We start from the raw sequence: 111,169 nt of genomic DNA on the forward strand, positions 1-111,169 counted from the left end.
GGTCTAGCCAATCTCGGCAGCGGGAGGCGAATCCTACAGCATCCCAAGACGCTGTCAACCCCCTCCGCTTCATTTCGTCATCACCCTGAGGCAGAGACCGAATGGCGAGGAATCCGTGGACCCCTCGCCCGGCTCAGACCTAAGTGCTTGATTTTCAAGCCCCTTCAGCATCTGCGCCGGAAGTGGGGCGCATTATAGGGGAGTTTCGAGGCAGGTCAACAGCTTATTTCAAGAAACTTCAATAAAGCGGGATGGGCGCCAGGCGATAACCCGCTTCGGTCGCGATGATCCGGTACTGCTTGATCTCGCCAGGCGTCAGCAGAATGGACTGGGAGATGCTGCTCGCCATGGGTGCTGCGCAGCCACCCGGACCGGAAGAGGTAAGACTCACGGCGATTTCGCCAGGCGGCAGATTGAAGGAAGCACTCTGGCCTGCCATGAGGGTACCCGCCAGTCGCCCCTGAATCACCAGACCTATATCGCATCCTGATCCGGAATAGGCATCGCCCCGAGTGATCATGAGGATGCCCGGCTGCCCCGTCCCGCCCTGGGAGACCTGAGCCGAGGCGAAAGAGCTGCAGAGCAAGGCCGTCAGCACACCGATAAGCAACTTCATGACTATCTCCTGCGGGGTCGCCAAGCACCTTAGCACTGCGCAGCCCCCGGTGCGCTGTTTCGCAGCAGGGCCGCTGCAGGCGCCGCTTCAGGGCACGAAAACTGAGCAAGTGGTCAGGTTTGGTGCCGCGCCAAGCAGCTGAAAATTCCCAGAATCCTTATACAAGACGTTGAAAAATAACTATTTTCTCTCGCCCGCCAAGGCTTGGCGTCGATCTTGCTGAGCACGGCCAACGCTGCACATAACGAGAAAGCACTTCCAGGAGCCTACATGCGCAAGACCCTAACTACCGCGCTGCTGACCACCAGCCTGCTCGCAGCCGGTGTAGCCACCGCCGCAGACAGTCCACTGCTGTGGCATGGCGAAAGCCTCACCTATCTATATGGCAAGGATTTCCGGGTCGATCCCCGTATCCAGCAGACCGTCACCTTCGAGCATGCTAGCAGCTGGACCTGGGGCGATCTCTTCCTCTTCGTCGACAGCATCTGGTTCAACGGCGCGACTAATGCCAGCGACGGCCACCAGGGCTTCTATGGCGAACTCAGCCCACGATTGTCCTTTGGCAAGCTGTCCGGCCGGGATCTTTCCTTTGGCCCGGTCACCGATGTGCTGCTCGCCACGACCCTGGAATACGACCAGAACGACGGCGAGGGCGCCGGCCGTGACCAGCGCAACTACCTGGTCGGTCCGGGTTTCGACCTCAAGGTGCCGGGCTTCGACTACTTCCAGCTGAACCTCTATTACCGCAAGCCGGATGGCGGCAGTGCGCCTTCGGGTGCCTGGCAGCTCACGCCGGTATGGGCCTACACCCTGCCCCTGGGCAATTCGGATCTGCTCATTGATGGCTACATGGACTGGGTGATGAACAACAAGGGTAGCTACCACGCCAACCTGCACTTCAATCCACAGGTCAAGTACGACCTGGGCAAGGCCATGGGTTACGAGGCCAAGCACCTTTATGTGGGTACCGAGTACGACTACTGGTCGGACAAGTACGGCATCAAGGACAGCGAGGGATTCCGTACCGACCAGAGCGTTTTCAGCTTCCTGGTGAAGTATCAGTTCTAGTCAGGCCAGACCCACTTGCGGCGCTGTAGCCGCCTTTCCGGCCAGCCGCGCCGTTGCAAGGTAATCATCATGCCCAGTCCCGTCCGCGATGATCTGCTCTATGGCCTCGACGAACGTCCGGCCCCGCTCGCTGCCTTTTGCGCGGCCCTGCAGCACGTCCTGGCAAGCTTCGTGGGGATCGTGACTCCACCGCTGATCATTGCCGGGGCCCTGGGTCTGCACGAGCACCTGCCCTACCTGATCAGCATGGGGCTGATGGTGTCGGGCGTCGGCACCTTTCTGCAGGCTCGCGGTGCCGGTGGGCTGGGGGCGGGCATGATCTGCCTGCAGGGCACCAGCTTCTCCTTTCTGTCCGCGGTGCTGGCAGCCGGGATGCTGGTCAAGCAACGCGGCGGGACACCGGAGGACATCCTGGCGATAATCTTCGGCGTCTGCTTCTTTGGCGCCTTCGTCCAGATCGGCCTGAGTCGCTGCCTGGGCCTGTTGCGCCGGGTGATCACGCCACTGGTGACCGGCATCGTCATCACCCTGATCGGCATCAGCCTGATCAGGGTGGGCGTCACCGATCTCGGCGGGGGCGCCAAGGCCGCCAACTTCGGCGCACCGATCAACCTGGCCCTCGGCAGCCTGGTCCTGGTGGTCATCATTGGCCTGAACCTGTCACGGCGACCCTGGTTGCGGCTGTCGGCGGTGATGATCGGACTACTGGTGGGCTCCCTGGTCGCCTGGAGCTGTGGCCTGCTGAAACCCCAGGCACTGCCGGATCTGCCCCTGATCAGCGTCCCCCTCCCCTTTCGTTTCGGTTTCGCCTTCGACTGGTCGGCCTTTTTGCCGGTCGCGCTGATCTATCTGATCAGCACCCTGGAGACCACCGGCGACCTGACCGCCAATTGCCTGATCTCGCGGCAACCCATCGAAGGCCCCGGCTATCTGCGGCGGTTGCGGGGCGGGGTCCTGGGTGACGGCGTCGCCTGCCTGCTCGCGGCCACCTTCAACACCTTTCCCAGCACCACCTTCGCGCAGAACAACGGGGTGATCCAGCTGACCGGCGTGGCCAGCCGCCATGTCGGCTACTGGATAGGCGCCATCCTGCTGGTGCTGGGCCTGTTCCCCATCCTGGGCGCCGTCCTGCAGCAGATTCCCAAGCCGGTGCTGGGCGGTGCGACCCTGGTGCTGTTCGGCAGTGTCGCTGCGGCTGGCATACGGTTGCTGGCGCAGTGCACGCTGGATCGTCGCAGCCTGCTGATCATCGCCACGGCCCTTGGCGTGGGCCTGGGTATCGCCAGCCAGCCGACACTGCTGGATCAGTTGCCGCCACTGGTGAAGAGTCTCTTCGACACCGCGATCACCAGCGGCGGCATGACCGCCATCCTGCTCAACCTGCTGCTGCCCGAAGAGCGCAGCGCAGCGCTGACGGAATGCAGCTCGCCCGCGCCACACCCGTAAAAGAGCCCTTGTGTCCGGGACCGGGGGTACGCTATTGATGCCTGCCGCGCCTTTGGATCCTATAGTTGTCATGACCCTTCTCGTACCCGCCCATCACGCCGGCCAGGACAAGCCGGCCGGACGCATCCGGCAGAAGAATGAGGAGTCGATCCTGAGCGCGGCGGAGGAAGAATTCGCCCGCCACGGCTTCAAGGGCACCAGCATGAACACCATCGCCCAGCGCGTCGGGTTGCCCAAGGCCAATCTCCACTACTACTTCAACAACAAGCTCGGCCTCTATATGGCCGTGCTGGGCAACATCCTCGAACTCTGGGACAGCACCTTCAATCACCTGACCGTGGATGATGATCCGGCCGAGGCCCTCAGCCGCTACATCCGCGCCAAGCTGGAATTCTCGCGGCGCCAGCCGCTGGCCTCGCGGATCTTCGCCATGGAAATCATTGGCGGCGGTCACTGCCTGTACGAGTACTTCGATCAGGACTACCAGACCTGGTTTCGCAGCCGGGCAGCGGTGTTCGAGGCCTGGATCGCGGCCGGCAAGATGGATCCGGTGGATCCGGTCCACCTGATCTTCCTGCTGTGGAGCAGTACCCAGCACTATGCCGACTTCGCCAGCCAGATCTGCCAGGTGACGGGACGCAGCCGCCTGACCCGGCAGGATTTCGACGAAGCGGCGCGGACCCTGACCCATGTCATCCTCAAGGGAATGGGTCTCCAGGCGCCATGACCTTCACCCTGATCCGGGATGCCGCCTTCGAGGAAGAGGTGCGCAAGAGTCGTTTCCTGGCCCTCGCCGCGCCCGTCGGCACCGTGGAGGCGGCCATGGCCTTCATCGAGCGCGTGAGCGTACCGACCGCGACCCACAACTGCTGGGCATGGAAGCTTGGCAATCAATACCGCTTCAATGACGACGGCGAGCCCGGCGGCACCGCGGGCCGGCCCATCCTCGCCGCCATCGAGGGGCAGGATTGCGACCAGGTGGTGGTGGTGGTCATCCGCTGGTACGGCGGCATCAAGCTGGGTACCGGAGGCCTGGTGCGCGCCTATGGCGGTTGCGCTGCGCGCTGCCTGCAGCAGGCGGACAGGCAGCTGCTGGTGGTGCGGCAGGACTATGGCTTCGCCTGTACCTATGCGGAGTGGCCGCTGATCAAGGCGCGCCTGGCCACCCTGGCGGTGGTGCTGCTCGAAGAGGACTACCAGGCGCTGGAGATCGCCCTGCGGATCGCCGTGGAACCGCAACGTCGCGACGAGGTGGCGACCTTGCTGACCAATCTGAGCAGCGGTCGGATCGTTCTACGCTCGCTCTAGCGGCACGACCTTTGCTGTCTGGCGGTGCACGCCTTTCCGACTTGCACCGCCCTGGCGCATTCCTGCGCTCTACCCGGGTTGTGCCTTGTCTGGCGACAAGACTGAACCTGCCAAGAGCTGCAGCCCGCCCCAAAAGCGCGCACCAAGCAGCCGACAGGCATGTTTTTGGTGCAACCCTTTCAGATGACTGCCCTGATGAACGAATTGCCTTCTGCCGTGGCGACCCTGGTCCACAGTGCCAATACCCTCTTTCTCCTGCTCGGCGCCGTGATGGTGCTGGCCATGCACGCCGGCTTCGCCTTTCTCGAAGCCGGCACCGTGCGGCACAAGAACCAGGTGAATGCCCTGTCCAAGATCCTCGCCGACTTCGCCATTTCCACCCTGGTGTACTTCTTCGTCGGCTACTGGATCGCCTACGGCGTGACCTTCTTCGCGCCCGCCCAGGTGCTGACCGCCGACAGCGGCTACGGACTGGTGAAGTTCTTCTTCCTGGCCACCTTCGCCGCGGCCATTCCGGCGATCATCTCCGGCGGCATCGCCGAGCGGGCGCGCTTCGTGCCGCAGCTCTGTGCCACCGCGCTGATCGTGGCCTTCGTCTATCCCTGTTTCGAAGGCCTGATGTGGAACAACAACCTGGGCCTGCAAGACCACTTCGAGGGCCTGTTCGGCGCGCGCTTCCACGACTTCGCCGGCTCCGTGGTGGTGCACGCCGTGGGCGGCTGGCTGGCGCTGGCCGCGGTGATGCTGCTGGGGCCGCGTCAGGGTCGCTATCGCGAAGGCCGGCTGGTGGCCTTTCCGCCATCGAACATTCCCTTCCTGGCGCTGGGCTCCTGGATCCTGATCGTCGGCTGGTTCGGCTTCAACGTGATGAGCGCCCAGAGCCTGGCGGGTGTCAGCGGGCTGGTGGCGCTGAATTCGCTGATGGCCATGGTCGGCGGGACGGCGGCTGCCCTGCTGCTCGGGCGCAACGATCCCGGCTTCCTGCACAACGGCCCCCTGGGGGGACTGGTCGCCGTCTGCGCCGGCTCCGACCTGATGCATCCCATCGCCGCGCTGGCCACGGGCCTGGTGGCGGGCGCGCTGTTCGTCTGGGCCTTTACCGCGGTGCAGACGCGCTGGAAGCTGGACGATGTGCTGGGCGTCTGGCCATTGCATGGCCTCTGCGGCGCCTGGGGTGGCATCGCCTGCGGCCTGTTCGGCCAGACGGCGCTGGGTGGCCTGGGCGGGGTGAGCCTGCCGGCGCAGCTGGCCGGCACGGCCCTGGGTATCGCGATCGCCCTGTTCGGCGGACTGGCCGTCTACGGGCTGCTCAAGGCCGTGCTGGGCTTGCGGCTGAGTCAGGAAGAGGAATACCAGGGCGCCGATCTGTCGATCCATCGCATCGCCGCCAACAGCCATGATGGCTAGTTGCCCAGGTTACCCACAGGTAGCGTGTACAGTGGTGTGGATAACCCGTGCATGAAGTCACGAGAACGCCACGGAGACCGGTCTGGCGGCGACTGGTGAAGAAATGAGCACGTCGCCGGTGTCGTGGTGGCAACCGTGGATGGCGGGCATCCGGTAGCCGGCCGGTAAGCGGAATCGGTAGAGTGGGCGATCCTTTTTCCAGGAGTGCCCCATGCCCGCCCTCTCGACCCTGCTGCCCTGGCTCCGCGAGGTGGACCGCACCACCCTGAAGGCGGATCTGGGTGCAGGTCTGCTGGGCGCGGTGCTGGCGCTACCCCAGGGCGTGGCCTTCGCCACCCTGGCCGGACTGCCTCCGCAATACGGCGTCTATGGCGCCGTGGTGCCCTGCATCGTCGCCGCCCTGGCGGGTTCCAGCCGCCATGTGGTGACCGGTCCGACCAACGCCAACTCCCTGGCCCTGCTGGCGGCGCTGTCGCCGCTGGCGCTGGCGGGCTCCGGCCCCTACATCGATCTGGCGCTGGCGGTAACCCTGCTGGTCGGTCTGCTGCAACTGACCGTGGGCGCCCTGCGCCTGGGCGCCGTGGCCAACTTCATCTCGCCTTCGGTGCTGCTCGGCTTCATGAGCGGTGCGGCCGTGCTGATCGGGCTCTATTCGCTCAAGGACCTGTTGGGGTTGTCACCGCCACTGGGTACCTCGGCCTTCGGCATCCTCGGCTATGTGCTCGCCCATCCGCTGGCGATCCACTGGCCCTCGCTGGTCATCGGTGTGGTGACCCTGCTCGCCACCCTGCTGCTGCGCCGGCTGCGCCCGCGCTGGCCGACCATGCTGCTGGGGCTGCTGGCCGGTTGCCTGAGCGCCTGGATCCTGGAGCGCGGCGTGCCGGGCGCGGCTCAGGGGATCGCCACGGTCGGACGGATTCCCTCGGCGCTGCCGCCCTTCCATCTGCCCGACGTCACCCTGCAGGATCTGGGCAATCTCTCCGGCATCGCCGTGGCCCTGACCCTGGTGGCGCTGGGACAGTCGCTGTCGATCGCCAAGGCGGTGGCCCAGCGCTCCGGGCAGCGGCTGGACGTCAATCGCGAATTCCGCGGCCAGGGGCTGGCCAATCTGGTGGGCGGCTGCTTTTCGGCCTATGTCTCCTGCGGCTCGCTGAATCGCTCCATGCCCAATTTCGAAGCCGGAGCGCGCACCCCGCTGGCCGCGGTGTTCGCCGCTTTGCTGGTGGTGGCCCTGGTCGCCTTCGGGGGTGCCCTGATCGCCGCCATTCCACTGGCGGCCATCGCCGCCACCCTCCTGCTGGTGGCGCGCGGCCTGCTGGACCTGGGTCGCTGGCGCGAGGTGCTGAGGGTCAGCCGCACCGAGGCCCTGGTGGCCGGGGTGACCTTCCTGGCGACCCTGACCATCCCCCTGGACCGCGCCGTGCTGCTGGGCACCCTGGTGTCCCTGGTGGCCTATCTCTATCGCACCTCGCACCCGGCGATCCGCCCGCTGGTGCCGGATCCCCGTACCCCCGAGCGCCGCTTCACCCCATTGGACGAACTGGGCCAGCCGGCGCAGGAGTGTCCGCAACTCAAGCTGGTACGGGTGGAAGGCTCGGTGTTCTTTGGCGCCGTACCCCATGTCGGCGACCAGCTGGATGGCTTTCGCAGTGCCCAGCCCGGTCAGAAGCATGCCCTGTTCATGACCAAGAGCATGAACTTCATCGACCTGGCGGGTAATGACCTGTGGCGCCGGGAATGGCGCGAGCGCCGGGCCCAGGGTGGCGATCTCTATTTCCATCGTCCCCGCACGCCAGTCCTGCAGCTGTTCGCCAAGACCGGCTTTCTCAAGGAGCTGGGCGACGGCCACGTCTTCTCGTCCAAGGATCAGGCCCTGCGCAGCATCTATCCGCGGCTGGATCCGGAGGTCTGCCGCACCTGCACCGCGCGCACCTTCGTCGAATGCGCGGCGCGCGCGGCGGAGCGGGCGCCAGGCGCGGACGCCACCCGGACGGACTGCTAAGCTGGCGGTTTCCTTCTACCGCCGGAGATCCTTCATGACCGCTGCCCTGCGTCTCGCTCGCCGCCTCGCCCTGACCGCTCTGCTGCTGCCGGGACTGGCCCTGGCCCACGGCCATCTCAAAAGCGCCGAGCCCGCGCCGGACAGCACCAGTGCGGCACCGAAGCAACTGAGCCTGAGCTTTTCCGAAGGGGTCGAGGCGTCTCTCAGTCAGGTGCTGTTGCAACGTCTGGATGGCCAGGCCAGCACGCCGATCACTACCGGCAAGGCTGTTTCCGGGCGCGACGAGCGCACCCTGGACGTGCCGCTGGAAGCGCCGCTGGAACCGGGTCGCTACCAGGTGAAATGGCGGGTGCTGGCCAAGGACGGGCACAAGACCCAGGGCGATTATCGCTTCATCGTGCAGTAAGGATGGACGGCGGACTGGCGACGCCCGATGCCTGGCGCCCCCTCGCCCGTGCCCTCCTGCTGCTGCCGCTGCTGCTGACCTGGGGTTATCTGGCGCTGGCACTCTGGCTGGGCCGACCCGCATTGCGTCTCTGGCTGCTGGAGCGGGCACGACCCGCTGCCCGCCTGCTGGGCACGCTGCTGCTGCTCGGGGTGCTGAGCCTGTTGCCGCTACAGGCAGCAATGGTAGGAAATGGCTGGGCGGATGCCTTCAACCTGCCGCTGTGGCAGCTGTATCTGGCCACCGAGGCCGGCCATGGCTGGCGCTGGCAACTGCCCTTGGGTCTGTTGCTGGCGCTGTGGCTGCTGGTAGGCGCCGGGATTCACGGCAGTCGGTGGCTATGGGGGTTCAGCGGCCTGCTGCTGGCCAGTCTGGCCCTGGGTGGCCATGCCGCCGCGACAGCGGGCGGGCTGGGCCTGGCGCACCAGCTGAACCAGGCCCTGCATCTGCTCACGACGGGGCTCTGGCTGGGCAGTCTGCCCGGGGTGCTGCTGTGCCTGGGGCAGCCACCCTCGGACTTGAGATATGACGTCCAGCACTTGCTGCGCGGTTACTCGCTACCCGGGCAGATCTGCGTGGCGCTGGCCCTGCTCAGTGGCGTATTCAACAGCCTGCTGATCCTCGGGCCGGACGGCCTGCTGCGGCTGACGCCCTACTCCGCTCTGCTGCTGGCCAAGGTACTGGTGGTGGCGACGATGGTCGTCCTGGCGCTGGCCAATCGTTATCTGCTGGTCCCGCGACTGGGCCAGGGACCTCAGGCATGGCAGCTGCTGCGCCAGGCCACGGCCGTGGAGATCGCCCTAGGAGTGGTCGCCGTCGCACTGGTGGCGGCCTTCTCAGGTCTGGATCCCTTCAGCTGAAAGCCGAGGCGCCCGCTGTCGCCCCGGCCCTGCCTCAGAAGTAGACGTTCATGCCCAGGTAGATTTCCTTGCTGCTGTCGAGCTGGCTCGAACCGAGCTTGGCGCCGTCCTGATCGATATCGGGCTTGGCGTTACTGCGCAGGTAGCGATAGCCGGCTTCCAGGGAGGTGCGCTCGTTGACCTGCTGCAGGATGCCGGCCTGGACCCCGGCCACATAGCCAAGGTCGCTGTCGTGGCCGAAACTGGAACCATCCTGGGTGACCCGGGCGACGCCCAGGGTCCCGCCACCGAACAGCTTGGTATTGCTGCCCAGGGGATAGAAGGCATCGTAGCTGCCGGTCAGGTCCTGCTGCTTGAGCTTCAGGCCAGCGCTGCTGCCGCTGGCCTGGTCGAGGGTGGCGTAGTAGCGACCGGTGTCGTTCTGCCGACCGAGGCGCAGGCCCCAGGTGTTGCTGCCGTCGATGACGCCGTCGGTATCGGGACTGTTCAGGTTGCGGTCGAGGGCGTGGCTGTTGCTGAAGTTGTCGTAACCCTTGCCATAGGTGAAACCGGCGAAGTTCTGGGCATCGGCGGCAAAGACCTGATGACTGACCAGGGCCAGCAGGCCAAAGAGGACGACACGGGATTTCAGGGCGTTCATAGTGAAAAGATCCTCACGCGATTCGGATACAGCCCGACCGGCTGCGGGGCCATCTTCGGCGGAGGCGGATTAGCGGCGGATTAAGGGGACTGAATCGGAGCTGAACGCTGAGGCACGACGCAAGAAGTGAACCGGACCGCCCGTTGCAGGCGGCCCGGCGTGAAGGCGATCAACGCTGACGGTGGTACTCGGTCACGCGTTGCACTTCTTCCTTGGAGCCCAGGAACACCGCGACCCGCTGGTGCAGGCCGTCGGGCTGGACGTCGAGGATGCGCTGGTGGCCGTTGGTGGCAGCGCCACCGGCCTGCTCCACCAGCAGGGCCATGGGATTGGCCTCGTACATCAGGCGCAGCTTGCCGGGCTTTTCCGGCTCGCGGGCGTCACGCGGGTACATGAAGAGACCGCCGCGGGTAAGGATGCGATGGACATCGGCCACCATGGAGGCGATCCAGCGCATGTTGTAGTTCTTGCCCAGGGGACCTTCCTTGCCGGCCAGCAGCTCGTCCACGTAACGCTTGACCGGGGCTTCCCAGTGGCGCTGGTTGGACATGTTGATGGCGAATTCGGCGGTGGTCTCGGGGATGGTGATGTCTTCGTGGGTCAGCACGAAGCTGCCCAGTTCGCGATCCAGGGTGAAGCCCTTGACGCCGTCGCCCAGGGTCAGCACCAGCATGGTCTGGGGACCGTAGATGGCGTAGCCGGCAGCGACCTGCTCGGTGCCCTTCTGCATGAAGGCTTCTTCGGTCACGTCACCGGTGGTGCTGCTGACGAAGTCCTTGCGCAGGATGGAGAAGATGGTGCCGACGGAGACGTTGACGTCGATGTTGGACGAGCCGTCCAGGGGATCGAACATCAGCAGGTAGGCGCCCTTGGGGTAGTGACCGGGGATCTGGTGGACCTGGTCCATTTCCTCGGAGGCCATGCCGGCCAGGGTGCCGCCCCACTCGTTGGCTTCCAGCAGGATCTCGTTGGACAGCACGTCCAGCTTCTTCTGCACCTCGCCCTGGACGTTCTCGGTGCCCATGCTGCCGAGCACGCCACCCAGCGCCCCCTTGGACACCTCGTAGCTGATGCGCTTGCACGCCCGGGCCACGACTTCGATGAGGAAGCGCAGGTCGGCCGGGGTCTTGTGGCTGCGGGTCTGCTCGATGAGGTAACGACTGAGGGATATCCGGGACATCGCGGTGCTCCTTGTAATGATGGGCGCGAGTGTAGCGCCAAAGCTCAAGCTCCGTCTCAAGCAGAGCGGACCGTCAGGCCAGGTCTGCCAGCCAGTGCCGATTCCGGGCCTGATCGCCAGGGCGACGAGGCGCCGGGCACCGGCGGCCGACAGGGAACGCGCGCCTAGCGCGCGTTCGGGGTCTCCACGGCCAGCAGTACGCCTCGGCCAACACGGAGATTTTCGGCGCTGGGATAGACTGCCGAGTCGGGTTCCAGTTCAGGCTGACGGCTGTCCAGCTGTATCACCCAGTGATGTCCGTCACGTGACGAGGGCAGTCGCAGATCGATTTCCTCCCGGCGCGGCTGGAAGGCCAGCCAGATCCGCGCGGCCTGGGGCTGGTCGTCGCCATCGAGGGGCTCCAGGGTAAGGGCGAGCGGCAGGCTGTCCCCCGCCTGCCAGCGCGCCTCGTCCATCGCAGCGCCGTCGGCATCGAGCCATTCGATCCTGACCCAGCCGCGGGAATCGGGGCGGCCCAGCAGTCGCCGTGCCTGCAGGGCCGGCAATTCCTGGCGCAAGGCCATGAGGCGGCCAACGAAGGCGCTCTGCCGTTGCCCGGCGGGGCTGGCGGCCTGCTGCCAGTCCAGCCAGGACAGTTCGTTGTCCTGTACATAGGCGTTGTTGTTGCCCTGCTGGGTGCGGCCGAATTCATCGCCGGCAGTCAGCATAGGTTCACCCCCGGCCAGGATCAGGGTCGCCAGCAGGGCGCGCTGGTCGGCGGCGCGGGCCTCCTGGATGGCCGGATCGTCGCTCGGGCCTTCCTCGCCGTTGTTCCAGCTCTTGTTGTCGGTGGTGCCGTCGCGATTGCCTTCGCCATTGGCCTCGTTGTGCTTTTCGGCGTAGCTGACCAGGTCGGCCAAGGTGAAGCCGTCGTGGGCGGTGACGAAGTTGACGCTGGTGCGCAAGGAGCGATCGCCCGCGCCGAAGAGATCGGCGCTACCGGCCAGGCGGGTGGCCAGGGCGCCACGCAGCCCTTCGTCACCGCGCCAGAAGCGGCGGACGTCGTCGCGGAAAGCGTCGTTCCATTCCTGCCAGGGCGCGCGGAAGGCGCCGACCTGATGACCGCCGGGACCGATGTCCCAGGGCTCGGCCACCAGCCGCACCTGGCGCAGGACCGGATCCTGGGCCAGGGCCTGGAGCAGCGGTGCGTCGCGATCGAAGCCGCTTTCCAGGCGACCCAGCGCCGGCGCCAGGTCGAAGCGGAAGCCGTCGACGCCGGCGGCGGTGACCCAGTGGCGGAGGCCGTCCAGGGTCAGGCGCAACGCCGGCGGGCTGTAGAGCGCCAGGCAGTTGCCGCAGCCCATGTCGTTGATATAGCGCGCCGGATCGTCCGGCTGAAGCCGGTAGTAGCCGGCGTTGTCCAGGCCGCGCAGATTGAAGGTGGGGCCGAGTTCGTCGCCTTCGCCGGTGTGGTTGAAGACCACGTCGAGCAGCACCTCGAAGCCGGCCGCCTGCAGGGTGGCCACCGTCTCGCGCAATTCGGCGAGAGCCTCGCCCCCCGCCAGGCGCGGATCGACCGCAGCCATCACCACCGGGTTGTAGCCCCAGTAGTTGGCCAGCCCCAGGGCGGGCAGATGGCGATCGTCGGCCCAGGCGGCGATGGGCAGCAACTCCAGGGTGGTGACGCCAAGGCGCTGCCAGTGCTCGATCAGCGCCGGATGGCGCAGCGCCGCCAGGGTCCCGCGCTGGCGGGCGGGCACCTCTGGATGCAGCTGGGTCTGGCCGCGCACGTGCAATTCGTAGATCAGTCCGGCGTCGCGGCGCTTGGGCGCTGGCGTCAGGCTATCGACCGGCGGCAGGACGATGGCCTTGGGGACATGGGCACCGCTGTCACGCGCGTCCGGACGATTGGGATCATCGGGGTGGAAACCGTAGGTGCTGGGATGCAGCTGAAAGGGCCGGTCCACCGCCAGGGCCCAGGGGTCCACCAGCAGTTTGTTGGCGTTAAATCTGAGGCCGTCCTGGGGACGGTAGGCACCCTGAGCGCGCAAACCGTATTTCAGACCCGCTTTGGCACCGGCCAGGAAACCATGCCAGACGCCGCCCTCGTGTTCGCGAAAGGCCAGGCGCTGCGTCTCGGCGTCGCCCTTGGCGTCATAGAGGCAGAGTTCGACCGCTTCGGCGGCCGGCGACCAGACGGCGAAGTTGATCCCGCCGTCGACGAGGGTGGCACCGTAATGGGCGGGATTGCCCGCTTCGAGGCGGGTAGAGGTGCGGGGCATGGGGACTCCGGTGACAGGCTTGCGGGGCGGATGCTGCAAGGATGTAGACGTCGTGGAAGGCGGGGGTTCTCAACCGAGGGGCCAGGTGATCGCGGCCATGGGCCGCTCCTACAGGCCTCCGTAGGTTGGGTTGAGCGTAGCGAAGCCCAACAAATCCTGACTGAGCGCCGGCTCTGTTGTGGCCTTTATCGCGGCCATGGGCCGCTCCTACGGGCAAGGCGGGATCCTGTAGGAGCGGCCGCATCGGCGGACCGCCATGGCCGCGGTAGACCCCCTAACGACCTACAGCGCCCTCCAGATCTCCGTGGCGTATTCGCGGATGGTACGGTCGGAGGAGAACCAGCCCATGCTGGAGGTGTTGATCACCGCCGATTGCCACCATTTGTCCGGCTGCTGCCAGCGCATTTCCACCTGGCGCTGGGCGTCCCAGTAGGCGTCGAAGTCGGCGCAGACCAGGAAGCGGTCGTGCCAGGTAAGCACGTCGAGCAGGCTGTTGTAGCGAGCCGGATCCTCGGGCGAGAACTGGCCGCCGCGCAATCCGGCGAGTACCTGGGCCAGGCGTGGCGAATTCTCGATGATGTCCGAGGAGATGCCGCCGCTGCGCTGGCGCTCCTCCACCTCGGCCGCCTTGAGGCCGAAGATGAACATGTGCTCCTCACCGATCAGCTCGCACATTTCCACGTTGGCGCCGTCCAGGGTGCCGATGGTGAGGGCGCCATTGAGGCCGAACTTCATGTTGCTGGTGCCCGAGGCCTCCATGCCGGCGGTGGAGATCTGCTCGGACAGGTCCGCCGCCGGAATGATGACCTCGGCCAGGCTGACATTGTAGTTGGGCAGGAAGACCACCTTGAGCAGGTCGCGGGTCAGGGGATCGTTGTTGACCACTCTGGCCACGTCGTTGGCCAGCTTGATGATCAGCTTGGCCTGGTGATAGCTGGCGGCGGCCTTGCCGGCGAAGATCTTGACCCGCGGCGTCCAGTCGCCGTTGGGGTTGTCGCGGATGGCCTGGTACAGCGCGATGGTCTGCAGCAGATTCATCAGCTGCCGCTTGTACTCGTGGATGCGCTTGATCTGGACGTCGAACAGCGCGGCGGGGTCGAGGTCGATCTCCATCCGCTGCTTCACCAGGCCGGTGAAGGTGTCCTTGTTGCGCTGGCGCTGCAGGGCGAAGCGCTCGCGGAAGTTGGCATCGTTGGCATAGGGCTTGAGCTGCGGCAGGGTCTTTTCCGGATCGTGCAGCACGCCCTGCCCCAGGGTATCCACCAGCAGATCGGTGAGCGCCGGATTGGCCTGGTGCAGCCAGCGGCGGAAGGTGATGCCGTTGGTCTTGTTGTTGATGCGATCCGGATAGAGGCGGTGCAGCGAGCGGAAGACCGTCTTGCGCATCAGGTCGGTGTGCAGTCCCGACACGCCATTGGTGCTGTGCGAGCCGAGGAAGGCCAGGTTGCCCATGCGCACCCGGCGACCCTGGCTTTCGTCGATCAGGGAGACATAGGAGATCATGGCGCCATCGGTCTCGCCGCGGGCGCGCAGGGAGTCGAGGAACTGCGCATTGATCAGGTAGATGATCTGCATGTGCCGCGGCAGCAGACGCTCCATCAGCTGCACCGGCCAGGTCTCCAGGGCCTCGGGCAGCAGGGTGTGGTTGGTGTAGCTGAGGGTGCCGACGGTGGTGTTCCAGGCCGCGTCCCAGGGAATGCCGTGGACGTCCACCAGCAGCCGCATCAACTCGGCCACGGCGATCGCCGGGTGGGTGTCGTTGAGCTGGATGGACACGTGCTCGGGCAGGCTGAGCAGGTCGTTGTGCTGCTTGAGATGGCGGCGGGTCAGGTCGGCCAGGGAGGCGGCGACGAAGAAGTACTCCTGGCGCAGGCGCAGTTCCTGGCCGGCTTCGCTGCTGTCGGCTGGATAGAGCACCCGCGAGATGCTCTCGGCGCGGGCCTCGTTGGCCACGGCGCCGACATGGTCGCCGGCATTGAAGGTTTCCAGGTGGAGGATCTCCAGCGGTCGGGCGCGCCAGAGTCTCAGGGTGTTGGCGCCCTCCCCGCCCCAGCCGATCACCGGGGTGTCGTAGGCCACCGCGCGAATGCGTTCGCCGGGCGTCCACACCTGGCGGCGCGGATCGCCTTCGCCATAGGGGGCGACGTGACCGCCGAAGCCGATCTCGTACACCACCTCGGCGCGCTCGAATTCCCAGGGGTTGCCGAAATCCAGCCAGTTCTCCGGCTGCTCCAGCTGGAAGCCGTCGGCGATCACCTGGCGGAACAGCCCGTGCTCGTAGCGGATGCCGTAGCCATGGCTGGCGATGCCCAGGGTGGCCATGCTTTCCATGAAGCAGGCGGCCAGCCGGCCGAGACCGCCGTTGCCCAGGGCGGCGTCCGGTTCCAGGCCGCGGATGCGCTCCAGGTCGACGCCGAGGTCGGCCAGGGCGCGGCGGGTCTCTTCGAGGATGCCGAGGTTGGATAGGCTGTCGATCAGCAAGCGACCGATGAGGAATTCCAGGGAGAGGTAGTAGACCCGCTTCTGGCCGGTGCGATAGGCATCGCGGGTGCGACTCATCCAGCGGTCGACGATGTAGTCCCGGGCGGCCAGGGCGGTGGCCTGGAACCAGTCATGGTCGAGGGCGTTGTCGGGATCCTTGCCGACGGCGTAGGTGAGCTTGGAGAGGATGTTGGTACGGAGCGCGGAAACTTCGTTGGGCGAGATGAAGCGGGGTCTCGTCATCAGGATTGACCTCTGCAAGCGCTTAGGAATCAGATCGCGAAGTGGCCGCGGATAATGCGGCGCGTGCCGTTCGCCTTACTTTTAGGCGAAACGACGAGGACGTCCAAGCTTTATTTCGACACATCAGACGGTTAGCCGTCCCCCTCCCCTCTCTCTAGCCCGAGGTTTTCATCATGCGCAAGACCCTGCTCATCACCGGCGCGAGCCGTGGCATCGGCCGCGCCACAGCCCTCGGCGCCGCCCGCCGCGGCTGGAACGTCGCCTTCAACTATCGCCAGGACGAGGCCGCGGCCCGGGCCACCCTGGCCGAGATCGAGGGCTTGGGCGCGGAAGGCCTGGCGCTGCGCGGCGACGTGGCCGACGAGGCCCAGGTACTGGCGCTGTTCGAGCGCACGGTGGCGCGCTTCGGCGGGCTGGACGGCTTCGTCAACAATGCCGGGATCGTCGACCAATCCCAGCCGTTGGTGGACATGAGCGCCGAGCGCCTGCGACGGATGTTCGAGGTCAACGTCTATGGCGCCTTTCTCTGCGCACGCGAAGCGGCCCGCCACCTGTCCCGCGAACGCGGCGGCCGCGGTGGCGCCATCGTCAATGTCTCTTCCATCGCCGCCCGCCTGGGCTCGCCCAACGAATACGTGGACTACGCCGCCAGCAAGGCGGCGCTGGACACCCTGACCCTGGGCCTGGCCAAGGAGCTGGGCCCGCATGGGGTGCGGGTCAATGCGGTGCGGCCGGGCGTGACCTTCACCGACATCCACGCCAGCGGCGGCCAGCCGGGGCGTGCCGAGCGCCTGGGGGTGAGCACCCCGCTGGGGCGTGCGGGCGAGGCCGAGGAGATCGCTGCCGGCATCCTCTGGCTGCTGTCGGACGAAGCCTCCTACACCACCGGCGCGCTGCTGGACATCGGTGGCGGGCGCTAGGGCCTAGTCACGGCGGGGCGTGAGGGCGTTGAGTACCTGCTGCGACAGCGCATGGTAGAGGGGCACCGGCATCAGCCAGCCGGAGACGGCGGCGGCCAGCAGACAGGCCGCCAGCACCGGCAGCGCCATGTCCGGGCTGTGGGCCAGCTCCAGGGTGATGACGGTGGCGGTCAGCGGGGTACGGGTGACGCCGGCGAGGTAGGCGGCCAGCCCCAGCAGGGCGCACTGGGCTAGACTGATGCCCGGCAGCCAGTCGACCAGCCAGGGGCCCAGGGCCGCCCCCACCGCCAGCGAGGGCGAGAACAGGCCACCCGGCACCCCGGCCAGGTAGGAAACGACGTTGGCGAGGAATTTCCACAGCAGGAAATCGCCCCCGGTCACCGGCTCGCCGGCCAGGATGGCATGGGTCTCGGCATAGCCGGTGCCGAACACGTGCTGGCCAGACAGCAACCCCAGCGCCGCCAGCACCAGTCCACAACCGGCGGCGAAAGCTACCGGACGCCGCCCGCGCAGGGCGTTCAGGCGACCCAGCCAGCCCCGGTCGGTGGGCAGCACCAGGCGGCCGTAGCAACCGCCCAGCAGTCCGCCGATGACGCCGATCACCGCCACGCCGATCCAGCCCAGCCCCCAGGTCAGGTGCAGATCGAGGGCGCCGAGATAGCTGTAGGGGCCGACGATGCCCAGGGTGACGATGCCGCCGAGCAGCACGGCGGTCAGCACCAGGCCGCTGAAGCGCTGCTCGAAGGTGTGAGTCAGTTCCTCGATGGCGAAGACCACCCCGCCCAGGGGCGTGTTGAAGGCAGCGGCGATCCCGGCGGCGCCTCCGGCCAGGATGAGTCCGGACAGGGTGCGGCGACCGTGCAGGCCGAGGCGCTTGCCGAAGCCGTAAAGCAGGGCCGCACCGACATGCACGGTAGGCCCTTCCCGACCCACCGAGCCGCCCACCAGCAAGGCACCGGCGGTGAGCAGCAGCTTGGCCAGGGCGATGGGCGGCGCCAGCAGGCGGGCCCGCAGGTCCGCGTCGGGTCGTTCGAGGGTGACAATGACCTGGGGAATGCCGCTGCCGCGGGCGTCGCGCAACACACCTTGCGTCAGCCAGACCAGCCCGGCGAAGCCGAGCGGCGTGACCAGCCAGGGCCAGATCGCGCTGTGCTGCAGCAGCTGCTGAAAGAGACCGAAGGAGGCGTCGGCCAGCCAGGCGAAGGCCAGACCGGCCAGGCCCACCAGCACCGCGCCGACCCAGAAGGCGATGCGCTGGCGCCACTGGCGCAACCGGCGACGTCGGCGATGGCGCAGCAGATGCAGCCGACGCCGGGCGGCGACTTCGGGATCGGTATCGGGAAAGACGGGATCGGACATGGAGACGAGGACACCAGGAGGCAGGGGCCTCCCAGTGTAACCTCTTGTTACAGCGCTGTTCCCAGGGCCTTGATCAGGCAGCGGGGACCAGTTCGGTGGCGGCTTCGTTGCGCTTGAGCACCGCGTAGATGACCCCGGTCACCAGACTGCCGGCGGCGATGGCCGCCAGGTATAGCCAGGCATGGCTGATGGCGTTGGGGATCAGCAGCACGAAGAGACCGCCGTGGGGCGCCATCAACTTGCAGTTGAACAGCATCACCAGGGCGCCGGTCAGGGCACCGCCGATGACGCTGGCCGGGATCACCCGCAGCGGATCCTTGGCGGCGAAGGGAATCGCTCCCTCGGAGATGAAGCACAGCCCCAGCACCGAGGCCGCCTTGCCGGCCTCGCGCTCGCTCTGGGCGAACTTGTGACGGGCCAGCAGCGTGGCGATGCCCATGCCGATGGGCGGCACCATGCCGGCCGCCATGGTGGCGGCCATCGGCCCGTAGGTCTTGGACGCCAGCAGGCCGACGGTGAAGGCATAGGCCGCCTTGTTGATCGGGCCGCCGAAGTCGATGCACATCATGGCGCCGAGGATCAGGCCGAGCAGCACGGCATTGCTGGTGCCGAGGTTGTTGAGGAAGTCGGTGAGCCGACTCAGGGCGCCGGCCACCGGGGTGCCGACCAGGTAGATCATCACCAGGCCGACGATGAGGCTGGCGAACAGCGGGATGATCAGGATCGGCTTGAGCGCCTCGACGCTGGCCGGCAGCTTGACGTGCTGGGCGATGGCCTTGGCCACGTAGCCGGCCAGGAAACCGGCGATGATGCCGCCGATGAAGCCGCTGCCCAGGCTGGCCGCCAGCCAGCCGCCGATCATGCCGGGCGCCAGGCCCGGACGGTCGGCGATGGAATAGGCGATGTAGCCGGCCAGCACCGGGACCATCAGCTTGAAGGCCGATTCACCGCCGATCTGCATCAGCGCCGCGGCCAGGGTGCCCTGCTCCTTGAAGGCCTCGATGCCGAAGACGAAGGACAGGGCGATCAGCAGACCGCCCGCCACCACCATCGGCAGCATGTAGGACACCCCGGTGAGCAGGTGCTTGTAGACGCCTGCACCTTCCTTCTTGGCGGGTTTGGCGCCCTCGCCCGCGGCGGGTGCGGCGCTGCCGGCCAGGGTCTCGCCCTCGGCCAGGGCCTTCTTGAGGGTCGCCTCGGGTTGCTTGAGCGCGACCCCGGTGCCGCAGCGATAGACGCGCTTGCCGGCGAAGCGCTCGACATTGACCTCGATGTCGGTGGCCAGCAGCACCACGTCGGCATCGCGAATGGCCTCGGCCGGCAGCGGATTGCGCGCCCCTACCGAACCCTGGGTTTCCAGGTGCAGGCGATAGCCGAGTTTCTTGGCCGCGTTCTGCAGCGCCTCGGCGGCCATGAAGGTGTGGGCGACGCCGGTGGGGCAGGCGGTGATGGCGACCAGGCGTGGCGTCTCGCTGGCACTGGCGGGCGCGCTCGGCGCAGCGCCGGTGGTGGCCGGGGCCTGTTCCAGGACCTTGGCTTCGCTGGCGGCGCGCTGCAGGAAGGCATCGACATCACGCAGGGCTTCGGCCGGGGCGGCGCGGTAGACGCGCTTGCCGACGAAGCGGGACAGGTCGACCGCCCCGGTGTGGACCACCACCACCAGTTCGGCGCGCGCCACCTGGTCGTCGGTCAGCAGGGTGGCCTCGGGGCCGTCGTGGATCTCGACGCTGGTGGTCCAGCCGCGACGCTGGGCGGCGGCGTCCAGCAGGCGCGCACTGAGCACGCTGGTGACCATGCCGGTCGGGCAGGTCGTGACGATGGCGATGTTCATGGGTTTACCCCTGATTCTTGTTCTAGCGGAAAGTCGGGAAGGACGCGGACTCGCACCTGGTCTTCGAGGGTGGCGAGTTCCGCGGGATCTTTGATGCCGAAGCCGATCTGGGTGACCGCCAGGGCGGCGATGGCCGTGGCCGTGGTCAGGGTGCGTTCCGGCGTCTGACCGGTGAGCAGGCCGTGCAGCATGCCGGCCAGCAGGGAATCCCCCGCCCCGACGGTACTGGCCACGGTGACCTTGGGCGGCTGCGCCTCCAGGGTCTGCTGACCGTACCAGCGCACGCCGTCGGCGCCCTGGGAGATCACCAGGTGCTCAATGCCGAGGGCGCGCAGTTGCTCGACCAGCAGCGCCTGCTCGGTGGCGGTCTCGGCGGGTGCACCGCAGGCCTCGGCCAGTTCTTCGGTATTGGGCTTGATCAGCCAGGGGCCGGCGGCCAGGGCGGCGCGCAGGGCGGCGCCACTGGTGTCCAGCGCCACCGGCAGGCCCAGCGACTTTAGGCGGCCGACCAGGGCGGCCAGCCACTCGGGCGTCACCCCACGCGGCAGGCTGCCGGCGACCACCACGGCGTCGTGGCCAGGGGCCAGGCGATCCAGGGTCTCCAGCAATTCCTGCTGGGCGGCAGCGGACACCTCCGGGCCAGGCCCGTTGATGTCGGTGATGCGCCCAGCGGCCTCGGCCAGCTTTAGATTGCTGCGGGTCTCGCCCGTGACCCGGACGAAGGCATCGGTGAAACCGCGGCGGACGAACAGCGCCTCGAAGGCGGCGGCGTTGTCGGCACCGAGAAAACCGCTCACCGTCAGTTCATGGCCGAGATCGGCCAGCACCTGGGCGACGTTGATGCCCTTGCCGGCGGCATGGACGATCACCGCCTCGCTGCGATTCACCGCGCCAGGCTTGAGCTCCGGCAGCTGGACGGTGAGGTCCAGCGCCGGATTGAGGGTCAGGGTGAGGATGCGGCTCATTGCAGGGCCTCCACGCTCTGCCGCACTTCCGCGGCAGTGGCCAGCTCCAGGGCGCGCGCCGCGCAGGACTGCACCAGGCGCAGCTCCAGTTCGCGGACCCGGGCCTTGACCAGCGGCACGCTGCGCGCCGAGACCGACAGCTCGTCCACCCCCAGGCCGACCAGCACCGGCACCGCCAGGGGATCGGCCGCCAGCTCGCCGCAGACGCCCACCCACTTGCCGTGGGCATGGGCGGCGCGCACCGTCATGTCGATCAGGCGCAGCACGCTGGGATGCAGGCCATCGGCCTCACCGGACAGCAGCGGATGGCCGCGATCGATGGCCAGGGTGTATTGCGTCAGGTCATTGGTGCCGACGCTGAAGAAGTCCACTTCCGGAGCCAGCACCGGCGCCAGCAGCGCGGCCGAGGGCACCTCGATCATGATGCCGACCTGCAGGTCGGTCGTGGGGATCTCCTGGCGCAGGCGGTCGAGGATGTCACGCGCCTGGCGCCACTCCTCGACCCGCCCGATCATGGGGAACATGATCCGCAGCGGGCGGCCATCGGCGGCCTTGAGCAGGGCACGCAGCTGGGTCTCCAGCAGTTCCGGGCGGCGCAGGGTCAGGCGGATGCCACGGATGCCCAGGAAGGGGTTCTCTTCCGGCGGCAGCGGCAGATAGGGCAGCGGCTTGTCGCCACCGACGTCCAGGGTGCGCACCACCAGCGGCTTGCCGGCCAGGCCATCGAGGGCGCGGCGGTATTCCGTTTCCTGGGCGGCTTCGTCGGGTGCGCTGTCATGGCTCATGAACACCAGTTCGGTCCGCAGCAGGCCGACGGCTTCGGCACCCTGCTCCACCGCGGCGGCGGCCTGGGCGGTGTCGCCCAGGTTCACGGCGATCTCGACGTGGTGGCCGTCACGGGTGGAGGCGCTTTCGAAACGGCGCGCTTCGGCGGCGCGGCGGCGCTCGGCCTGGACCTCGCGCTCACGCTGCACGGCCTCGATACGACTGGCATCCGGGGCGATTTCCAGGGTGCCCTTGTCGCCATCCAGCAGCAGCACGCTGCGCGGCGCCAGGTCCAGCACGCGGCGACCAGCGCCGACGATGGCCGGAATGCCCAGGGCGCGGGCGACGATGGCGCTGTGGGAGCTGGCACCGCCGCGGGCGGTGAGAATGCCGCAGACGCGCTCGCGATCCAGCCGGGCCACATCGCCCGGGCCGACCTCGTCCATCACCAGCACATAGGGCTCTTCGGGTTCGCGTGCCGATTCGACGCCGCACAGCTGGGCCAGTACCCGGCGACCGACGTCGCGCAGGTCGGCGGCGCGTTCGGCGAGCAGTTTGTCGTGCAGGGCTTCCTGCTGGCTGGCCGCTTCCTCGATCTGGGCATCCCAGGCGGCGGCGGCGCTGGCGTTGGCCTTGAGGCGGGCGGCGATGCCCTGCTGCAGATCCGGGTCTTCCAGCATCTCCAGGTGGGTCAGGAAGATCTCGCGCAGGGCGCTGGCCTCGCTGCGGGCGATGAGTGCCTCGATGTCGGCGCGTACCGCGGCCAGGGCCGCGTCCAGCCGCTGACGTTCGGCGGCGGCGCCTTCGCCGGTGGCGGGGTAGTCGAAGTGCTGGGGTGCCACCACATGGGCCGGGCCCACGGCCAGGCCGGGGGCGGCGGCCACGGCCTGGGCGCGATCGCCCGGGGCCAGCGGCAGTTGTTCGGAAGGGTCCACCAGGCTGATGGCGGTGACCCGGGCAGCCCCGGCCGGGGCCGGGGTGCTGGCGGTGACCGGTTCCACTTCTTCACCGAGACCGGCCCGTACGGCGCCGACCAGATCGTTCAACGCAGCTGCGGCCGGGGTGCCGGGCTCGACGAGGAATTCCAGGGTCTGGCCGCGACGGGCACCCAGCGCCAGCAGCCGCGACAGGCTCTTGGCCGAGACCGGGGCGCCGTTGTCGACGCGCACGCGGATCTCGCCGTCATAGGCCTTGGCCAGCCGCGCCAGCTCCTTGGCCGGACGGGCATGCAAGCCATGGGCATTGGCCAGCACCACCTGGGCACTGGGCCAGTCGGGGGCGACTTCGCCGCCCAGGGCTTCGAGCACGGCGCGGCGGGAGGTGGCCTGGGCCAGCTCCTGGCCACGGCCGGCGACGAGCAGATCGCAGAGACGTTCGAGCAGGGCACGATGGCCTTCGCCCAGGCTGGCCAGGCAGAACAGGCCGCGCACCGGCTGGTCCTGCACCTGCAGGGTCTGCAGCGGGGTGACGAAGGCCAGGCCGGGGCGTTTCACCGCGGTCTCGCTGTTCAGCCACCAGAGGCCGTCGCCCAGGGGCAGCGGCTGGCTGGCCTGCAGGGCACCGGCGAAACCGGCCCCCACGCATTCCATGTGCTTGAGCATGCGCGCACCCTGCCAGGCCAGGTCTTCCAGGTCCTCGGCATCGATGGCCAGTTGCACCAGTTCTTCGTCCAGCGCCAGCGCCTGGGGCGCGCCTTGCAGCAGGTCGAGGATCTGCTGGGGTTCGCGCGCCTCGCGCAGGGCCTGCTGCAGGTCGCTTTCACCCAGGGCCCGGGTGAGCAGCTGCAGGATGCGCAGGTGTTCGTCGGATTTGGCGGCGATGGCGATGGCCAGGTAGGTCAGCTGACCATCACCCCAGTCCACCCCCTGCGGAAATTGCATCATCCGCACGCCGGTGACGAACACCTGGTCGCGGGTCTGAGGCGTACCATGGGGAATGGCGATACCCTGGCCGAGGTAGGTGGAGCCCTGGGCCTCGCGGGCCTTGAGCCCTTCGAGATAACCCGGGGCGACCAGACCGTCGGTCACCAGGGACTCGGCGAGCATGGCCAGGGCGGTCGCCTTGTCCGGCGCCTGCTGGGCCATGCGGATATGCTGGGCATTGAGTTCGAACATGGAAGGATACCTCCGGCGCCGCGCGCCTGATCCTGGCGCCGTGCCTTTCTTGTAATAGATGCTTGCCGGCTCGCTCAGCCCTGCAATCGCGTCGGGAGAGGCGTGGCAGGGCCCTTGGCAGATTCGTGCCAGCCCTCGGACAACAGAAAGCTGAAACGTTTCACCCAATGGGACTGGAACGTTACTCGATAATCGCCGATCCTTGAAGCACAACACACAATAAAGACCGTCTCGCCAGCGCCGTACAGCGCCAGGCCATTCAGGTCCCATGAGGAACAGGCGTGAAACTCAGCGACATCGCCCAATTGGCCGGCGTATCCCTCACCACCGCCAGCTACGTCATCAACGGCAAGGCGGCGCAAAGACGCATCAGCGCGGCGACCGTGGCGCGGGTCATGGCCGTGGTCGAAGCCCACGGCTACCAGCCCGACCAGCGCGCCGCCGGCCTGCGCCGTGGTGCCACCCACACCCTGGGCTTCCTGCTGCCCGACCTGGAGAATCCCAGCTACGCGCGCCTGGCCAAGCAGCTGGAACGCCGGGCACGGGCGCGTGGCTATCAGTTGCTGATCGCCTGCACCGACGACAATCCCGACAGCGAACGCCAGCTCATCGCGCTGTTTCGTGCCCGCCGCTGCGACGGCCTGTTCACCGCCAGCAGCCTGGCCGAGGACGACGCGCCCTACCGCCAGCTGCAGGAACACAACATCCCGATCATCGCCATCGATCGCCAGCTCGATCCGGCGCAATTCTGCTCGGTGGTCAGCGACGACCACACCGCGGGCCGGCAACTGGCGGCCACGCTGCTGACACCGAACACCCACAGCATCGCGCTGATCGGCGCCCGTCCCGACCTGGCCATCAGCCGCGCCCGCGCCGCCGGCTTCGCCGCGGCCCTCGCCGACCACCCGGCGCGCCACTGGGAGCGGCATGCGCCCCACTACAGCCGGGAAGGCGGTCGCGCCCAGGCGCTGGCCATGATCGAAGAACTCGGCCACTGGCCCGAGGCGCTGCTGACCACCTCCTATGTGCTGCTGCAGGGCGTGCTGGACGTGCTGCGCGATCATCCGCTGGCCGCAGGCGACACCCTGCGCCTGGCTACCTTTGGCGACACCCAGTTGCTCGACTACCTGCCGTTCAAGGTCAACGCCATCTCCCAGCAGCACGAGGTCATCACCGAGCGCGCCCTGGAGCTGATGCTGGACGCCCTGGAAAACGACCACTACCTGCCCGGTGTGCAGGCCATCCCGCGGGTGCTCAAACGCCGCCTGTCATGAGCCTGCTGATCGATACCCACAACCATCTGGACTACCCGGACTTCGACGCCGCGCGACCGGGCCTGCTGGCCGAATGCGCGCGACTCGGGGTGATCCGCCAGGTGCTGATCGGCGTGGAGCGCAGCCAGTGGCCGCAACTCTGGCGGGTCGCCACGGACAACGCCGGCCTCCATGCGGCGCCCGGCCTGCACCCGCTGTACCTGCAGCGCCATCAGGAAGCCGATATCGAGGCGCTTCGGACCTTCTGCCTGGAACGCCGCAGCGATCCCCGCCTCTGCGCGCTGGGCGAGATCGGTCTGGACTATTTCATCGAGACGCCGGACAAGACGCGCCAGGCCTGGTTCTTCGAACAGCAGGTGCGCCTGGCCATGGAGCTGGACTTGCCGGTGCTGCTGCACGTGCGCCGCGCCCATGCCGATGTGGTCAGGATCCTGAAGCGTCTCAAGCCCCCCCGAGCCGGCATCGCCCACGCCTTTTCCGGCAGCTATGAAGAAGCTCGCGAATACCTGCGCCTGGGCTTCAAGATCGGCCTGGGCGGCGCGCCCACCTGGCCGCAGGCGAAAAGACTGCAGCGGGTACTGCCACAGTTGCCGCTGGAGGGCATCGTGCTGGAGACCGATGCTCCCGACATGCCACCCGCCACGCATCCGGACGTGCGCAACAGCCCCACCCATCTGCCGGCCATCTGCGCCGCCCTGGCGCCGCTGTGGCAGGTTTCGGCCGAGACGCTGGCGGCGACCACTACGCGCAATGCCTGCGCGGTGTTTGGCTGGGACGCGGACGCGCTGGCCTAATCCTCGCCAGGCTGCAACTCGGCTGCCAGGCGCTGCCAGTCGAACGCCGGCCCCGGATCGGTCTTGCGCCCCGGGGCGATGTCGCTGTGACCCTGGATGCGCTCGGCGCTGATCGCCGGATAGGCGCGCTGCAGCGCCCGCGTCAGCCGCCCCAGGGCACGATACTGGGCGTCGGTGTAGGCCAGGTCGTCGGTGCCTTCCAGTTCGATGCCCAGGGAGAAATCGTTGCAGTTCTCGCGCCCGTCGAAGAAGGAGATGCCGGCATGCCAGGCGCGCTGCTCGCAGGAGACGAACTGGGTCACCGCCCCGTCGCGCTCGATGAGAAAGTGCGCCGCCACCCTAAGTTCGGCGATCTCCGCGAAGAAGGGATGGGCCGAATGATCCAGGCGATTCTGGAAAAACGCCTGGACGCAGCCGGTGCCGAATTGCCCGGGCGGCAGGCTGATGTTGTGGATCACCAGCAGGGACACCTCGGTCCCTGCCGGGCGCTCGTTGTGGTTGGGCGAAGGACAGCGGCGCGCCTCGCGATACCAGCCCTCGACGAACGCCCGATCCATCAGCGGGCCTTGGCCTTGAGCGCGTCGCGCAGCGTCGTGGCGTCGCTGAATTCGCGCTGGCTGACGAAGCGGCCATGGTCGAGGGTCACCCAGAGCACCTGGTCGGCCGCGCCCGGAAAGCGCGGCACGATCCGCGATTCGCGATCGAGCAGGATCCGGTAGCCATACTTGCGCATCGCCGGTACGGCGAACATCCGGGTGATGGCCGCCGGCATGCTGCTGATGTCGGCGATGTAGGCCACCCGGCTGCCATCGATATAGTTCGCCGGTTGCTCGCGCATGGCTTCCTTGACCAGGCCGGAGCCGCTCATGCTGCGCGCCACCAGCAGGACCTGCAGCTGGTCGTCGAAGGTATAGGGCTGGTCACGCTGATCGAGCAGGGTGAAGGGCGCCACCCGTTCGCCGGGTTCGAGTGCCAGGGCGCTCAGGGGCAGCAGCAGACACGACAGCAACAACGCCAGAACTCCAGCGCGCATGGCATTCTCTCTTGAACGGTCTATCGAGCCCGCTATCCTGCCCTACCGCTCGAATTGGCACCACCATCGCGTCGAGGAGCCCCATGATCCCGCTCAAAGAACTGCTCGCCCAGGTCCCCCAGTCCGGCGAGGTGCGCTGGATCGGCGTGCGACCCGCCTCCCGCGCGCCCATGGTCGAGATCGAGGCCGTGGAAGCCCGGCGCGACGCGGGCCTGACCGGCGATCACGCCCGCCCTACCCCGCGCAACCAGCGCCAGGTCACCCTCATCCAGTGGGAACACCTGCCGGTAGTGGCCGCGCTGATCGGCAAGACGGTCGCACCCGCCGATCTGCGCCGCAATCTGGCCATCGCCGGGATCAATCTGTTCAGCCTGAAGAACCGACGCTTTCGCATCGGCCAGGCGGTGCTGGAAACCACGGGCTGGTGCCAGCCCTGCGCGCGCCTGGAAGAACGCCTGGGCCCGGGGACCTTCCAGGCCATGCGCGGCCATGGCGGCCTCACGACCCGGGTGCTGGAAAGCGGCATCATCCGCCTGGGCGATCGGGTGGAGGTTCTGGATTGACCCCAGTTTCTCCGTGGTCGAATGGCCGGGTCAGCCCGGTTAAACTAGCGCTACCTCTCGTCGCCGCAGACGTCCGTGCCAGAGCAGATGCAAGCCGCCTCCCTTGAAAGTCACGACTTTTCGCCCATCTTCTCTGCTAGATGGCGCGACTATCGCGCGTTGCGACGACCCCCAGATTTCCACCGACCCGGGACTGCGCCCGCTTGCGGCGACGCGCCCGGTCCGGCCCCCGCTTTCCTTCTCTATGAGTGCTCTCCATGACCCATCGCATCGTTATCGTCGGCGGCGGCGCCGGCGGCCTGGAACTGGCTACCCGCCTGGGACGTAGCCTCGGCAAACGCGACCAGGCGCAGATCGTGCTGATCGACGCCAACGCCACCCACCTGTGGAAGCCGCTACTGCACGAGGTGGCCGCCGGCTCGCTCAACTCCACCGAGGACGAACTCAGCTATGTCGCCCAGGCCAAGTGGAACCACTTCGAATTCCAGCTCGGACGCATGACCGGCCTGGATCGCGAGCGCCGCAAGGTGCAGCTGGCCGCGATCGAAGACGACGGCGCCGTCCTGGTCCCGGAACGGGAGATCGGCTACGACTCCCTGGTGCTGGCCATCGGCAGTACCACCAACGATTTCGGTACGCCAGGCGCTGCGGAAAACTGCATCTTCCTCGACACCCGTGCCCAGGCCGAACGCTTCCACCGCAAGCTGCTGACCCACTACCTGCGCGCCCACGTCAGCGAGCAGCCGGGTGAATACATCGAGGTGGCCATCGTCGGCGCCGGTGCCACCGGCGTGGAATTGGCGGCCGAATTGCGCAACGCCGCCGAAGAGTTGCAGGCCTACGGCATGGACCGCATCCGTCCCGAAGACCTGCGCATCACCCTCGTCGAGGCCGGTCCACGCATCCTGCCGGCGCTGCCCGAGCGGATCGCCGGCCAGGCGCACCGCACCCTGGAGAAACTTGGCGTACGGGTGCTGACCGGCTCGGCAGTCAAGGAAGTCCGCGCCGACGGCCTGCAGACCGCGGGCGAATTCGTTCCGGCCAGTCTCAAGGTCTGGGCCGCCGGTATCCGCGCTCCGGCCTTTCTCAAGGACCTGGCGGGCCTCGAGACCAATCGCATCAACCAGCTGGTGGTCAACTCGACGCTGCAGACCACCCGCGACCCGAACGTCTTCGCCCTCGGCGACTGCGCGGCCTGCCCGCTGACGCCCGGCGACACCCGTACCGTGCCGCCGCGCGCCCAGTCCGCCCACCAGCAGGCCTCCCTGCTGGTCAAGACCTTCAAGGCGCGCCTGGAAGGCAAGCCGCTGCCCGACTATGTCTACAAGGACTACGGCTCGCTGATCTCGCTGTCGCGCTTCAGCGCGGTCGGCAATCTCATGGGCGGCGCCCTCGGCAGTCTGACCCTGGAAGGCTGGCTGGCGCGGACCTTCTATGTCTCGCTCTACCGGATGCACCAGGTCGCCCTCTATGGCCCGCTGCGTGCCCTGGCGCTGTTTGCCGGCGATCACCTGAGACGCAAGACCGAGCCGCGCCTGAAGCTGCACTAGGCCCTGGCCCGGGCATAAAAAAGCCGTCCCCAGGGACGGCTTTTTGCCCTGCGCAGAACACTCAGGACGACGACTGGCCCCGCAGATTGCCGATCACCGAGGTCATGGCCCGGTCGAACAGCAGGGCATCGTCCAGCAGCCGTACCCGACCCTCCTGGTAATCCAGCGCCAGTTCCTCGCGGGTCCGGTCCAGCACCTTCATGCCGGTGCGATTGACGAACACCAGGCGGCCCATGGGCCGAATGACCGCGGCCAGCTTGCAGCGCAGCTTCTGCTCGACATCCTGGATCTCCAACCAGGCGCCCACCGAGAGGACATCCACCCACTCCAGGGAGTCGCTGGTCAGCCCGGATATCCGCTCGGCCGCGCGCGGCAGCTCGAAGGGCTCGTCGGCGGGCGCCGATGCCGGCACCACGACCGCCTTATCCGCCGCCGCATCCGCCAGTTCGGGACGGGTCTGCTGAAAGGTCTGGACGTGCAGGGATTCGAGTTCGGTGAAGAATTCGGAGGTGGAAAAGGGATCGAAGGCCGCGCTGGCCAGGCCTTCCCGCAGTGCCTTGAGCAGACCGGGCACCATTTCCAGCAGGCGTTGCCGCGAGGCGACGTCGTGGTGCGGCTGGATGCTCCAGATAAGGTCATCCATGGTCTTGAGGGCTGCGCGCCATTCGCTGGAATCATAGCCCTGCTTCAGGCAGGTCAGCAGCAGTACCTGGCTCCAGGCCTCGCGCAGGACGCGCTGCACGGCAGCTGGCAACTGGTGTTCCTGCAGGCGCTGACTGAGAACGTGCTCGACCTGCAAGCGAGCGATCTCGGCGCGCGCCCGACCTTCCTCGGCATCACGGGTGCGCTGTTCGAGCAGTTCGCTGCGCCGCTGCTCGTCGCTGACATAGGCCATGAAGTCGGCCAGCAGCTCGGCGAAGATCTCCGGATCGTCGACGAAGTCGGACAGCAGGCGCTGCACGATCTGCTCGATCTTCTGGTACAGGCCGTCACGCTGCAGATCGCTCTGCTCGCCCCAGCCCAGGGAAGCGGCGGCGATCTCGTTGAGCAGGCGCCTGGCCGGGTGGCTGCCACGGCTGAAAAAGGTCTTGTCGAGGACCGCAACCTTCAGCATGGGAATCTGCAGGCGAGCGATCAGCGCCTTGAGCGAATCCGGCAGGGTGAGGTCGTCGAGAATGAATTCGAATAGCATCGCCACCAGGTTGATGACGTCTTCGTCGACCTGCCCCACCACGCGCTTTCGACCCGAGCGCTCGCTGATGCGGCCCAGGGCCACACCCAGTTGCGCCTTGAGGTCGTAGCCATCCAGGGACTGACTGGAGATCTGCTGCTGCAGGTGGGACAGCAGACGCATGAGGTCATAGCTGGTGATGACCTGGCCATCACCGGTCGCGGCGCCTTCATCCGCGGTCATGGCGCCACCCAGGGCCGCACTGGTCGGCGTCCGCAGCTGGGCCAGCAGGCCCTGCAGGGTGCCGAAGAGCTCCTGACCGTCGTCCTCGCTGTTGACGTGGGCCGGGGTACGTCCGCTGTAGCCCTTGGCCGAGCGGCTCGGCACCTGCTGGGGAATGGCCTTGAGCTGGGGCAGTACGCCCGCATCGACCAGCTGACGATTGGATTCCGCATACAGCTGACCCAGCCCGTTGAGCACGAAGCGCTCGAACAGCTTGTAGATGATCAGCTTGACCTTGATGTCGGTGTCGAGATCGCGACAGGCTTCGACGAAGGCCTCGCACAGGCGGCGCGGCCCCAGCGGATGGGTCGAGTCGTCCAGCTTGCTCGACAGCTGGGTATTGAACCTGATGGTCAGGTGGCTGATGGCCATGGCGTTGTTGCTGAGCGCCTTGGCCACCATGGTGTCCACGGCGACGCTCTCTTCCAGCGCATCGTTCTGCACCAGACTGAGGTCTTCGTAGGAGACACTGTCCAGGCGCATCTCCGGCTTGCTGCCAACCAGGTTGTTCAGCGCCGCGAAGCGCTCGAAGTACTGCTGGAGAAAGCTGCGCTCGATACTCTTGCGTCGGAGGCGCAGGTCGCGCATCGCTTCGAAGTAGAGACTTTGTTCCTGGTTGCTGCCAGCCCGATCGGCCATTTCAAACAGCGCATCGTCGGCGTTGTCGAACAGCTGCTGCAAGGAAGCATTGAGTCGCTGAGCGGCGCGATCCCTAACCGGTAAAAGCACTGCGGGCAATCGGGAAGAAGATTCCCCGAGCGCCTTGAAATGAACTACGTTTACGTCGTTCTGCACCACCGCCTCCCACAACCGTTCTTGCGTTCGGCTGAATCGCGTTCCACTACAGGAGCATTGAACAACGTTGGCCGCCCTGGCCGCGAGGTGAAACGTTGTCGATGTGCCATTATTTGCTTTGCTAAGGCATCGACCAATCGACATCTGCACAGTACATGACAGGGTTCACAAGGCACCTGTCAGTCAGCGCCTGCCCTTCAAATAATTCAACGTTGTCTATCTCAGATCGTCAACCTCACCTAAAGTTGCCCGCTCGCCTCCCGCAGCCCCTCTCGGAGTCTTTTCATGTCCAGCGCCACCCTCACCGATCTTGCCCAGGTCATCACCGACAATGTCGCCGCCGCGCTGCGCGAAGACGTCGGCAGTGGTGATCTCACGGCCGGCCTGATCCCCGTTCACCAGCATGCCCGGGCGCGGATCATCACCCGCGACGCCGCGGTGGTGGCGGGCACGGCCTGGGTCGACGAGGTGTTCCGGGTACTGGATCCCGCGGTGGAGGTCCGCTGGCAGGTGGCCGATGGCGAGCGGGTCGCACCGGATCAGGTGCTGTTCGAACTCGCGGGTCCCGCGCGCGCCCTGCTGACCGGCGAGCGCAGCGCGCTGAATTTCCTGCAACTGCTGTCCGGCACTGCCACCCGCTGCCGCCACTATGCCGACCTGGTGCAGGACACCGCCGTAAGGCTGCTGGATACCCGCAAGACCCTGCCCGGCCTGCGCCGTGCGCAGAAATACGCGGTCACCTGCGGCGGCTGCTACAACCATCGGATCGGGCTGTTCGACGCCTTCCTGATCAAGGAAAACCACATCGCCGCCTGCGGCGGCATCGCCCAGGCCGTGGCCACCGCCCGGCAACTGGCGCCGGGGCGTCCGGTGGAAGTCGAGGTGGAAAATCTGCAGGAGCTGGAACAGGCCCTGACCGCCGGCGCGGACATCGTCATGCTGGACGAGCTGAGTCTGGCCGACATGCGCACGGCGGTGGCCCTGACCGCCGGCCACGCCAAGCTGGAGGCCTCGGGCGGCGTCAACCAGGACACCCTGCTCGGCATCGCCCAGACCGGCGTCGACTACATCTCCATCGGCACCCTGACCAAGGACGTCAAGGCCGTCGACCTGTCCATGCGCATCCTGAACCGAGCGGGATAGGCAAAGGGCCTCGCGGCGGCTAGACTCCGCAGCCGCGCCTCTTGCGCACCGGCTTCGAGCGGTCCTGACGACCGCTCGCCTCTCGCGACACTCGAACAAGATCGAACCCGTGACCAAAGATCAACTTCGCGCTGAACTGGAACGCCAGGCCCAGCGCTATCAGGATGTCTACGGTGGCGAAATCGTCACCTACGCCGCGCAACCCAAACCCGACCGCAAGCCCTGGAAGAAACGGCCGACCGTGCAGGACGAGGTATTCGCCTCGGAAGTGCGCAAGATCGCCGATCTCAAGGCCAAAGCCAGCGACGAGTCCATCACTCAGGACACCTGAGGCGAGTCCTCAGCCCCGCTGTCCGGAGCGTCCGCCACGACGTCTTCGTCGCCTTGCCGTGCCTGCAGTTGCCGCCAGAGCGCCGCGGCGGCCGTGAAGTCGGCGCCGCCTTCGAGGGGCATCGCCTGCAGGTCGTAGCGGGCCAGGCAACCTTCGCCCAGACGCGGCGGCTGCTCCGCGGTACCGGGAGCAGTCATCGGCGAGTCGCTGTCAGTCGAAGACGACGGTCTTGTTGCCATGGACCATGACCCGCTCTTGCAGGTGGTATCTCAGACCGCGGGACAGCACCATCTTCTCGACGTCCTTGCCCAGCCGCACCATGTCCTCGACATTGTCCCGGTGGCTGACGCGCTCCACGTCCTGCTCGATGATGGGCCCGGCATCCAGCTCTTCGGTCACGTAGTGGCAGGTGGCGCCGATCAGCTTCACGCCGCGCTGCGACGCCTGGTGATAGGGCTTGGCGCCGACGAAGGACGGCAGGAAGCTGTGGTGGATGTTGATCACCTGGTGGGCATAGCGCGCGCAGAGATCCGGCGGCAGGATCTGCATGTAGCGCGCCAGGACCACGGTATCGGCCTGGTGCAGATCGATCAGCCGCGATACCTCGTCGAAGGCCGGCTGCTTGTTGGCGGGATCGACCGGCACGTGGAAGAAGGGAATGCCGTGCCACTCGACCATGCTGCGCAGGGTGTCGTGGTTGGAGATGACGCAGGGGATCTCGCAATCCAGCTCGCCGCTGTGCCAGCGGTGCAGCAGGTCGGCCAGGCAGTGGGACTCGCGACTGGCCATGAGCACCACGCGTTTGCGCTGGGCCGAATCGGTGATCCGCCACTGCATGGAGAATTCCCGCGCGATGGGCGCGAAGGCCTGACTGAAACCGGCCAGATCGAAGGGCAGTGAATCGGCGCGGATCTCATGGCGCATGAAGAACCAGCCACTCTCCGTATCCGAGTGATGACTCGCTTCGGTAATCCAGCCGTTATAGGTCGCCAGGAAGTTGCTGACCTTGGCCACGATACCTACCCCGTCCGGACAGGCGATCACCAGACGAAACGTTTGCATAGCACAACCTCGAACGAAAAGGGGCTGCATTCTAGGCGCAGTCGCCTGCAGCGTCGAGCGGCGCAAGGCGCCACGGCGCGCGCCTGTACGACGAGGGTAAAGACTTTGCAAAGGACAAGTAAGGACCGACAAGTTCCACTGCCGCCGTGCTGAAAGTTGCGCGCCTTTTACCAACATCATTGTTGCGACGAACGCCGCTTTAATTATCGGGCGGTCATGCGGGCAGTTTACTTATTCCAATAGCCAATCTATGATCGATGCGGAATTTCATCTCTGCATCACTCAGAACAAAGGCCGTTTATGTCGCTCATCAACGAATATCGTCAGACCGAAGAAGCCATCAAGGAATTGCAGGAGCGCCTGAAGTCGCTGCAAGAGGACGACAAACTGCAGCGCGAGCTGGAGTTCGAGAAGAAACTCCGCGCGTTGATGGGTGAGTATCAGAAATCCCTGCGCGACATCATCGGCATTCTCGATACCGAAGCCAAGCCCGCTCGCCAGAGCCGTACTCCCAAGGCCAGCAGTGGCAGTACGCCCAAGCGCGCCCGTAAAGTTAAGCAATACAAGAATCCGCACAATGGCGAAGTGATTGAAACCAAGGGTGGCAATCACAAGACGCTGAAAGAGTGGAAAGCCAAGTGGGGTTCGGACGACGTAGAGTCCTGGGTAACCCTGCTGGATTGATCAGAAAAAACGCCGGCCAGCCGGCGTTTTTTTGCCTAGGCGGCAAACGGTTGCGCAACCGGCTAACCCCTAAACGCCGATTGCCAGCGTGATACTCCGCTGACGCGACCGTTCGCCGCGCCTTTCATATTGTCCAGGCAACATATCTTTCAGCTGAGGCTGCGGTCATTGGCCGTGGCATCTTTGGCTATGCACGCCTTTTCTGTTAGCAGACGTCTCCAACGACTGTTGTTGTTCGCGACTTCAGGCAACAGGATTGTCCAACCGCTGCATCAACGCCCGAACATGGGCGGACCAGGCCGCGAGAATCGGTACCCGCTCGCTGGCCACCTCACGCTGCAGTTGTTCGGCCAGGGTAATGAACTGCGTGCAGGTTATATGGCCTTGACCCTCTTCACCCAGCAGGCGCTGCCGACAGAATTCTCGCCAGCGAGTCCTCTCTTCCGCGGTCAGCAGGTCGGGAAAGTTGCGCGCACGATAGCGAAAGAACAGCTCCGGATGTCGCTCATCCTGAAAGGGCCACGGCCGGCTGCCAAGTTGCTCTGCCGGACACTGATGAACTTGTTCGCAGAGTTGCCGTTCTTCGGCGGCAATGAAACCGTCGTACAGTCTCGCCTCGGCGTCCTGTTCCTGGGTGGCAAAACCCGATGCCTCGCCATACAGCGCCTGCACCTTGGGTTGCCAGGCCGCACGCTGGTCGAGCAACTGACGGACGCGGCGCCAGACGGCGGCCAGATCGAATTGCAGCCGCTCCGTGTCCGCAGGGCGCAAGACGCTGAAGGGCGCCAGAATCGGACATCTGTTGATCTGTACCAGCTTGAGCGGCACCGGCAGGTCACCCTCGGTCAGCGCCTCCCGCCGGGTATAGAGGCGTTCGCGCAGGGTCTCGACATCCAGTTCCAGCAGCGGCTCCGGCGCCAGGCCGAGATCGCAGACGATCAGCGCGTTGCGATTGACCGGATGCCAGGCCAGCGGCAGGACGGGTGCGAGAAAATGTCGCTCGGCGCTGAAGCGGCCGGAGACGTGCAACAGGGGTTCGAGCAGACGAATGCGCGCCAGCGCCGCCTTCCTCTGACGCTGCGTCCAGAGATAGTCGTAGAGCCTTGGTTGCCTCTGCTTGACCAGACGCGCCAGGGCCAGGGTCGCGCGCACATCCGCCAGGGCGTCATGCGCCTGGGCGTGTTCGATGCCGTTGGCGACGGTCAGACGGTCCAGGCGCAGGGAAACGCGCTCAGCGTCCCGCGGCCAGCTCAGACTCTCCGGACGGAAGGCATAGAGCGCCCGGATCAGGCCGAGCATATCCCAGCGACTGTTGCCCTGCTGCCATTCGCGGGCATAGGGATCGTGGAAGTTGCGGTACAGGCTGTGCCGTACCATTTCGTCGTCGAATCTCAGGTTGTTGTAGCCGACCGCGCAGGTGTTGGGACGCCGCAACTCCTCGTGGAGGCGCTGGACGAAGTCGCGCTCGCGCAGCCCCAGCCGCTGCAGGGTGGCCGGCAGGATACCGGTGACCAGGCAGGCCGCGGGATGGGGCAGGACATCCTCGCTCAGCTGGCAATGCAGGTTGAGCGGCGCCTCGATTTCGTTGAGCTCGAGATCGGTACGCACCCCGGCCACCTGCAGCGGTCGATCCCGCCGTGGATCGATGCCCGTGGTCTCGAAGTCGTACCAGAAGATACTTTGCGTCACACCGCCCTCCCCTAGAATCGGCGCAGTCTAGCATCGTCGTGCGCCTTGCTCCCGAACGCCCGCACCCGCTAGGCTCTTGCGCCTGTCTACCGCGTATTCCCCCTGCCCATGCGTTCAGTCGATCGGCTCTCCCTTCGCTCCAGGTGCCGAGGTATCGGCGTACGCCTGGGCGCCGCCGTCTGGGCGCTGACCCTGTCCCTGGCCTGCCTCGCGCAGCAGGAACCGCTGTCCTGTCCCCTGCCGCCGCAGTCCGACAGCGGCCCGGGCAGCCTGCGCCTGACCCATCAGGGACTCGACAGCCGGACGGCGCGGCAGACCTCCATCCAGCTCGCCGCCACCTCGCACAACGCCGATCCCCAGGCGCTGGCCGCGGCCTACCTGCAGCATTTCGGCAGTCGGGTGCAGCACGGCCAACCCGAGCAACTCGCCGAGCTGCCGGCCGGGGACGTCAGGTTCTGGCTGGCCGGCAATCCCCCCCTTGCGGAGACTCAGGCGCAGACGCTGCTGGACTGGGTCGAGGCGGGCGGCCATCTGGTGGCCGTCGCCGATGACAGCACTCTGGCGCTCAGCGCGACCCTGGGCGTTCGCCCCATGCCGACCCGCGAACTGGGAGGTGCCGCCCCACCCATCATGGCGCTGCCGCTCTGGCCCAACCTGACCCAGCTCTATCTCGCCGAGGACGACGCCCCCGCCTACCTCGGCTTCGACGACAGCCGCCATCTGTTCGATGTCGGTGATCAGGCGGTGGCCTGGGCCAGCAGCGCCAGCGCCACCCATATGCTGATGCTGCCCTGGGGCGACGGCAGCGTGACCCTGCTGTCGGACACCGCACTCTGGAGCAACGCCCACCTCGCCCAGTACGACAATGCCTGGCTGCTGTGGTACCTCACCCAGGGCGCGCCGGTGACCCTGATCGCCCCGGCGGCGCCGCTCCCCCTGTGGCTGGACGCCTTGCAACGCTATGGCCTGGCCCTGCTGCTCCTGACGCTGGCGGCGGGTCTCTGGCTGAGACGCCGCCAGGACCATCCGGCGCCCCGGCGTGACGCCAGACGCTGGCCCGAACTGATCGCCACCCTGCAGCGCGATATCCAGCGCGAGGTGCACCGCCGTCGCCCCGAACTCGCCGATCAGACGGTGGCCGAGCGCTGGCAATATCTGGCGCGCCTGGGCGACCTCAGTACCCGCGTGGTAGGCGAGGCGATGCGGCCCAGCCCGGCACGCCTCTCCACCCGCGACTTCACCCGCCGCATCGTCCAGCTGCGCCTGTTGCGCCTGGCCGTGCGCGCCCCCGCTTCCGAGGACTCCCGATGACCGACAGCTCTGCTCCTGACGCCACCCCGGCGGACCCCGGTGAAAGCGGCGTCAAGGCCCGCACCCTGGCCCGGTTGCAGGCCCTGCGCCAGGCGCTGCTCAAGGTGCTGCCGCAGCAGGAGGCCGCCGTGGACGGCCTGCTCGCCACCTTGCTGGCCGGCGGTCACCTGCTGTTGGAAGGCCCGACCGGCTCCGGCAAGACGCTGCTGGTTCGTGCCCTGGCAGCCAGCCTGGACGCCGGCTTCGCCCGGCTGCATTGCCATCCGGGCCTGACCCCTGCCGAGGTGGCCGGCGAAATCGTCACGGACGTCGGCAGCGACAGTGCCCGTCTGCGGCGGGGCCCGCTGTTCAATGCCCTGGTCCTGCTCGAAGAACTGCAGCGGGCTCCGCCAGTGATCCTCACGCTGCTGGACGACGCCCTGCAGGGGCGCCAGCTGAGTCTGGGCGGCCGCCCGGTGCCCTTGCCGGCGCCCTTCATGGTGGTCGCTACCCGTACTCCGGGCAGCGACCTGCCGCTGGCGCTACGGGATCGCTTCCTGGTGCACCTGCGACTGGAGTGGCCGGCGGAGGGTCAGGAGCTCGCCGCCCTGCGGCAGACCCTCCACCAGGGTCACGGCGATCCCCTGGAGGCCGCGACCCTGCGCCCGTTGCTGCAGGCACGGGATCTGCCAGCCCTGCAGCGACTGGTGGCCGGCCTGCCGGTCGCGGAGCCGGTCCTCGAGCATGCCGTGCGCCTGATCCGTCTCACCCGGGAGTGGCCGGCCTTCGAGCAGGGCGCCGGGCCGCGCGCCGGGCAGGCCTTGCTGCGTCTGGCCCAGGCACAGGCCTTTCTGCGGGGTGGCGACAGCGTGACGCCCGAGGATGTGCGCACCCTGCTGCCCGCGGTGCTGCGTCCACGCCTGCGGCTGACGCCAGAGCGCGAATTCGAGGGCGACAGCCTGGATGGCCAGATCCTCAAGCTGCTGGGACAGTGTCCGGCACCGCGTCCATGATCCCGCGCTGGCTGCCCCTGGCGCTGGGCGCCCTGGCCCTGCTCAGCCTGATCCTGGGCTGGCTGGCGCCTCTGCGCTGGCAGGCCCTGCCGGCCGCGGGGGCGCTGCTGCTACTGGGGCTGGCCCTGCTGGAGCGCCGATACTGGCGGCAGACCCGGGCGCATCCGCCGCTCATCGCGCAGCCAGCCAGGGCACGCCTGCGGGCGAATACGCCCGTGCAACTGCTGATCGCCAGCACGGGACCGGCAAAGACCGCCGGGCACGGAAGCCGCGAACAGGTGCTCGGCTTCTGGCAGGCGCTGGCGGCCAGTGGCAATGAGCTGCGGCTCTACGGTCTCGATCCCGAGCTGCGCCTGCTGGCGGCGGCCACGCCCGCTCGCTCCCTGAAGCCTGCGGCCCTCCCGCGCTCGATCCCAGTGGCGACGGCTGATCTCAAGGCGGCGCTGGCGCGGCTTTGCAGCCAGGCGCAACCCGGCAGTGTCCTGGTGGTCCTGGCGCCACTGGATGAAGACAGGGTGGCCTGGCTCGGTCGTCTGGATCTGGGCCGGCGCGGCCTGCAGCTCTGGCTGGTCGACACCGCGCTGGAGGAGATGGCGGAACCCGACGACATCCGTACCTGGCGCGACGCCTGCCGCTACGCCGAGGCCTGGCAGGCCAGGATTCAGGGCGAGCGCCTGGCCACGCGCCTGGAGCGAAGGGAAATCCGCTGGCTGGCTGCCAGCGCGACGACGGATCTGCAGACCCGCCTGTTGCAGCTATGGAATGCCGGCGACCCGGATCAGACCGCCGACTGAGAAAGACGGCCGAAGGTGAAATAGTGCTGCAGCACCCCGATCAGCTCGGCGAATTCGGCCGGTGGCTCGGCGACGCTGAAGCCGGAATCGTAATTGCCCGGGGTCACGTCTTCGTGGCTCCACTGGCAACGGGCATCGAAGTCGACGAAGTGCAGCTGACCGTCCTGCCCGGGAATCTTCAGCCGAAGTTCGAAGCGCGCATTCACCAGCATGGGCAGCTGGCTGATCATCAGCAACCCCTCGCGGGAGATGTTGCCGATGTAGCCCATGGGCTTGTCGGTGAAGCGGTTGAACACCTTCAGATAGTAGGGCAGCTGGTGGCGCTCGATACGACGATTCTGAGTCATGGTGCGATTCATCCTGCACACGGTAAAGCCACTTTACCGACAACGTCCTGGAAAGCTCAGCGCTGCGGTAGTTTTCGCACCGGTTGGGGCGTCGCAACGGCCGTTCCGCCATCTAGCCCCAATTGGCGCAGGGTGTCCAGTCGGGCCTGGGCCCGAAAGGCGTATTCGCTGGCCGGAAACCGGACCTGGATGAAACGATAGGTCTGGGCGGCGTCGGCGTACAGCTGCTGCTGCTCGAGACACTGGCCACGCAGCATGGAGAATTCCGGCTGCAGCCAGGGGCGGGCGCGACCCTTGCGCTCGGCCTGGGAGATCTGCAGCAGGGCATTGGTGCAGTCGCCTTCAGCATAGGACTTGTAGGCGGCATCGAGATAGGAATTCATCGAAACGCTGGTGCAGCCGGTCAGGCCGAACAGCAGGAACAGGCAGAGATAAGGGCGCATGGAAAGTCCTCCTGCTCGCTAGATCGGCGCCCGGGCGCGCTTCTTGAGGGCAAACGACCATTGGTGTGACAGAGCTGCGAAAAGCCGTCATGTGCTGGCCACGCGACAGCGCTACAATGAGGTGCGCTTCGTGTTCTACGTCGACTCGGCGCTGAGGCGCCGACTCATGGTTGCAATCCGCTAAAGGAAAGACTGCATGATTTATCGCCGTACCAAGATCGTCGCCACCCTCGGCCCGGCCAGCAATTCTCCGGAAGTCCTCGAGCAGCTCATCATCGCCGGCATCGACGTCGCCCGCCTGAACTTCTCGCATGGAACGCCCGACGAGCACCGGGCCCGTGGTCAGCTGGTACGGGATCTCGCCGCCAAGCACGGTCGCCATGTCGCCCTGCTCGGCGACCTCCAGGGTCCGAAGATCCGCATCGCCAAGTTCGTCAACAAGCGCATCGAACTCAAGGTCGGCGATCCCTTCCGCCTGTCCATCGCCCATCCCCGTACCGAAGGCACCGAAGAAGTGGTCGGCATCGACTACCCGGGCCTGGTCACCGACTGCCGCGTGGGTGACGAACTGCTGCTGGACGATGGCCGCGTGGTCCTGCGCGTGGAAGGCATGACCGCCACCGAACTGCACTGCACCACCCTGATCGGCGGCCCGCTGTCCGATCACAAGGGCATCAACCGCCGTGGCGGCGGCCTCACCGCCCCCGCGCTGACCGACAAGGACCGGGAAGACATCAAGCTGGCCGCCTCCATGGAGGTCGATTACCTGGCCGTGTCCTTCCCGCGTGACGCCGAAGACATGCACGAAGCCCGTCGCCTGATGGAAGCCGCCGGTGGCAAATCCTGGCTGGTGGCCAAGATCGAGCGCGCCGAAGCCGTGGCCGACGACGAAGCCCTGGACGGCCTGATCCATGCCAGTGACGCCGTGATGGTGGCCCGGGGCGACCTGGGCGTGGAAATCGGCGACGCCGAGCTGGTGGGCATCCAGAAGCGCATCATTTCCCACGCCCGCCGCCTCAACAAGGCGGTGATCACCGCGACCCAGATGATGGAGTCGATGATCAGCAGCCCGATGCCGACCCGTGCGGAAGTCTCCGACGTGGCCAACGCCGTGCTGGACAACACCGACGCGGTGATGCTCTCCGCCGAGAGCGCCGCCGGCCAGTACCCGGTGGAAGCGGTCAAGGCCATGGCGCGCGTCTGCGTCGGTGCCGAGAAGCAGCCCACCAGCAAGCTGTCCAGCCACCGCCTGGGCCATACCTTCACCCGTTGGGACGAGAGCATCGCCCTGGCCTCCATCTACGTGGCCAACCACTTCCCCGGCGTGAAGGCGATCATCAGCCTGACCGACACCGGTTACACCCCGCTGATCATGTCGCGCCTGCGCTCCTCGGTACCGATCTTCTCCTTCGCGTCCAGCCGCGCCACCCAGGCCCGCACCGCACTGTTCCGCAACGTGCACACCATCCCCTTCGACCCGACCACCATGCCGGCGAACAAGGTGAGCCAGGCGGCGGTGGATGAATTGCTCAAGCGCGGCATCGTCGAGCACGGCGACTGGGTCATCCTCACCAAGGGCGACAGCTACACCAAGCGTGACGGCACCAACACCATGAAGATGTACCGCGTGGGCGATCTGCTGGTCTGATCCCTGCCGCCGGTCCTTGACCGGTGCTGACGAAAAAGCCCCGAACAGGCGACTGTTCGGGGCTTTTTCTTGGGCGGCCAGGGGTGGGCATACGGCAGGGCCGCACTAGAAGCCCTTGAAGGCGAGACCGGCCAGATGCAGGGCCGCAGTCCCCAGCACGCCCAGGCTACAGACGACGAGGATGCCACGCTGCAGCGAGCGCAATCGCCCCTCTCGGCGGGCCGCCAGGCGCGTGGCGTCGATCAGTGCAACGTTGGCCACTGGTGATTCACGCATCGTCTCACTCCCCGGCTGATTAATGCACTATATTCTCATTCTCACATAGATCAAGGGAGTCCGACGAGCGTCTGCCGGACTGTGGCAGAATAGCCGGTTTGGTGCGAACAGCCTGGGTGAACGATGGCGTTACGTTTCGAACGGCTCAAGTGGCAGGACTGGAAAGGCGCCTTCACGGAGCGCAACTACGAGCGCGGTCGGCGCCTGGCACTCGACGGCCTGGTGCAGCTGCGCTCGGCGGCCAGGGGCCAGCTCTATGCCGAGTGCAGCAGCCCGGCCGGACCGGCCTATCGGCAGGCGATCAGCCTGCGCGCGGGCGAGACCGCCTGGCGCGTCGACGCCCGCTGCACCTGCCCGGTCGGCCGCAACTGCAAGCATGCCGCCGCCGCGCTCATCGAGCTCGAACGGCTGCAACGCAGCGAGGCCGACCTGCCGGCCACGCCGGTTGCCAATCCGGAGCTGCCGCAACCGGTCCTGACCCTCGGCAGCCATACCCAGATCGATTACGACCGGCACATCGGCAAGATGCGACCCACGGTGCGCCATCGCGCCGCCCTGGCCTTCGCCTATGGCCCGCGGCGACTGTTCGGCACGCCGCCGCGCACCCCGGACGCCGACTATCCCGCGCGCCAGTTGCCGGCCGAACAACGCTGGCGGCAGACGCTGCTCGATCACGGCCTGCGCCTGGCGACCCGGCGCAGCGCGGCGCTGCCCGAGGACAGTGGCGAGATGTTCGAATTGCCGGACGACCTGGCCTGGCTCAGATTCGTGCAGCAGGTCATCCCCGGTCTGCGCGAAGCCGGCTGGCAGATCGAGGCCCATCCCGAATTCACCTTCGACCTGACACCGGTGGAAGGCTGGTACGGTCATCTCGAAGAGGTGCAGGACCCGACCGTCGCGAACGGCCAGTTCGATGTCGAGCTGGGTATCCGCCTGGGCCCGCGCCGCGTCAGCCTGATTCCGCTGCTGATCGATGCCCTGCGCCGCGAACCCTCCCAGTACGAACCGGCGATGCTGGCCAAGCGCGCCGACGACGAACCCGTGTTGCTGCGCATCGATCCTCCGCGCCTCGCCGGCCAGCAGGGCCGGGTGCAACGGGTCGCCGTGCCCCTGGGTCGGCTCAAGCCGATCCTGCAGATCCTCGGCGAGCTCTATGCCACCGACCGCCTCACCCAGGACCGCGCCCTGCGCCTGCCGCGCCTGGACGCCGCGCGCCTGGCCGAGCTGGACGAGCGCCTGCCGCTGGAATGGGAAGGCGGTGAGCGCCTGCGCAGCTTCGCCGAGCGGCTGCGCAGCTATGCCGCCGAGCCCGTCGTCCTGCCGGACACCCTGCACGCCGAGCTGCGCCCCTATCAGCGCGACGGCGTGGCCTGGCTGCAGGCCCTGCGCGAACTGGACGTCGGCGGCATCCTCGCCGACGACATGGGCCTGGGCAAGACGCTGCAGACCCTGGCGCACATCCTCGTCGAACAGGCCGCCGGGCGTCTGACCGCACCGGCGCTGATCGTCATGCCGACCAGCCTGATCCCCAACTGGCAGGACGAGATCGCCCGCTTCGCTCCCGGCCTGCGCGTGCTGACGCTGCAGGGCAGCGCCCGCAGCAGTCGCTTCGAGCGGATTCCCGAGCACGACGTGGTGCTCACCACCTATGCCCTGTTGCCCCGCGATGCGGAACGGCTGGCCGACTACGACTTCCACCTGCAGGTACTGGACGAAGCCCAGTCGATCAAGAACGCCGCCACCAAGGCGGCCCAGGCCGCACGCCATCTGCGCGCCCGTCATCGCCTCTGCCTGACCGGCACGCCGCTGGAAAACCACCTGGGCGAACTCTGGTCGCAATTCCATTTTTTGATGCCCGGTTGGCTGGGCGACGAGAAAGGCTTCAAGCAGGCCTATCGCATTCCGGTGGAGCGCGAAGGCGACGCACAGCGCCTGGCGGCGCTCAAGGCGCGGGTGCGACCCTTCATGCTGCGTCGCACCAAGCAGCGGGTCGCCAGCGAGTTGCCACCCAAGACCGAGATCGTCCAGCTGGTCGAGCTCAGCACGGCGCAACGCGAGCGCTACGAAGATCTGCGGCTGCTGCTGGACGAACGCGTCCGCGCCGAGATCGCCCGCCAGGGCATCGGTCGGAGCCAGTTGCTGATCCTCGATGCCCTGCTGCGGCTGCGCCAGGTCTGCTGCGATCTGCGCCTGGTACCCAACGAAGACGCCAGTGTGGCCAAGCCCTCGGCGAAACTGGCAGCACTGAACGAGCGCCTCGACGCCCTGCTCCCCGGCGGCAGTCGGGTCCTGGTGTTCTCCCAGTTCACCAGCATGCTCGATCTCATCGCCGCCGACCTCGACCAGCGCGGCATCGAGTACGTCACCCTGACCGGCGAAACCCGGGATCGGCGCACCCCGGTGCAGCGCTTTCAGAGTGGCGAGGTGCCGGTGTTCCTGCTCAGTCTCAAGGCCGGCGGCAGCGGTCTCAACCTGACGGCGGCGGACACGGTGATCCACTTCGACCCCTGGTGGAATCCGGCCGCCGAGCAGCAGGCCAGCGACCGTGCCTACCGCATCGGCCAGGATCGTCCGGTGTTCGTCTACAAGCTGATCGCCCGCGGCACCCTGGAAGAACGCATCCAGCAGCTGCAGCAGGAAAAGGCGCGGCTCAGCGCCGGGATCCTCAGCGAGAACAGCGGCGACTGGCGCCTGACCGAAAGCGACCTGGCCCAGTTGCTGGCGCCGCTGGATCGCTAGCAGGCCAGGCCAGCTGTCGCTCCTGACGACGCGGTACAACCGGCGTCGTCAGGAGCAGGGCGGGAAGGCCTTCGGCGCTACTTGTCGCCCTCGCCCACCCCATCGCCCGTCGCGTCCAGCACCCTGCTGGAAGGGAATCTGTTCGAGGCGACGCGGACCGCCAGCACCGACAGGGACAGCAGGAAGATGCCGCCGCAGAGATACAGCAGCCCGACATCCGGCGGCCGATGATGAGAGACATCACCGATCAGGTAGCGGGTCAGGGCCGTGATGGCGATATAGAGCAGAAAGCGGATGGGCAGGTGGTTGGTCTTGAAGTAGATGCCGACCATGGCCCCCAGCTCCAGGTAGATGAAGAGCAGCAGGATGTCATCGATGCTCGCCTGGCCCTTGTTGAACATCTCCATGAAGGCCATCACCGAGGCCCAGGCCGTGGCCGCGCCGATGGCGAACAGGCCGAAGTAGTGGAAGCCTTCCACCAGCAGGTTGCCGAGGGAATTCGCCCCGTCGTGCATGCGCTTGCGACCGCTGTCTGCCCATTTCATGGTCTGCCGCCCCATACCCGCGCCCGAAAACACCCACCCGCAGACTCGTCCATGTTGAAATTCCCGTTCTCAAGGTTGCTCTGGCACCAGCCGCTCTTATAGCGAGAAGCCGGACCGCCGACCAGTGCGCAACTGTCGCAGACTGGACGGCCCGGCGCTGGCAGGCTAAAACCTGGGGAAAAGCCCGCAAGGGCTCTGGAGTCTACTGTGGAAGCGCGCCTCTCCTGCCTCGCCTGCCTGGACCGGCCCGATCCCCGGCTGCTGGAAGCCGCCCTGTGGATCGCGGCCGAGCACCATGAGCGGATCGATCCCCCCGCTCTGCTGCACTCACTGGACGACCTGGCGCTGCGCCTGGTCGCCACCCTGGATGGCGATGCCAGTCACTCCGAGCGCGCCCAGGCCCTGTTACGGCAGCTGTGCGACGCCGGCTTTCGCGCCGCCGAGTGGCCCCTGAATCCCACCGCCGCCCTGCTCGACGAGGTCCTGGCGCGCCGGCGCGGCCAACCCCTGTCGATCGCCCTGGTGGCCCTGGAGCTGGCCCGGCGCCTGGAGATCGACCTGCAGGGCATCGGCTTTCCCGGGCATTTCCTGTTGCGCGTTCCCGGTGCGGATCATCTGCTCGAGCCCTTCGGCGGACGCCGCCTGTACATGAACGACTGCCGCCAGTTGCTGGTGGATCAGTTCGGTCCCGCCGCGCAACTGCAGGCGAGCTACCTGGCGCCCCTCGGCCCGCGGCAGATGATGCAGCGCCTCTCGCGCAATCTGCGTGAGCTGCATCGCCAGTGCGACCAGCCGCTGGCCGCGCTCAAGGATGCCCAGCGGGTCATCGAGCTGGGCGCGGTCGGGGTCTTCGATCACCTGGCGCGCGCCGACCTGTACCGCCAGCTCGACTGCCCCCAGGCCGAGCGCTACGACCTGCAGCACGCCCTGCTGATCAGCGAAGACGACGCCGAACGCGAGCAGGTGCGACGGCGGCTGGAGCAGCTGGGCGCGCCTTCCGCCACCCTGCACTAGCCACGCAGCAACCAGAGCACCAGCTGGGCGCCGAGCAGATTGCCCAGCCCGGCCAGCACCATGACCAGGCCGGCCACGGTGCCCTCCTCCAGACCGACCTCGTAGGCCTTGCTGGTCCCCACGCCATGGGCACCCATGCCGAACAGGGCGCCACGGGCCAGGGCCGACTTGAGCGGCAGCAGCTTGATCAGCAGGCTGCCGAGGATGGCCCCACCCAGGCCGGTGATCATCACGAAGGCCGCGGTCAACTCGGGAACGCCCCCCACGGTGGCGGACATCGGCATGGCGAAGGGGGTGCTGATGGAGCGCGGCAGCATGGACAGCAGTACCCGGTCATCGAGCAGCAGCAGGCGGGCCAGCAGCCAGGAACTGCCGATGGCCACGCCACTGCCGACGCAGAGACCGGCCAGCAGCGCCTGCCAGTAGCGCGCCAGCAAGCGGCGCTGCTGCCAGATCGGCACGGCAAAGGCCACCGTCGCCGGTCCCAGCAGGGTGATCAGCCAGTGGCTGTAGTGGGCGTATTCGGCATAGCTCGCCTGCTGCCAGAGGGTGGCGGCATAGAGCAGCACCGTGACGAAGATGATCGGACTGACCACATACCAGCGCAGCCGGGCATAGAGCAGCCGACTCAGCGCATAACCCGCCACCGTCAGCAGCAGCCAGAAGAGTCCGGGCAGATCAAGCATCGCGACGCCCCCGGCGGCGGAACATCCAGTCCACGGTACAGGCGGTCGCGACCATGGTCAGCACGGTACTGAGCAGGATGGCCAGCAGGATGCGCACGCCTTCCTGCCGCAGCAGCGGGCCGTAGTCGAGCAGGCTCAGCAGGGCGGGAATGAAGAACAGCAGCATCTCACCCAGCAGCAGGCGCACGCCGCCCTGCAACCATTCGGGCTCCACGAGGCGCGTGGCCAGCAGCACCAGCAGCATGGCCAGGCCCACCACGCCGCCCGGTACCGGCAAGGCGAAATAGGTGGCCAGCCAGGTACCCACGCCCCACAGCGCGCCCAATCCGCACAGCTCCAGAGCCAGGCGCAGATATCTATTCACCCAGGGCTCCATCTCAAATCTTCATCAGGCGCCCAAGGATACCGAGGCTGAGGGGACGAGGACAGTAGACCGGGCCAGGCGGCGGGATCAGGACGGGTAAAGCAGCTTTGCGGCCTGGGCGAGATCAGCCCAGGGCGGCGATGACCTCGGCGACCCAGCGCTCGGCATCTTCGTCCGGCGTCACCGTTTCACTGGCATCGATGCGCAGCATGGGCAGCAGTTCGCGCAGCCCCAGCTCGGCGAACAGCTCCTGCATCAGCTCGCCGCCACCGCAATAGGTGTCGCCATAGCTGGAATCACCCAGGGCCAGTACCGCGCCGGGCCGACCGGACCAGGGCGGCAACCGATCGCGCAGCTGGAAATACAGGGATTCCAGATTGGCGGGTAATTCGCCCATGCCGGTGGTGGAGGTAATGGCCAGCAAGGCTTCGGGTGCGTAGGCCTCCAGGCTGGCGAGATCGGCATTGGGCTGGTGCCAGACCTCATGGCCTGCCGCGGTCAACCGCGCCTTCACCTGCCGGGCGATATCTTCCGCGGTGCCATAGACCGAGCCATTCAACAGTGCGACTTTCATACGGACCTCTTGCGTGGAATCCCCTCCAGTATGCCTGGCGCGGCCCGGCTTGGCGCTCCGTCAGCAAGATGGCTCCGCTGGCAACCCCGGCTGCAGCCAGGGGTCTCAAGGCTTGGTATGCTAGCGCCGCCTGCTACCCCAGGCGTTTTCGCCACCTGTCCGCCTACCCGGCGGCGTGACGGCATCCGGCCTATCCGGCCCGATCGCCCGGAGTTGGAGCATGAATCAGCCTGTTACCCTCATGGTCGCGCGGCGCGTCGCGGCCGGCCAATACGATGCCTTTCTAATCTGGCTGCGCGAAGGCGAGGCCCTGGCCACCGGGCATCCCGGCTATCTCGGTTCGGGGGTCCTGACGCCACCTCCAGGCGACAACCTGGTACAGATCATCTTTCGCTTCGCCTGTCCCCAGACCCTCGACGCCTGGGAACACTCGGAGACGCGGCGCCTCTGGCTGGAGCGTGGCCAGGGCCTGTTCGAAGCACCCCTGGCGCGGCGCGCCCAGGGCATGGACGACTGGTTCGGCGCGGGCCTCCAGCCGCCGCCGCGCTGGAAGCAGAGCATCGCCGTCTGGCTGGCGTTCTTTCCGATCTCGCTGCTGTTCAATGCCGCTTTCGGCGACTACCTGGCGCATCTGCCGTTGTTGCCACGCATCCTGCTGAGTACCCTGATCCTCACCCCGGTCATGGTCTGCGTCTTCATTCCCCTGATCACCCGGGCGCTGAGGGGCTGGCTGCACAACGCCTCGTCGCGGGCCAGCGACTGGCGCGGCAGCGCCCGCTAGGCCCGCACGGATCGGCCTGCATCCTGACGCGTCGAATGCGTACAATAGCCGCGGCCAGTACCCTGGCCGCTTCGCTCATCAGGATCGGGTACCCTCATGTCCGCAACCCTTCCCCTTCTGGTCACCGGCGCCAATCGCCGCGTCGGTCTCGCCTTGACCCGCCGGCTGCTGGCGGAGGGCCAACCCGTCATCGCCGTCTATCGCGACGATCCGGGCCCCTTGCGTGGCCTCGAGATCGAGGCCTATCAGGTCGATCTGGCGGAAGAGGTACAGCGCGACACCCTGCTGCAGCAACTGCATGAACGCCATCCGGCATTGCGCGGCATCGTGCACAATGCTTCGGTCTGGGCCGAAGACGGCCTGGAAAACCTGCGGCTGCTCTATCGTCTGCATTTGGAAGCGCCCTACCACCTCAATCTGGGCCTGCAGGACCTGCTGCTGGCCGCTCCGCGGGCCGACATCATCCATATCGGCGACGACAGCGCCACGCGCGGCAGCCGCAACCACATCGGCTACGCCGCCACCAAGGCCGCCCTGCACAATCTGACCCTGTCCTTTGCCGAAGCCCTGGCACCCAGGGTGCGGGTCAACACCATCGCGCCGGGGCTACTGATCTTCAAGGAAGGCGCCGACGAGGCCTATCGCCAGGCGACCCTGGACAAGGCGCTGCTGGATTTCGAACCCGGCGCCGATCCCATCGTGGATACCGTGCTCTATCTGCTGTCGACCCAGTACGCCACCGGCAGTACCTTCACCGTCAACGGCGGGCGCCACCTGCGCCACGGCCGCCGCTAGCAAGAGGAATCCGTCATGACCGAACAAGACCGCCTGGAACTGGAAGCCGCTGCCTTCCGCACCCTGGTCGAGCACCTGCGCAAGCGCACCGATGTGCAGAACATCGACCTGATGAATCTGTCCGGCTTCTGCCGCAACTGCCTGTCCAAGTGGTACAAGGCCGCGGCCGACGACAAGGGCCTGGAACTGAGCCTGGACGATGCCCGCGAGATCGTCTACGGCATGCCCTATGCCGACTGGAAAGCCCAATACCAGGCCGCGGCCTTCCAGGAGCAGCAGAGCAAATGAGCGATCTCGCCAGCTTCCGCGCCAGCCTGGCCCGGGGCGACCATGCCTTCGCCGACACCCTGGCCTTCGTCGCCGAGCACTACCGCTACCAGCCCACGGCCTTTCGCAACGGCGAGGTGGACAACGCCGCGGGCCAGAACGAAGGCTCCTGCAAGACCCTGGGTCTGGCCAGACTCGAGGGCCTGAGCGATGAAGAGGCGCTGCTGGCCTTTGGCGAGCACTATCGCAGCGTGTTGCAGACGCCCGAGGGTAGCGATCACGCCAATATCCGCGCCCTTGTCGCTCAAGGCCTGGCCGGCGTGGGCTTCCAGGGCGAGCCCCTGACGCGTCGCTAGACCTTTGTGCGACCATAAAAAAAGCCCTGCAGATGCAGGGCTTTTTCGTGGACCGGGCTCAGACGGCAGCCGCGGGTCTCATGTAGGAAATCGGTGCCAGACCGGAGTCTTCGAAGGTCACCACTTCCCAGGCATCACGATCGGCCAGCAGCGCACGCAGCAGGCGATTGTTCATGGCATGGCCGGACTTGTAGCCGCGGAATTCGCCGATGAGGCTCTTGCCGAGCAGGTACAGGTCGCCGATGGCGTCGAGGATCTTGTGCTTGACGAATTCGTCTTCGTAACGAAGGCCGTCTTCGTTGATCACACCCTTCTCGTCGACCACGATGGCGTTGTCGACGCTGCCACCCAGGGCCAGGTTGTGCGATCTCAGGAATTCCAGGTCACGCATGAAGCCGAAGGTACGGGCACGGCTGACTTCCTTGAGGAAGGAGGTGCTCGAGAAGTCCACCGAGGCTTTCTGGGTACGGTTGTTGACCACCGGGTGATCGAAATCTATTTCGAAGGTCACCTTGAAGCCGTCGAAGGGCACGAAGGTGGCGCGCTTGTCACCGTCGACGACGCTCACTTCACGCTTGATGCGGATGAACTGCTTGGCCGCTTCCTGTTCCTGCAGACCGGCGGACTGGATCAGGAACACGAAGGGACCGGCACTGCCGTCCATGATCGGTACTTCGACCGCGGACAGCTCGACGTAGGCATTGTCGATTCCCAGACCGGCCATGGCCGACAACAGGTGCTCAACGGTACCGACCTTGACGCCACTGTCACTGAACAGGTTGGTCGACATGGTGGTTTCACCCACGTTCTCGGCCCAGGCCGGGATTTCCACGACCGGATCGAGATCGGTGCGACGGAACACGATCCCCGTATCGACCGGAGCCGGCTTCAGGGTCAGGTAAACCTTTTCCCCGGAATGCAGGCCGACGCCAGTGGCGCGAATGGTGTTCTTGAGGGTGCGTTGTCTAATCATGCCAGGGCCGCTCGGTCGCAGGGTGCGAATGGTGTTCAACGAAGTCGCGATGATAGCAGATGCGAAAATCGATGCCCACTAATCACACCCTGGCTTGTGATATACCCGATCAATCAGCCTGACGACGCAGGAAGGCCGGGATGTCCAGGTAATCCAGGTCGTCGTTGGGATTGACCTTGGTCGCCGCTGCCGAGCCGCCATGATTCTGGCTGCCACGACCGGAGCGCATCGAGGTCGGGTACTTGAGGTCGTCGTAGTTGACCGGAGCGCTTTCCTGACGGGCCGCGGCCAGGGTCTGAGCGGTGTTGTCCACCACCTTGACCGGCTTCTCGATGCGCGCACCCAGGCCGGTGGCGACCACGGTGACGTGCAGCTCGTCGCGCATTTCCGGATCGATCACCGCGCCGACCTTGACGGTGGCGTGCTCGGACGCGAAGTCCTCGATGATCTCGCCGACGGCGGCGTATTCACCCAGGGACAGGTCCAGCCCAGCGGTGATGTTGACCAGGATGCCGCGAGCGCCGTGCAGGTTGACGTCTTCCAGCAGCGGGTTGCGGATGGCGGCTTCGGTGGCTTCGCGCGCACGGTTCGGACCGCTGGCGTGGCCGGTACCCATCATGGCCATGCCCATCTCGCCCATCACGGTCTTGACGTCGGCGAAGTCGACGTTCATCAGGCCGGGACGCTGCATGATGTCGGAGATACCGCGAACGGCGCCGGCGAGGACGTCGTCAGCCTTGGCGAAGGCGGCCAGCAGGCTGGCGTCCTTGCCCAGAATGGTCAGCAGCTTCTCGTTGGGGATGGTGATCAGCGAGTCGACGCATTCGGACAGGGAGCGAATGCCTTCGTCGGCGACCTGCATGCGCTTGCGGCCTTCGAAGGGGAACGGACGGGTAACCACGGCAACGGTCAGGATACCCATCTCCTTGGCCACTTCAGCGATGATCGGCGCGGCACCGGTACCCGTGCCACCGCCCATGCCGGTGGTGATGAAGACCATGTCGGCGCCTTCGAGGACTTCGGCGATGCGCTCACGATCTTCCATGGCCGCCTGGCGGCCGATTTCCGGGTTGGTGCCCGCACCAAGACCCTTGGTGACGCCCGGGCCGAGTTGCAGCACGGTACGGGATGTGACGTTCTTCAGGGCTTGGGCGTCGGTATTTGCACAGATGAATTCGACGCCTTCAACACCGCTTTTGACCATGTGGTTGACGGCGTTGCCACCGCCACCGCCCACGCCGATGACTTTGATCACGGCGCTTTGTGGAATGTTGTCTACGAGTTCGAACATGGTCCCCTCTCTTCCTTTCGGATCTTCGCCTACTGCCGCGGTTTAATTGTGAATTACAAGTTGCCCTGGACCCAACGCTTCATGCGTTCCAGGACTGTGGATTTGGTTTCGCTGCTATATCCGCCAGAAACAACCGGCAAGGGATCGGTCTGCTTTTGCAGACCATAGAGCAACAGGCCGACGCCTGTGGAATAGATCGGGTTGCTGATCACGTCAGTCAGACCCTTGACCGTCTGGGGCACCCCCAGGCGTACCGGCATATGGAAAATCTCTTCCGCCAGCTCGACCGCGCCTTCCATCTTCGCGGTGCCACCGGTGAGTACGATCCCTGCGGGGATCAGATCCTCGTAACCACTGCGGCGCAGTTCCGCTTGCACCAATGTGAATAGCTCATCGTAACGGGGCTCGACCACTTCCGCGAGGGCCTGACGCGACAATTCTCGCGGCGGACGATCACCCACGCTGGGCACCTTGATGGTTTCGCCCGGTCCAGCCAGTTTCGCCAAGGCACAAGCATACCGAATCTTGATTTCTTCGGCATATTGCGTTGGGGTTCTCAAGGCCATGGCGATGTCGTTTGTGACTTGGTCGCCAGCAATGGGTATTACCGCCGTATGGCGGATGGCGCCCTCGGTGAAGATGGCTATATCGGTAGTGCCGCCGCCAACATCCACCAGGCAGACGCCCAGTTCCTTTTCATCGTCGGTCAGCACCGAATAGGCCGAAGCCAGCTGCTCGAGAATGATGTCGTCGACTTCCAGGCCGCAACGACGAACACATTTCTCGATGTTCTGCGCGGCGTTGACGGCGCAGGTAACGACATGGACCTTGGCTTCCAGACGCACACCGGACATGCCCAGGGGCTCGCGCACCCCTTCCTGGTTGTCGATGACATAGTCCTGGGCCAGGGTGTGCAGCACGCGCTGGTCGGCGGGAATGGCCACCGCCTGGGCGGCATCGAGCACCCGCTCGATGTCCGCAGGGCTCACTTCACGATCGCGGATCGCCACGATACCGTGGGAATTCAGACTGCGAATGTGATTGCCGGCAATGCCGACGAAGGCCGAATGGATCCGGCAACCGGCCATCAGCTGGGCTTCTTCGATGGCCCGCTGGATGGAGGCGACGGTGGATTCGATATTGACCACCACGCCCTTCTTGAGCCCGCGCGACGGATGGGTGCCGATCCCGACGATCTCGATCTGACCATCGGAAGACACCTCGCCGACCAGAGCCACGACCTTGGAAGTGCCGATGTCGAGGCCGACGATCATCTTGCCGCTTTGCACGCTTGCCATAGTAAAAAACTTCTCCTCAATGCTTGGCCGGTTCGGTCACGGGGGTGGCGGCGACAGCGGGATCACGCCAGGCCACGGCCAGACCGTTCGGATAACGCAGATCGATCCGCGCGATATTGTCCATCTGTGCCTTGAGCACCTGATCGTACAGGCGCATGAAGCGCCGCATCTTTTCCACCAGCTGGTCGCGGCCGAACACCAGTTCCAGGCCCTGACCGGTGGTGAGGTACCAGCTGCCGCGCTCATGCATTTCCAGGCGCGACACGGTGTAACCGAGCGGCCGGAGCATCTGGCTGAACATCTGGTACTGCTGCATCACCTGCTGCTGGGCCCGCTTGGGGCCGTACAGCCGCGGTAGATTGTCATAGTTGGCCAGATCCTGCGGGGCAAAAGCCTCACCCTGGTTGTTCAGCAGCGCCTCGTCGCCCCAGCGGGCGATGGGCATCTGCTCTTCCAGGCGGATGCTGATCTCGTCCGGCCAGACCCGGCGCACCTCGGCGTGGGCGATCCACGGCATGGTTTCCAGTTCATGGCGCATGTCGGCCAGGTCGACCTGGAAGAAGGTGGTGCCGACAAAGGGCGCGATTCGCTGCTGCACCGCGGCCTGGCTGATGTAGGAGAGATCGCCCTTGACGCTGACCTTGGCAATCGGTCGGTCGGCATAGGGCAGCAATTTCTGGGCGCCTTCGTAGGTGCCGAAGCCCAGGCCCAGCAGCAGGAACGGCCAGAGGATACGCTTGAGCAGACCCAGGCTCGGGCGTGGCAGGCGTGTCGACAGCGGCTCTTCGGCGACCAGGCGACTGGCGCCCCGTTGTTCGACGTTGCGCGACCGACCGAAGCCGGGCTGGTTGTGACGTAGGGTGGCGACCAAGGTTCAGCCCTCCACGTGCGCGCCGGCAACAGTGGTTGCCGGCAAGGGGTTGTACGGATGACGGCTCATGCCGAACTCCCGGTGGTCGCGGCAGTGGCGAACAGCGGATGGTTGAGCAGTTGCGGCGCCAGCGCGCCGATGTCGCCCGCGCCCTGGCAGAGCAGGATGTCGCCCGGGCGCAGCAGTGGCTTGACCAGCGGCGCGATGTTGCTGCCGCGCTCGACATAGATGGGATCGAGCTGACCGCGCTGGCGGATGCTGTGGCAGAGCTGGCGGCTGTCGGCTCCGGGAATGGGTTCTTCGCCGGCAGGATAGACTTCCATCAGCAAGAGGACGTTGGCATCGGCCAGCACCTGGACGAAGTCTTCGTAGAGATCGCGGGTACGACTGAAGCGGTGCGGCTGATAGACCATTACCAGCCGGCGCTCGGGCCAGCCGCCGCGCACGGCCTTGATCACCGCGGCGACTTCACGGGGATGGTGACCGTAGTCGTCCACCAGCATGACGCTGCCACCGGCGACCGGCAGTTCGCCGTACACCTGGAAGCGCCGCCCTACCCCCTGGAAGCCGGACAGCCCATTGAGGATGGCCTCGTCGCTGACGCCTTCGTCGGTGGCGATGGCGATGGTCGCCAGGGCGTTGAGCACGTTGTGCACGCCCGGCATGTTGACCGAGACCGCCAGCGGCGCGCGGCCCTCGCGCAGCACGGTGAAATAGGTGCGCATGCCTTCCTGGCGGATGCCCACGGCACGGACGTCGGCGTCTTCGGCGGTGCCGTAGGTGACGGTGGGCCGGGCGACCTGGGGAATGATCTCGCGCACCACCGGATCATCGACGCAGAGTACGGCCAGGCCATAGAACGGCAGGTTGTGCAGGAAATCGACGAAGGTGCGCTTGAGCCGATTGAAGTCACCTTCGTAGGTGCTCATGTGGTCGGCGTCGATATTGGTGACCACGGCAACCATGGGCTGCAGGTGCAGGAAACTGGCGTCGCTCTCGTCGGCCTCGGCGATCAGGTAGCGGCTGGTGCCGAGCTGGGCATTGGTACCGGCGGCATTGAGGCGGCCCCCGATGACGAAGGTCGGGTCCAGGCCTTCGGCCGCGAACACCGAGGCGATCAGACTGGTGGTGGTGGTCTTGCCATGGGTACCGGCGACGGCGATGCCGTGGCGATAGCGCATCAGTTCGGAGAGCATCTCGGCGCGGGGCACCACGGGAATGCGCTGCTCGAGGGCGGCGGAGACCTCCGGATTGGATCTGTTGATGGCACTGGACACCACCAGCACGTCGACCTGATCCAGGTTCTCGGCGCGGTGGCCGATGTAGATGCGCGCGCCAAATTGCTGCAGGCGCGCGGTTACCGCGGATTCCTTGAGGTCCGAGCCCGAGACTTCGTAACCCAGGTTCAGCAGCACCTCGGCGATGCCGCACATGCCGACGCCGCCGATACCGACGAAGTGGATGCGCCGGATGCTGCGCATGCGCCGAACCTCGGCCTGAATGGCACTTTGCGACTTAACCACGGGCAACCTCCAGACAGGCGTCGACGACTGCGCGGGTGGCATCGGGTTTGGCCAGGGCGCGGCTGCGAGCGGCCATGCCGGCAAGACGTTCGGGATGCATCAGGACCTCGGTAAGCTGCGCGGCGAGATCCGCCGGGCGGGTGGAATGTTGCGGCAGCACCACACCGGCACCGGCGCGCTCCAGAAAGCGCGCATTGCTGGTCTGGTGGTCGTCGATGGCATGCGGCAGGGGGATCAGCAGCGCCGGCAGGCCGGTGGCGGTCAGCTCGGCGACGGTCAGGGCACCGGCCCGGCAGATCACCAGATCGGCCCAGGCATAGGCGGCGGCCATGTCGGCGATGAAGGGCTGGACATCGGCCTCCACGGCGACGTTGGCATAGCGCTCGGCGGTCACCTCGGCATGCTGGCGACCGGCCTGGTGGCGCACATTGGGCCGCAGGCCAGCGGGCAGCTGGGCCAGGGCGTCGGGCAGCAGCTTGTTGAGCGGCTCGGCGCCCAGGCTGCCGCCCAGGACCAGCAGATTGGCGGCGCGCTCTTCCAGCGGCGCGCGGGTCACCGGGGCGAAGAGTTCGGCGCGCACCGGATTGCCGGTGGACAGGCGCTTGGCGGACGCCGGGAAGGTGTCGGCAAAGCCTTCGCAGACCCGTGCGGCCATGGGCACCAGCAGGCGGTTGGCGGTGCCGGCATGGGCATTCTGTTCGTGGATCACCAGGGGAATGTTGCACAGCCTGGCGGCCAGACCACCGGGACCGGTGACGAAGCCGCCCAGGCCCAGCACGCAGACCGGCTTGAGCCGGCGCATGAGCCCCACGGCCTGCATGAGCGCCCCGCTGAGTTGCAGCGGCGCCTTCACCAGGGAGCGCACGCCCTTGCCTCTCAGGCCGGTGACCGGAATGTGGTGCAGGGTGATGCCGGCCTTGGGCACCACGTCGTTCTCGATGCCGCGCGGGGTACCCAGCCAGTGCACGGTATAGCCGCGGGCTTCGAATTCACGAGCGCAGGCCAGGGCCGGGAAGACGTGCCCGCCGGTGCCGCCGGCCATGATGAGGACGTTAGCGGACATCGGCGAAATCCTCTTCGGTGAATTCCACATCCTCGGTATCCACCAGGGTGCGTCTCTCCCACTCGATGCGCAGCAGCAGGCCCATGCTCACGCAGCAGATCACCAGGGAGCTGCCGCCATAGCTCAGGAACGGCAGGGTCAGGCCCTTGGTCGGCAGCAGGCCGACGTTCACGCCGATGTTGATCAGGAACTGGCCGATCCAGAGCATCGACAGGCCGTAGGCCACATAGGCCGAGAAGAACTGCTTGGACTGCTCGGCCCAGTGACCGATGAACAGCCCGCGCACGCAGACGAAGAGGAACAGGCCGACGGTGGCCATGGCACCGATCAGGCCGAGTTCTTCGGCCAGCACGGCGAAGAGGAAGTCGGTATGGGCCTCGGGTAGATAGAACTGCTTCTGGATGCTGTTGCCCAGGCCGAGACCGGTCCAGCCGCCGCGACCGAAGGCGATCAGCGCCTGGGTCAGCTGGTAGCCGGAACCGAACTGGTCGGCCCAGGGATCGGTGAAGGTGATCAGGCGCTGCATCCGGTATGACTGGGTCTGCACCAGCACGAACACCGCCAGCACGGCCAGGGCGACCATCATCAGGAAGCGGAACAGACCGACGCCGCCAAGGAACAGCATGGCACCGGCGGCGCCCATCATCACTACGGTGGCACCGAAGTCGGGTTCGCGCAGCAGCAGCATGGCCATCGGCAGGAGCACGATGAAGGGCTTGAAGAAGCCGGCCCAGGTGTGGCGCACCTCATGCTGACGACGAACCAGGTAGCCGGCCAGATAGAGCACCACGAAGACCTTGGCGATCTCCGAGGGCTGCACGTTGAAGATGCCGAAGCCGATCCAGCGCAGGGAACCGTTCACCTCGCGGCCGATGCCGGGCACCAGCACCGCCACCAGCAGGAGGAAGGCGATGATCAGCAACGGAAAGCCGAAGCGCTGCCAGGTGGCCATGGGGATCAGCATCACCACGCCGCAGGAGACGAAGCCGATCGCCAGATAGACCAGGTGGCGGTACATGAAGTACAGCGGATTGCCCGACTGGGCGGCGGCTACCTCGGAGGAAGCCGAGGTCACCATCACCAGGCCGAGGCCGAGCAGCAGCAGGCAGCCCGCCAGCAGCGGGAAGTCCAGGTCGATGCCATGGCGGCTGGCCAGCGGCGAGGGATAGGGGCGCAACAGGCTGAGGATCATGCCAAGGCTCCCACGGCCTGGGCGAACAGCCGCCCGCGTTCTTCGAAGTTGCGGAACATGTCGAGACTGGCGCAGGCCGGCGACAGCAGCACGGCGTCGCCCGGCTGGGCCAGCCGGCGGCTCTCGGCCACGGCTTCTTCCAGGGTGGTGACACGCACCTGTTGCACGGTGGCCGGCAGGATCTCGGCGATCCGTGCCGCGTCGCGACCCAGCAGCACCACGGCGCGACAGTGACGCGCGATGGGCTCGCGCAGGGCACTGAAATCGGCGCCCTTGCCGTCGCCACCGGCGATCAGCACCAACTGGCCGGCGATGTCATCGCCGAGGCCTTCGACCGCGGCCAGGGCAGCGCCGACGTTGGTCGCCTTGGAATCGTTGTAGTAGTTGACGCCCGCGACCTCGCCGACCCACTGGCAGCGATGCTCCAGACCCGGGAAGGCGCGCAGGGCCTCCAGCATGGGTGCCAGCGGCAGACCGGCGGCCTGGCCGAGGGCCAGCGCGGCCAGGGCATTGCTGTGGTTGTGCGTACCGCGGATCTTGAGTTCCTCGACATCCAGCAGGTTGTCGAAGGCCAGCGCCAGATAGCGACGGCCCTCCTCCTCGCGAATGCCGAAGGCACGGAAATCGGGCCGTCCCAGGCCGAAGGTCAGGCGCGGCACATCATCGCCGATCAACGGCCGCGACAGCGCATCGTCGCGATTGATCACCACCTGGCGGGCGCCACGGAAGATGCGGTGCTTGGCCTGGTGATAGGCCGGCATGCCGGTGTAGCGATCCATGTGGTCTTCGCTGAGGTTGAGCACCGTGGCCACCTCGGCGTTGAGCCGCTCGCAGGTCTCCAGCTGGAAGCTCGACAGCTCCAGCACATAGAGCTCGACGTCATCGGCCAGCAGGTCCAGCGCCGGGGTACCGAGGTTGCCCCCCACGGCCACGCGCTTGCCGGCGCGCAGCGCCATGTCACCCACCAGGGTGGTGACGGTGCTCTTGGCGTTGGAACCGGTAATGGCGACGATGGGTGCCTGGGCGTGGCGCGCGAACAGCTCGATATCGCCGGACAGCCGCACGCCCCGGGCGGCGGCCTCCTGCAGCGCCGGCGTTTCCAGGGCCAGGCCGGGACTCACATAGAGTTCGGCCGCACGGGCGAGGAAGTCGACATCCAGCTCGCCGCAGCGCACCTCGACCTGGGGATACTGGGTTTTCAGGGTCGCAAGTTCCGGCGGCTGTTCCCGCGTGTCGGCCACGGCAAAGGGCACGCCCCGGCGCGCGAGAAAGCGCACCAGCGACATGCCACTCTTGCCGAGGCCGACGACGATACGGAACTGGTCGGAAGCGATGAGCACTGCGATTACCTCAGTTTCAGGGTGGCGAGACCGAACAGCACCAGGATCACGGTGATGATCCAGAAGCGCACGATGACCCGCGGTTCGGGCCAACCCTTCAATTCGAAATGGTGGTGGATCGGCGCCATGCGGAAGACGCGCTTGCCGGTCAGCTTGAACGAGGCGACCTGGATGACCACCGAGAGGGTCTCCATGACGAAGACGCCACCCATGATGAACAGCACCACTTCCTGGCGGACGATGACGGCGATGGTGCCCAGGGCGGCGCCCAGCGCCAGAGCGCCGACGTCACCCATGAAGACCATGGCGGGATAGGTGTTGAACCAGAGAAAGCCCAGGCCCGCCCCGATCAGGGCGCCGCAGAAGACGATCAGTTCGCCGGAGCCTTCCACATAGGGAATCAGCAGGTAGTCGGCGAATTTCACGTTGCCCGACAGGTAGCAGAAGATGCCCAGGGCGCCGCCGACCATCACGGTGGGCATGATCGCCAGGCCGTCGAGGCCATCGGTGAGGTTGACCGCGTTGCTGGAGCCGACGATGACGAAGTAGGTCAGCACAACGAAGAAAATCCCCAGCGGGATCTCGATGTTCTTCAGCAGCGGCAGGATCAGCGTGGTTTCGATCGGCGCCTTGGCCGTGACATAGAGGAAGATCGCCGCCCCCAGGCCGAATACCGATTGCCAGAAGTACTTCCAGCGACTGGGCAGACCGCGGGAATTCTTCTCGATCACCTTGCGATAGTCGTCGACCCAGCCGATGGCGCCGAACAGGAAGGTCACCGCCAGCACGGTCCAGACGTAACGGTTGTGCAGATCGGCCCACAGCAGGGTGCTGATACCGATGGTGGTCAGGATCAGGGCGCCGCCCATGGTGGGGGTGCCGGATTTGGACAGGTGCGACTGGGGGCCATCGTTGCGCACGGCCTGGCCGATCTGGCGGATCTGCAGGGTGCGGATCATCCAGGGGCCGAGCCACAACGACAGCAACAGGGCGGTCAGAACGCCCAGAATGCCGCGCAGGCTGAGGTATTGGAAGACGGCGAAGCCCTTGTAGAACTGTTGCAGGAACTCCGCCAACAGCAGCAGCATCAGTGTTTCTCCTCGGTGTTGATAGCGCAAAGCGCGGCGACGACCTTGTCCATCGCAGCGCTGCGGGATCCCTTGATCAGCAGGGTGGTTCCGGCCCGGTCCTCGTCAGCCAGGGCCTCGATCAGCTGTTCGCGATCGGCGAAATGCCGGGCCTCGACGCCATAGGCGCGGGCCGCATGGGCCATCGAAGGACCGACGCTGTAGAAGGCATCCACCTTGCCGCGGGCGTGCTCGCCCACCTCGCGATGGCCCTGTTCGGTCCACTCGCCCAGCTCGGCGATGTCGCCCAGGACCACCACCCGACGGCCCGACAGGGCAGCCAGCAGGTCGATCCCGGCCTTCACCGACGCGGGGTTGGCGTTGTAGCTGTCATCGATGACCTGGGCGCCGTGCTGGCTGGTGCGGGTCAGGGTGCGCCCCTGCACCGGCGCCGCCGCGGCGAGACCACGGGCGACGGTGTTCAGGTCCAGGCCGAAGCTGAGCGCCGCAGCGGCAGCGGCCAGGGCGTTGCCGACGTTGTGGGCACCCAGCAGCTGCAGGGTGACCGGCGCCTCGCCCTGGGCGCTGTGCAAGAGGAAGCTCGGGCGGCCCTGGGCATCCAGGGTCACCTCGCTGGCGCGGACGTCGGCGCGGGCATCCAGGCCGAAGGCGACGACGGTGCGACCGGCCGCGCGGCGCTGCCAGGTCTCGAAGGCGGCGTCATCGCGGTTGAGCACCACGGTGCCCGTCTCGCCCACGCCTTCGATGATCTCGCCCTTGGCCTCGACGATACGATCGACGCCGCCGAATTCGCCCACATGGGCCTGGCCGGCATTGGTAATGATAACGACATCCGGGCGTGTCAGGCTCACGGTGTAGGCGATGTCCCCGACGTGCGAAGCACCCAGTTCGATGACGCCAAAGGCGTGCTCGGCAGCCAGTTGCAGCAGGGTCAGGGGCGCCCCGAGATCGTTGTTCAGATTGCCCTGGGTGGCCAGGGTGGCGCCCTGCTGACGCAGGATGGCGGCGAGCAGCTCCTTGACCGTGGTCTTGCCACTGGAGCCCGTCACGGCAGCGAGCTTGCCCTGGAACAGATCACGATTGAAGGCGCCCAGACGACCCAGCGCCAGGCGGGTATCGGCGACCACCAGCTGGGGCAGATGGACCTCGGGCACAGCCCGCTCCACCAGGGCTGCCGCGGCACCCTGAGCGGCCACGTCGGCCAGATAGGCATGACCATCGAAGCGCGGCCCGCTCAAGGCGACGAAGAGCTGGCCGGCCACGGCCTTGCGACTGTCGGTACCGACGCCGTCGAACAGGGCATCGGTACCCAGCAGATTGCCGGTCAGGGCCTCGGCCACTTCGGTGAGGGTGAAGGTTCTAAGCATGCTGTCGCTCCCAGGCGGTCAGGGCCCGCTCGGCCTGGTCGAGATCGGAAAAGGGATGACGGACACCGGCGATTTCCTGGTAGGGCTCATGGCCCTTGCCGGCCAGCACCACGATATCCTGGGCGGTCGCCGCGACCACGGCCTGGGCGATGGCCGCTTCGCGCCGGCCGGCGAAGCTCACCTGCTCGGGATGCACGAAGCCGGCGCGGATGTCGGCAACGATGGCGGCCGGATCCTCGGTACGGGGGTTGTCGTCGGTCACCACCACCTGATCGGCCAGGCGCTCGGCCACCGCGGCCATCTCCGGCCGCTTGCCGCGATCGCGATCGCCGCCACAGCCGAACACGCAGACCAGCCGACCCTGGGCACCGACATGGGGCCGCAGGGCCGTGAGCACCTTGTCCAAGGCATCGGGGGTGTGGGCGTAGTCCACCACCACCAGCGGTCGCCCGGCGCCACCCAGTCGCTGCATGCGCCCGGCCGGGCCCTGCAGTTGCGGGAGGATGGCGAGGATGTCGGCCAGCGCATGACCGAGCCCCAGCAGGGCACCGATGGCGGCCAGCAGGTTGCTCAGGTTGAAGCGCCCGATCAGCTGGCTGCGCAATTCACCCTCGCCCTGGGCGGTGACCAGCCGGGCGCGTACGCCGTGGTCATCGAACTGGATGGCCTGGCAGTGGAGGTTGGCAGCCGGATCGCTCAGGCTGTAGGTCAGGGTCGCTGCCGGGCTGGGACGAGCCGCCAGTTCGCGGCCAAAGGCGTCATCCAGATTGAGGACGCGGGCACCGAGCCCCGGCCAGGCGAACAACTGGGCCTTGGCTTCGCCATAGGCGGCCATGGTCCCGTGGTAATCGAGGTGATCGCGAGACAGGTTGGTGAAGACCGCGACCTTGAAGGCCAGCGCCGCCACCCGACCCTGCGCCAGGCCATGGGAGGATACTTCCATGGCGACTGTAGCGGCGCCGTCCTCGGCCAGTTCGGCCAGGGTCGCCTGCAGCTTGAGGGCATCCGGGGTGGTGTGACGGCCTTCGGCGAGGGCGCCATGGAAGCCGCTACCGAGGGTGCCGACGATGCCGCAACGCTGACCGAGCAGGTCGCAGGCCTGGGCGATCAACTGGCTGACACTGGTCTTGCCATTGGTACCGGTGATGCCGACCAGCGCCAGGCGCCGGCTCGGCTCGCCGTGGAAACGACCGGCGATGGCGGAAAGCCGCGCGGCCAGGCCTTCGACGGCGACCAGGGGGATGTCCAGGGCCGGCAGCGCGGGAGCGTCCTTCGCCTCATAGGCGATGGCCGCGGCGCCGCGCTCGGCAGCGCTGGCGATGTGGGCGCGGCCGTCGCTGTGCAGACCGGGAATGGCCAGGAACAGCGAGCCCGGGCGGACGTCGCGACTGTCCAGTGCCAGGCCACCAATGTCGACGGCCGTGGCAGCTTCAGGCAGGAGGTCGGTCAGCAGGCGGCTCATCGATCACGCTCCCCGACCAGCAGCGGCTTGCCGGCCTGGGCCTGCTGCACCGGCAGCGGCTGGAGGTTGTCCGGCTGGATGTTCATCAGGCGCAGGGCGCCGGACATCACGCGGCTGAACACCGGTGCCGAGACTACGCCACCGTAGTAGCCGCCCTTGCTCGGACGATCGATCACCACCACCGCGGCCAGGCGCGGATTGCTGGTGGGGCCGAAGCCGGCGAACAGCGAGCGATAGGAATTCTCGGCATAGCCACGGGTGCCGGTGCTGGTCTTGCGCGCGGTACCGCTCTTGCCGGCGACGTGGTAGCCCGGTACCTGGGCGCGGAAGGCCCCGCCCGGAGCTTCCACGACCTGCTGCAGCATGCCCTGCAGGGTCTTGGCCACGCGTTCTTCCACCGCCTGATCGCTGGCCGGGGCCTTGTCCAGGCGCACCATGGACAGCGGCACCGAGCGACCGTCGTTGGCCAGCACCGAATAGGCATGGGCCAGTTGCACGGCGGTCACCGCCAGGCCATAGCCATAGGACAGGGTCGCGGTCTCGGCCGGACGCCAGTTGCGATGGTTGGGCAGGTTGCCGACCCGCTCGCCGGGAAAGCCCAGACCGGTGTCCTGGCCGAGGCCCACGGCGCGCATGGCGTTGTAGATGTTCTCGCCACCCACGTCGAAGGCGATCTTGCTCATGCCGACGTTGCTGGACTTGATGAGGATGCCGGTCAGGTCCAGGGCGCCATCGCTGTGGGAGACGTCCTTGATGGTGTAACGACCGATCTGCAACGAACCGGGATAGACGTTGACCTTGTCGGTGGGCTTCCAGCGACCGCTGGCGAGCGCCGCGGTCATGGAGATCGGCTTCATCACCGAGCCGGGCTCCATGACGTCGATCATCGCCCGGTTGCGCATGGCGGCCGGTTCGAGACTGCGGCGATTGTTGGGGTTGTAGGTGGGCATGTTGACCATCGCCAGGACCTCGCCGGTCTTGACGTCGACGATGGTCAGGCTGCCGGCCTCGGCTTCGAACTGGGTCAGGGCATTGCGCAGTTCGCGCGCGGCGAGATACTGCAGCCGCAGGTCGATGGACAGCGCCAGGGTATTGCCCGGCTTGGCGTTCTTGGCGACCTGGACATCGCGGATCAGCCGACCGCGGCGATCCTTGACCACCTGGCGACGACCCGGCACGCCGGACAGCCATTCGTTGAAGGCCAGCTCGATGCCTTCGCGGCCGTGGTCGTCGATGTCGGTGAAGCCGACCACATGGGCCGCCACCTCACCCGCCGGATAGAAACGCCGAAATTCCTCGATGTCGTAGACCCCGGGAATCTTGTGCGCCTTGACCTGGCTCATCACCGCCTCACCCTGCTCGGGCGTGAGGCCACGGGCCAGGTAGAGAAATTCCTTGCTGGCGTTCTGCTCGATGCGCTTGGCCAATTCCGCACGCGGCTGGCCGACGGCATCGGCCAGGGTCGCCCAGCGATCCTCGGCGCCCAGCAGTTCCTTGGGATTGATCCACAGGGTGGTGACCGGCGTACTCACGGCCAGGGGCTCGCCGTTGCGATCGGTGATCAGGCCACGGTGCGCGGGAATGGGGATGGTGCGCACGCTGCGCGCATCGCCCTGCCCCTTCAGAAAGGCCCGGTCGATCACGTGCAGATCGACGATGCGCCAGATGATGGTGCCGACCATGACCAGCAACAGCCCGATAATGAGGCTGAAGCGCCATGGCAGGCGCGCGATCAGGCCTTTCACGGATTGACCATCCGGATTTCGGTCGGATCGGGAATGCGCATCTGCAATTGGCCGCTGGCCAGGGCCTCGACGCGACTGTGGGCGGTCCAGGTGCTCTGCTCCAGCAGCAGCCGACCGTATTCGGCCTGGGCCTTGTCGCGGATGGCCATCTCGCCATAGAGGGTGTTGAGCAGCTGGCGATTCCAGTGGGCGCTATAGGCCACGGCTACCGCCGACAGCAGTACGCCGGCGAACAGCACCAGCATGACGCTGCTGCCCAGGGGCAGTTTCTTGACGAAGAGCCGGCTCATTTCAGCTTCTCGGCAACGCGCATCACGGCGCTGCGGGCGCGGGGATTGGCGGCCAGTTCGGCTTCGCTGGCATAGGCCGGCTTGCCCAGCAGGCGCAGCGAGGGCTCGAAGACCGTGGCGCGGATCGGCAGGTCGCGCGGCAGCTGGTCGGCCTCGCCCTTGGCCAGTCGGCGCATGAATTGTTTGACGATGCGGTCTTCCAGCGAGTGGAAGCTGATCACTACCAGCCGGCCACCCACGGCCAGTTGCTCGTAGGCCGCCTGCAGGCCCTGCTCCAGATCGCTCAGTTCGCGATTGATGTAGATGCGCAGCCCCTGGAAGGCACGGGTAGCAGGATGCTTGCCCTTTTCCCAGGCCGGATTGGCCTCGGTGAGCACCTTGGCCAGATCGCCGGTACGTTCGAAGGGCTGGACTTCACGACGCTGCACCACGGCGCGCGCCATGCGCTTGGCGAAACGCTCTTCGCCGAATTCCTTGAATACCTGGGCGATGTCGGCCTCGGGCGCCGTGGCGATCCAGACGGCGGCGCTCTGCCCCCGACTCGGATCCATGCGCATGTCCAGGGGACCGTCCTGCATGAAGCTGAAACCGCGCTCGGGATCGTCGAGCTGGGGCGAGGACACGCCCAGATCCAGCAGCACGCCATCGACCTGCCCGGACCAGCCACGGCTGACGAGTTCATCACCCAGTTCGGCGAAGCTGCGCTGGACGATCTCGAAACGCGGATCTTCCGCAGCCAGGGCCTGGCCGGCGGCGATCGCCTGGGGATCCTTGTCGAAGCCCAGCAGCCGCCCTTCTCCACCCAGCAGGCGCAGCACGGCCCGGCTGTGTCCGCCACGGCCGAAGGTGCCGTCCAGATAACGGCCGGCAGGCTGGATTGCCAATGCCTGAACGGCCTCGTCCAGGAGAACGGAGACGTGGTGGAAGACTGGGTTCATGGTCACAGGATCAAATCGCGCATTTCATCCGGCATACCGCCGGGTTCCTTAATCGCCAGGAGATCCGCGTCGCACACGGCACTCCAGGCGTCCTCATCCCATAACTGGAACTTGTTGAGCTGACCGACCAGCATCACGCGCCGGTCCAGCTTGGCGTATTCACGCAGGCGCGGCGGAACCAGGAAACGGCCACTGCCGTCGAGCTCCAGATCCACCGCATTGCCGATCAGCAAGCGTTGCAGGCGGCGAGTCTCCTCACGTAGCGAGGGCAACTGCCGCAGCTTGCTTTCGATGATTTCCCATTCCGGGAGTGGATAGACGCAAAGGCAGGGGTCGACGGCATCGATCGTCACGATGAGCTGGCCGGCACAACGCTCCAGCAGCTCGTCACGATACCGGCTCGGCATCGCGGCGCGCCCCTTGGCGTCGAGACTGATGGCGTTCGCTCCCCGGAACAATTTCGCGTCCTCTAATAGGCTGTCCTTGCCATTAAATCCCACTTCGCCCCACTTCGTACCACCGGCCGCCACTATATTGAGGAGGGCCACTTTCAGTCAAGGTAAGCGAGGGGGTAGCCAGGCCGCGTGGGACGGGGATTTCGAGCAAATTGCACGAATTCACGACCAGGACGAACGACATCGATTTCCGACAAACGGAAATGAAGTCAATTGATTGGCTCAATTGATTAAAGTGATGTCTTAAGAAGAGGTCTCAGACGCCGGGCGCAGAGGCCCAGGAGGGAGGGGTGCGAGAGCCGACCTGTAAGCCGGGTTCTGTCGAGGACAGTCATTCCTCTGGGACAACCATCGCTGATTGCCTCTAGCGACCTACCCGAATCCAGCGCGGGCCACGCCTATGGATTCCTATTTGGTCTTGCTCCAGGTGGGGTTTACCTAGCCACGAACTGTTGCCAGCCGTGCGGTGCGCTCTTACCGCACCTTTTCACCCTTACCGGCGCTTGCGCGCTTAGGCGGTTATTTTCTGTGGCACTTTCCGTAGGCTCACGCCTCCCAGGCGTTACCTGGCACCTCGCCCTATGGAGCCCGGACTTTCCTCCCTCGCAACCCTTGCGGATCACGACAGCGACTGCCCGGTCGGCTCTCGCGGCGCAAGGGTATAGAGACTGAGGGCGGATAACAAGGAAAGATGCCCACTAATTCACCCTGACTCAGCCCGGCTCGCCCTTGCGCTCCAAGGCCAGCTGATAGAGCTGGTTCTTGCGCGCGCCGGTGATCTGGGCGGCCAGGGCAGCGGCGCGCTTGATCGGCAGCTCGGCCAACAGCAGATCGAGGATACGCAAGGTCTCGGCATCGACCTCCGCGTCCTCCGGCGCCGCCCAGCCACCCACCAGCAGCACGCACTCGCCGCGCTGCTGATCCAGATCCGCGCGAATCCAGGCCAATAGCTCGCCGGCGGGCAGGCCGCGCAGGGTCTCGAAGGTCTTGGTCAATTCGCGACCGAGGACGATGTGCCGCTCAGGCCCGAAGGTGCTCGCCATGTCGGCCACGCAATCCTTGAGCCGATGGGGCGCCTCGTAGAAGATGAGCGTACGCGGGTCTTCGCGCAGCGCCGCCAGACGTGCCTGCCGGCCTACCGCCTTGGCCGGCAGGAAGCCTTCGAAGCTGAAGCGATCCGAGGGCAGACCGGCCGCCGACAGCGCCGCGACCAGGGCGCAGGCGCCGGGAATCGGCGAGACCCGGATGCCCTGGGCGCGCGCCGCGCGCACCAGGTGAAAGCCCGGATCGGAAATCAGCGGCGTGCCCGCATCGGAGATCAGGGCGACGTCTTCCCCCGCCAGCAGCCGGGTGATGAAGCGGCCACCGGCATCGCGTTCGTTGTGGTCGTGACAGGCCGCGAGCGGCGTCTCGATGCCGAAATGGCGCAGCAGGCGCGCCGAATGACGGGTGTCTTCGGCGGCGATCAGGGCCACTTCGCGCAGCACCTTGAGCGCGCGGGCGGTGATGTCGTCCAGGTTGCCGATGGGCGTGGCAACCACATAAAGAGTACCCGGCGAAATCATGATGAAACCTGACGGACTGGAAATAGCCCAACAGTGTACGCCGCTCTCGCCCTCGGCGTTCGCAGCGCTTGGGTGCTGTGAGACAATCGCCCCCTTTCCAGACTTTTGCTCAGGAACCACAGCATGAAGTTCCGCCTGCGTCCGCTGCTCTGCGCCACCGCCTTCGCCCTGCTCGCCGCTTGCAGCAGCTCGCCCGTCAACAACGCCCTCGGCGACCTGCCCCAGTCCAGCCAGGCCAGCATCGAGCAGCTGCTGAATCAGGCCGGCTCCAGTCAGTCCGAGCAGGCCAATCTGCTGCGCCTGACCGCCGCCGACAAGGCCTATGCCCAGCAGAATTCCCGCGAAGCGCGGCAGATCCTGGGCTCCATCAATGTCGAAGGCCTCAAGCCGGCACAGCAGATGTTCGCCCAGACGCTGCTGGCCCAGCTCGACCTGCTCGACAAGCAGCCGGCCCAGGCGCTCAAGCGTTTCGACCACCCGAGCTTCGCCCAACTGGGCGAACTGCCGGCCCAGCAGCAGATCCGCAGCGGCCTGACCAAGGCCGAGGCCCAGGCCGCCAACGGCCAGCCGCTTGCCGCCGCCCAGGAACGCATCTTCCTCGGCCCGCTGCTGGACGGCGATGCCGCCCATGACAACCGCGAGCGGATCTGGCAACTGGTCACCAGCCTCCCGGACGCGCAGTTGCGCCAGAGCGTGAAGGACGCCGACCTCAATGGCTGGCTGGCGCTGGCCGCCATCACCCGCGGCAACCTGGCGCTGGATCAGCAGCTCGCCGCCATCGAGGAATGGCAGAAGCAGAACCCCGGCCATCCCGCCGCGCGCAATCTGCCCGACGACCTGGAGCGCCTGAAGACCCTGGCGCGGGAACCGCTCAATCGCGTCGCCTTGCTGCTGCCCCTGCAGGGCCAGCTCGCCGGCGTCGCGCGCGCGCTGCAGGATGGTTTCATGGCCGCTCGCTACGAAGCCCTGGCCGCCGGCCAGAGTGCCCCCGCCGTGACCGTCTACGACAGTACCCAGATGGGTTCGCTGGACGCCTTCTACCGCCAGGCGCAGGCCGCCGGCATCCAGCTGGTGGTCGGCCCGCTGGAGAAGAACTTCGTCAAGCAGCTGGGCGATCGCCCGCAACTGCCGATCAATACCCTGGCGCTGAACTATGGCGACAGCCAGGGCGCCCAGCCGCCGCAACTCTTCCAGTTCGGCCTGGCCGCCGAGGACGAGGCCCGCGAGGCCGCGCGCCGTGCCTGGGCCGACGGCAAGCGCAGTGCCGGCGCCATGGTGCCCCAGGGTGACTGGGGTGCCCGCGTGCTGGCCGCCTTCCAGAACGAGTGGCAGCAGCTGGGCGGTCGCCTGGTGGCGGCCGAGCGCATCGGCCAACCGGTCGAGATCGCCAATCGCATCACCAGCCTGTTGCAGATGCGTCAGGGCATGGACTTCATCTTCCTCGCCTCGACCCCGGCCCAGGCCCGCCAGATCAAGCCGATCCTGGTCTACCAGAACGCCCGCGATCTGCCGGTGTACGCCACCTCCAACCTCAACAGCGGCGTCAACGAACCCGGCGTGAACCAGGATCTCAACGGCATCCTGTTCTGCGAGACCCCCTGGCTGCTCGACCCGAGCAATCCGCTGCGTGCCAAGATCACCGCCCAATGGCCCCAGGCCGGTACCAGCATCGGTCGGCTCTATGCCATGGGCGCCGACGCCTACCTGCTGGCGCTGCATCTGCAGCAGCTCAAGGCCCTGCCCAACTCCGAGCTGCCCGGCCTGTCCGGCAATCTGAGCGTGGCGCCCGACCAGCGCGTGGTGCGTCACCTGCCCTGGGCGGAATTCCGCAACGGCGTGGCGCAGCCGCTGCCCGCCAATAATGCACCGCTGCCCACCACCAGCGTGCCGGCTTCGCTCAGCACCCCGTGAAGCAGGCGCCGCATCTCCAGCGCGGCAGGCAAGCCGAGGATCGCGCCCTGCAGTTCCTGCAGACGCGCGGCCTCCGGCTGATCGCTCGCAACTGGCGCTGGCAGGGTGGCGAGCTCGATCTGGTCATGCTCGACGGCGATACAGTAGTATTCGTCGAGGTACGCGCCCGCAGGCACACCGCCTGGGGCGGCGCCGCGGAAAGCATAGATGCCCGCAAGCGACAGCGACTGGTCAACAGCGCCGCCCTCTTTCTGCAATCCGAAGCGCGCTGGGCCAAGCGGCCCTGTCGTTTCGACGTGATCGCGATCGGCCCCGGGGCCGACGCATCCCCTCAGGCACTCGAATGGATCAAACAGGCCTTCGACGCCTGAGGCCCTCCACAGCACAGGTCAAAGATATCGCGATGGACACCCACGCCCGCATCCAGAAGCTCTTCCGGGACAGCATCGAAACCAAGCGTCAGGCCATGGAAGTCCTGATTCCGCATATCGATCTGGCCAGCCAGGTCATGGTTGCGGCCCTGCTCAACGAAGGCAAGATCCTCACCTGCGGCAATGGCGGTTCCGCCGGCGACGCCCAGCACTTCTCCTCGGAATTGCTGAATCGCTTCGAGCGCGAGCGGCCCAGCCTGCCGGCCCTGGCCTTGACCACCGACACCTCGACGCTGACCTCCATCGCCAACGACTACAGCTACAACGAGGTGTTCTCCAAGCAGATCCGCGCCCTGGGTCAACCGGGCGACATCCTCCTGGCCATCTCCACCAGCGGCAATTCGGCCAACGTGATCCAGGCGATCCAGGCTGCCCACGACCGCGAGATGACCGTGGTCGCCCTGACCGGCCGCGACGGCGGCGGCATGGCCTCCCTGCTGCTGCCCGAGGACGTCGAGATTCGCGTGCCTGCCAAGGTCACCGCCCGCATCCAGGAAGTGCACCTGCTGGTGATCCACTGCCTGTGCGACCAGATCGATCAGCAACTGTTTGGAAGCGAAGAATGAAGAAGGCTCCCCTGCTCGCCATCCTGGCGCTGTCCTTTGCGGTCGCCGGCTGCAGCAACGTGGTCACCGCCAGCCGCGACAAGCCCATCGACGACAACCGCGGCACCCGCACCCTGGGCAGCACCGTGGACGACGCGCTGATCGAGACCAAGGCCTCGGTCAACATCTCCAAGGCCAATGCCGATCTGGCCAGCTCGCACATCGTGGTGGTGAGCTACAACGGCGTGGTGCTGATCGCCGGCCAGACGCCGCGTGCCGATCTCAAGGCCCAGGCCGAACAGGCCGTGCGCAGCGTGCAGCGGGTCAAGACGGTGCACAACGAACTGCAGGTGACCGGCAACTCCTCGCTGCTGGCGCGCAGCAACGATTCCTGGCTGACTACCCGCATCAAGACCCAGATGTTCGCCGATGAAGACATCCCCGGTTCGCGCATCAAGGTGGTCACGGAGAACGGCATCGTCTATCTCCTGGGCCTGGTGACCCAGCAGGAAGGCGCCCATGCCGTGCAACTGATCCAGAGCGTCTCGGGCGTGCAGCGCATCGTCAAGCTGTTCGAATACATCAACTGATCCGTATTCGCCGCCCAACAAAAAGCCCCGCATCAGCGGGGCTTTTTGTTGGGCGGCGTGCCTTAGGCGGCCTGCCACTCGCTTTCGGCTTCGTCGCGGGTCTTGGACAGGCGTACCTGGCTGCCATCCACCGACTGGACCCAGCTCAGCGGAATGTAGTGATGCTTGCCATCGGCATCCTGATCGCGCTTGGTCAGCTTGATGCGATCGGCGCCTTCCATATGGTCGACGGTGCCCACGTGCTGGCCGTCCGAACCGACAACTTCCGCATGCTCTTTGATCTGGGTTGCATCTACCATGGTGGTTCTCCGGCAGGTTAAGAATTAAGAGGCTGCTCTCTGAGTGCCTGCTGGATAGGAGGCACGGGACAGCGTCTGGGTTCGACCTTTGCCGACGAATGGCCCGCCTGGCAGTCAAAAGCCCGACACCTGCGAAGAGGATCCATCGATGAGCGACGAGCCGAGCAAGCTGACCCGCTCCAAGGAGCGCTGGGCCCAGGAGGGACGCTTCCTCACCGGTCAGGGTGCACGTGCGGAAAGCGAGCGTCTGCCACCTGGCCAGCACCGCGTCAGCAACTGGCCGGTCCTGGACCTAGGCATACGCCCGGAGGTCAGCCGGGAGCGCTGGCAACTGGCGGTGACCGGCGCGGTCTGCAAGACGCTGCGCTGGAACTGGGAGACCTTCGCCGCGCGGGCGACCCGCGAGGCCGTCAGCGACATGCATTGCGTCACCACCTGGTCACGCTATGACAATCACTGGATCGGTCTGCCGATAGCTGAATTGCTCGACGAGGTGCAGCCGCGGGACGAGGCGACCCATGTGCTCCTGCACAGCCATGACGGTTACATCACCAATCTGCCGCTGGCCGATTTCGCCGCACCGGGCGCCATGCTGGTGCACAGCTGGGAAGGCCAGCCGCTGACGGCCGAGCACGGGGGGCCGGTACGGGCCCTGATCCCGCATCTCTATCTGTGGAAAAGCGCCAAGTGGCTCAGGCGCATCGACTTCCGGGTCGGCGACACGCCTGGCTTCTGGGAAATGCGCGGCTATCACGACCGCGGCGATCCCTGGCAGGAGCAGCGCTATTCCGAGGACGCCTGAAGGCGCCTCAGTGCGCCGCCGGGGCCAGTTGCAGCTCTACCGGATCGCCGGGATTGAGGCTGCGGATACGGAATTCGTCGCGGCTGAGACTGAGGATTTCCGTGGGATAGGTGATGCCTTCCTCGATCATGTTCAGACCCTTCTCGGTGCGCGTCCAGCGGCCCAGGGAGGGCTGGCTGCTCGGCGACGCCATCACCAGGGTGCCGTCGCTGAGGAAGACGTAGAGCATCCCCGGCTCGATGCTGTTGCTGGTCTTGATCTGCCAGACCTTGTTGACGAAGCCTTCCTGGGCACTGCCCTGCTTGTCGCGCCCGCCCTGACCGTAGCCGATCAGTCCGGCCACGATACAGAGCGCGCCTATCACCAGCACCACCACGCGCCAGTAACGACGCGCCTTGTCTTGCAAACTCATGTCACTCCTTGGGTGTTCTTGAGGCTGGCCAGGTAGGTGCCCAGCGGGGGGCGCTCCTGGAAATAGCCATGCAGGCCGGCGAAGATCGAATCGGCCAGCTGCTTCTGGTGGCGACTGTCGAGCAGGCGTCGGCAGTCACGATCATTGGAAATGAAGCCCGTCTCGACCAGGATCGAGGGGATATCCGGCGATTTGAGCACAGCGAAGCCCGCCTGCTCCACTCGTTTCTGGTGCAGGTTGGTGATGCTCGACAATTGCCCCAGCACCTTGTGGCCCAGGTCCAGGCTCGACGAGATGGTGGCGTTCATCGACATGTCCAGCAGCACGCCGGCGAGCATGGGATCGCGTCCCTTGAGAATCTCGTTGGCGCCGATCAGGTCGACGTTGTTCTCGCTGTCGGCCAGGAAGCGCGCCGTGGTGGAAGTCGCTCCACCCTCGGACAGGGCATAGACCGAGGCGCCGTAGGCGGTGCGTCGCGGCGCGGCATCGGCATGCACCGAGACGAACATGTCGGCGTTGTAGCTGCGTGCGACCTCGACGCGCTTGCGCAGCGGCACGAAGAAGTCGTCGTTGCGCACCAGCTTGGCCTTGAAGCCCTTCTGCAGATTGATGCGGCGCGCCAGATTCTGCGCCACGATCAGGGCGATGTCCTTTTCCCGATCGCCCCGGGCGCTCAGCGCACCCGGGTCCTTGCCGCCGTGACCGGCATCGACCACCACCATGATGTCGCGCCCCGTGGCCAGGCCCTTGCCGCGCTTGACCTCCAGTGGCGGCTCGGCGTCGGCCGGCTTGCGTGCAGCCACCACCGGCGCTCCGGCGCGCTTGAGATCCAGCACCAGACGATTGGCCGCGCCCTCGCCCGGACCGAGGATGAAGCTTTCCACCTCCACCGGATGGGCCAGCTCCAGCACCACCCGGGTGTCCTGGGCGCCATAGTGAGCGCTGCGCACGGCCCGCACCGGCGACCCCTGCAGGGCGAGGTGATTGAGCACCGCGGGAGCCTGGGTATCGGCGAGGTCGAGAATGATGCGATCCGGCGCGACCAGGGTGAAGGTCTTGTAACGCACCGGTCCGGTGAGATCGAAGACCAGGCGGAGCTTGTCGGCATCCTGCCAGGCCCGGGCACCCTTGAGTTGCTGCCGGGCGGCAAACGCCGGCAACCCGACGGGCAAGGTCATGCCAGCCAGGATCAGATTGAGCAGACGACGGCGATTCATGAGGTCCTCGCGAGAAACGAGAAACGGCTGGGAAGTTACAACATAACGCTAAAGATCGCCTGCCGCCTGACCTCTGTCAACTGCCATTCGGACAAAATAATCCTTAGAAAACGGGGGCATAGCGTTCGTTTGCAGAATCAGCTTTAGATACAGTCACTTGCCGAGGCCAACGTCCGGTCCGTCAAAGTGACAAACCGCGAGAAGTGCGACGGAGAGCGAATTTATCGGCGCCGCCATCGTCGAAGTGTCAGGCACTTCCGCCTTTGAAGGGATCACACCATGAACAAGAAGATTGCTGTCGCGACCGCGCTGCTGGCTGGCACCGTGCTGGCGGGCTGCTCCTCGGTGAAGAACACCGCCGACTACACCGTGGGCCGCGTCGAATTTCGCGAGCAACCGCTGGTGAAGCAGGTGGACAAGGGCATGAGCAAGGCTGACGTGCTGCGCATCGGTGGCACCCCGTCGAGCACCTATACCCGCAAGTTCCGCCCCGGCACCTGCAACAACTATGTGCTTAACAAGGACGGTAAGGAGCAGGTCTATTCGATCGGCTTCGACAGCATGAACCGCGTCGACAGCAAGGACTTCGAGACCTGCGAAAGCGCCGATCGCGCCTGAGTCGGGAACTGACCGGCCGCCCAGGCCGGGTGTCCTGAAGGACGCTGGCGGCGTCTGATGGACAGGATGGGCGAGCGGCAGCACCATGGGCCCTCGCCATCCCCGATCGCTGCGCCAACCTCCTGCACTGTGGATCGACGCAGGCGCGGCCAGCGCCGCCAGGCTCTACCCATCGTTCCAAGGAATTCAGGCATGTCCAGACGTCACCTCATACTCACAGCTGCGGTGCTTTCCCTGACTGGCTGCGGTGGCTATGACTACAGTTGCGATGCGGCCAAGACCGCCGAGCTGGTCCGTCAGCAATACGCCCAGACCATCAACGAGATCTATGCGGACGACATCGCCGCCGGCCAGCCCGCGCTGGAAGCCGGCCAGGTCTCGCTGGTCGACATCAAGACCCAGGAAGAACCCTCGGACAGCGGCGAAGCGGGTTTCTATACCTGCAACGCGACCGTCGAGGCCACCTGGCCCAAGGCCGCCCTCGAGCGCCTGGCGCCGGCCGCCGCGCAGCTGGCCAGCGTCGGCGCCATCCTCGAGAACGGCCACCTGCGCCATGCGCTGAGCTACGAGTCCTCGCTGGAAGGCAGCGACAAGCAGCGCGTCGACATCACCCTGCCCGAAGCCGTGGACCTGAGTCTCAAGACCCTGGCCGGCCAGGAGCCCATGGACGAATACCTGGAAGACGCCCCCGACGGCGAACAGGAAGCGCCCTAGGCCTTGCCTGAAAAGTGCCTGCGCCCGGCGACTTTCAGACAGGTCCTAACCCTTGGGCGCCGGCCTGCTGTGCAGTGCTGGCGCCCGGGTGTATGATCCGAATTCCCCTCCGCCAGCATCCTCCGGCGGGTTCGTGAGCCCTGGCAGCCCCTGTGGAGATCCCGCATGGCGTGGCCGCCCTCCGGCCCGGCAACCGTCACTCCGCGTTTGCACCGTGCCTCGTCTGCGCTCACGATGACCAGAACCGTGATCTAGAAAGCCGCCTCGGAGAGACGCTTCATGCCTGACTATCGCTCGAAAACCTCCACCCAGGGCCGCAACATGGCTGGCGCCCGGGCGCTCTGGCGCGCCACCGGGATGAAGGACGAAGATTTCAAGAAGCCCATCATCGCCATCGCCAACTCCTTTACCCAGTTCGTGCCGGGCCATGTCCACCTCAAGGACCTCGGCCAGCTGGTCGCCCGGGAGATCGAGAAGGCCGGCGGCGTGGCCAAGGAATTCAACACCATCGCCGTCGACGACGGCATCGCCATGGGTCACGACGGCATGCTCTATTCGCTGCCGAGTCGCGAGATCATCGCCGACGCCGTGGAATACATGGTCAATGCCCACTGCGCCGATGCCCTGGTGTGCATCTCCAACTGCGACAAGATCACCCCCGGCATGCTGATGGCCGCCCTGCGCCTGAACATCCCGGTGGTGTTCGTCTCCGGCGGCCCCATGGAAGCCGGCAAGACCAAGCTGGCCAGCCATGGCCTGGACCTGGTCGACGCCATGGTCATCGCCGCCGACAGCTCGGCCAGCGACGAGAAGGTCGCCGAATACGAACGCAGCGCCTGCCCCACCTGTGGCAGCTGCTCGGGCATGTTCACCGCCAACTCCATGAACTGCCTGGTCGAGGCCCTCGGCCTGGCCCTGCCCGGCAACGGCTCGACCCTGGCCACCCACGCCGACCGCAAGGAGCTGTTCCTGCAAGCCGGCCGCACCATCGTCGAGCTGTGCCGTCGCTACTACCAGGAAAACGACGAGTCGGCGCTGCCGCGCAACATCGCCTGCCATGCGGCATTCGAGAATGCCATGACCCTGGACATCGCCATGGGCGGCTCGACCAACACCATCCTGCACCTGCTGGCCGCCGCCCAGGAAGCCGAGGTGGACTTCGATCTGCGCGACATCGACGCCCTGTCGCGCAAGGTGCCGCAGCTGTGCAAGGTGGCGCCGAACATCCAGAAGTACCACATGGAAGACGTGCACCGCGCCGGGGGCATCTTCAGCATCCTCGGCGAACTGGCCCGCGGCGGTCTCCTGCATGCCGATCTGCCCACCGTGCACAGCCGGACCCTGGGCGAAGCCATCGAGCGGTGGGACATCACCCTGACCCAGGACGAGGCGGTGAAGACCTTCTTCCGCGCCGGTCCCGCCGGCATCCCGACCCAGGAAGCCTTCAGCCAGGCGACTCGCTACGACACCCTGGACGACGACCGCGCCGAGGGCTGCATCCGCAGCGTCGCGCATGCCTATTCCCAGGAAGGCGGCCTGGCCGTGCTCTACGGCAACATCGCCCTGGACGGCTGCGTGGTGAAGACCGCCGGCGTGGATGAATCCATCCATGTGTTCGAGGGCAATGCCAAGGTCTTCGAAAGCCAGGACGCCGCGGTGCGCGGCATCCTCGCCGACGAGGTCAAGGCCGGCGACATCGTCATCATCCGCTACGAAGGGCCCAAGGGCGGCCCGGGCATGCAGGAGATGCTCTATCCCACCAGCTACCTGAAGTCCAAGGGCCTGGGCAAGCAGTGCGCCCTGCTCACCGACGGTCGCTTCTCCGGCGGCACCTCGGGCCTGTCCATCGGCCATGCCTCGCCGGAAGCCGCGGCGGGCGGTGCCATCGGCCTGGTTCGGGATGGCGACAAGGTGCTGATCGACATTCCCCAGCGCAGCATCAACCTGCTGGTGAGCGACGAAGAGCTGTCCCACCGCCGCATCGAGCAGGACAAGCTGGGCTGGAAGCCGGCACAGCCCCGTGCCCGCCGCGTGACCACCGCGCTCAAGGCCTATGCCCTGCTGGCCACCAGTGCCGACAAGGGCGGCGTGCGCGACAAGGCTCTGCTGGGCTGATTCGCAGGCTCCGGGGACGGCATCCGCCGTCTCCCGGACGCTCCGCCCCACCTTCCCTCCTGCTTCTCCGCTCTACTTCGCCCTTCCGCTCGCCTCCTTTCCTCTCCGCTTCGCCTGCCGCTTCTTCACCTGGAACAGCCCGCGCCACTACCCCATTCCAGAGGGGTTCCACAGTTGCTTGGCTTGCTATTTTTGCAGAAGCACAGCCTGTGATTCAGCTCACACATCGCCGGAATGGAGCCGCTAGGCCGTTGAGTGATCAAAGGCTACCCTCCGTCTGCCGCTGAATTGATTCAGCGATAGGTTTGTAGTCAGGTTGGTTTCCAATGGTCACACCTATGCTGATCTTCCGCTCGAGCACGGCGGATCAGGTGCAGGCCAGGCACTGAGTTACACAACAACAATAAACAGGGAACATAAATGAATAAGAAAAAGGCTATGCCCTTGGCCAGGGTTTCGGTCGCGTCCTTGATGAGTACCCTTCTCCTGATTCCTGCGGCGCACGCCCTGGAAACCACCGGTTACTTCCGTACCGGTCTCGGTGATTCCTCCGGCTCGGACTCCATGCGCTGCTTCAAGCTGCAGGGCGCGCAGTCCAAGTACCGCCTGGGCAACGAGTGCGAGCAGTACGGCGAACTGGCGCTGAAGCAGAATGTATTCAATCTCGACGACGGCTCGGCAATCGGCGTCTACGGCATGGGCAGCTTCTTCAACAAATACGATCGCACCCCGACCTTCAATGGTGACAACGGGGCGATCCGTGCAGTCCAGGCCTACGCCTACTGGAACAACATCGCCGCACTGAACGGCGGTAACCTCTGGGCCGGTCGGCGTTACTACAAGCGTAACGACATCCATATCTCCGACTTCTTCTACTGGAACCAGAGCGCCACCGGCGGCGGTATCGAGGACGTCAACATCGGCGGTCTCAAGTACAGCCTGGCCTTCTCGCGCAAGGACAACCAGAACCAGAAGGACTTCCAGAACCGCATCGACTTCAACGTCGCCGGCTTCAACACCAATCCCAATGGTTCGCTGGAGATCGGCGTCAGCTACCTGGACAAGCCCACCAATCAGCCCAACGCCAACAGTGGTGTAGCCGTGACGCTGCAGCACAAGCAGGCCAACTTCATGGGTTGGGGCGGCGTGAACACCTTTGCCGTGCAGCGCGGCCAGGGCCCGGGCACCGCCCTGGGCAGCACCGGCGATCCGACCCTGAGCAGCGCCGACGTATCCTATCGCGTCGTCGACTTCTTCGACTGGCAGATCAGCCGCTACTGGGGTGGCCAGATCGCCGCGGTCTACCAGAAGGACGAGCGTCCCAATGGCAACGACCTGCGCTGGACCTCGCTGGGCGGCCGTCTGGTGTACGGCATCAGCGACCAGTTCAAGTTCTCCACCGAACTCGGTCATGACCAGGTGCAGGCCCCGGGTGGTACCCGCAAGCTGACCAAGCTGACCCTAGCACCCACCTGGTCGCCCAAGGGTCCGGAATTCAAGTCGCGTCCCGAATTCCGCCTGTTCTACACCTATGCCGCCTGGAACCGGGCAGCCCAGCAGGCAGCCGATGAATTCGACGCCGGCTCCGCGCTGTCGAGCACCGGCAGCTTCGGCAACGATCTGCACGGCTCCAACGTCGGCTTCCAGATCGAGCAGTGGTGGTAACAGCTCCACCGCGACCGGCGCTCCGCCGGTCGCGTTCCTGTCTCCGAACCTGAGCGCACAACAATGAAAAGAACCGTCTCCCTCGCGTCCTTCGCCGGTTGCCTGTTGGCGGCTGCCCTCGCCAGCGGCACCGCCCAGGCAGCCCCCGTTTCCGCCTGCCTCATCACCAAGACCGATACCAATCCCTTCTTCGTGAAGATGAAGGAAGGCGCCACCGCCAAGGCCAAGGAGCTGGGGGTGACGCTCAAGGCCTACGCCGGCAAGATCGACGGCGACAGCGAAAGCCAGGTGGCCGCCATCGAGACCTGCATCGCCGACGGTGCCAAGGGCATCCTCATCACCGCCTCGGACACCAAGGGCATCGTGCCCAACCTGCAGAAGGCGCGCGAAGCCGGTCTGCTGGTGATCGCCCTGGATACCCCACTGGATCCGGTGAGCGCCGCCGACATGACCTTCGCCACCGACAACCTGCTGGCCGGCAAGCTGATCGGCCAGTGGGCGCGGGAAACCCTGGGTGACAAGGCCAAGGATGCCCGGGTGGCCTTTCTCGACCTGAACGCCTCCCAGCCCTCGGTGGACGTCCTGCGCGACCAGGGCTTCATGCTCGGCTTCGGCATCGATCCCAAGGATCAGAGTCGCATCGGCGACGAGACCGATCCGCGCATCGTCGGCCACGACGTGACCAACGGCAACGAAGAAGGCGGCCGCGCCGCGATGGAGAATCTGCTGCAGAAGGATCCGACCATCAACGTGGTGCACACCATCAACGAACCGGCCGCTGCCGGCGCCTACGAGGCGCTCAAGGCCGTGGGTCGCGAGAAGGACGTGCTGATCGTCTCCATCGATGGCGGCTGCCCGGGCGTGCACAACGTCGCCGACGGCGTCATCGGCGCCACCTCCCAGCAGTACCCGCTGCAGATGGCGGCGCTGGGCATCGAGGCGATCAAGACCTTTGCCGACACCGGCAAGAAGCCGACGCCCACCGAAGGCAAGAGCTTCGTCGACACCGGCGTGAAGCTGGTGACGGACAAGCCGGTCCCCGGCATCCAGTCCATCGACAGCAAGACCGCCCTGCAGAAATGCTGGGGCTGATGGCCTCTCGTCTACGCTAGAGAAGATCGATCGCAGCGCCTGCCGCGCCGGCGCGGGCGATCGACTCTCGGCCGCTTTCCCGCTCTCAGGAGATTGCCATGAGCGATCCGACCTCGCCCTCCCCGTCCGGCCAGCCTTTCGAACAGGTGCTCAAGCACAGTGCCACGGAGGTCGCCTCCTTCGCCCGTGACGAGCGCAGCCCGCTGGTCAAATTCCGTCACTTCCTGCATTCGCGCCCCTCGGCGGTATCACTGCTGGTGCTGCTGCTGTCGCTAGCCATCTTCGGCGCCCTGCTGGGCGGCAAGTTCTTTTCCGCCTTCGCCCTCACCCTGATCCTGCAGCAGGTCGCCATCACCGGCATCGTCGGCGCGGCCCAGACCCTGGTAGTGATCACCGCCGGCATCGACCTCTCGGTAGGCGCCATCATGGTGCTGTCCTCGGTGGTCATGGGCCAGTTCACCTTCCGCTACGGCCTGCCGGTGGAGCTGTCGATCCTCTGCGGCCTAGCGGTGGGCACCCTGTGCGGCATGGCCAACGGCTGGCTGATCGCCCGCATCAAGCTGCCGCCCTTCATCGTCACCCTGGGCATGTGGCAGATCGTGCTCGCGGCCAACTTCCTCTATTCGCGCAACGAGACCATCCGCGCCCAGGAAATCGGCGCGACCGCGCCGCTGCTGCAGGTGTTCGGCGACAATTTCCGCCTGGGGGGCGCGGTCTTCACCTATGGCGTGATCGCCCTGGTGGTGCTGGTCGCCCTGCTCTGGTACGTGCTCAACCACACCGCCTGGGGTCGGCACCTCTATGCCGTGGGTGACGATCCCGAGGCCGCGGCACTGGCCGGGGTCAACGTCCGCCGCATGCTGATCACCGTGTACGGGCTGTCGGGGCTCATCTGCGCCTTCGCCGGCTGGGTGCTGATCGGCCGCATCGGCTCGGTCTCGCCCACCGCTGGCCAGTTCGCCAACATCGAGTCCATCACCGCCGTGGTGATCGGCGGCATCTCGCTGTTCGGCGGCCGCGGCTCCATCCTCGGCATGTTGTTCGGCGCCCTGATCGTCGGCGTCTTCGCCCTCGGCCTGCGGCTGCTGGGCACCGACGTGCAATGGACCTATCTGCTGATCGGCACGCTCATCATCGCGGCCGTGGCTATCGACCAATGGATCAGAAAGGCGGCCAGCTGATGACTACCGAACCCCTGCTCATGGCCCGTGGCCTGGTGAAGCGCTATGGCCGCGTCACCGCCCTCGACCACGCCGACTTCGACCTGCTGCCCGGCGAAATCCTCGCCGTGATCGGCGACAACGGCGCCGGCAAGTCCTCGCTGATCAAGGCCATCTCCGGTGCCCTGCGGCCCGATGAAGGCGAGATCCGCTTCGAGGGCCAGCCCGTGCAGTTCGCCTCGCCCATCGCGGCGCGGCGGGCCGGCATCGAGACGGTCTACCAGAACCTGGCGCTGTCGCCGGCGCTGTCCATCGCCGACAACCTCTTCCTGGGTCGCGAATTGCGCAAGCCGGGGCTGCTGGGCACCCTCTGCCGCACCCTGGACCGCAAGGAAATGGAGCGCATCGCTCGGGAAAAGCTCTCCGAACTGGGATTGATGACCATCCAGAACATCAACCAGGCGGTGGAAACCCTGTCCGGTGGCCAGCGCCAGGGCGTAGCCGTGGCCCGGGCGGCGGCCTTCGGTTCCAAGGTGATCATCCTCGACGAACCCACCGCGGCGCTGGGGGTGAAGGAGTCGCGCAAGGTGCTGGAGCTGATCCTCGATGTGCGCGCCCGCGGCATCGCCATCGTGCTGATCTCGCACAACATGCCCCATGTGTTCGAGATCGCCGATCGCATCCACATCCATCGCCTGGGTCGCCGGCTGACGGTGATCGATCCGCGCCAGCACTCCATGGCCGACGCCGTGGCGCTGATGACCGGCGCCCAGACGGTCGCCGCCTAGGCGTAGGCCAGGCCCCGGCGCTCCCAGGCTACGGCTGAGCGGGAGACCCGGGGCCTGCCTGATCGCCCTTGGTCCGGCCCCACCGCAAAAACCTGACTGGCCGCTCAAGTTATCTCCGGCAGGCACCGATAAAGTCCGACAATTAATTAATTATCGGAGTCACCCCGCCGTGCCTGCCTTGTCGTTGAAACAGAAACTCTCGTTGTCTGCCACCGCGGCCGTCCTGGTCGTGGGGGTGGGTCTTACCACCATCAACTTCTTCAATACCCGAACGGCGCTGGAAGCCTCCACGGTCGAGCAGCTGAAAACGGTCAGCTTCGTCTTCAACGGCGGGGTTCGCCAGTGGCTGGACGGCAAGGCCGCGGCGCTGGGCGCCCTGGCCGCCGACACCCAGGAGGCGAACCTTCCGGCCGGGCTCAACCAGGTCAAGAACTCCGGCGCCTTCGACAACGTCTTCTATGCCCGGAGCGATGGCAGCCAGGTCAATGCCAATGGCGTCCAGCTGCCGCCGGACAACAATGATCCGCGCAAGTGGCTGTGGTACCAGCAGACGCAGCAGAATCCCGGCAAGGTGTTCTTTTCCATTCCCACCGTGGCGGCGGCGACCAAGCAGAACGTGCTGTCACTGGGCTGGGCGCTGCAGTCGGCGGGCAAGACCACGGCGATCCTTGGCGCGGACGTCAGCATCAGCGACATCCTCGACCAGCTCAAGCGCGTGCAATTACCGGGCGCCGGCAGCGCCGTGCTGGTCAACGGCCAGAACATCGTCCTGGGCCACGAGGACGCCGCCCTGCTGGCCAAGCCGATCACCGAACTCTTTCCCCAGCTCGACGCGGACACCCTCCAGCGCCTGGCCCAGGCGCCCGGCGAGCGCCATGTCGAAACCGCCGCCGGCCAGCGCCTCTATGCCGCGCCCATGAATCACAATGGCGAAACCCTGGTGATGATCGTCGACAGCGGCGTGCTCATGGCACCGCTGCAACGCCAGCTGTGGATCAGCCTCGCCATCCTGGCCGTGGTGCTGGGTGGCTCGCTGCTGCTCATCAACCTGCTGTGCAGCTATCTGCTCCGGCCCCTGGGCGTGGTCTCGAGCGGCCTGCAGGTGATCGCCGATGGCCAGGGCGATCTGACCCGCCGCATCGCCGTACAGAGCACCGATGAGGTCGGCGGTCTGGCCGGCCACTTCAATCAGTTCGTGGCCAGCCTGCACGGCCTGATCGGTGGCGTGCGCCAGCATGCCCGGAGCGTGGACGCCGAATCGCAAAAGGTCCTGCAACGCAGCGCCGCGGCCACCCAGGAGCTGGGTCGCCTGCAGCAGGAGATCACCCTGGTGGCCACGGCCGTTACGGAAATGGCTTCCGCCACCCAGGAGATCGCCCGCAATGCCGAGCAGACCGCCGAGGCCATCCGCCAGTCTTCCGACAGCACCGCCCAGGGCCTGACCCTGGTGCAGACCAGCAAGGAATCCATCAACAGCCTGGCCCGGGAAGTGGATGACGCCACCCGGGTGATCGGCGAACTGGACCACCACTCCCAGGCCATCGCCAAGGTGCTGGACAGCATCCAGAGCATCGCCGAGCAGACCAACCTGCTGGCGCTCAACGCGGCCATCGAAGCGGCCCGCGCCGGCGAGCATGGCCGGGGCTTCGCGGTGGTCGCCGACGAGGTGCGGACACTGTCGCAGCGGACCCAGGCGTCGACCCGGGAGATCAACGAGACCATCGGCACCCTGCAGCAGATGACCCGCCAGGCGGTGCAGCGCATGGACAGCAGCATGGCCATCGCCGAGCGCAGCGTCGCCGACGTGGAACGCGCCTCCAGCGCTCTGGAAGAGATCGCCCAGAGTGCCGGCGTCATCTCCGAGATGTCCCTGCAGATCGCCACGGCAGCCGAGGAGCAGACCTCGGTCACCGAGGAGATCACTCGCAACGTCATCACCATCAAGGGCCTCGGCGACACCCTGGCCAGCGGCGCCGAGGATTCGGAACGCCAGTCGCGCTCCCTGCAGCATCACGCTGCCGACCTCAATCGCGACGTGGCCCGCTTCATCCTGTAACCACGCAAACACAGCCGCCGCCTCCGGGCCGGCGGCTGCGTCCTGGCCGAAGACCCTGCGCCACGGGGCGAGCATCCGGTAAGATCGGCGCTTTTTCCGCGACGACTCCGCCCATGTCCCAGCCTTCCCGCTCCGAACTGCTCTATGGTCCCCAGGACCGACCGCGCCCGCTGATCGCCCTGCTCGCTGCCATCCAGCACCTGCTGGCGATCATCGTGCCCATCGTCACCCCCGGTCTGCTGATCTGCCAGGCCCTGGGCGTCTCGCCGCGCGACACCAACCTGATCGTATCCATGTCGCTGGTGATCTCGGGTATCGCCACCTTCGTCCAGTGTCGTCGCTTCGGGCCCTTCGGTGCCGGCTTGCTGATCGTCCAGGGCACCAGCTTCAACTTCGTCGGCCCGCTGATCGCCGGGGGCGCCCTGATGGTGAAGAACGGCACCCCGGTGGAAGCCGTGATGGCGGCCATCTTCGGCGTGGTCATGGCCGGTTCCTTCGTCGAGATGGGGGTGTCGCGGGTGCTGCCCTTCGTCAAGCGCCTCATCACCCCGCTGGTGACCGGCATCGTGGTCCTCATGATCGGCCTGACGCTGATCAAGGTCGGCCTGATCAGCATGGGCGGCGGCTTCGCAGCACTGGGCAACGGCACCTTCGCCAACGGCGAGAACCTGCTGCTGTCGGGCACCGTGCTGGCCACCATCGTGGTGCTCAATCGTCTCCCGTTGCGCGGCCTGCGCAGCAGCGCCATCGTCGTCGCCCTGTTGCTGGGCTATGCCCTCGCAGCCTGGCTGGGTCGGCTGAATTTCACCGGCATGCACGAGGCCGCCTGGGTGCAGATCCCCATGCCGCTGCACTTCGGCCTGGGCTTTTCCTGGTCGCTGTTCGTGCCCCTGCTGGTGATCTACCTGGTGACCTCGCTGGAGGCCATCGGCGACATCACCGCCACCAGCAAGGTCTCCCGCGAACCGGTGGAAGGTCCTCTATGGATGCAGCGGATCAAGGGCGGGGTGCTGGTCAACGGCGCCAACTCGCTGCTGGCCGGGCTGTTCAACACCTTTCCCAGCTCGGTGTTCGCGCAGAACAACGGGGTGATCCAGCTGACCGGCATCGCCAGTCGCCATGTCGGCCTGTGGATCGCCGCCATCCTGGTCCTGCTGGGGCTGTTCCCGGCGGTGGCCGGGGTGATCCAGGCAGTGCCCGAGCCGGTGCTCGGCGGCGCGGCCATGGTGATGTTCGGCGCGGTCGCCGCCTCGGGGATCAACATCCTCGCCAGCGTCGAGCTGGACCGACGCGCGCTGCTGATCATCGCCGTGTCCCTGGCGCTGGGACTGGGCATTTCCCAGGTACCGGAATTTCTCGCCCATATGCCGGCCGGCTTGAGAGCGGTACTGGAATCCGGCGTCGCCACCGGCGGCCTGTGCGCGCTGCTGATGAACTGGTTCCTGCCGGAGACGCCCAGAGCCGCCGACTAGACCGGGCTTTTTCATCCGCGGGCTGAAGTTCCGCGCAGGGATGCCGATAAGCCTGGCAAGTCACCTGTGGGCTTGCCGCGATCGTCGTTTCGACCGTGGGCGACCCACCCAGCAGAGCGCCCATGATCAGCCCGGATGTTCCTGTCGTTAAGGTCCCGCTGCGCGAATATGCCGTCCTGGCGCGTGCCATGGGCGCCACCGTCTTTGCCCAGAACCTCGAAAAGCGGCCGGGCGAACTGGTCGGCTGGCGCTTTCCCAAGGGCTGCTTCGTACAGAAGGCGCACTTCCAGAGTCTGCTGGGCCGCCAGCCGGAGACCCTCTAGGCTTTGCCTTCCAGCGCCGCGAGCAGGCGCTGCGCCTCATGCAGCTCGGTCTCGTTGAAGACGGCGACGCCCGCGCGCTTCAGCGCCGCCGCCGTGACGCCCTCGCCCGCCACCCGGGTGCCGCTGAAGCTGCCGTCGTAGTTTTCCACATTGCCGCAAGACGGACTGCGCGCCTTGAGCACCGCCAGGCGGATGCCATGGCGCGCGATCAGTTCGAGCGCGGCCTCGGCCCCGGCGACAAAGGCCAGGGTCACGTCCTCGCCGCCATCGGTCACCACCGGCAGCCGACCGTCGAGCACTGCGCCACCCTGGCCGCCGGGAATTTCCGCCGGCGGACGGGGCGTGGGCAGGCCACCGGCCACTTCCGGACAGAGCGGCACGATACGGCCCTGCGCCTGCCAGACCGCCAGCAGGTCGAAGGGGCCGTGGGCGCCGCCGTCATAGCGCACCCGATGCCCCAGCAGGCAGCGACTCACCAGTATCTTTTCCATGTGTCCTCCCGGTCCGCCGCCAGTCTACCTACCTAAGCCTGCAGCGGATTGTCACCCCGCCGGCGGAACCAGCCGGTCAGCGACAGCCGCTCGCGGGTGGCCGGCAGCACCTCGTGGGGCAGCTGGCCGGAGAGAAAGCACACCAGGCTGCCGCCCAGGGGCAGGACATCCTGTTGGCGCTGCTCGTCCAGATAGAGCCGCAGCTCGCCGCCCTGCTCCGGCAACCAGGCGTCGTTGAGATAGAGCACCAGGGAGACCATGCGCCGGTCATCGTCGCGGAAGCGATCCAGGTGGCGTGCATAGAAGGCGCCGGGCGGATAGAGGGCGAAGTGGCTCTCGTAGTCTTCCAGCCCCAGGAACAGGGAGCGGTTGAAGGCCTCGCGCAGGGTGTCCATGAGTTGCAAATAGCGCTGCACGCCGGGATGGGCATCGTCCGGCTCCAGCCAGGCGATATGGTCGCCTCGTACCCCTTCGCGGATCAGCGGGCTTTCGCCGCGACCGATGCCGGCGCGCTCCAGCTCACCGCGGGCGTGGCGCAACCGGCACTCGGCGGCCAGCTCGGCAGTGAGGTCCAGGGGCAGGAAGATGCTCTGCCGTGACCAGCCGTGCTCGGCGAGATCGTCGACGATACGTTGCAGTAGGGGATGCTCGGGGTGCAGAGCCATCGCGGAAACCGTCAGAACCGGGCCAGGCCGGCGGGATGCCGAGTGTAAGAGAAGTCGGCCACGGCTGCGCGCCTGCCTTGACCAGGCGACGAATGCCCGGGATGAGCGCCTCGACAGCCAGCCTGGGGTTGCCGACAATGGCGGACTTTCCGGCTCCGCGCCGCTGCCCGAGGTGTCCATGCGCGTTTTGTTCGCTTCCCTGCTTTTCGCCATCAGCCTGCCCGCCCTGGCCGACGATACGGTCAGTCTCTATCAGGCCGCAGGTTGGCCCGAGCAGCGCGGACACTTCCGCGACGCCCTGCAGGCTGCCCAGCAGCGCTACCAGAACAGCCTGCCGCCGGCGCTCTACCAGAGCCTGGTGGACAACAGCAACAAGCGCTACACCGCCGCGGCCATCGATCAGCGCGCCCTGGCCGCCTTGCGCCAGAGCCTGCCTGCCGACGGCCCCGCACTGCAGTTTTTCCAGTCACCGGTGGGACGCAAGGTGGTCGCCGCGGAAATCGCCGCCACTCGCAGCGATCAACTGGCCAAGAACGCCAATGGCGTACCCCAGATGCAGGCCAGTCCGGCCCGGCGTGCCCAGGCCAAGCGCCTGGCCACCGCCCTGCCCGTGCGCGAAGCCGGGGCCGAGGTCAGCGTGGCCTTGGCGGGCCTCGCCGCCGACAGCCTGAGTTCGATGCTGCCGGGCCTGATGGGCCAGCAGCAGTCCGGAGGCATGATCGAGCAGCAGCGCCAGCGATTCATCCAGCAGATGAATGCCGGTGACCTGGAGAACACCCTGCTCTATGTCTATCGCACCCTGAACGACAGCGAACTCGGCCAGTTCGCCGACTTCGCCAGTTCGGCCAATGGCAGCGCCTACTACCGCGCCGCCGTGGCTGCCCTGCGCGCCGGCCTGGGTGGCGGCGGCCAGTAGGACGGCTCAGGCGAGACGGTCGTCCAGCCAGCGGAAATAGCGCTGGCGCAGGGCCTCGGTCTCGTTGACCAGATGGTGCCGCGCCTCCGGCAGGCGCAGCACCTCGGGCCGCGCGAACTTGGCCTCCAGCACTCCCAGGTTGTGCCGCCAGTCGACGGTGAAATCCTGCTCGCCCTGGATCACCAGCAGGCTCCGGGTACTGGCCGGCGCCCTCTCCAGTTGCGGAATCCAGCGCGCCAGGGCGCCCACCCACTGCGCCGGCAGCTCGCGTGGCTGCAGACTGTCCCGCTGCAGGAAGTCGAGAAAGGCCGGATCCCCGGAATTCACCGAGAAGCGCCGCGGCAGGGCGCGCGCGAAGGGCTTCACCAGGCGATAGGTCCACAGGCCCTGGCGCCAGGCGTGGGGCCTGACCAGGGGCGCCAGCAGGATCGTCTCGCCCAGTTCGGGGGCGGGCTCACCGCGCAGCAGATAGTCCAGCAGGATGGCGCCGCCGGTGCTCTGGCCGAGCAGGTGCCAAGGCCGCGGCAGGTCCAGGCGCCGGGCCTCGGCGATCAGGGCCGCCAGGGCGGTCTGGTATTCGGCGAAGTCGTTGATGCTGGCGCGGGCCCCGCTCGACAGGCCATGTCCGGGCAGGTCGCAGGCCAGCACCGCCAACCGCCGTGACAGGGCCCAGTCCACCACGTGACCATAGAGGCCCATATGGTCGTAGTAGCCATGCAGCATCAGCAGGCTGCCCCGCGGCTCGCGCGGCCACCAGCCCTGCACCGCGAGCCGGTAGCCGCCGGCGGCCAGCGCGCCCAGGGCCACCGTCACCTCCGGCCGCGCGAGGCTGTCAGCCAGGCGGTAATGGCGGCGATAGGCCTGGTGGTCGGGATCCGGCGGCAGGTCATGCTGCAAGGGCACCAGGGCCTGGCGCAGGCGGTCTAGATCGAAATGAGGCGTCATGGCTCGGTTCACGGCGAAGTTGCCCCCCATGATCGACGTCCGGGCCGCTACAGGACAAGGCTTCGCCAAAGGACTTTTCCAATTGTTTCAAAATGCGCAACTCTCCCCTGCGCAGAGGTGTCTGAATATTTCACTGCCTAGGCAGTATTCTGGATCCGCTTCATTGCCTGGGCAGATACTGCAATGTCACATTTCGACCGTAGCAACTTTCCCCTGCGCTATTCCGTAGGCCATCTGATCCACCTGGCGAATCAGTACAAGGATCGCCTGCTGGACAGTCACCTGGTGCCCTACGACATCACGGCTGCCCAGTTCAAGGTGCTGCTGCTGCTCGCCCGCGACCTGACCGACACCCCGGCCGAACTCAGCCGCTGCCTGTCGCTGGACAGCGGCGCCATGACCCGCATGCTCGATCGTCTGGAAGCCAAGGGTCTGCTGCGCCGCGTGCGCAGCCTGAGCGACCGTCGCCAGGTGCGCCTGGAACTGACCGAACAGGGCAAGGCCCTGAGCAGTGAACTCATGCAGATCGGCGTCGACGCCCTCAACGACCTTACCCAGTGCCTGGACCGCCAGGAGCTGGACGACCTTGAACGCCTGCTCCGCCGCCTGCTCAGCCCCTCCGGCCTGTTGCCGGAGACCTCTGGAGACCTCTGACCCATGACCTTTCGCCTGCCATTGACCGCCCTCTGCGCCGCCCTGCTGCTGGCCGGCTGCGTGTCGTCCGAGGGGTTGCACACCCAGGGGCGCGCTGTGGATCCGGCGACGCTCAAGGGCGAAGCCACCTTTGCCAGCGATTGCCTCTCCCCCGCCCAGTGGCCAAGCGCCGACTGGTGGACCCGGCTGGGCGATCCGCAACTCGACAGCCTGATCCGCGAGGCCTTGCGTGACAGCCCCTCGCTGCAGGAAGCCGATGCACGCAGCCGCCAGGCCGATGCCGCGGTACTCGCTGCCGATGCCGACCGCTATCCGCAGATCGACGCCAGTGGCGGCGTCACCCGTTCGCGCCTCGCACGGCCGGACGATCCCGTCGGCCAGGGCGAACGCTACAGCACGCTGCGCCAGTTCGATGTGAGCGGCAGCTACAGCTTCGACCTCTGGGGTGGCCAGCGCGCCGCCTGGGAAGCCGCTCTCGGCCGCGCTCGCGCCGGCGAGGTGGATCGCCAGGCCGCCCGCCTGACCCTGGCGGCCAACGTCAGCCGCGCCTACAACCAACTCGGCCTGGCCTACGCCAATATGGACGTAGCCCAGCAGGACCTGGAGCGTACGCGCGGCATGCTCGATCTGGCCCAGCGCCGGGTGGACGCCGGTCTCGACAGCGACTACCAGCTGCAGCAGACCCAGAGCCTGGAAGCCAGCTCGGCCTCGGCCCACACCGCCGCCGAGCAGCAGGTGCGTACGGCGCAGATCCGCCTCGCCGTGCTGCTGGGCAAGGGGCCCGACCGTGGCGCCGAGATTCCGCGGCCGAAGCTGATAGCTCCCGCCGCGGTCAACCTGCCCGGCCAGCTGCCCGCCGAATTGGCCGGTCGCCGCCCGGACCTGATCGCCGCCCGCTGGCGGGTGGAGGCCGCGAGCAAGGACATCGCCGCCAGCAAGACCAACTTCTATCCCAACCTCAACCTCACGGTAGCGGCCGGCAGCAAGGCCATCCTTGGCGATGCCCTGTTCGGCGGTCCGGCGCGCTTCTTCAACGTGGGGCCGGCGTTGTCACTACCGATCTTCGATGGCGGTCGCCGTCGTTCCGATCTCGCCAGCCGGGACGCCGACTACGACCTGGCCGTGGCCCAGTACAACCAGATCCTGGTGCAGGCGTTGGGCGACATCGCTGACGCCATCACCCGCCAGCGTTCGCTGGATCAGCAGATCGTCCAGCAGCAACGGGCCCGCGACATCGCCAAGAGCTCCTTCGACATCGCCATGCAGCGCTATGGCGCTGGCATTGGCAACTACCTCGACGCCCTGACCGTCGAGCAGCAACTGCTGCAGGCCGAGCGCCAGCTGGCCAGCCTCCAGGCCGATCGCGTCGACAGCGGCGTGCTGCTGATGCAGGCCCTGGGTGGCGGCTTCCAACCGTCCGAACTGCCGCCGGCGCCCGCCGCAGCGGCCACACACTGATACCGAGAGCCCGACCATGGCCGATTCCGCCGCAACCCCCAACGACAATGCCCAGGAGCAGAAACCGCAGCGCTCCGGCAAACGCAAGGTCCTCCTGCTGCTTCTGCTGCTGGTGGTGATCCTGGCTGGCGTGGGCGTCTACTGCTACCACCTGTTCTATGGCCGCTTCCATGCCAGCACCGACGATGCCTACGTCAACGGCAACCTGGTGCAGATCACGCCCCAGGTCGTCGGCACCGTGACCCGCATCGCCGTGGACGATGGCGACTTCGTGCGTCAGGGCCAGCCGCTGGTGGAATTCGACCCCAGCGACACCGCCGTGTCCCAGCAGAGCGCCGAGGCCAATCTGGCCAAGACCGTGCGCCAGGTGCGCGGCCTGTACAGCAACGTCGACAGCTACAAGGCCCAGGTGGCCGCGCGGCGCGTCGAGGTCGAACGGGCCCGCGCCGACTACGCCCGCCGCCAGCAACTGGCCAAGGGCGGCGCCATCTCCAAGGAAGAACTGGCCCATGCCCGGGACACCCTGGTCGCGGCGCAGAGCTCCCTGACCTCCGCCCAGCAGCAACTGGACACCAACCAGGCGCTGGTGGACGACACCGAGATCGCCTCGCACCCGGACGTCAAGGCCGCCGCCGCCCAGTTGCGCCAGGCCTATCTGAACCATGCCCGCAGCACCCTGGTGGCGCCGGTCAGCGGCTATGTCGCCAAGCGCTCGGTGCAGGTCGGCAGTCGCGTGCAGCCCGGCGCGGCGCTGATGGCCGTAGTGCCCCTGGACCAGATCTGGATCGACGCCAACTTCAAGGAAACCCAGCTCGCCGAGATGCGTATCGGCCAGCCGGTGGAAATCCATTCCGACCTCTATGGCGACGACGTGCGCTATCGCGGCGTGGTGGAAAGCCTGGGCGTGGGTACCGGCAGCGCCTTCTCGCTGCTGCCGGCGCAGAACGCCACGGGCAACTGGATCAAGATCGTCCAGCGCCTGCCCGTACGGATCCGCCTGGAAGGCGACAACCTGGACAAGCACCCGCTGCGCATCGGCCTGTCGACCGTGGTCGACGTCGACCTGCACGACCAGGACGGCGCGCGCCTGCCCACCACCACGCCGCAGCAGCCGCGCTACAGCACCGACGTCTACGACCATCAGCTGGCCGATGCCGATCAGCTGATCCAGCAGATCGTTCACAACAACGGTCCGGCGGCGCGTGCCGCGGGCGTCGCCAAGCGCTGACAGCCAAGGAGGCTCCTGGGGAGCCTCCCCGTCCACCCCTTCTGGTAATCCGTCATGAGCGATAACGCCTTTCGCCCGGCGAGCCTGGTGCTCGCCACGGTGGGCCTGTCCCTGGCCACCTTCATGCAGGTGCTCGACACCACCATCGCCAACGTCGCCCTGACCACCATTTCCGGCAACCTCGGGGTGAGTTCGGAACAGGGCACCTGGGTCATCACCGCCTTCGCCGTGAGCAACGCCATCGCCCTGCCGCTGACCGGCTGGATGGCGCGCCGCTTCGGCGAGGTCAAGCTGTTCATGGCCGCCGTGGTGCTGTTCGTCATCACCTCCTTTCTCTGCGGCATCGCCACCTCCATGCCCGAGCTGGTGATCTTCCGCGCCATGCAGGGCTTCGTCGCCGGCCCGCTCTATCCCATGGCCCAGACCCTGCTGCTGGCGATCTTCCCGGCGGCCAAGCGCGGCATGGCCCTGGCGCTGCTGGCCATGGTGACGGTGGTGGCGCCCATCATCGGCCCCATCGCCGGCGGCTGGATCACCGACAACTACAGCTGGCCGTGGATCTTCTTCATCAACATCCCCATCGGCATCTTCGCCACCCTGGTGGTCTGGAGCCAGCTGGGCAAGAAGCCGGAAAAGCTGGTGCACCAGCCCATCGACTATGTCGGGCTGATCCTCCTGGTGCTGGGTGTGGGCGTGTTGCAGGTGGTGCTGGACAAGGGCAACGACCTGGACTGGTTCGAATCCAACCTGATCTGCCTGGGCGCGGCCTTTTCCGCCGTGGCCCTCACCGCCCTGGTGATCTGGGAGCTGACCGACAAGCACCCCATCGTCAACCTGCGGCTGTTCCGCTATCGCAACTTCAGCTTTGGCACCCTGGCGCTGGTGCTGGGCTATTCGGGCTTCTTCGGCATCAACCTGCTGCTGCCCCAGTGGCTGCAGACCCAGCTCGGCTACACCCCGGTGTGGGCCGGTCTGGCGGCGGCGCCCATCGGCATCCTGCCGGTGATCCTCTCGCCGCTGGTGGGCAAGTTCGCGCACAAGACCGACCTGCGCCTGCTGGCCGGCGGCTCCTTCCTGGTGATCGGGGCATCCTGCTTCATGCGCGCCACCTTCAACAACGAGGTGGACTATCGCCACATCGCCGAGGTGCAGACCTTCATGGGCCTGGGCGTAGCGCTGTTCTTCATGCCCACCACCAGCATCCTGCTGTCCAGCCTCAAGCCGTCGGAGCTGGCGGATGGCGGCGGCCTGGCGACCTTCCTGCGGGTCCTCGGCGGCAGCTTCGCTTCCTCCCTGACCACCTGGCTGTGGCAGCGCCGCGCCATCCATCACCATGCCCAGCTGACCGAGGACGTCACCGTCTACAGCCCGGCCACCCAGCATTACCTGGACGCCCTCGGCGGGCCGTCGCAGCAGGCCTATGCCCAGCTGGACAAGGTGGTGGAGAGCCAGGCCTACATGCTCTCCACGGTGGACTACTTCACCCTGCTCGGCTGGATCTTCATGGGCCTGTTCCTGATCATCTGGCTGGCCAAGCCGCCCTTCGCGGCCAAGCCGGGGGCCGGTGGGGGCGACCACTAGTCCGGCATTCAGGGAGTGCCGGGCTGGGTCTCCAGGTAGTCGGCGATGTCGCGCAGGTCCTCGGCATCGCCGATGCCCCAGAATCTCATCTTGGTGCCTGGCACCTTCGTTTCGGGATCGCGCAGAAAGGCCGCCAGGGCCTCGCGGTCCCAGGCGAAGCCGGCCTGGCGCATGGCGTCGGAGTAGTTGTAGCCCGCCAGGCTCCCGGCCTGGCGACCGACGAGGTCGTTGAGCTGGGGGCCAAAGCCGGACTGGGCGCCCGGCCCCACCGAATGGCAGTTGTGGCAGCGGCGCAGGAAGAGGTTGCGGCCATTGTCGGCATCGGCCCAGGCCACCTCCCCGCTCAGCAGCGTCAGCAGGACCACCCCGGCCAGGGGCCTCATCGCTGGCACTTGCGGCAATAGACGCTGGCGCGCTGGCCCAGGCGGATCTCCTGCAGGCCCGTGCCGCAGACCTTGCAGAATTCGCCCTTGCGCCCGTAGACGAACAGCTCCTGCTTGAAATAGCCCGGCGCCCCGTCACCGCCGATGAAGTCGCGCAGGGTGGTGCCGCCGCTCTCGATGGAGCGCGCCAGGACCTTCTTGATCTCTTCGGCCAGGCGCTCGTAGCGCGCCCGGGAAACGCTGCCGGCGGCACGGCGGGGATCGATGCCGGCGGCGAACAGTGCCTCGGCGGCGTAGATGTTGCCCACCCCCACCACCACGGCGTTGTCCATGATGAAGGGCTTGACCGCCATGCTGCGCCCGCGCGACAGCTCGAACAGCCGACCGCCGTCGAAGGCCTCGGTCAGCGGCTCGGGCCCCAGCTTGCAGAGCAGCACATGGGCATGGGGATCCTGGGTCCAGAGCAGCGCGCCGAATCGGCGCGGATCGGTGTAGCGCAGCGACAGCCCGGATTCCAGCTCGATGTCGACGTGCTCGTGCTTGGCCGGCGGCTGGTCGGCCGGCACCAGGCGCAGGCTGCCGGACATGCCCAGGTGGCCGATCAGGGTGCCGCTCTCGGCGCGGATCAGCAGGTACTTGGCCCGCCGCTCGACGGCCTCGATGCGCTGCCCGGAGAGGCGCACGTCCAGGTCCTCGGGTACCGGCCAGCGCAGCCGGCCATCGCGGACGATGACCCGGCGCACGCGCTGACCGACGACATGGGGCTCGATGCCCCGGCGGGTGGTTTCGACTTCAGGTAGTTCGGGCATGGAGGTCCAGGAGGCTTGCAGATGCCTTAGTAATTGATCCGGCCGCTGCCCATTTCAAGGATGGTTTCCTTGAGCGACTCGAAGTCGTACTCGGACAGGCCGACGTGATCCAGCACCCGCGGCGCGATGGCCTGCCACTCGTGATCCTCGTCCTGGCCACCGAGGGCGCGATAGCAGCGGCAGATGTGCTCGGCCATCTTCAGCAGCGCCAGCAGGTTCTTGATCTGGATGTCGGCCGAAGAGTCCTCGTCGAAGACCGACTGGGCGTTGTGGTGATTGGCGATGGCCTGGCCGACGTGTTCCGGCAGGCGCCAGGAGCGGGAGATGAAATAGCCCACCACGGCATGGTTGGTGCTGAAGATGCGGTTCTCCACGTCCACCACCCGCACCTGCTCGTTGACGCTGGCATAGGCCTCTTCCAGCACCGCCATGTAGTTGGGGAAGCGCTTGAGCATCAGCGGGATGCCGCAGTTGTGGAACAGACCCAGGGCATAGGCCTCGTCCGGAGTCGGATAGCCGGTCTTCTTGGCCAGGCTCAGGCAGGTCTCGGCGACGTCCTGGGCGGTGTCCCAGAAGCGGTTGAGGATGACGATGGTCTCGTCGGTGAGCTCGCCCTTGATCGACTGGGCGTTGATCAGGTTGATGACCGACTGGCTGCCCAGCAGGTTGACCGCCCGCTGGATCGAGGTGATGCGGTTGCTGAGGCCGAAGTACGGCGAGTTCACCAGCTTGAGCAGGGCACCGGAGAGCCCCGGATCCTGGCCGATCAGGCGGGAGATGACCTTGAGATCGGGGTTGGGCATGAGCTGTTCGAGTTGCAGATCCACCATGATCTGCGGCTGCGGGGGAATGCTGATGCCTTGCAGGGCCTGACGGATCTGCTCCTCGGTCAGCTGAGGGGACGCTTGGGACATGGGGACTACTCTGCGATGGATGTCGCAAATCTACTCCGCGCCGCTCGGCGATGCCATCGGGCGCGACGAAGGAACTTAGCAGCGGCAAAACGAGCCGGATTCAGGAGCGCTGGCAAAAGGCTAGCCTGACCGAATTACTATCGAGGTATCCGCAACCATGGCTACATCCCTGAACGGCAAGAAAATCGCCATCCTGGTCACCGACGGCTTCGAACAGGCCGAACTCACCGGCCCCAAGCAAGCCCTGGAACAGGCGGGCGCCCAGACCCACATCATCTCCGCCGAGAAGGGTGAGGTGCGCGGCTGGGACGGCACCGAGCCGGCCGACAGCTTTCCGGTGGACCTCACCTTCGCCGCAGCCAATGCCGGCGACTATGACGCCGTACTGTTGCCCGGCGGCGTGGTCAATGCCGACACCATCCGCATCGACGCGCAGGCCCAGCAGCTGACCAAGCAGATCGCCGACGCCGGCAAGCCGGTCGCCGTCATCTGCCACGGTGCCTGGCTGCTGATCTCCGCCGGCTTGGTGCAGGGCAAGACCCTGACCAGTTGGCCCTCGCTGACGGACGACCTCAAGAACGCTGGCGCCACCTGGCAGGACCAGGAGGTCATCGTCGACGGTCAACTGGTGAGCAGCCGCAAGCCAGACGACATTCCGGCCTTCAATCGCGAGTTCATCAAGCTGCTGGCGGGCTGAATCAGCAAGACTGGCACTTTGATCTCATAAGACTGAACTTATGGCAAAGTGCCAGAGTCTTATCGAGTGCCCCCAAAGCACTTTTAGCCCGCCCTGCCCGGCGGGCTTTCTTTTGCCCGGCGTTTGGGCCCGGAGCCTGTCCGGAATCTTGCGAGCTAGCGCCAGACAAGGCGCGGGCGGGGTTGGCCTTCCAGGGCGTTTTAAAACGCCGTTTGGCCTACGCCCAGCAGATCATGTACAGGCTCTCAGGCCTGGAAATCACCTTGCAGATCCACCAGATGGCGCTCGATGTCGGCCAGGCGCTGGCCCTGATCGCTCATGCCCAGCCAATCCAGCTTGAGGTGCGCCTCGAACGGCAGCAGGTAGGCCAGCTGGCAGCCCAGTGCCTGGCGGTCGACAACCTCGCCGCCCATGTCCAGGCTGGCCACCATCGGATGCTGGGCCAGGGCCGCCAGCAGCGCCATCAGGTCGGCGTCGCCATCGCGTAGCGGCTGGGGATCGGTCTCGGGGAGCCACTCCACCTCACCCACCACCAGGTGATCGGGTTGCTCTTCCTGGCTCAGGAGGCGAAAGCGCCGTCCGCCTTCGATGCGGATGCCCAGCAGGCCGTTGCTCTGCTGCTGCCAGTCGCGGATCAGCGCCTCGCAGCCATAGGCGCCCAGACGATTGGGCGCCGCACCGGTCTCGCGGCCCTCGAGGATGGTCACCACGCCAAAGCTGCTGCCCTGCTTGAGGCAGCGACCGAGCATGTCCAGATAGCGGGCTTCGAACAGCTGCAGATCAAGGCGGCAACCGGGAAACAGGGTGGTGTTGAGCGGAAACAGGGGCAGCGTCATGAAACCTCCGGGGCTTGAGGGTCCTGCTGGATAGAGCATCGAGCGCCGCCGAAGGCTCCCGCGCGGCGACGCGCGGGAGCCTGGTCGGGTCAGAAGCGGTAGACCTCGGCGCCGGTGCGGATGGGCACCACGGCCGGCAGCGTTGGCCGAGCCTGGGCCTCTTCGACAAGTTTCTTCGGCTCCTTGCGCGCCATCTCGGTCTCGCGGCGGCCGCGCTGGGCGACCTTGGTGAGATCGGTGGCCAGCCGCGCCGACAGTTGCTGCAGCAATTCGCCCTGGGCCCGCACCTGGGCCGCGCGATCGCCCGCGTGCCGGGTCTGCAGGTGGATCACCTCGGTGTCCAGCAGCCGGCCCTGGCCGTCGCGCAACTGCCAGCTGGCATCGAGGGTGGCAGGCGCCTGGTCACCCGCATCGAGGCGGGTCACCACCAGTTCCACCCGGTACTGCGGATCGAAGCCTGCGGGTTGCTCCCCCACCACCACCCGGCCGCTATTGAGGCGGCCGGCGAGCTGGCGCTGCAGCAACTGGCGCACGTTGGCGTCCAGCGGTCCGGCCCAGTGATCGCGGGTGGTCTTGAGACTGCCGTCGGGCTGGCGCTCCAGCAGCACGTCGCGCTGCAGGTAGTCGGCCAGTTGCAGGCTTTCGATCCACACCGCCAGGCCGCGCTCACTGCTCGCCGGCGCACGCGCATTGCCGCCATCGAGCTGGTAGTAGTGGCTGGGGCCGAGGCTGGCACAGCCACCCAGGCCGGCCAGCAGGCCGACGAGCGCCAGCCTGGCAAGACACATCCGTTTCATCGAGGCTCTCTCTCGACGGGCATCAAGGCCCGGCGAGTCCTGGTCGAAAAAATCCGGGCTATGCTAGCGGCTGACCGCGGGCGGCTCAAGTTTCCACCTGCAGCGAGTCCACCCGCTGGAAGCCCCGTGGCAGCTTGTTGCCCCGCCGGCCGCGCTCGGCACGGTAGTGCTCCAGGTCGCTGCCCTTGAGGGTATAGGGCCGTTTGCCGGCCTGCAGCGTGAGGGAGGCGCCGGCCGGCACCACGGCCAGATCGATCACGTATTCCTCGCGTTTGGCGACCCGATCGCCGGGAATGGAGATCAGCTTGTTGCCCTTGCCCTTGGCCAGTTGCGGCAGCTCGGTGATGGCGAACACCAGAAGCCGTCCCTCGTTGGTAACCACCGCGAGGGAGGTGTCTTCCAGGGAAGCCACCGGCTTGGGCGGCAGCACCCTGGCGCCATTGGGCAGACTGATCAGCGCCTTGCCGGCCTTGTTCTTGGCCTGCAGGTCCTCGCCCCTGACCACGAAGCCGTAGCCGGCGTCCGACGCCATGACATAGAGGCCGATGTCATCCGGCAGCAGCAGGCACTCGAAGCTGGCCCCCGGCGGTGGCGTCAGGCGTCCGGTCAGGGGCTCGCCCTGGCCCCGCGCCGACGGCAGCGAATGGGCGGCGACGGAATAGCTGCGGCCGGTGGAGTCGATGAAGACGGCGAACTGATTGGAGCGGCCCAGGGCCGCTGCCTTGAAGCCGTCGCCGGCCTTGTAGGACAGCCCGGTCGGATCGACGTCATGGCCCTTGGCCTGGCGCACCCAGCCCTTCTCGGAAAGCACCACGGTCACCGGCTCGGTGGGCATGAGCTCGGTTTCGGACAGGGCCTTGGCCTCGGCCCGGGCGACGATGGGCGAGCGGCGGGCGTCGCCATAGGTCTCGGCATCCTTGATCAGTTCGTCGCGGACCAGGTTGCGCAGCTTCTTGTCGCTGCCCAGCAGGGTCTGCAGGCGCTTCTGCTCCTTGAGCAGCTCGGCCTGTTCGCCGCGGATCTTCATTTCTTCCAGGCGCGCCAGCTGGCGCAGGCGGGTCTCGAGGATGTAGTCGGCCTGGTCCTCGGAGAGTTCGAAGCGGGCCATCAGCGCTTGCCTGGGATGCTCTTCGGTGCGGATGATGTGGATCACCTCATCCAGGTTGAGGAAGGCGATCAGCAGGCCATCCAGCAGGTGCAGGCGACGCTCGACCTTGTCCAGGCGGAACTGCAGGCGGCGGCGCACGGTGCCGATGCGATAGATCAGCCATTCCTGGAGGATCTGCCTGAGGTCCTTGACCTGGGGCTTGCCGTCCAGGCCGATGACGTTGAGGTTGACCCGGTAGCTGGATTCGAGATCGGTGGTGGCGAACAGGTGCTGCATCAGCTCGTCGGCATCGATGCGGTTGGAGCGCGGCACGATGACGATGCGGGTCGGGTTCTCATGGTCCGACTCGTCGCGCAGGTCCGCCACCATGGGCAGCTTCTTGGCCTGCATCTGGGCGGCGATCTGCTCCAGCACCTTGGAACCGGAGACCTGGTGCGGCAGCGCGGTGATGACCACGTCGCCATCTTCGCGGCGGTAGACGGCGCGCATGCGCACCGAGCCGCGACCGGTCTCGTAGATTTTGCGCAGGTCGGCGTGGGGGGTGATGATCTCGGCTTCGGTGGGGAAGTCCGGGCCCGGCACGTGTTCGAGCAGTTCGGGGATCCCGGCGATGGGATCGTCCAGCAGGCGCACGCAGGCGGCCGCCACCTCGCGCAGGTTGTGCGGCGGGATGTCGGTGGCCATGCCCACGGCGATGCCGGTGGTGCCGTTGAGCAGCAGGTTAGGCAGCCGTGCCGGCAGCACGGCCGGCTCGTTCAGGGTACCGTCGAAGTTGGGCACCCAGTCCACGGTGCCCTGCCCCAGCTCGTTGAGCAGCACCTCGGAATAGCGCGACAGCCGCGCCTCGGTGTAGCGCATGGCGGCAAAGGACTTGGGATCGTCGGGCGCACCCCAGTTGCCCTGGCCATCCACCAGCGGATAGCGATAGGAGAACGGCTGCGCCATGAGCACCATGGCTTCGTAGCAGGCCGAGTCGCCATGGGGGTGGTACTTACCGAGCACGTCACCCACGGTACGGGCGGATTTCTTGTGCTTGGCGTCGGCGTCCAGGCCCAGTTCGCTCATGGCGTAGATGATGCGGCGCTGGACTGGCTTGAGGCCGTCGCCGATATGCGGCAGGGCGCGGTCCATGATGACGTACATGGAGTAGTTCAGGTACGCCTGCTCGGTGAAGTCGGCCAGCGAACGGCGTTCGACGCCATCCAGGCTCAGGTCGAGGGGTGCACTCATGGGAATCCTTTGGTGTTACGTCGGTAATCGGATGGCGTGCCTTTATCGCGGCCATGGGTTGCTCCTACCGGAGGAGCGGCCCATGGCCGCGATGGGCACGACCAATGAGTCAGGCGCTCAAAGCAGCACTTCGGCGCGATCGCCCTTGGATTCCAGCCAGCTCTTGCGATCGCCGGATCGCTTCTTGGCTAGCAGCATGTCCATCATCTCGAGGGTGCCGGGCACGTCCTCCAGGGTCAGCTGCACCAGGCGCCGGGTGTTGGGGTCCATGGTGGTCTCGCGCAGCTGCAGCGGATTCATCTCGCCGAGGCCCTTGAAGCGGGTCACCTGGGGCTTGCCGCGCTTCTTTTCCGCCGCCAGGCGATCCAGGACACCGTCGCGCTCGGCTTCGTCGAGGGCGTAGTGCACCTCCTTGCCGAGGTCGATGCGGTACAGCGGCGGCATGGCCACATAGACGTGGCCGGCATCCACCAGCGGCCGGAAGTGCTGCACGAACAGCGCGCACAGCAGGGTGGCGATGTGCAGGCCGTCGGAGTCGGCGTCGGCGAGGATGCAGATCTTGCCGTATCTCAGGCCGCTCAGGTCGGCGCTGCCCGGGTCGATACCGATGGCCACGGCGATGTCGTGCACCTCCTGGCTGCCCAGCACCTCGCTGCCGTCCACTTCCCAGGTATTCAGGATCTTGCCGCGCAGCGGCATGATGGCCTGGAATTCCTTGCTGCGCGCCTGCTTGGCGCTGCCGCCGGCGGAGTCGCCCTCCACCAGGAACAGCTCGGATCTCATCGGATCCTGACCGGCGCAATCGGCCAGCTTGCCGGGCAGCGCCGGCCCCTGGGTGATCTTCTTGCGCTCGACCTTCTTGCCGGCCTTGAGGCGGCGGCCGGCATTGTTGATGGCCAGTTCGGCGATCTGCTGACCCAGCTCCGGATGGGCGTTGAGCCAGAGGCTGAAGGCGTCCTTGACCACCCCGGAGACGAAGGCCGCGGCCTCGCGGGAGGACAGGCGCTCCTTGGTCTGGCCGGAGAATTGCGGCTCCTGCATCTTCATCGAGAGAACGAAGGCGATGCGCTCCCAGACGTCTTCCGGGGCCAGCTTGAGGCCGCGCGGCAAGAGGTTGCGGAATTCGCAGAATTCGCGGATGGCATCCAGCAGGCCCTGGCGCAGGCCGTTCACATGGGTGCCGCCCTGGGCGGTGGGAATCAGGTTGACGTAACTTTCCTGCACCGACTCGCCGCCTTCGGGCAGCCAGAACAGTGCCCAGTCCACCGCTTCCCGGGACGAGGCCAGGCTGCCGTGGAAGGGTGCCTCGGGCAGCCGCAGGGCATCGCCCACGGTGTCGATCAGATAGGACCTCAGGCCGTCTTCGTAATGCCATTCGCTGCGCTCGCCGCTGGCTTCGTCGTGGAAGCTCACCGCCAGGCCCGGGCAGAGCACCGCCTTGGCCTTGAGCACGTGCTTCAGGCGGCTGACGGAGAACTTGGGCGCATCGAAGTACTTGGGATCCGGCCAGAAGTGCACGCTGGTGCCGGTATTGCGCTTGCCAACGCTGCCGACCACGGCCAGTTCGCTGGCCTTGAAGCCATCGGCGAAGGCCATGCCGTATTCGTTGCCTTCGCGCTTGACGCGCACCTCGACCCGGGTCGACAGGGCGTTCACCACGGAAATGCCCACGCCGTGCAGGCCGCCGGAGAACTGGTAGTTCTTGTTGGAGAACTTGCCACCGGCATGCAGCTTGGTAAGGATCAGCTCGACGCCGGAGACGCCCTCTTCCGGATGGATGTCCACCGGCATGCCCCGGCCGTCATCGATCACTTCGAGGGAGTTGTCGGCGTGCAGGATCACCTGCACCTGCCGCGCATGACCGGCCAGGGCCTCGTCCACGCTGTTGTCGATGACTTCCTGGGCCAGGTGGTTGGGCCGCGAGGTGTCGGTGTACATGCCAGGGCGCTTGCGCACCGGATCGAGTCCGGAGAGGACTTCGATGGCGTCGGCGTTATAGGCGTTCTGCGTGGCCATGGGGTCTCTATTCGAAGGTGTTGAAATCCAGCTCGCGCCAGAGCGCCGGGTCGAAGCCGGCCAGCTCCAGCAGCAGCGGCAGCTGGCGATGGAAGCCCTGGAAGCCGTGGTCGCCACCCTGCTCGATACGCAGGGTGCAGCCGCCGTAGTAGCGTTCGGCGTCGCGGTAGTCGAGGGTCTCGTCGCCGGTCTGCAGCCAGACGTGGAAACGCTCGGGATCCGCCGGCACCGCGACTTCCAGCGCGCGCATGGCCTCGACGTGGGCCTCGGTGAGGGTCCAGCTCTCGCCGGTATGGTGATTGCGCTGGGGCCCCAGGTAGTGCTCCATGAAGCGCCAGGGCCGGACCGCCGGATTGATCAGCACGGCCTTGAGCCCGTGGCGCTTGGCCAGGACGGTGGCATAGTAGCCGCCCAGGGAGCTGCCGACCAGCAAGGGGGCGTCCAGCTCGGCCAGTTCGCGCTCCAGGAGGGCGAAGGCGGCGTCGGCATCATTGGGCAGCGCCGGCGCGCGCAGGCGGTCCGCCAGGCCGAGTCGGCTCATGCAGGCGGTGAGCTGCCGCGCCTTCAGGGACGCGGGTGAGCTGTTGAAGCCATGGATATAGAGGATCGACGGCATCGGGCCGCTCCTACTGGATAAAAAAACAGGTAAAGGGTAACCCGTTTCGACCCTCGCGACCAAGGCAGCCGACCGGCGTCAGCCCTAGTAGCCCGCGGCGCTGTGATCCACGGTGAAGGTGTGCTGTTGCAGGCGCGAGACACCGGTTTCCAGAGTGCCGTCGGGCAACAGGCGCAACCAGCGGTAGCCCGGGGCCTGGTCGCCCGCCTTGAAGTCCTCGCTGCCCGGCTCGAATTGCAGACCGGTGGACGGCGACGCCAGCAGGCGCACGCCGTTGCGCAGCTGATCGAACTCCTGGTGGATGTGCCCCCAGAGCACCACCCTGACCTGGGGATGGCGGTCCAGCACGGCAAACAGCTCGTCCGCCCGGTGCAGGCCCAGGGGCTCCATCCAGCCGCAACCCACGGGTACCGGGTGATGGTGCAGGCAGATCAGGGCCGGACGCTCGGGCGCGGCGCTCAGGGCCTCGTCCAGGGCCAGCAGCTGCGCCTGCTCCAGTTCGCCGAACACGCAGCCGCGCACGGTGCTGTCGAGCAGGACGAGGCGCCAGGCGCCCAGGTCGGTGACGGTTTCCAGGAAGTCGCGATTGCCACAGGCCTTGGCCATGGGCGCGTTCTCGTCATGGTTGCCGGCCAGCCAGCGCATGGGCGCAGCCAGGGGTTCGGTCAGCTCGCAAAAGCGTTGATAGGAGGCCACGGAGCCGTCCTGGGAGAGATCACCGCTGGCCAGCAGCAGATCGATGCGTGGCTGCTCCCGTACCACCTGCGCCACCACCTGCTGCAGGCTGGCTGCCGTATCGATACCCAGCAACCGGCCATTGGCGCGTGCAAACAGATGACTATCGGTCAGTTGGACGACGAGGGGAGCGTTGACACTATCCGGCAAACTCACCAAAGCCTCCTAGGGGCATAAGGGGACAACGAGCGCAGGCAGGGTGCAGAAAAGTTCCCGGGAACTTGCGTGCATGCTTCACATTTTCGCAGCTTGCACAGCGTGAGGGAAGCTACGGCTGTCAGCGTTGCGCCCCAGTGCTCATCGCTGCAGGATAGGTTCAGCTTCGTGGCCACAGGCCAGGCAGTGACTCAGCCACTCGCCGAGAAACAGATTGAGCTGACTCTTCTCGTCAGGCTGATACATGGCCTGATTGGGATAGGGATAGCGCCCGAGCAGGTGCCGGGAGGCCCCGGCCGACACCACTTCCGCCATCCGCGCATCGTGATAGACGCGCACTTCCAGTTCGGGCACCGGCAACCAGGGCAACCCCAGTTCCTGGCGGACCCGCAGGACCGTCGTATAGGGACAGGCCTCGGTGACTTCCAGGGCGAGCACGCCCAGCGGGCGCTCGCCTTGCGACAACATGACGCGGCGCGATACCACGGCTTCGCGCATCTTGGGCAGAAGCCGCATCAGCCGCACGTAGTTGGCCTCGCACGTGGCCTGCAGGCCCGGCAGGTCAACTCGATAGCGATCTCGCAGTTTCAGCCCCATAACCCCCGTACCTCGGCGCGATTGAGCGCCAACCATTGCAGGGCGATGATTGCCGCTGCGTTATTGATTCGACCGTCGCGAACCCCTGCCAGTGCCTCGTCCAGCGACCAGACATGGACGCGAATGTCCTCGCCCTCCTCCTCCAGGCCATGGACGCCGCCGGCATCCGCGGTGCTGCAGCGACCCAGGTAGAGATAGACCTGTTCGTCGCTGCCGCCAGGCGAGGGGAAGTAGGTGGAGATGGGCCAGAGCGATTGCAAGGTCAGCCCGGCTTCTTCCTCGGCTTCCCGATGAGCGACCGCCTCGACGGCCTCGCCCTGCTTGTCCACCAAGCCCGCCACCGGCTCAAGCAGCCAGGGATGAGCGGTCTTTTCCATGACGCCGACGCGAAACTGCTCGATCAGTACCACCTCGTCGCGCACGGCGTCGTAGGGCAGCACGCAGACGGCATCGGGACGCACGAAGACCTCGCGCTCCAGTTCCGGCCCCAGCGCGCCGGAGAACTGGCGATGGCGCAACCGGAAGCGGGCCATGCGATAGAAACCCTGGAAGCAGATCTCGCGGCTCAGGATTTCAACGGCGGGCGCCTGGGATTCGTTGGCTTCGGTCATGGGCGCTCCAGCGCTGATTGAAGAGTGATCAGATCATCCTAGCGTGCCGCCTGCACTCGTGCAGCCCCTGGCGCGCCAAGTCGCGAAAAGGACAACAAGCCGGGAAACCTCCGCCCGGCCCTGGCAAACTTATGGGGCCAGACGGGTTCGAAAGCCGTCATTCTCTGTTTCCATGACAAGGAATCCCATGCGTATCCGCCCGCTCCTCCTGCTCGCCGGCCTGCTGCTCGGTGGTTGCCAAAGCGTCTTCGGCCCCAACCTCGACAAACCTCTCACGCCTCGCCACCAGGCCTGGGAGCACCGCCCGACCGGTTGCCAGGGCGAAGACTGCCCGCTGATCAACATCGACTACGTCGAATTCGGCGACCCGGCCCTGGACGCCCTGGTGCAGCGGCACCTGCTGGGCCTGGCCCGCGCCGAGCCGGGTGCGCCCATCCCGGCCTCGCTGGGGAGCTACGAGCGGGATTTCCTCGCCAAGGCGCAGCCACGCTGGAGCAGCTATCTGCAGGCCAAGGTGCGTGAACAGCATGACGGCCTGGTGATCATCGAATTCTCCAGCTACCTGGCCAATGGCGGCGCCCATGGCCTGGCCGGCCGCGACTTCGTCACCTGGGATCGCCATCTCAACCGGCAGATCACCCTGGGCGACATGCTGGTGCCGGGGCAGGAAGCCGAGTTCTGGCGGCTGGCGCAGCTGTCGCGCGAGGCCTGGATGGTCAGCAATGGCGTCGGCGATGCCGAGTTCCGCCAGCAGTGGCCCTTCCTCAAGACCAACAACGTGGCCCTGGACTTCGGCGCCCTGACGCTCAAGTACGACATCGGCAGCATCGCCCCCTACGCCATGGGCCACCCGGAGCTGAAGATCCCCTATCCCAAGCTCAATGGCATCCTCAAGGGCGAGTATTTCCCGGGGCGTGGCAAAAGCCGCCAGCCGTAGTCCGCGTTGTTGGGCTTCGACGATGGAGCCGTCTCAACCCAACCTGCGGTGTCACGTCGGCCGCCGTAGGTTGGGTTGGGCGCAGCGAAGCCCGACAGGTCCGACTCAGTCGTAGGGTGGATGACGGCGCAGCCTCATCCACGCGTGCCGACTTGCCCCCACCCCAACCCTCCCCCGCAAGCGGGAGAGGGGGCAGTTAGGCGTAGGTTGGGTTGAGCGCAGCGAAGCCCAACGGCCGGACGCTAAACTCGCTTCAACCCCAGCAGCGCCTGCGCGGTACCCGCCACCACGACGGCTGGCAGGGTCGCGCCCCAGGCGGGGAGCAGCGTCGGCAGCAGGTGGTAGACGGCCACGCCCAGGGCCCAGGCGATCAGGGACTCCAGGCGCAGCGCCCGGACCCGCTGCGGAGCCTTGCGGCGGCGCAGCAGGAAGTGGTCCACCAGCACCACGCCGAACAGCGGGGCGAACACCGAGCCGATCAGCAGCAGGAAGTGTTCGTACTGGGCCAGGGGTACCAGGAGCGCCAGCAGGGTGCAGAGGATGCCGATGGCCAGGGTCAGCTGCCAGATCTTCACCTGGGCCAGGAAACCCGTCGCTACGGCCGCCGAGTGATAGGCGGCGAAGGCGTTTTCCGACTCGTCCAGCAGGATCAGCAGCAGCGGCAGGCCCAGGCCGGCCACGGCCAGGGCGCGTAGCAGGGCGTCGGCTTCACCGCCGCTGGCGAAGGCCAGGGTATAGGCGAAGCCCAGGCCCATCAGCCAGAGGTTGCCACAGAAGTAGCCGAGCAGGACGCCGCGACCGGCGCTGCGGCCGGTGCGGGCGAAGCGGGTGTAGTCGGCGATCACCGGCAGCCAGGACAGTGGCATGGCCACCACCAGGTCGAAGCCCAGCGCCTGGGTCAGGGAACCGTCGCCCGGGCGCTGCCAGAGCGCGGCCAGGTCGGCGCGCAGGAAGAGGTCCAGGGTCAGCCAGGTGCAGGCGCCCAGCAGCAGCCAGATGCCCCAGCGACTGAGAAAACGGCGCACGAAGGTCAGCGGACCGGCCACCGCCAGGGCCGTGGCCAGGGCGCCGAACACCAGGGTCCAGAGCACGGGCGAGGACCAGGCCTGCAGGCCCCAGCTGCCCAGCAGCACGCTGGCCGCCTCGCGCATCACCACCAGTTCGAAGGCGCCCCAGCCGATCAGCTGGGTGATGTTGAGTACCGCCGGCAACAGCGCGCCGCGCTGGCCGAGGCTCTGGCCCAGGGCGCTCATCCCGGCCAGGCCGGTGTCGCTGCCCACCAGGCCGGCCGCCGCCAGCAGCAGCACCCCGACCCCGGTGCCGAGCACCAGCACCAGCAGGCCATCGGCCAGGCCCAGCCCGGGCGCCAGCAGCGCGCCGGCCTGGGCCACCATGAGGCCGATGCCGAGGGAGAACCAGAGGGTGAAGAGATCGCGCCCGCCAAGGATGCGGCGGTCCGCCGGAACGGGGACGGTGGGGATATAGAGGCCGGGGGCCTGGGCCATGATGGGTCTCTTGAGCAAGGGGTTGAGGGCGCCCGACGTCGTTGGGTGACGCCGGGCATTGTTGGGCTTCGCTGCGCTCAGCGCCAACCTACGGTCGTCAGACCTGCTTGTAGATCACGCCGCCTTCGTCCTTGAAGCGCGCCGCCTGTTCCTGGAAGCCGGCCTCGATGGCCTTCTGCTCGTCGGTCAGGCCGTTTTCCTTGGCGTAGTCGCGGACCTCCTGGGTGATCTTCATCGAGCAGAACTTGGGGCCGCACATGGAGCAGAAGTGCGCCACCTTGGCCGAGTCCTTGGGCAGGGTCTCGTCGTGGAAGGCGCGCGCCGTGTCCGGGTCCAGGCCCAGGTTGAACTGGTCTTCCCAGCGGAATTCGAAGCGCGCCTTGGACAGGGCGTTGTCGCGGATCTGGGCGCCGGGGTGCCCCTTGGCCAGGTCCGCGGCATGGGCGGCGATCTTGTAGGTGATGATGCCGGTCTTGACGTCGTCCTTGTTGGGCAGGCCGAGGTGCTCCTTGGGCGTCACGTAGCAGAGCATGGCGCAGCCGAACCAGCCGATCATGGCGGCGCCGATGCCGCTGGTGATGTGGTCGTAGCCGGGGGCGATGTCGGTGGTCAGCGGGCCGAGGGTATAGAACGGCGCCTCGTCGCAGCACTCCAGCTGCTTGTCCATGTTTTCCTTGATCAGCTGCATGGGCACGTGGCCCGGACCTTCGATCATGGTCTGGACGTCATGCTTCCAGGCGATCTTGGTCAGCTCGCCGAGGGTTTCCAGCTCGCCGAACTGGGCGGCGTCGTTGGCGTCGGCGATGGAGCCCGGACGCAGGCCGTCACCCAGGGAGAAGCTCACGTCGTAGGCCTGCATGATTTCGCAGATGTCTTCGAAGTGGGTGTAGAGGAAGTTTTCCTTGTGATGCGCCAGGCACCACTTGGCCATGATGGAGCCGCCGCGGGAGACGATGCCGGTGACGCGCTTGGCGGTCAGGGGCACGTAGTGCAGGCGTACCCCGGCATGGATGGTGAAGTAGTCCACGCCCTGCTCCGCCTGCTCGATGAGGGTGTCGCGGAACAGCTCCCAGGTCAGCTCCTCGGCAACGCCATCGACCTTTTCCAGGGCCTGGTAGATGGGCACGGTGCCAATGGGGACCGGCGAGTTGCGGATGATCCACTCGCGGGTCTCGTGGATGTGCTTGCCGGTGGACAGGTCCATCACGGTGTCGGCGCCCCAGCGAATGCCCCAGGTCAGCTTCTCGACCTCTTCCTCGATGGAGGAGCCCAGGGCGCTGTTGCCGATGTTGCCATTGATCTTCACCAGGAAGTTGCGGCCGATGATCATCGGCTCCAGCTCCAGGTGGTTGATGTTGGCCGGGATGATGGCGCGGCCGCGAGCCACTTCGTCGCGGACGAATTCGGGGGTGATTTCCTGGGGAATGCTGGCGCCGAAACTCTGGCCACGGTGCTGATTGCCGAGCAGGCCGGCGGCGCGGGCTTCCTGCAGCTTCATGTTCTCGCGGATGGCGATGTATTCCATCTCCGGGGTGACGATGCCCTGGCGGGCATAGTGCATCTGGGAAACGTTGCGCCCGGCCTTGGCCCGGCGCGGCTGGCGCGCCAGGTCGAATCTCAGGGCGGCCAGGCTCGGATCGGCGAGGCGCGCCTGACCGAAGTCGGAAGACAGCCCGGCCAGCAGCTCGGTGTCGCCGCGCGCTTCGATCCAGCGCGAGCGGACGTCCGGCAGGCCCTTGCGCAGGTCGATGTGCACCGCCGGATCGGTGTAGGGACCGGAGGTGTCGTAGACGCACACCGGGGCGTTCTTTTCACCGCCGAACGCGGTGGAAGTATCGGCGAGGGAGATTTCCCGCACCGGCACGCGAATGTCGGGACGCGAGCCGGTCAGATAGACCTTGCGCGAATTGGGCAGCGGCTGGGTGGACTGGCGGTCGACGCGGGTGAAGTCGGTGACGTTGTTCTGCTTGTTCATCGAGGCTCTCCTGGTGGGCGCGTTGCCGAGGGAAGAACCTGGACGAAGGGTGGGCACGCAAGGAGACGCAAGCCCGGACGGATGGCGACCACGGATGGAGACAGCGGACGCCCTCTTGTTCCCTACGCAGGTTGACGCACCGCCATGCGGCGCGCCTAGCCTGATCAGGTTCAACGGGATCCGGGACTACCCGATCTCAGCGCCTCGTAGCGCACCCCGACAAGAACGCGGCCAGTGTAAACCCAGAGCGGCAGAAACTTCGACCGCTATTTCCTCTCCTATGGCGGATTCGGACGAAGCCACTACACTGGCGCGGTCCCTCAAGGAAGGCTCCAAGAATGCGAAGATTCCTGCTGCTCGCGGCGCTCTGCAGCACGGCCGGCCTGGCCCAGGCCCAGGTCGCCGGCAATGGCCTGCTCGACGT

General features: G+C 66.6%; 106 protein-coding genes, 1 other RNA gene, 1 pseudogene and 1 riboswitch (1 of these 109 cut by a window edge). Of the genes and pseudogenes, 50 read left to right on the forward strand and 58 right to left on the reverse strand.

What is annotated here, in order from left to right; genetic code table 11:
* Positions 1–238 precede the first annotated feature (238 nt).
* Positions 239–616 carry a hypothetical protein gene (locus PVZ77_RS10595; protein WP_273806411.1) on the reverse strand — a complete coding sequence of 126 codons (378 nt, stop codon included), beginning with the start codon at positions 614–616 and terminating at the stop codon, positions 239–241.
* A gap of 270 nt (positions 617–886) precedes the next feature.
* Between PVZ77_RS10595 and PVZ77_RS10600 the strand changes: the two genes are divergently transcribed.
* From PVZ77_RS10600 to copD, 8 genes are all read left to right on the forward strand, one after another.
* Positions 887–1,684, forward strand: coding sequence for an outer membrane protein OmpK (locus PVZ77_RS10600; RefSeq protein ID WP_273806412.1), 798 nt, complete (start codon positions 887–889; stop codon positions 1,682–1,684).
* A gap of 69 nt (positions 1,685–1,753) precedes the next feature.
* Positions 1,754–3,130: a uracil-xanthine permease family protein gene (locus tag PVZ77_RS10605; RefSeq protein WP_273806413.1), complete on the forward strand. Its 1,377-nt coding sequence runs from the start codon at positions 1,754–1,756 to the stop codon at positions 3,128–3,130.
* Positions 3,131–3,200: 70 nt separating this feature from the next.
* Positions 3,201–3,857 carry a TetR/AcrR family transcriptional regulator gene (locus PVZ77_RS10610; RefSeq protein WP_273806414.1) on the forward strand — a complete coding sequence of 219 codons (657 nt, stop codon included), beginning with the start codon at positions 3,201–3,203 and terminating at the stop codon, positions 3,855–3,857.
* Complete coding sequence (locus PVZ77_RS10615; protein ID WP_273806415.1) at positions 3,854–4,438, forward strand: IMPACT family protein; 585 nt, start codon at positions 3,854–3,856, stop codon at positions 4,436–4,438. Before PVZ77_RS10610 ends, PVZ77_RS10615 begins: the two co-directional genes overlap by 4 nt.
* A gap of 195 nt (positions 4,439–4,633) precedes the next feature.
* Positions 4,634–5,845, forward strand: a complete 1,212-nt coding sequence (locus PVZ77_RS10620) for an ammonium transporter (RefSeq protein WP_273806658.1) — start codon at positions 4,634–4,636, stop codon at positions 5,843–5,845.
* A gap of 211 nt (positions 5,846–6,056) precedes the next feature.
* Positions 6,057–7,847: a SulP family inorganic anion transporter gene (locus PVZ77_RS10625; RefSeq protein ID WP_273806416.1), complete on the forward strand. Its 1,791-nt coding sequence runs from the start codon at positions 6,057–6,059 to the stop codon at positions 7,845–7,847.
* A gap of 34 nt (positions 7,848–7,881) precedes the next feature.
* Positions 7,882–8,253, forward strand: a complete 372-nt coding sequence (gene copC, locus PVZ77_RS10630; protein WP_273806417.1) for a copper homeostasis periplasmic binding protein CopC — start codon at positions 7,882–7,884, stop codon at positions 8,251–8,253.
* 2 nt (positions 8,254–8,255) lie between these two features.
* On the forward strand, positions 8,256–9,152 hold the full coding sequence (copD, locus tag PVZ77_RS10635; protein ID WP_273806418.1) for a copper homeostasis membrane protein CopD: 897 nt from the start codon (positions 8,256–8,258) through the stop codon (positions 9,150–9,152).
* Positions 9,153–9,186: 34 nt separating this feature from the next.
* On the opposite strand, the gene PVZ77_RS10640 is transcribed toward copD, so the two are convergent.
* The 4 genes from PVZ77_RS10640 to PVZ77_RS10655 form a co-directional block, all read right to left on the reverse strand.
* A complete protein-coding gene (locus PVZ77_RS10640) occupies positions 9,187–9,792 on the reverse strand; it encodes an outer membrane protein (protein ID WP_273806419.1) in 606 nt (201 codons plus the stop codon).
* 169 nt (positions 9,793–9,961) lie between these two features.
* Complete coding sequence (locus tag PVZ77_RS10645) at positions 9,962–10,972, reverse strand: class 1 fructose-bisphosphatase (protein WP_133862513.1); 1,011 nt, start codon at positions 10,970–10,972, stop codon at positions 9,962–9,964.
* Positions 10,973–11,136: 164 nt separating this feature from the next.
* Positions 11,137–13,233 (reverse strand): glycogen debranching protein GlgX, encoded by a 2,097-nt coding sequence (gene glgX, locus PVZ77_RS10650; RefSeq protein WP_273806420.1) that lies wholly within the window; start codon positions 13,231–13,233, stop codon positions 11,137–11,139.
* A 282-nt stretch (positions 13,234–13,515) separates the two neighbouring features.
* Positions 13,516–15,957 carry a glycogen/starch/alpha-glucan phosphorylase gene (locus tag PVZ77_RS10655; RefSeq protein ID WP_273806421.1) on the reverse strand — a complete coding sequence of 814 codons (2,442 nt, stop codon included), beginning with the start codon at positions 15,955–15,957 and terminating at the stop codon, positions 13,516–13,518.
* A gap of 173 nt (positions 15,958–16,130) precedes the next feature.
* On the opposite strand from PVZ77_RS10655, the gene PVZ77_RS10660 reads away from it, so the two are divergent.
* Positions 16,131–16,877 carry an SDR family oxidoreductase gene (locus tag PVZ77_RS10660; protein WP_273806422.1) on the forward strand — a complete coding sequence of 249 codons (747 nt, stop codon included), beginning with the start codon at positions 16,131–16,133 and terminating at the stop codon, positions 16,875–16,877.
* Positions 16,878–16,880: 3 nt separating this feature from the next.
* Here PVZ77_RS10660 and PVZ77_RS10665 read toward each other — a convergent pair whose 3' ends face one another.
* The 4 genes from PVZ77_RS10665 to ptsP form a co-directional block, all read right to left on the reverse strand.
* A complete protein-coding gene (locus PVZ77_RS10665) occupies positions 16,881–18,236 on the reverse strand; it encodes a chloride channel protein (protein ID WP_273806423.1) in 1,356 nt (451 codons plus the stop codon).
* A 73-nt stretch (positions 18,237–18,309) separates the two neighbouring features.
* Complete coding sequence (locus PVZ77_RS10670) at positions 18,310–20,067, reverse strand: PTS fructose-like transporter subunit IIB (RefSeq protein ID WP_273806424.1); 1,758 nt, start codon at positions 20,065–20,067, stop codon at positions 18,310–18,312.
* Entirely contained in the window at positions 20,064–21,032 is a 969-nt protein-coding gene (gene pfkB, locus PVZ77_RS10675; protein ID WP_273806425.1) for a 1-phosphofructokinase, read from the reverse strand. Before pfkB ends, PVZ77_RS10670 begins: the two co-directional genes overlap by 4 nt.
* Positions 21,029–23,911 (reverse strand): phosphoenolpyruvate--protein phosphotransferase, encoded by a 2,883-nt coding sequence (gene ptsP / locus PVZ77_RS10680; protein WP_273806426.1) that lies wholly within the window; start codon positions 23,909–23,911, stop codon positions 21,029–21,031. The genes pfkB and ptsP overlap by 4 nt, the downstream gene beginning before the upstream one ends.
* Before the next feature lie 281 nt (positions 23,912–24,192).
* Between ptsP and cra the strand changes: the two genes are divergently transcribed.
* Entirely contained in the window at positions 24,193–25,185 is a 993-nt protein-coding gene (gene cra / locus PVZ77_RS10685) for a catabolite repressor/activator (protein ID WP_273806427.1), read from the forward strand.
* On the forward strand, positions 25,182–25,979 hold the full coding sequence (locus tag PVZ77_RS10690) for a TatD family hydrolase (protein ID WP_273806428.1): 798 nt from the start codon (positions 25,182–25,184) through the stop codon (positions 25,977–25,979). Before cra ends, PVZ77_RS10690 begins: the two co-directional genes overlap by 4 nt.
* On the opposite strand, the gene ampD is transcribed toward PVZ77_RS10690, so the two are convergent.
* Both ampD and PVZ77_RS10700 read right to left on the reverse strand, forming a co-directional pair.
* Complete coding sequence (gene ampD / locus PVZ77_RS10695; RefSeq protein ID WP_273806429.1) at positions 25,976–26,536, reverse strand: 1,6-anhydro-N-acetylmuramyl-L-alanine amidase AmpD; 561 nt, start codon at positions 26,534–26,536, stop codon at positions 25,976–25,978. The two genes, PVZ77_RS10690 and ampD, sit on opposite strands and share 4 nt — an antisense overlap.
* The gene (locus PVZ77_RS10700; protein ID WP_273806430.1) at positions 26,536–27,012 is read right to left on the reverse strand and encodes an FAD/FMN-containing dehydrogenase; all 477 of its coding nucleotides are present in this window, start codon (positions 27,010–27,012) and stop codon (positions 26,536–26,538) included. The genes ampD and PVZ77_RS10700 overlap by 1 nt, the downstream gene beginning before the upstream one ends.
* Positions 27,013–27,095: 83 nt before the next feature.
* Here PVZ77_RS10700 and PVZ77_RS10705 point away from each other — a divergent pair, with 83 nt between their 5' ends.
* Both PVZ77_RS10705 and PVZ77_RS10710 read left to right on the forward strand, forming a co-directional pair.
* A complete protein-coding gene (locus PVZ77_RS10705) occupies positions 27,096–27,575 on the forward strand; it encodes an MOSC domain-containing protein (RefSeq protein WP_273806431.1) in 480 nt (159 codons plus the stop codon).
* A gap of 257 nt (positions 27,576–27,832) precedes the next feature.
* On the forward strand, positions 27,833–29,125 hold the full coding sequence (locus PVZ77_RS10710; RefSeq protein ID WP_273806432.1) for an NAD(P)/FAD-dependent oxidoreductase: 1,293 nt from the start codon (positions 27,833–27,835) through the stop codon (positions 29,123–29,125).
* A 61-nt stretch (positions 29,126–29,186) separates the two neighbouring features.
* Here the strand turns inward: PVZ77_RS10710 and PVZ77_RS10715 are convergent, their stop codons facing one another.
* Positions 29,187–31,373, reverse strand: a complete 2,187-nt coding sequence (locus tag PVZ77_RS10715) for a DUF1631 domain-containing protein (protein WP_273806433.1) — start codon at positions 31,371–31,373, stop codon at positions 29,187–29,189.
* Positions 31,374–31,658: 285 nt separating this feature from the next.
* Here PVZ77_RS10715 and nadC point away from each other — a divergent pair, with 285 nt between their 5' ends.
* Both nadC and PVZ77_RS10725 read left to right on the forward strand, forming a co-directional pair.
* On the forward strand, positions 31,659–32,516 hold the full coding sequence (gene nadC, locus PVZ77_RS10720; protein ID WP_273806434.1) for a carboxylating nicotinate-nucleotide diphosphorylase: 858 nt from the start codon (positions 31,659–31,661) through the stop codon (positions 32,514–32,516).
* A gap of 109 nt (positions 32,517–32,625) precedes the next feature.
* Positions 32,626–32,847 carry a hypothetical protein gene (locus tag PVZ77_RS10725; protein WP_133862529.1) on the forward strand — a complete coding sequence of 74 codons (222 nt, stop codon included), beginning with the start codon at positions 32,626–32,628 and terminating at the stop codon, positions 32,845–32,847.
* Here PVZ77_RS10725 and PVZ77_RS10730 read toward each other — a convergent pair.
* Positions 32,835–33,044, reverse strand: coding sequence for a hypothetical protein (locus tag PVZ77_RS10730; RefSeq protein WP_273806435.1), 210 nt, complete (start codon positions 33,042–33,044; stop codon positions 32,835–32,837). The genes PVZ77_RS10725 and PVZ77_RS10730 overlap by 13 nt on opposite strands.
* Positions 33,045–33,057: 13 nt before the next feature.
* Complete coding sequence (purU, locus tag PVZ77_RS10735) at positions 33,058–33,909, reverse strand: formyltetrahydrofolate deformylase (RefSeq protein WP_273806436.1); 852 nt, start codon at positions 33,907–33,909, stop codon at positions 33,058–33,060.
* A 300-nt stretch (positions 33,910–34,209) separates the two neighbouring features.
* Between purU and mvaT the strand changes: the two genes are divergently transcribed.
* On the forward strand, positions 34,210–34,593 hold the full coding sequence (gene mvaT / locus PVZ77_RS10740) for a histone-like nucleoid-structuring protein MvaT (protein ID WP_273806437.1): 384 nt from the start codon (positions 34,210–34,212) through the stop codon (positions 34,591–34,593).
* Between the two features lie 243 nt (positions 34,594–34,836).
* Here mvaT and sbcB read toward each other — a convergent pair whose 3' ends face one another.
* Positions 34,837–36,282, reverse strand: a complete 1,446-nt coding sequence (sbcB, locus tag PVZ77_RS10745) for an exodeoxyribonuclease I (protein ID WP_273806438.1) — start codon at positions 36,280–36,282, stop codon at positions 34,837–34,839.
* 108 nt (positions 36,283–36,390) lie between these two features.
* On the opposite strand from sbcB, the gene PVZ77_RS10750 reads away from it, so the two are divergent.
* Genes PVZ77_RS10750 through PVZ77_RS10760 form a run of 3 tightly spaced genes read left to right on the forward strand, consistent with a single transcriptional unit; the run spans position 36,391 to position 39,379 of the window.
* Positions 36,391–37,593, forward strand: coding sequence for a DUF4350 domain-containing protein (locus tag PVZ77_RS10750; protein WP_273806439.1), 1,203 nt, complete (start codon positions 36,391–36,393; stop codon positions 37,591–37,593).
* Positions 37,590–38,585: an AAA family ATPase gene (locus tag PVZ77_RS10755; RefSeq protein WP_273806440.1), complete on the forward strand. Its 996-nt coding sequence runs from the start codon at positions 37,590–37,592 to the stop codon at positions 38,583–38,585. The genes PVZ77_RS10750 and PVZ77_RS10755 overlap by 4 nt, the downstream gene beginning before the upstream one ends.
* The gene (locus tag PVZ77_RS10760) at positions 38,582–39,379 is read left to right on the forward strand and encodes a hypothetical protein (RefSeq protein WP_273806441.1); all 798 of its coding nucleotides are present in this window, start codon (positions 38,582–38,584) and stop codon (positions 39,377–39,379) included. The genes PVZ77_RS10755 and PVZ77_RS10760 overlap by 4 nt, the downstream gene beginning before the upstream one ends.
* On the opposite strand, the gene PVZ77_RS10765 is transcribed toward PVZ77_RS10760, so the two are convergent.
* Both PVZ77_RS10765 and PVZ77_RS10770 read right to left on the reverse strand, forming a co-directional pair.
* A complete protein-coding gene (locus PVZ77_RS10765; RefSeq protein ID WP_158893279.1) occupies positions 39,364–39,726 on the reverse strand; it encodes a PilZ domain-containing protein in 363 nt (120 codons plus the stop codon). The two genes, PVZ77_RS10760 and PVZ77_RS10765, sit on opposite strands and share 16 nt — an antisense overlap.
* Positions 39,727–39,782: 56 nt before the next feature.
* A complete protein-coding gene (locus PVZ77_RS10770) occupies positions 39,783–40,169 on the reverse strand; it encodes a tetratricopeptide repeat protein (protein WP_133862536.1) in 387 nt (128 codons plus the stop codon).
* Positions 40,170–40,365: 196 nt separating this feature from the next.
* On the opposite strand from PVZ77_RS10770, the gene pyk reads away from it, so the two are divergent.
* Positions 40,366–41,817 carry a pyruvate kinase gene (gene pyk, locus PVZ77_RS10775; protein ID WP_007162037.1) on the forward strand — a complete coding sequence of 484 codons (1,452 nt, stop codon included), beginning with the start codon at positions 40,366–40,368 and terminating at the stop codon, positions 41,815–41,817.
* A gap of 105 nt (positions 41,818–41,922) precedes the next feature.
* On the opposite strand, the gene PVZ77_RS10780 is transcribed toward pyk, so the two are convergent.
* On the reverse strand, positions 41,923–42,093 hold the full coding sequence (locus PVZ77_RS10780) for a hypothetical protein (protein WP_273806442.1): 171 nt from the start codon (positions 42,091–42,093) through the stop codon (positions 41,923–41,925).
* Positions 42,094–42,216: 123 nt separating this feature from the next.
* On the opposite strand from PVZ77_RS10780, the gene PVZ77_RS10785 reads away from it, so the two are divergent.
* A complete protein-coding gene (locus PVZ77_RS10785; RefSeq protein WP_273806443.1) occupies positions 42,217–44,832 on the forward strand; it encodes a DEAD/DEAH box helicase in 2,616 nt (871 codons plus the stop codon).
* Positions 44,833–44,909: 77 nt separating this feature from the next.
* Here PVZ77_RS10785 and PVZ77_RS10790 read toward each other — a convergent pair whose 3' ends face one another.
* Entirely contained in the window at positions 44,910–45,377 is a 468-nt protein-coding gene (locus PVZ77_RS10790; protein WP_273806444.1) for a phosphate-starvation-inducible protein PsiE, read from the reverse strand.
* Positions 45,378–45,584: 207 nt separating this feature from the next.
* Here PVZ77_RS10790 and PVZ77_RS10795 point away from each other — a divergent pair, with 207 nt between their 5' ends.
* Positions 45,585–46,391: a SirB1 family protein gene (locus PVZ77_RS10795; protein ID WP_273806445.1), complete on the forward strand. Its 807-nt coding sequence runs from the start codon at positions 45,585–45,587 to the stop codon at positions 46,389–46,391.
* Here the strand turns inward: PVZ77_RS10795 and PVZ77_RS10800 are convergent.
* The 3 genes from PVZ77_RS10800 to PVZ77_RS10810 all read right to left on the reverse strand — a co-directional run bounded on the left by PVZ77_RS10800 (position 46,388) and on the right by PVZ77_RS10810 (position 48,015).
* Positions 46,388–47,077 carry an LrgB family protein gene (locus PVZ77_RS10800; protein WP_273806446.1) on the reverse strand — a complete coding sequence of 230 codons (690 nt, stop codon included), beginning with the start codon at positions 47,075–47,077 and terminating at the stop codon, positions 46,388–46,390. The two genes, PVZ77_RS10795 and PVZ77_RS10800, sit on opposite strands and share 4 nt — an antisense overlap.
* Entirely contained in the window at positions 47,070–47,453 is a 384-nt protein-coding gene (locus PVZ77_RS10805) for a CidA/LrgA family protein (protein ID WP_273863210.1), read from the reverse strand. Before PVZ77_RS10805 ends, PVZ77_RS10800 begins: the two co-directional genes overlap by 8 nt.
* A 112-nt stretch (positions 47,454–47,565) precedes the next feature.
* Positions 47,566–48,015, reverse strand: a complete 450-nt coding sequence (locus PVZ77_RS10810) for a flavodoxin (protein WP_273806448.1) — start codon at positions 48,013–48,015, stop codon at positions 47,566–47,568.
* Positions 48,016–48,235: 220 nt separating this feature from the next.
* On the opposite strand from PVZ77_RS10810, the gene PVZ77_RS10815 reads away from it, so the two are divergent.
* From PVZ77_RS10815 to PVZ77_RS10830, 4 genes are all read left to right on the forward strand, one after another.
* On the forward strand, positions 48,236–48,796 hold the full coding sequence (locus tag PVZ77_RS10815; protein WP_273806449.1) for an antibiotic biosynthesis monooxygenase: 561 nt from the start codon (positions 48,236–48,238) through the stop codon (positions 48,794–48,796).
* A 96-nt stretch (positions 48,797–48,892) separates the two neighbouring features.
* Entirely contained in the window at positions 48,893–49,591 is a 699-nt protein-coding gene (gene folM / locus PVZ77_RS10820) for a dihydromonapterin reductase (RefSeq protein WP_273806450.1), read from the forward strand.
* 15 nt (positions 49,592–49,606) lie between these two features.
* On the forward strand, positions 49,607–49,879 hold the full coding sequence (locus PVZ77_RS10825; RefSeq protein ID WP_273806451.1) for a DUF1244 domain-containing protein: 273 nt from the start codon (positions 49,607–49,609) through the stop codon (positions 49,877–49,879).
* Complete coding sequence (locus tag PVZ77_RS10830) at positions 49,876–50,214, forward strand: HopJ type III effector protein (RefSeq protein WP_273806452.1); 339 nt, start codon at positions 49,876–49,878, stop codon at positions 50,212–50,214. The genes PVZ77_RS10825 and PVZ77_RS10830 overlap by 4 nt, the downstream gene beginning before the upstream one ends.
* 58 nt (positions 50,215–50,272) lie before the next feature.
* On the opposite strand, the gene lpxC is transcribed toward PVZ77_RS10830, so the two are convergent.
* From lpxC to rsmI, 17 genes are all read right to left on the reverse strand, one after another.
* Entirely contained in the window at positions 50,273–51,187 is a 915-nt protein-coding gene (lpxC, locus tag PVZ77_RS10835) for a UDP-3-O-acyl-N-acetylglucosamine deacetylase (protein ID WP_017640702.1), read from the reverse strand.
* A gap of 109 nt (positions 51,188–51,296) precedes the next feature.
* Complete coding sequence (gene ftsZ, locus PVZ77_RS10840; RefSeq protein WP_133862548.1) at positions 51,297–52,478, reverse strand: cell division protein FtsZ; 1,182 nt, start codon at positions 52,476–52,478, stop codon at positions 51,297–51,299.
* 53 nt (positions 52,479–52,531) lie between these two features.
* The gene (gene ftsA, locus PVZ77_RS10845; RefSeq protein WP_017640704.1) at positions 52,532–53,776 is read right to left on the reverse strand and encodes a cell division protein FtsA; all 1,245 of its coding nucleotides are present in this window, start codon (positions 53,774–53,776) and stop codon (positions 52,532–52,534) included.
* Positions 53,777–53,792: 16 nt separating this feature from the next.
* Positions 53,793–54,647, reverse strand: a complete 855-nt coding sequence (locus PVZ77_RS10850) for a cell division protein FtsQ/DivIB (RefSeq protein WP_133862549.1) — start codon at positions 54,645–54,647, stop codon at positions 53,793–53,795.
* Between the two features lie 65 nt (positions 54,648–54,712).
* Complete coding sequence (gene murC, locus PVZ77_RS10855) at positions 54,713–56,128, reverse strand: UDP-N-acetylmuramate--L-alanine ligase (protein ID WP_273806659.1); 1,416 nt, start codon at positions 56,126–56,128, stop codon at positions 54,713–54,715.
* A 34-nt stretch (positions 56,129–56,162) separates the two neighbouring features.
* A complete protein-coding gene (gene murG / locus PVZ77_RS10860) occupies positions 56,163–57,233 on the reverse strand; it encodes an undecaprenyldiphospho-muramoylpentapeptide beta-N-acetylglucosaminyltransferase (RefSeq protein ID WP_273806453.1) in 1,071 nt (356 codons plus the stop codon).
* Complete coding sequence (gene ftsW / locus PVZ77_RS10865) at positions 57,223–58,422, reverse strand: putative lipid II flippase FtsW (protein WP_133862632.1); 1,200 nt, start codon at positions 58,420–58,422, stop codon at positions 57,223–57,225. Before ftsW ends, murG begins: the two co-directional genes overlap by 11 nt.
* Complete coding sequence (gene murD / locus PVZ77_RS10870) at positions 58,422–59,765, reverse strand: UDP-N-acetylmuramoyl-L-alanine--D-glutamate ligase (RefSeq protein ID WP_273806454.1); 1,344 nt, start codon at positions 59,763–59,765, stop codon at positions 58,422–58,424. Before murD ends, ftsW begins: the two co-directional genes overlap by 1 nt.
* Positions 59,766–59,770: 5 nt before the next feature.
* On the reverse strand, positions 59,771–60,853 hold the full coding sequence (gene mraY / locus PVZ77_RS10875; RefSeq protein ID WP_007162057.1) for a phospho-N-acetylmuramoyl-pentapeptide-transferase: 1,083 nt from the start codon (positions 60,851–60,853) through the stop codon (positions 59,771–59,773).
* On the reverse strand, positions 60,853–62,220 hold the full coding sequence (locus PVZ77_RS10880) for a UDP-N-acetylmuramoyl-tripeptide--D-alanyl-D-alanine ligase (RefSeq protein WP_273806455.1): 1,368 nt from the start codon (positions 62,218–62,220) through the stop codon (positions 60,853–60,855). The genes mraY and PVZ77_RS10880 overlap by 1 nt, the downstream gene beginning before the upstream one ends.
* Positions 62,213–63,682 (reverse strand): UDP-N-acetylmuramoyl-L-alanyl-D-glutamate--2,6-diaminopimelate ligase, encoded by a 1,470-nt coding sequence (locus PVZ77_RS10885; RefSeq protein ID WP_273806456.1) that lies wholly within the window; start codon positions 63,680–63,682, stop codon positions 62,213–62,215. The genes PVZ77_RS10880 and PVZ77_RS10885 overlap by 8 nt, the downstream gene beginning before the upstream one ends.
* The gene (locus PVZ77_RS10890) at positions 63,679–65,364 is read right to left on the reverse strand and encodes a peptidoglycan D,D-transpeptidase FtsI family protein (RefSeq protein WP_372240063.1); all 1,686 of its coding nucleotides are present in this window, start codon (positions 65,362–65,364) and stop codon (positions 63,679–63,681) included. Before PVZ77_RS10890 ends, PVZ77_RS10885 begins: the two co-directional genes overlap by 4 nt.
* A 59-nt stretch (positions 65,365–65,423) precedes the next feature.
* Entirely contained in the window at positions 65,424–65,717 is a 294-nt protein-coding gene (gene ftsL / locus PVZ77_RS10895; RefSeq protein ID WP_017640714.1) for a cell division protein FtsL, read from the reverse strand.
* The gene (gene rsmH, locus PVZ77_RS10900) at positions 65,714–66,655 is read right to left on the reverse strand and encodes a 16S rRNA (cytosine(1402)-N(4))-methyltransferase RsmH (RefSeq protein WP_273806457.1); all 942 of its coding nucleotides are present in this window, start codon (positions 66,653–66,655) and stop codon (positions 65,714–65,716) included. The genes ftsL and rsmH overlap by 4 nt, the downstream gene beginning before the upstream one ends.
* Positions 66,656–66,657: 2 nt before the next feature.
* Positions 66,658–67,113 (reverse strand): division/cell wall cluster transcriptional repressor MraZ, encoded by a 456-nt coding sequence (gene mraZ / locus PVZ77_RS10905; protein WP_007162063.1) that lies wholly within the window; start codon positions 67,111–67,113, stop codon positions 66,658–66,660.
* Between the two features lie 288 nt (positions 67,114–67,401).
* Positions 67,402–67,757: RNase P RNA component class A (rnpB, locus tag PVZ77_RS10910), an RNA gene on the reverse strand.
* 66 nt (positions 67,758–67,823) lie between these two features.
* Positions 67,824–68,675 (reverse strand): 16S rRNA (cytidine(1402)-2'-O)-methyltransferase, encoded by an 852-nt coding sequence (gene rsmI, locus PVZ77_RS10915; RefSeq protein WP_273806458.1) that lies wholly within the window; start codon positions 68,673–68,675, stop codon positions 67,824–67,826.
* A 123-nt stretch (positions 68,676–68,798) separates the two neighbouring features.
* Between rsmI and PVZ77_RS10920 the strand changes: the two genes are divergently transcribed.
* Genes PVZ77_RS10920 through PVZ77_RS10935 form a run of 4 tightly spaced genes read left to right on the forward strand, consistent with a single transcriptional unit; the run spans position 68,799 to position 72,152 of the window.
* Complete coding sequence (locus PVZ77_RS10920) at positions 68,799–70,586, forward strand: penicillin-binding protein activator (RefSeq protein ID WP_273806459.1); 1,788 nt, start codon at positions 68,799–68,801, stop codon at positions 70,584–70,586.
* The gene (locus PVZ77_RS10925) at positions 70,583–70,957 is read left to right on the forward strand and encodes a YraN family protein (RefSeq protein ID WP_183632876.1); all 375 of its coding nucleotides are present in this window, start codon (positions 70,583–70,585) and stop codon (positions 70,955–70,957) included. The genes PVZ77_RS10920 and PVZ77_RS10925 overlap by 4 nt, the downstream gene beginning before the upstream one ends.
* 32 nt (positions 70,958–70,989) lie before the next feature.
* On the forward strand, positions 70,990–71,583 hold the full coding sequence (locus PVZ77_RS10930; protein WP_007162067.1) for a phosphoheptose isomerase: 594 nt from the start codon (positions 70,990–70,992) through the stop codon (positions 71,581–71,583).
* Positions 71,580–72,152 (forward strand): BON domain-containing protein, encoded by a 573-nt coding sequence (locus tag PVZ77_RS10935; protein ID WP_208692486.1) that lies wholly within the window; start codon positions 71,580–71,582, stop codon positions 72,150–72,152. Before PVZ77_RS10930 ends, PVZ77_RS10935 begins: the two co-directional genes overlap by 4 nt.
* 62 nt (positions 72,153–72,214) lie before the next feature.
* On the opposite strand, the gene PVZ77_RS10940 is transcribed toward PVZ77_RS10935, so the two are convergent.
* Positions 72,215–72,451, reverse strand: a complete 237-nt coding sequence (locus tag PVZ77_RS10940) for a DUF2171 domain-containing protein (protein WP_133862561.1) — start codon at positions 72,449–72,451, stop codon at positions 72,215–72,217.
* A 148-nt stretch (positions 72,452–72,599) separates the two neighbouring features.
* On the opposite strand from PVZ77_RS10940, the gene PVZ77_RS10945 reads away from it, so the two are divergent.
* Positions 72,600–73,253: a sulfite oxidase-like oxidoreductase gene (locus PVZ77_RS10945; protein WP_273806460.1), complete on the forward strand. Its 654-nt coding sequence runs from the start codon at positions 72,600–72,602 to the stop codon at positions 73,251–73,253.
* 7 nt (positions 73,254–73,260) lie between these two features.
* Here the strand turns inward: PVZ77_RS10945 and PVZ77_RS10950 are convergent, their stop codons facing one another.
* Together PVZ77_RS10950 and PVZ77_RS10955 are read right to left on the reverse strand one after the other, a co-directional pair.
* On the reverse strand, positions 73,261–73,665 hold the full coding sequence (locus PVZ77_RS10950; protein ID WP_133862563.1) for a hypothetical protein: 405 nt from the start codon (positions 73,663–73,665) through the stop codon (positions 73,261–73,263).
* Positions 73,662–74,882, reverse strand: a complete 1,221-nt coding sequence (locus PVZ77_RS10955) for an N-acetylmuramoyl-L-alanine amidase (protein ID WP_183632885.1) — start codon at positions 74,880–74,882, stop codon at positions 73,662–73,664. Before PVZ77_RS10955 ends, PVZ77_RS10950 begins: the two co-directional genes overlap by 4 nt.
* A gap of 279 nt (positions 74,883–75,161) precedes the next feature.
* On the opposite strand from PVZ77_RS10955, the gene osmE reads away from it, so the two are divergent.
* The 11 genes and pseudogenes from osmE (at position 75,162) to PVZ77_RS11005 (ending at position 86,885) form a co-directional block, all read left to right on the forward strand.
* Positions 75,162–75,500 carry an osmotically-inducible lipoprotein OsmE gene (gene osmE, locus PVZ77_RS10960; RefSeq protein ID WP_273806461.1) on the forward strand — a complete coding sequence of 113 codons (339 nt, stop codon included), beginning with the start codon at positions 75,162–75,164 and terminating at the stop codon, positions 75,498–75,500.
* Positions 75,501–75,692: 192 nt separating this feature from the next.
* On the forward strand, positions 75,693–76,214 hold the full coding sequence (locus PVZ77_RS10965) for a hypothetical protein (protein WP_132832850.1): 522 nt from the start codon (positions 75,693–75,695) through the stop codon (positions 76,212–76,214).
* 279 nt (positions 76,215–76,493) lie between these two features.
* Positions 76,494–78,329, forward strand: a complete 1,836-nt coding sequence (ilvD, locus tag PVZ77_RS10970) for a dihydroxy-acid dehydratase (protein WP_133862566.1) — start codon at positions 76,494–76,496, stop codon at positions 78,327–78,329.
* A 471-nt stretch (positions 78,330–78,800) separates the two neighbouring features.
* Positions 78,801–79,994 (forward strand): maltoporin, encoded by a 1,194-nt coding sequence (locus PVZ77_RS10975; protein WP_273806462.1) that lies wholly within the window; start codon positions 78,801–78,803, stop codon positions 79,992–79,994.
* Between the two features lie 63 nt (positions 79,995–80,057).
* Positions 80,058–81,086 (forward strand): sugar ABC transporter substrate-binding protein, encoded by a 1,029-nt coding sequence (locus PVZ77_RS10980; RefSeq protein ID WP_007162077.1) that lies wholly within the window; start codon positions 80,058–80,060, stop codon positions 81,084–81,086.
* 98 nt (positions 81,087–81,184) lie between these two features.
* Positions 81,185–82,267 (forward strand): ABC transporter permease, encoded by a 1,083-nt coding sequence (locus tag PVZ77_RS10985; protein ID WP_273806463.1) that lies wholly within the window; start codon positions 81,185–81,187, stop codon positions 82,265–82,267.
* Positions 82,267–83,034, forward strand: a complete 768-nt coding sequence (locus tag PVZ77_RS10990; RefSeq protein ID WP_042137188.1) for an ATP-binding cassette domain-containing protein — start codon at positions 82,267–82,269, stop codon at positions 83,032–83,034. Before PVZ77_RS10985 ends, PVZ77_RS10990 begins: the two co-directional genes overlap by 1 nt.
* 235 nt (positions 83,035–83,269) lie before the next feature.
* Positions 83,270–84,232, forward strand: a pseudogene (locus tag PVZ77_RS26075) (HAMP domain-containing protein); the annotation flags it as partial.
* A 132-nt stretch (positions 84,233–84,364) separates the two neighbouring features.
* Positions 84,365–85,090 carry a methyl-accepting chemotaxis protein gene (locus tag PVZ77_RS26080; protein WP_405046303.1) on the forward strand — a complete coding sequence of 242 codons (726 nt, stop codon included), beginning with the start codon at positions 84,365–84,367 and terminating at the stop codon, positions 85,088–85,090.
* Between the two features lie 113 nt (positions 85,091–85,203).
* Positions 85,204–86,562: a nucleobase:cation symporter-2 family protein gene (locus PVZ77_RS11000; protein WP_273806465.1), complete on the forward strand. Its 1,359-nt coding sequence runs from the start codon at positions 85,204–85,206 to the stop codon at positions 86,560–86,562.
* Between the two features lie 122 nt (positions 86,563–86,684).
* Entirely contained in the window at positions 86,685–86,885 is a 201-nt protein-coding gene (locus tag PVZ77_RS11005; protein ID WP_273806466.1) for a hypothetical protein, read from the forward strand.
* Here the strand turns inward: PVZ77_RS11005 and PVZ77_RS11010 are convergent.
* Together PVZ77_RS11010 and PVZ77_RS11015 are read right to left on the reverse strand one after the other, a co-directional pair.
* Complete coding sequence (locus PVZ77_RS11010) at positions 86,882–87,376, reverse strand: DUF523 domain-containing protein (RefSeq protein ID WP_273806467.1); 495 nt, start codon at positions 87,374–87,376, stop codon at positions 86,882–86,884. The two genes, PVZ77_RS11005 and PVZ77_RS11010, sit on opposite strands and share 4 nt — an antisense overlap.
* Positions 87,377–87,408: 32 nt before the next feature.
* Positions 87,409–88,041, reverse strand: coding sequence for a 2OG-Fe(II) oxygenase (locus PVZ77_RS11015; RefSeq protein ID WP_273806468.1), 633 nt, complete (start codon positions 88,039–88,041; stop codon positions 87,409–87,411).
* Positions 88,042–88,219: 178 nt separating this feature from the next.
* Here PVZ77_RS11015 and PVZ77_RS11020 point away from each other — a divergent pair, with 178 nt between their 5' ends.
* Complete coding sequence (locus tag PVZ77_RS11020; RefSeq protein ID WP_144957080.1) at positions 88,220–88,957, forward strand: DUF2059 domain-containing protein; 738 nt, start codon at positions 88,220–88,222, stop codon at positions 88,955–88,957.
* 6 nt (positions 88,958–88,963) lie between these two features.
* Here PVZ77_RS11020 and PVZ77_RS11025 read toward each other — a convergent pair whose 3' ends face one another.
* Complete coding sequence (locus PVZ77_RS11025; RefSeq protein ID WP_273806469.1) at positions 88,964–89,902, reverse strand: alpha/beta hydrolase; 939 nt, start codon at positions 89,900–89,902, stop codon at positions 88,964–88,966.
* 183 nt (positions 89,903–90,085) lie between these two features.
* Between PVZ77_RS11025 and PVZ77_RS11030 the strand changes: the two genes are divergently transcribed.
* From PVZ77_RS11030 to PVZ77_RS11045, 4 genes are read left to right on the forward strand one after another with little or no spacing between them, the layout of a single operon-like run.
* Positions 90,086–90,556, forward strand: coding sequence for a MarR family transcriptional regulator (locus PVZ77_RS11030; RefSeq protein ID WP_273806470.1), 471 nt, complete (start codon positions 90,086–90,088; stop codon positions 90,554–90,556).
* Between the two features lie 3 nt (positions 90,557–90,559).
* The gene (locus tag PVZ77_RS11035) at positions 90,560–92,014 is read left to right on the forward strand and encodes an efflux transporter outer membrane subunit (RefSeq protein ID WP_273806471.1); all 1,455 of its coding nucleotides are present in this window, start codon (positions 90,560–90,562) and stop codon (positions 92,012–92,014) included.
* Positions 92,015–92,030: 16 nt separating this feature from the next.
* Positions 92,031–93,242 (forward strand): efflux RND transporter periplasmic adaptor subunit, encoded by a 1,212-nt coding sequence (locus tag PVZ77_RS11040; protein ID WP_133862576.1) that lies wholly within the window; start codon positions 92,031–92,033, stop codon positions 93,240–93,242.
* Positions 93,243–93,296: 54 nt separating this feature from the next.
* Positions 93,297–94,823: a DHA2 family efflux MFS transporter permease subunit gene (locus PVZ77_RS11045; protein WP_133862577.1), complete on the forward strand. Its 1,527-nt coding sequence runs from the start codon at positions 93,297–93,299 to the stop codon at positions 94,821–94,823.
* An 8-nt stretch (positions 94,824–94,831) separates the two neighbouring features.
* On the opposite strand, the gene PVZ77_RS11050 is transcribed toward PVZ77_RS11045, so the two are convergent.
* From PVZ77_RS11050 to PVZ77_RS11060, 3 genes are read right to left on the reverse strand one after another with little or no spacing between them, the layout of a single operon-like run.
* Complete coding sequence (locus tag PVZ77_RS11050; RefSeq protein WP_273806472.1) at positions 94,832–95,206, reverse strand: c-type cytochrome; 375 nt, start codon at positions 95,204–95,206, stop codon at positions 94,832–94,834.
* Entirely contained in the window at positions 95,203–96,015 is an 813-nt protein-coding gene (mutM, locus tag PVZ77_RS11055) for a bifunctional DNA-formamidopyrimidine glycosylase/DNA-(apurinic or apyrimidinic site) lyase (protein ID WP_273806473.1), read from the reverse strand. The genes PVZ77_RS11050 and mutM overlap by 4 nt, the downstream gene beginning before the upstream one ends.
* A gap of 26 nt (positions 96,016–96,041) precedes the next feature.
* Positions 96,042–96,866, reverse strand: a complete 825-nt coding sequence (locus PVZ77_RS11060; RefSeq protein ID WP_273806660.1) for an HDOD domain-containing protein — start codon at positions 96,864–96,866, stop codon at positions 96,042–96,044.
* Between the two features lie 220 nt (positions 96,867–97,086).
* On the opposite strand from PVZ77_RS11060, the gene PVZ77_RS11065 reads away from it, so the two are divergent.
* A complete protein-coding gene (locus tag PVZ77_RS11065) occupies positions 97,087–97,626 on the forward strand; it encodes a type 1 glutamine amidotransferase domain-containing protein (RefSeq protein ID WP_273806474.1) in 540 nt (179 codons plus the stop codon).
* A gap of 245 nt (positions 97,627–97,871) precedes the next feature.
* Here PVZ77_RS11065 and PVZ77_RS11070 read toward each other — a convergent pair whose 3' ends face one another.
* From PVZ77_RS11070 to PVZ77_RS11105, 8 genes are all read right to left on the reverse strand, one after another.
* A complete protein-coding gene (locus PVZ77_RS11070; protein WP_273806475.1) occupies positions 97,872–98,462 on the reverse strand; it encodes an LON peptidase substrate-binding domain-containing protein in 591 nt (196 codons plus the stop codon).
* An 89-nt stretch (positions 98,463–98,551) separates the two neighbouring features.
* On the reverse strand, positions 98,552–99,259 hold the full coding sequence (locus PVZ77_RS11075; RefSeq protein WP_273806476.1) for a PqiC family protein: 708 nt from the start codon (positions 99,257–99,259) through the stop codon (positions 98,552–98,554).
* Between the two features lie 85 nt (positions 99,260–99,344).
* A complete protein-coding gene (gene parC / locus PVZ77_RS11080; RefSeq protein ID WP_273806477.1) occupies positions 99,345–101,597 on the reverse strand; it encodes a DNA topoisomerase IV subunit A in 2,253 nt (750 codons plus the stop codon).
* A 117-nt stretch (positions 101,598–101,714) separates the two neighbouring features.
* Positions 101,715–103,613 (reverse strand): DNA topoisomerase IV subunit B, encoded by a 1,899-nt coding sequence (gene parE, locus PVZ77_RS11085; protein WP_273806478.1) that lies wholly within the window; start codon positions 103,611–103,613, stop codon positions 101,715–101,717.
* Positions 103,614–103,620: 7 nt separating this feature from the next.
* A complete protein-coding gene (locus PVZ77_RS11090; RefSeq protein ID WP_273806479.1) occupies positions 103,621–104,229 on the reverse strand; it encodes a YqiA/YcfP family alpha/beta fold hydrolase in 609 nt (202 codons plus the stop codon).
* Between the two features lie 84 nt (positions 104,230–104,313).
* Positions 104,314–105,120, reverse strand: coding sequence for a 3',5'-cyclic-AMP phosphodiesterase (cpdA, locus tag PVZ77_RS11095; protein WP_405046255.1), 807 nt, complete (start codon positions 105,118–105,120; stop codon positions 104,314–104,316).
* 141 nt (positions 105,121–105,261) lie between these two features.
* On the reverse strand, positions 105,262–105,717 hold the full coding sequence (locus tag PVZ77_RS11100) for a DUF1249 domain-containing protein (protein ID WP_132832828.1): 456 nt from the start codon (positions 105,715–105,717) through the stop codon (positions 105,262–105,264).
* Positions 105,708–106,328 carry an NUDIX domain-containing protein gene (locus tag PVZ77_RS11105; protein WP_007162102.1) on the reverse strand — a complete coding sequence of 207 codons (621 nt, stop codon included), beginning with the start codon at positions 106,326–106,328 and terminating at the stop codon, positions 105,708–105,710. Before PVZ77_RS11105 ends, PVZ77_RS11100 begins: the two co-directional genes overlap by 10 nt.
* Positions 106,329–106,515: 187 nt before the next feature.
* On the opposite strand from PVZ77_RS11105, the gene PVZ77_RS11110 reads away from it, so the two are divergent.
* Positions 106,516–107,265, forward strand: coding sequence for an RsiV family protein (locus PVZ77_RS11110; RefSeq protein ID WP_273806481.1), 750 nt, complete (start codon positions 106,516–106,518; stop codon positions 107,263–107,265).
* A gap of 242 nt (positions 107,266–107,507) precedes the next feature.
* Here PVZ77_RS11110 and cytX read toward each other — a convergent pair whose 3' ends face one another.
* Entirely contained in the window at positions 107,508–108,770 is a 1,263-nt protein-coding gene (gene cytX, locus PVZ77_RS11115) for a putative hydroxymethylpyrimidine transporter CytX (protein ID WP_273806482.1), read from the reverse strand.
* A 97-nt stretch (positions 108,771–108,867) separates the two neighbouring features.
* The gene (gene thiC, locus PVZ77_RS11120) at positions 108,868–110,745 is read right to left on the reverse strand and encodes a phosphomethylpyrimidine synthase ThiC (RefSeq protein ID WP_273806483.1); all 1,878 of its coding nucleotides are present in this window, start codon (positions 110,743–110,745) and stop codon (positions 108,868–108,870) included.
* A 102-nt stretch (positions 110,746–110,847) separates the two neighbouring features.
* Positions 110,848–110,974, reverse strand: a riboswitch (TPP riboswitch).
* A 109-nt stretch (positions 110,975–111,083) separates the two neighbouring features.
* On the opposite strand from thiC, the gene PVZ77_RS11125 reads away from it, so the two are divergent.
* Positions 111,084–111,169: the 5' end (the start) of a TolC family outer membrane protein gene (locus PVZ77_RS11125; protein WP_273806484.1), read on the forward strand. 1,447 nt of this gene lie beyond the right edge of the window; 86 of the gene's 1,533 nt are visible here — the first part of the coding sequence; the start codon lies at positions 111,084–111,086; the stop codon falls past the right edge of the window.

Origin of the sequence: Pseudomonas sp. SHLD1 (genome assembly GCF_028640935.1) — a bacterium.
Taxonomy (GTDB): Bacteria; Pseudomonadota; Gammaproteobacteria; order Pseudomonadales; family Pseudomonadaceae; genus Chryseomonas; species Chryseomonas aestiva.

Bases quoted from the DNA above. Each gene is read 5' to 3' on its own strand.
- PVZ77_RS10595 (WP_273806411.1), bottom strand. From the start codon at position 616: ATGAAGTTGCTTATCGGTGTGCTGACGGCCTTGCTCTGCAGCTCTTTC.
- PVZ77_RS10600 (WP_273806412.1), top strand. From the start codon at position 887: ATGCGCAAGACCCTAACTACCGCGCTGCTGACCACCAGCCTGCTCGCA.
- PVZ77_RS10605 (WP_273806413.1), top strand. From the start codon at position 1,754: ATGCCCAGTCCCGTCCGCGATGATCTGCTCTATGGCCTCGACGAACGT.
- PVZ77_RS10610 (WP_273806414.1), top strand. From the start codon at position 3,201: ATGACCCTTCTCGTACCCGCCCATCACGCCGGCCAGGACAAGCCGGCC.
- PVZ77_RS10615 (WP_273806415.1), top strand. From the start codon at position 3,854: ATGACCTTCACCCTGATCCGGGATGCCGCCTTCGAGGAAGAGGTGCGC.
- PVZ77_RS10620 (WP_273806658.1), top strand. From the start codon at position 4,634: ATGAACGAATTGCCTTCTGCCGTGGCGACCCTGGTCCACAGTGCCAAT.
- PVZ77_RS10625 (WP_273806416.1), top strand. From the start codon at position 6,057: ATGCCCGCCCTCTCGACCCTGCTGCCCTGGCTCCGCGAGGTGGACCGC.
- copC (WP_273806417.1), top strand. From the start codon at position 7,882: ATGACCGCTGCCCTGCGTCTCGCTCGCCGCCTCGCCCTGACCGCTCTG.
- copD (WP_273806418.1), top strand. From the start codon at position 8,256: ATGGACGGCGGACTGGCGACGCCCGATGCCTGGCGCCCCCTCGCCCGT.
- PVZ77_RS10640 (WP_273806419.1), bottom strand. From the start codon at position 9,792: ATGAACGCCCTGAAATCCCGTGTCGTCCTCTTTGGCCTGCTGGCCCTG.
- PVZ77_RS10645 (WP_133862513.1), bottom strand. From the start codon at position 10,972: ATGTCCCGGATATCCCTCAGTCGTTACCTCATCGAGCAGACCCGCAGC.
- glgX (WP_273806420.1), bottom strand. From the start codon at position 13,233: ATGCCCCGCACCTCTACCCGCCTCGAAGCGGGCAATCCCGCCCATTAC.
- PVZ77_RS10655 (WP_273806421.1), bottom strand. From the start codon at position 15,957: ATGACGAGACCCCGCTTCATCTCGCCCAACGAAGTTTCCGCGCTCCGT.
- PVZ77_RS10660 (WP_273806422.1), top strand. From the start codon at position 16,131: ATGCGCAAGACCCTGCTCATCACCGGCGCGAGCCGTGGCATCGGCCGC.
- PVZ77_RS10665 (WP_273806423.1), bottom strand. From the start codon at position 18,236: ATGTCCGATCCCGTCTTTCCCGATACCGATCCCGAAGTCGCCGCCCGG.
- PVZ77_RS10670 (WP_273806424.1), bottom strand. From the start codon at position 20,067: ATGAACATCGCCATCGTCACGACCTGCCCGACCGGCATGGTCACCAGC.
- pfkB (WP_273806425.1), bottom strand. From the start codon at position 21,032: ATGAGCCGCATCCTCACCCTGACCCTCAATCCGGCGCTGGACCTCACC.
- ptsP (WP_273806426.1), bottom strand. From the start codon at position 23,911: ATGTTCGAACTCAATGCCCAGCATATCCGCATGGCCCAGCAGGCGCCG.
- PVZ77_RS10690 (WP_273806428.1), top strand. From the start codon at position 25,182: ATGAGCCTGCTGATCGATACCCACAACCATCTGGACTACCCGGACTTC.
- ampD (WP_273806429.1), bottom strand. From the start codon at position 26,536: ATGGATCGGGCGTTCGTCGAGGGCTGGTATCGCGAGGCGCGCCGCTGT.
- PVZ77_RS10700 (WP_273806430.1), bottom strand. From the start codon at position 27,012: ATGCGCGCTGGAGTTCTGGCGTTGTTGCTGTCGTGTCTGCTGCTGCCC.
- PVZ77_RS10705 (WP_273806431.1), top strand. From the start codon at position 27,096: ATGATCCCGCTCAAAGAACTGCTCGCCCAGGTCCCCCAGTCCGGCGAG.
- PVZ77_RS10710 (WP_273806432.1), top strand. From the start codon at position 27,833: ATGACCCATCGCATCGTTATCGTCGGCGGCGGCGCCGGCGGCCTGGAA.
- nadC (WP_273806434.1), top strand. From the start codon at position 31,659: ATGTCCAGCGCCACCCTCACCGATCTTGCCCAGGTCATCACCGACAAT.
- PVZ77_RS10730 (WP_273806435.1), bottom strand. From the start codon at position 33,044: ATGACTGCTCCCGGTACCGCGGAGCAGCCGCCGCGTCTGGGCGAAGGT.
- purU (WP_273806436.1), bottom strand. From the start codon at position 33,909: ATGCAAACGTTTCGTCTGGTGATCGCCTGTCCGGACGGGGTAGGTATC.
- mvaT (WP_273806437.1), top strand. From the start codon at position 34,210: ATGTCGCTCATCAACGAATATCGTCAGACCGAAGAAGCCATCAAGGAA.
- PVZ77_RS10750 (WP_273806439.1), top strand. From the start codon at position 36,391: ATGCGTTCAGTCGATCGGCTCTCCCTTCGCTCCAGGTGCCGAGGTATC.
- PVZ77_RS10755 (WP_273806440.1), top strand. From the start codon at position 37,590: ATGACCGACAGCTCTGCTCCTGACGCCACCCCGGCGGACCCCGGTGAA.
- PVZ77_RS10760 (WP_273806441.1), top strand. From the start codon at position 38,582: ATGATCCCGCGCTGGCTGCCCCTGGCGCTGGGCGCCCTGGCCCTGCTC.
- PVZ77_RS10765 (WP_158893279.1), bottom strand. From the start codon at position 39,726: ATGACTCAGAATCGTCGTATCGAGCGCCACCAGCTGCCCTACTATCTG.
- PVZ77_RS10770 (WP_133862536.1), bottom strand. From the start codon at position 40,169: ATGCGCCCTTATCTCTGCCTGTTCCTGCTGTTCGGCCTGACCGGCTGC.
- pyk (WP_007162037.1), top strand. From the start codon at position 40,366: ATGATTTATCGCCGTACCAAGATCGTCGCCACCCTCGGCCCGGCCAGC.
- PVZ77_RS10780 (WP_273806442.1), bottom strand. From the start codon at position 42,093: ATGCGTGAATCACCAGTGGCCAACGTTGCACTGATCGACGCCACGCGC.
- PVZ77_RS10785 (WP_273806443.1), top strand. From the start codon at position 42,217: ATGGCGTTACGTTTCGAACGGCTCAAGTGGCAGGACTGGAAAGGCGCC.
- PVZ77_RS10790 (WP_273806444.1), bottom strand. From the start codon at position 45,377: ATGAAATGGGCAGACAGCGGTCGCAAGCGCATGCACGACGGGGCGAAT.
- PVZ77_RS10800 (WP_273806446.1), bottom strand. From the start codon at position 47,077: ATGCTTGATCTGCCCGGACTCTTCTGGCTGCTGCTGACGGTGGCGGGT.
- PVZ77_RS10805 (WP_273863210.1), bottom strand. From the start codon at position 47,453: ATGGAGCCCTGGGTGAATAGATATCTGCGCCTGGCTCTGGAGCTGTGC.
- PVZ77_RS10810 (WP_273806448.1), bottom strand. From the start codon at position 48,015: ATGAAAGTCGCACTGTTGAATGGCTCGGTCTATGGCACCGCGGAAGAT.
- PVZ77_RS10815 (WP_273806449.1), top strand. From the start codon at position 48,236: ATGAATCAGCCTGTTACCCTCATGGTCGCGCGGCGCGTCGCGGCCGGC.
- folM (WP_273806450.1), top strand. From the start codon at position 48,893: ATGTCCGCAACCCTTCCCCTTCTGGTCACCGGCGCCAATCGCCGCGTC.
- PVZ77_RS10825 (WP_273806451.1), top strand. From the start codon at position 49,607: ATGACCGAACAAGACCGCCTGGAACTGGAAGCCGCTGCCTTCCGCACC.
- PVZ77_RS10830 (WP_273806452.1), top strand. From the start codon at position 49,876: ATGAGCGATCTCGCCAGCTTCCGCGCCAGCCTGGCCCGGGGCGACCAT.
- lpxC (WP_017640702.1), bottom strand. From the start codon at position 51,187: ATGATTAGACAACGCACCCTCAAGAACACCATTCGCGCCACTGGCGTC.
- ftsZ (WP_133862548.1), bottom strand. From the start codon at position 52,478: ATGTTCGAACTCGTAGACAACATTCCACAAAGCGCCGTGATCAAAGTC.
- ftsA (WP_017640704.1), bottom strand. From the start codon at position 53,776: ATGGCAAGCGTGCAAAGCGGCAAGATGATCGTCGGCCTCGACATCGGC.
- murC (WP_273806659.1), bottom strand. From the start codon at position 56,128: ATGCGCAGCATCCGGCGCATCCACTTCGTCGGTATCGGCGGCGTCGGC.
- murG (WP_273806453.1), bottom strand. From the start codon at position 57,233: ATGTCCGCTAACGTCCTCATCATGGCCGGCGGCACCGGCGGGCACGTC.
- mraY (WP_007162057.1), bottom strand. From the start codon at position 60,853: ATGCTGCTGCTGTTGGCGGAGTTCCTGCAACAGTTCTACAAGGGCTTC.
- PVZ77_RS10880 (WP_273806455.1), bottom strand. From the start codon at position 62,220: ATGCTTAGAACCTTCACCCTCACCGAAGTGGCCGAGGCCCTGACCGGC.
- PVZ77_RS10885 (WP_273806456.1), bottom strand. From the start codon at position 63,682: ATGAGCCGCCTGCTGACCGACCTCCTGCCTGAAGCTGCCACGGCCGTC.
- PVZ77_RS10890 (WP_372240063.1), bottom strand. From the start codon at position 65,364: ATGGTCGGCACCATCATCTGGCGCATCGTCGATCTGCACGTGATCGAC.
- ftsL (WP_017640714.1), bottom strand. From the start codon at position 65,717: ATGAGCCGGCTCTTCGTCAAGAAACTGCCCCTGGGCAGCAGCGTCATG.
- rsmH (WP_273806457.1), bottom strand. From the start codon at position 66,655: ATGAACCCAGTCTTCCACCACGTCTCCGTTCTCCTGGACGAGGCCGTT.
- rsmI (WP_273806458.1), bottom strand. From the start codon at position 68,675: ATGATTTCGCCGGGTACTCTTTATGTGGTTGCCACGCCCATCGGCAAC.
- PVZ77_RS10920 (WP_273806459.1), top strand. From the start codon at position 68,799: ATGAAGTTCCGCCTGCGTCCGCTGCTCTGCGCCACCGCCTTCGCCCTG.
- PVZ77_RS10930 (WP_007162067.1), top strand. From the start codon at position 70,990: ATGGACACCCACGCCCGCATCCAGAAGCTCTTCCGGGACAGCATCGAA.
- PVZ77_RS10935 (WP_208692486.1), top strand. From the start codon at position 71,580: ATGAAGAAGGCTCCCCTGCTCGCCATCCTGGCGCTGTCCTTTGCGGTC.
- PVZ77_RS10940 (WP_133862561.1), bottom strand. From the start codon at position 72,451: ATGGTAGATGCAACCCAGATCAAAGAGCATGCGGAAGTTGTCGGTTCG.
- PVZ77_RS10945 (WP_273806460.1), top strand. From the start codon at position 72,600: ATGAGCGACGAGCCGAGCAAGCTGACCCGCTCCAAGGAGCGCTGGGCC.
- PVZ77_RS10950 (WP_133862563.1), bottom strand. From the start codon at position 73,665: ATGAGTTTGCAAGACAAGGCGCGTCGTTACTGGCGCGTGGTGGTGCTG.
- PVZ77_RS10955 (WP_183632885.1), bottom strand. From the start codon at position 74,882: ATGAATCGCCGTCGTCTGCTCAATCTGATCCTGGCTGGCATGACCTTG.
- osmE (WP_273806461.1), top strand. From the start codon at position 75,162: ATGAACAAGAAGATTGCTGTCGCGACCGCGCTGCTGGCTGGCACCGTG.
- PVZ77_RS10965 (WP_132832850.1), top strand. From the start codon at position 75,693: ATGTCCAGACGTCACCTCATACTCACAGCTGCGGTGCTTTCCCTGACT.
- ilvD (WP_133862566.1), top strand. From the start codon at position 76,494: ATGCCTGACTATCGCTCGAAAACCTCCACCCAGGGCCGCAACATGGCT.
- PVZ77_RS10975 (WP_273806462.1), top strand. From the start codon at position 78,801: ATGAGTACCCTTCTCCTGATTCCTGCGGCGCACGCCCTGGAAACCACC.
- PVZ77_RS10980 (WP_007162077.1), top strand. From the start codon at position 80,058: ATGAAAAGAACCGTCTCCCTCGCGTCCTTCGCCGGTTGCCTGTTGGCG.
- PVZ77_RS10985 (WP_273806463.1), top strand. From the start codon at position 81,185: ATGAGCGATCCGACCTCGCCCTCCCCGTCCGGCCAGCCTTTCGAACAG.
- PVZ77_RS10990 (WP_042137188.1), top strand. From the start codon at position 82,267: ATGACTACCGAACCCCTGCTCATGGCCCGTGGCCTGGTGAAGCGCTAT.
- PVZ77_RS11000 (WP_273806465.1), top strand. From the start codon at position 85,204: ATGTCCCAGCCTTCCCGCTCCGAACTGCTCTATGGTCCCCAGGACCGA.
- PVZ77_RS11005 (WP_273806466.1), top strand. From the start codon at position 86,685: ATGATCAGCCCGGATGTTCCTGTCGTTAAGGTCCCGCTGCGCGAATAT.
- PVZ77_RS11010 (WP_273806467.1), bottom strand. From the start codon at position 87,376: ATGGAAAAGATACTGGTGAGTCGCTGCCTGCTGGGGCATCGGGTGCGC.
- PVZ77_RS11015 (WP_273806468.1), bottom strand. From the start codon at position 88,041: ATGGCTCTGCACCCCGAGCATCCCCTACTGCAACGTATCGTCGACGAT.
- PVZ77_RS11020 (WP_144957080.1), top strand. From the start codon at position 88,220: ATGCGCGTTTTGTTCGCTTCCCTGCTTTTCGCCATCAGCCTGCCCGCC.
- PVZ77_RS11025 (WP_273806469.1), bottom strand. From the start codon at position 89,902: ATGACGCCTCATTTCGATCTAGACCGCCTGCGCCAGGCCCTGGTGCCC.
- PVZ77_RS11030 (WP_273806470.1), top strand. From the start codon at position 90,086: ATGTCACATTTCGACCGTAGCAACTTTCCCCTGCGCTATTCCGTAGGC.
- PVZ77_RS11035 (WP_273806471.1), top strand. From the start codon at position 90,560: ATGACCTTTCGCCTGCCATTGACCGCCCTCTGCGCCGCCCTGCTGCTG.
- PVZ77_RS11040 (WP_133862576.1), top strand. From the start codon at position 92,031: ATGGCCGATTCCGCCGCAACCCCCAACGACAATGCCCAGGAGCAGAAA.
- PVZ77_RS11045 (WP_133862577.1), top strand. From the start codon at position 93,297: ATGAGCGATAACGCCTTTCGCCCGGCGAGCCTGGTGCTCGCCACGGTG.
- PVZ77_RS11050 (WP_273806472.1), bottom strand. From the start codon at position 95,206: ATGAGGCCCCTGGCCGGGGTGGTCCTGCTGACGCTGCTGAGCGGGGAG.
- mutM (WP_273806473.1), bottom strand. From the start codon at position 96,015: ATGCCCGAACTACCTGAAGTCGAAACCACCCGCCGGGGCATCGAGCCC.
- PVZ77_RS11065 (WP_273806474.1), top strand. From the start codon at position 97,087: ATGGCTACATCCCTGAACGGCAAGAAAATCGCCATCCTGGTCACCGAC.
- PVZ77_RS11070 (WP_273806475.1), bottom strand. From the start codon at position 98,462: ATGACGCTGCCCCTGTTTCCGCTCAACACCACCCTGTTTCCCGGTTGC.
- PVZ77_RS11075 (WP_273806476.1), bottom strand. From the start codon at position 99,259: ATGAAACGGATGTGTCTTGCCAGGCTGGCGCTCGTCGGCCTGCTGGCC.
- parC (WP_273806477.1), bottom strand. From the start codon at position 101,597: ATGAGTGCACCCCTCGACCTGAGCCTGGATGGCGTCGAACGCCGTTCG.
- parE (WP_273806478.1), bottom strand. From the start codon at position 103,613: ATGGCCACGCAGAACGCCTATAACGCCGACGCCATCGAAGTCCTCTCC.
- PVZ77_RS11090 (WP_273806479.1), bottom strand. From the start codon at position 104,229: ATGCCGTCGATCCTCTATATCCATGGCTTCAACAGCTCACCCGCGTCC.
- PVZ77_RS11100 (WP_132832828.1), bottom strand. From the start codon at position 105,717: ATGGGGCTGAAACTGCGAGATCGCTATCGAGTTGACCTGCCGGGCCTG.
- PVZ77_RS11105 (WP_007162102.1), bottom strand. From the start codon at position 106,328: ATGACCGAAGCCAACGAATCCCAGGCGCCCGCCGTTGAAATCCTGAGC.
- PVZ77_RS11110 (WP_273806481.1), top strand. From the start codon at position 106,516: ATGCGTATCCGCCCGCTCCTCCTGCTCGCCGGCCTGCTGCTCGGTGGT.
- cytX (WP_273806482.1), bottom strand. From the start codon at position 108,770: ATGGCCCAGGCCCCCGGCCTCTATATCCCCACCGTCCCCGTTCCGGCG.
- thiC (WP_273806483.1), bottom strand. From the start codon at position 110,745: ATGAACAAGCAGAACAACGTCACCGACTTCACCCGCGTCGACCGCCAG.